Origin of the sequence: Chryseobacterium gregarium DSM 19109 (assembly GCF_000430845.1) — a bacterium.
Classification (GTDB): Bacteria; Bacteroidota; Bacteroidia; order Flavobacteriales; family Weeksellaceae; genus Chryseobacterium; species Chryseobacterium gregarium.
In genome coordinates this window covers 1-115,343 of record NZ_AUMU01000008.1, presented here as the reverse complement: position 1 = coordinate 115,343, position 115,343 = coordinate 1, and the positions used below count along the sequence as shown (strand labels likewise).

The window sequence follows — 115,343 nt, the reverse complement described above, 5'->3', positions numbered from 1 at the left end:
AAATATACTTTGTGCTTATCTGTCATTCCAGAGAGTACGGTTCCTTCTTTCGGCTTATCATAGCTTGAATAGTAGAACCCTTCATCTCCCTGCCAGGAAATCCCGCTGAATTTTACATCTGACAGCGTTTCGTCGATCTGTTTTTTAGAAACGGCATCGATGATAATGATTTTGTTCCAGTCGCTTCCGCCTTCTGAAATGGAATAGGCTGCCAGGTTTCCTTTTTTATTAAATGACAATTGGGCAAGCGAGGTGGTTCCCTTTTCTGAAAACTTATTGGGATCGAGAAAAACTTCCGTAGCTTTTGTTTTATTGTTTGTTCTATATAAAACGGATTGTGCCTGCAGTCCGTCGTTTTTATAATAATAAGTATAATCTCCTTCCTTGAAAGGTGCCGATATTTTTTCATAATTCCAGATGTCTCTCAGCTGATTTTTAATCTGATCCCTGAAAGGAATTTTTGAAAGATAATTCTGGCTGTATGTCACTTCTTCATCTACCCATTTTTTAGTAGGTTCGGAATCATTTTCCAAATCTCTGTACGGATCTGCCACGGCAGTTCCGAAATAGGTATCGCTTTGGTTTCCTTTTACGGCTTTAGGATAATTCATTTTCTGAGAATAAAAAGTTGCTGAAAACAAGACTCCAGCGGTTAATAGGACAGGTTTGAAATTCATTGTGATGGATTTTCTCAAAAATACGTAAAGTTGAGGGAATAAAAAAAGTGTTTCAGAACCAAGTACGATTAGCTGAGAGAAAATGATCTTTAATCCTTTAAAGTTTCCGATACATTTTTATCCATTTCATTTCTAAAAATTACCAGGACTGAAAAACGAAAAAAGCTCCTGATTTCTCAGAAGCTTCAAATCTTTTAAAAAGAAAAATTAATAATTTTCCTCTTCCCCTTTCATTTTCTCGGCATTTTCAGCCATGATTACAGCATCGATCATTTCGGAAATGTCACCATTCATATACGCATCCAGATTGTACATCGATTTGTTGATTCTGTGATCAGTAACCCTTCCTTGCGGATAATTGTAGGTTTTAATCTTTGCGGAACGATCGCCGGTAGAAACCATTGATTTACGCTGTGCCGCAATATCCCCTACGGATTTCTGAACTTCAATATCATATAGTTTGGTACGAAGCATTTCCATGGCCAATTCACGGTTGGCCAGCTGAGAACGGGCCTGCTGACAGATAACTACCATTCCGGAAGGTTTGTGCGTCAGCTGTACCTTGGTTTCAACCTTGTTTACATTTTGTCCACCCGCACCGCCTGAACGTGAAGTCTGCATTTCGATATCGGCAGGGTTTAATTCAAAATCAATTTCTTCCGCTTCCGGTAAAACGGCAACGGTAATCGCCGAAGTGTGGACCCTGCCCTGGGATTCGGTTTCCGGGACACGCTGCACCCGGTGAACTCCGGATTCGAATTTCATAATTCCGTATACGCCTTCTCCTTCCACTTTTAAGATCAGTTCTTTGTAGCCTTTAGCCGCTTCGTTGGAATCAGTAATTTCGTGCTTCCATCCTTTGGTTTTAAAAAACATAGAATATGCTCTGTATACATCTTCCACAAAAATAGCGGCTTCATCACCACCGGTTCCGGCGCGGAGTTCCACAATCACGTTTTTATCATCGGCAGGGTCTTTAGGGATCAAAAGAACTTTCAATTCTTCTTCCAGTCCCGGAAGTTTGCCCTGAGCTTCCATTTTTTCTTCTTTGGCCATATCCACCAGGTCTCTGTCTGAACCGTCTGCAATGATTTCTTCAGATTCTGCAATATTGTCCAAAGCATTTTTATATTGATCGTAAACCCGTACAATTTTTCCTAAATCGCTGTATTCTTTATTTAATGAAGAATATTTTTTCTGATCAGAAATAATATCAGGCTGAATAATAAGGTCTGCCACCTCATTATATCTCTGTTTTATCGCTTCTAATTTTGGAATTAATGATTTAGACATAGTAAAAATTTAGTTGGCAAAGATACGGATTGATCAGTAACAAAAAAAGCCCATTTTCATGAGCTTTTGGAAATTTAATCTGATCTTCAGCTTAATGCTGAATTATTTTAAAATAAAGTTAAGTATTACTTTTAAATACATTACTGAACAATCATTTTCTGGATCGCTGTTCCGGTATCGGATTTTAAATGAACCAGATAAGTCCCTGCCGGATAATTTACCTTAAAATCATAGGTTCCATCTTCATTGTTTAATTTAAATGAATCCAGCTTTTTACCGCTCAGTTCATAGATAAGAATTTCTCCGTTTTTAGCTTTGTGGTAAATGAATTTTGCCCATCCGTTTCTCACCGGGTTATCTGCAACCTGAAGTGACAGCCTGCCGGATGCATTTTCATCAACTGTTGATAACGATCCTGCATAATTTCCGAAAATTCTGAATTCCCCCGGCTGAAGCGTAACCGGATTTGTTGTTGAGGTGATATTTGAAACAGAGTTATCAATCAAGTTCTGCCACTGGCCCGTGTAAGGAAAATAAGGAACTATATTTTGTACTGACGTGGAATAATTGGCCAGGACTACAACATTTTTCACTCCGACAGTTAAGAGATTGTCATAGACATAGATTCTTGTGATTAAACCGTTCGGATTATTAGAAAGATTATTGGATTCAATCGTATAGGTTTTTGATCTGAAAACGGGATAGGTATTCCTGATATTAATGATTTTTGCCCAGGTATCATATACCGATTTCCTGTTAACATCACTATCATATCCCAAATTAAAGGCAACCGGCTTTTCATCTGTCCTGCATGCATTATTAATTGATCCGTCTGCGCAGCGGTTGATGCTGAATTCATATCCCAGTTCGCCAAACTGCCAGATCATTTTCGGGCCGGGAATGGTAAAAAAGGTTGCTCCGAAAGCTTTCATTCTTTCTAAAGCTGTATTTAAATTCTTAACATCATAACTTCCGTTTACCACACCGTAAGCAAGATTTTTAAACATAAGCCTTTCTTCATCATGGCTTTCACCATATCCTACGGCATGCATATTTGTAAAACCGTGAAGCGTATGGTTCATCCTGTCAAAATTGCTATTTTCCTTATATCCCATGGTATTCTGGTTATATGATCCGTTCTGGTTGTTCCAAAGCATTACTCCTTTTCCCTCTGCAATCCTGTAATTGGCCCACTGCTGTTCTTCCTGATCGGTTCCCAAATGTTCAAAAATCATATAAGAATCAGGATCAATTGCCCATTGTTTATCTGCATAATTTTTTAAGATATCTACCCGGTCCTGCTGGTAGGCATTGGTACAGGTTTCATCGGTTTCAGAACAGTTTTGGGTAAACCCTTTTGTCAAATCCCAGCGGAAGCCGTCAATTTTATATTCTGTCAGCCATTGCTGAAGGCACCTTTCCACATAATATTGTGTGGAAGGACTTGTATGGTTGAAATCATTAAATACATTATACGAATGCTTGGGAACAGTATTAAAATAAGGATTGTTTGCCGCTACATTTCCGTACCCGTCGCCATCGGGGTCCACATTCCAAAGCCTTGCCAATGGTGAGCGTCCTGTGGCATGGTTAAAAGCGACATCCAAAATCACGGCAATTCCGTTCTGGTGGCACAGATCAACGAATTCCTTAAACTTTTCCGGGGTACCGTAAGCTTTGTCCAGTGCATAATGGAAAGAGGTATTGTAGCCCCACGAAAGGTTTCCTTCAAATTCCATGATCGGCATCAGTTCGATCGCATTGATATTCAACCCTTTTAAATACCCGATTTTATTGATTAACGACTGCCAGTTTTTTCCCTGTGTAAAATCCCTCAGCAATAATTCATACACTACCAGGTTTTCTTTTGTGGGACGCTGGAAGTTATTTACCTGCCAGATGTAAGGAGCCTGCCCTGTCTTAAACATAGAAACCTCAAAACCCTGTCCTGAAGGAAACGCTGGCAGATTCGGATATGTTGCTGATGAGATATACTGATCATCATAAGATGATAAGATCTGCGGAGAATAAGGGTCTGCCACTTTTTTAAGATCATTGGTCCTGTATTGGAAAGTATAGATCTGTTGCGGTGTTAATCCGCTCAGTTCAATCCAGTATAAATCCGGGTTTGCAGTATCTCTTTTCATCAGGTAAGCATCATTTACACTCCAGTTGTTAAAACTTCCGATGACATGAACAAAGTTTTTAGCCGGCGCATACAAGGCCAAGCCTACTTTTGTATTGTCTGACGGATGATAATTAATCCCCTGTCTGATCCAGCCTGGTACTGCTTCAGAAACTACAGTTCTCGGCACTTGCAAAGTAAATGCTGAGGTTTTTGAAGTTGAGCCCTGGGTAGCAACCAGTTCCATATCAGCATCCCCTGTAACGGTATAAGTGTAGGCATATGAAGTTGCAGGAACTGTTGTGGAATGTACAATCGTTCCGTTAGCTTTTAACTGAAATATTGCATTTACATTGGTTGAAGCTGTAATATTAATGGAATTTCCTGCCGGTACTGATGTGAGACTCCCAGCCGCCGGACTGGTCAGATCAAGATTGAGAACGCCGACGTTCACAAAAATATCGGGTGAAGTCTGATGGCTTCCTGTTTTATCCTTCAGCAGGAAACCGAATCTTCCGATCCCGGTCCTGGCATAGAAAACAGTGGGTGTAAAGGTTAAAGAATAGGTATCTGTTGCGGAATTATAATTTAATCTATTGGCTTCATTTGAACTGTTCCAGCTTCCATTGGTCGGACAATCCTGACTGTTCTGGTAGTTGACATCAAATGACCATGACCAGATATACACTGCATTGGTTGAAATGCCCCACGCCGCTTCATCAATCAGGCTTCCCGGTACCGTCAGTGTAATAGCATCTGTTTCATTAAAAGGGTTAGGGGTTATGGTATAAGTTATCTGGCCGAAGATCAATGTGATGACAAATAGAAATATACCGGAATAGAATTTTTTCATAAAGCGGATTTAGTTAAACTAAAATACTCCATTTCTGACAATTTTTCTCCCTTTTCATAAAAAGATCAGCCTTAGGCTATGAGATTTTTTATACCTCTTAATTTCATATCTGTAAGAAGCATATGGCGCGGGACTTTGTCCCGCGCCATATGTTAATAAACCGGCTTCAATAATGGCTGATTTCTTACATCATTTATGATGAATCAGAATTAATTTTTAATCACCTTTTCAGATAAAGTCCTGCCGTTCGTGAACTTTAATTCCACAATATACATCCCATTGGCAAGACCCTGCATTTGAATCTGATGATCAGAAAACGGAACCGATATTTTCTGTCCTGCAACATTGCTTACAGTTACGCTTTCAACGGATGCATCTGTTCTGATATGCAACATTCCATTGGTAGGATTCGGATATATTCTGACAGGTTTAATGGTAAGGGTATTTTCAGAAGTGGACAATCCGGTGATATCCCTGATGCACCTTACTGATTCGCCCTGCCCTCTCGGAGCCCCTGAACCTGCATTGGCAATAGAAGAACCTATATATAAATATTTCCCTCCGGAATTTGCGGTATCGGAACTCCAGTAATACCCTCTTGCACCGACATAGGTAAATACGCCATTGGTATTGCTTCTGTATCCTGCGGCAGAGAGCTTTAGTGTACTGGCATAAGCTGAAGCAGGGTTGCCGATTCCTTCAGCCGTTATCAGGCCTGCCCAGTCTGCTTGTGAAGGCAACCTCCAGCCCTGCCCGATGGATCTGCACGGATCTGCTCCGATTGCCGAAGTAATGTTTAATGCAGATACGGCATTCCAGGCATCGCTGGTCGCATTGGTGGCCCACCATGATCCTGAACCTGACCCTAATATAAATGCATCGGTTCCTGCTAATCCGTCAGGGGAATTTACGGATGGGGCTGCGCCAGTAGCTGAATTTCTCAGTTGATGGCCATCATCCCATCTTCCCCACTGGAAAAGATCTCCATAAGAATTGCTGTCATCAAAAGAGGCAGCCACCTGGGTACTTCCCAGATTCTGCTGAAGCCATATTTTCCCGTCTGCTCCCCGTACGGTTTTATAAGCTACAGGCTGGCCTCTGTAGCTGAACTTTACACAGCCCAGATCGCCGGTATTATTTCCCGGATCAGTATTGTTACATTCCGGAGTAAGAGGCATCCTTTTTACTTTTGTGCCATCCTGCGAATAGGCCAATACCAGATAATTATTGGTATGGTCTACCGCAAGGTCATTAAACTTTGCTTCTCCGTCTGAGATAAAGCTTCCTCCAAAAGTACCCCAAGTATTCGTAACGGCATCCAACCGATAGACTGTATTCCTTGAAAAATCATCATTTTCCCAACGGCTTGCCACCACATAAGGGATTCCTTCAGAAGTAACTGCAATTGCTACATGCTGTACTTTACCTGTAGAGAAATTGGCATTGCCGAGTTGTATCCAGTTTGTTCCATTAAATTTTTTCACGTTGAGCTTTTGCCCGTTCGCCGAATTGGAAACATAGGCTACATAGAGATTATTACTGGCATCAATAGCAATGTCAGAATTAAACTGTTCGCTGGAAGATGCGACGTCTACGATACTTCCCCCTACCAATGACCAGTTGTCCGAAGAGGTTGCCGTTGTGGCATTTTCATAAACCCTTACTCCGCCTGATACATTGCAGGTATATATTTTATTGTTGGTCCCGATGACCATTTCTGCGAAAACAGACCCGCCGGAAAATCCGGTATTGCCCACCTGTTCCCAGGCTCCGTTACCATACCGCTGAACGGTTCCTGTATTCTGGCTGGAAAAAGCGAACAGAGTATTGGCCGGAGATACTGCAGAAGCATGATAATTAATGGAGGTATGGAAAGCATCCGGCAGCTGGTTCCATGAAGTTCCGTCGAACTTACGCACTCCCATCCCGGCACCAGGCCAACCGATCTGATTGGTATAATAAATATTCCCGGCACCATCGACTGACAATGAATTATAAGTTGCCATATCTGTGGTGATGCCGGCACTGCCTCCCACATAACCCCATGAATTTCCATCAAACATCTGCACAGAACCCTTTCCAACAGAAACATCATAATAGGAAATATAATATTTCCCGTTATTCACGACCAGATTATTGTATCCGGTTCCTGCTGCAGAGACCGTCTGCAGGCCCCCGACGCTTTCCCATTGCTGGGCCTGTATAAAACCTCCTGCTAAAATAAGCAGGCCTATACCTGTGCCAATTTTCTTACCTGTAAAACATAATTTTTTAAACATACCTGAGACTATTTTTTAATAAGTTTTTTAATTTTTTCTCCAATTTTTATGTTCCCGAATTTTGGCGAAACTGGATTTTCGATCTTTACTTTTTATAATTAAATGATACATCCTTATTTACAGAGACACTTTTCAGATCTGACAGAATGTATATTGGGATATTATATCATGTGAAGAGCTGGAGCCTGCTACGCTTGGCCGGCAGAAAATGGAAAGAGTGATTCAACATTATATTATTTTTATTTATTCTAAATTATAATTAACTTTGCGCAAAAGTAACAGCCTTATTTAATTTGAAGTTATCATTTCCAAATTTTCTGTTATCCCAGACTGAGTTTTATTTAAATAATAATATTGTGTACCCTTATTATGAAGAGCCAATCCGGTAAAGGATTATTGTTCAGGTCCGAAGACATTGAAATTGTAATGCAGGAAGAGCTGTATCCTGAGAAACTCTCAAAGGCCAATATGATTGAAAGCGAATCAAGCTTCAACCTGCTTTTTATACTGAGTCCGAAGGTGAGTCTTACAGCCAGAGACTGCGGAAGAACATTTTTATTTGAAAAAAACCAATATATTCTCCATTATAGCACGCAGGAAAGCAATGCTGAACTATGGACGGAACATCCGGAATCTTTAAGATATTTTCATATTCAGATCAATTACAGCTATATTCTCCATCTTATCGATCCTAAATTCAGTAAAGAGAATGCAGACCTTTTTGAAAGTATGGTCCGGAACCGTTATATTTTCCTTCATAAGGAAAGCCCGCCCTATATGACGGTGGAAATGCACATGATTCTGAAGGAAGTTATAACCTATTCTAAGAAAGGTGCGATGCAGAAATTGTTTGTTGAAGCCAAAATCATTAAACTCCTGATCCTTATTTTCGAACAGTTCAATGAAAAAAACACCGTAAAAAAAATGCCTGAGATCCCTTCAACAATCAAAAGATTTGTGGATGAAAATTACCACATGAGCATCAGGGTTGAGGAAATAGGAAAAAAAATAGGCATTAACCAGAATACCATCAGAAAAGAATTTAAAGCTCAGTACAACATGACCGTGAGCGATTATATTGCAGAATTAAGGATGCTTAAAGCCAAAAAGCTGATCATTAACAAAGAACTGATGATCAAAGAAATTGCCATAGAGTGCGGCTATGAATATGTACAGAATTTCACCAGAGCCTTCAAAAAGAAATTCGGTGTTTCGCCTGAAAAATTAAGAAATGAATGAATAACAAAAAACCACTTAAACAATAAGTGGTTTATATATGTTGTTTTGCTTTGATATTGCTTTCTCAGAATTCAGGTGAGAAAACAATGACAAAATCAATTAATGATGATGTCCGTGACTGTCGTGGCTGTGATCGTGAATAAACGGACCATGGCCTTTAGGCTCATTGAAAATTACTTCTGCGCCTTCCTGCTCGTATACCATTTTACTTCTGACATCTTCAGGATCGAAAGGTTTTACTTTCCCGAAATATTCTTTTAAGCCTTCAGTTAACCATAAAGGGATGACGAAACCGAAGAACATAAAAATACACCAGAATCCTACAAGGAACATTACAATAAAGAATACGGTCCAAAGGAACTGGTAAAACGGCCAAAATGCTGATAAAATCATTATCATTTCTTAAAGATTTTAGGCAAAAATAGGACTTTTTATTATTTTACACAAAAGATATACATCCTATTTTATTATTTATTTTGATTTTAAACTAATTAAGGTAGCTATTTTATTTTTTCGCTTCCTTTAAAAAAGTTTTTGCCATATCTTTTACAATCTGTGTCGGGGAATGGCAGTCACAATTGCTGAACCCGATAACATAAATATCCTCATCCGGTATATAAACACCCATGGATTTAAACCCGAAAATACTTCCGCCATGCTCCCTGGTCGGGAACTCCGTTGGTATCTTTCAGATGCCAGCCATACCCATAGGTAAATTCTGTTCCGCTGTTAAGTTTGTATCGGGTAAAAGCTTTTTCAGTGTGTTCTGCATCAAGAATAAGATTTTTATTGATGGCATTCTGCCATTTCACCATATCTTCTACGGTAGACATCAGAGATCCAGAAGCAAACGGAATACTGAAACTGATGATCGTTTTATTGACATAACCGTCACTCTTCTGATGGTAGCCGTATGCTCTGCTGTTCTTAATAACTTTCCTGTCGCTGGCATAATAAGAATGGTCCATCCCGGCTTTACGGAAAATATTTTCACGGATAAAATCTTCATATTTAGCGCCTGAAACCAGTTCGATGATGTATCCCAGCAGCACATATCCCGAATTATTATAGTCGAATTTCTCTCCCGGCTTAAAATCTACAGTTTCATTTTTAAAGAAATCTACCATTGCTTTGGGTGACATCTCTTTCTGGGCGATTTCCGAAAGTGATTTCATCTTCGTAAAATCCTTTATTCCGGAAGTATGCGTAAGCAGCTGGTGAATGGTAATGGAGTGGCCGGAAGGATAATCCGGAATGTATTTGGAAACAGGATCGCTGACCTTCAGCCTGCCCTGTGATTCCAGGATCAGAACGGCTATTGCCGTGAACTGTTTGGTCATGGAACCGATCTGAAAAATATTATCCGAAGTCATATTGACATCCAGTTCCAGATTGGCTTTTCCGAACGCCTTTTCATAAACGGTTTTGCCCTTTTTCGAAATAAGGAAAACTCCGCCCGGACCGTTTTGATCATTGAACTCAGTCTGTATAAGACTGTCTATTTTTTGATTGAGCTGCGCATAGGATGGGCTAAAAACACAAACACTCAGGAATAAGGCTAATAGAAAATCTTTCATAATTACTAATTTGTACTGCAAAAGTACACCTTAAAAAAGTACCATGCAATACAAAGTAGTAAATATTTTATAATGTTTTTAGTGTGCTAGATCTGCAAAGAAATCATTTCCTTTATCATCGGTAATAATAAATGCCGGAAAGTCTTTTACCTCTATTTTTCTTACCGCTTCCATCCCCAGTTCAGGAAAATCCACGACCTCAACCGAAACGATATTGTCTTTAGCCAAAATTGCTGCCGGTCCGCCGATTGATCCTAAATAGAATCCTCCGTATGTATTGCAGGCATTGGTAACGTCTGCTGTCCTGTTCCCTTTTGCCAGCATTACCATGCTTCCTCCGTGACTCTGGAATTCATTAACATAAACATCCATCCTTCCGGCCGTTGTAGGTCCGAAACTCCCCGAAGCCATTCCATCCGGTGTTTTTGCCGGTCCGGCATAATAAATCGGATGGTTTTTGAAATACTCCGGCATCGGTTGTCCGCTGTCTAAAAGTTCTTTGATTTTTGCGTGGGCAATATCTCTTGCCACAATCAGTGTTCCATTCAGCTTTAGCCTTGTTTTGATCGGATATTTTGAAAGCTCTGCCAAAATTTCAGACATCGGCTGGTTCAGATTAATTTCGACAGCCTCTTCCAGGTGCGGCGGCGTACTGGGTAAAAACCTTTTCGGGTTCTGTTCCAGCTGTTCAAGGAAGATTCCTTCTCTGGTAATTTTTGCTTTGATATTCCGGTCTGCTGAACAAGAGACTCCCATTCCTACCGGGCAGGAAGCGGCATGCCGCGGAAGCCTGATCACCCGTACATCATGCGTAAGGTATTTACCGCCAAACTGTGCACCTATTGAACTTTCTTCGCAGATTTTCTGGATTCTCGCTTCCCATTCCAGGTCCCTGAATGCCTGTCCGGCCTCATTTCCTTCTGTCGGAAGATGATCATAATATTTTGCCGATGCTTTTTTTACGGCAGCCAGGTTGGCTTCTGCAGAAGTCCCGCCGATCACCAAAGCCAGATGATAAGGCGGACAGGCCGCTGTTCCCAGGTCTGAGATCCTTTCTTTTACGAAAGCTTCAAGAGACTTTTCGTTCAGTAAAGATTTCGTTTTTTGGTACAGGAATGTTTTATTGGCAGAACCTCCGCCTTTTGTCAGGAATAAAAACTCATAGTAATCTCCTTTTTTAGCATAAATATCAATCTGCGCCGGAAGGTTTGACCCTGAATTCTTTTCATCAAACATGGTTAAAGGCACCACCTGGGAATACCTTAAATTCCTTTTCTGATAAGTATTGTAAATCCCTCTGCTTAAATATTCGCCGTCATCAACTCCAGTATATACATTTTCACCTTTCTTTCCCATCACAATTGCGGTCCCGGTATCCTGGCAGGACGGCAAGGCTCCTTCCGCCGCTACCGCCGCATTCTGTAACAGGTTGTAAGCAACAAACCGGTCATTATCCGTAGCCTCAGGATCATCAATAATCCTTTTCAGGCTGGCCAAGTGGGTAGAACGGAGCATGAAAGAAACATCGGCCATGGCTTCTTCCGCCAGCAGTTCAAGGCCTTTCGGGTCAATGGTTAAAATTTCTCTTTCTCCTAACTGCTCAACCTTCACATAGTCTGAAGTTAATTTCCGGTACACCGTATCATCTTTCTGAATCGGGTACGGATCCTGGTATCTAAATTCCATTTGATTTTCTTTGGGTGCAAAAATAAAACTTCGTGAAAAATGCATGAGCAAAATCAGTCATTTGATAGATATTTATAATGATTATAAATTGTGAGGTTGTAAGTTTATGAGTATTTTTATAAAACTATTTTTAGCAGCAAAGAAATAAAAATCTTAAGTCAAAATTTGTTAAGTGTATTTGATTCGGCAAATCATAATAATCTTAATCAGAATTCAGACTGGCTTTAGTCGCTTTTCCGGCTGACAATTAATAAGAGATTTAAAATTTAAATTATAATGAATTACAGAATAGAGAAAGATACCATGGGGGAAGTGCAGGTTCCTGCAGATAAATTTTGGGGCGCACAGACAGAACGTTCGAGAAACAATTTCAAAATCGGGCCGGAAGGTTCCATGCCACAGGAAATCATTGAAGCTTTTGCCTATTTAAAGAAAGCGGCAGCCTTTACCAACACTGATCTGGGAGTTCTTCCGGCTGAAAAAAGGGATATGATTGCTACAGTCTGTGACGAAATCCTAGAAGGAAAATTAAATGACCAGTTTCCTCTGGTGATCTGGCAAACTGGTTCCGGAACGCAATCCAATATGAATGTGAATGAAGTGGTTTCAAACAGAGCCCACGTCAACAACGGCGGTACTTTAGGCGATAAATCTGAGATTCATCCCAATGATGATGTGAACAAATCCCAGTCTTCCAATGACACCTATCCGACAGCGATGCATATTGCGGCCTATAAAAAAGTGGTTGAGGTTACTATCCCGGCCGTTGAAAAACTGAGGGATACTCTGGCAGAAAAAACGGAAGCCTTTAAAAATATCGTTAAAATCGGAAGAACCCATTTAATGGATGCTACTCCGCTGACTTTAGGCCAGGAGTTTTCAGGGTATGTTGCCCAGTTAAATTACGGGATCAAAGCTTTAAAAAATACATTGCCTCACCTTTCCGAGCTTGCCTTAGGGGGAACGGCAGTTGGAACCGGATTGAATACGCCGCAGGGTTATGATGTGAAAGTAGCTGAATATATCGCCAAGTTCACAGATCTTCCTTTTTTAACGGCAGAAAATAAATTTGAAGCGCTGGCTGCTCACGACGCGATCGTAGAGTCTCACGGTGCCCTGAAGCAAATCGCTGTTTCTTTATATAAAATTGCTCAGGACATCAGGTTGCTGGCTTCAGGGCCACGTTCGGGAATCGGCGAAATTAATATCCCAGAAAATGAGCCGGGCTCCTCCATCATGCCCGGAAAAGTAAACCCTACACAAAACGAAGCCATGACCATGGTGTGCGCCCAGGTGTTAGGAAATGACACAACGATCTCATTTGCAGGAACCCAGGGAAATTATGAACTGAATGTTTTCAAACCCGTAATGGCTTACAATTTCCTGCAGTCTGCCCAGCTGATTGCGGATGCCTGTATTTCATTTAACGATCACTGTGCAGTAGGCATTGAGCCCAACCATGAAAGAATCAAAGAACTGGTTGACAAATCTTTAATGCTGGTAACGGCTTTAAACACGCATATCGGTTACGAAAATGCCGCAAAAATTGCAAAAACAGCTCACAAAAACGGAACAACCCTGAAAGAAGAAGCCATCAATCTTGGATTTGTAACGGCTGAACAATTCGATGAATGGGTAAAACCTGAAGATATGGTGGGAAGTTTAAAATAAGAAAATTAGATTTTAACTGTTAAATATTGAATGAAAAACGCCGGGAATTTCTCGGCGTTTTTTGTATAAATATGAATACTAAGCATTTTTATCAGAGCCTCTTTAAATTTTTCATTGAAGCTTTATAAAACTTTAAAGCTTAATTTTCAATTCTATTCCTACTGATCTTTTAAATTTTTTAAATTTAAATGCAGATAAAAATCATCATGATAATAATCTGAGAAGAAATTATGAATAAATTAAAAAAAGACTTTTAATATTAGCTAAACGCCATTCTACCACCAAAGGGCCACACCAAAAACCAGGGCTTTATCATTTTCAAAATGATAATCTTTAAAGAAATTGTTCAAATCTTTTTTCACGAATATACTGAAATCATTATACGAAACGGTAAACTGACCTCCGTAAATAAAAGGATTCACCTGATAGTTTTCTCTTCCCCTATCACTGATTCCTTCTCCTTTTATGATATTATTGGTCGCCATTTTTACACCTCCGTAAACATTTGCGCCAACTTTGAACCCTTTGCTGTAATCCCTGTACTGAATATCCATTCCGGCATTTTTGATCTTAGAAAAATTGTATTGCAAACCTAGAGGGACCACAATATAACCGGTTCTCAATTTACTCTTACTTAAATTCTTCTCAAAATCTGCCAGATAAACATCAGCGTTTGCATCTTTTGCAAAATACATATTATTGTCCAGGTTCAAAGTTCTCCAGGAAAAACCGATTCCTGAAATTAACCCCCACGGACTTGTTCGTCCAAACTGATAATTAAATTTCAAACCAAATTCAAAATTCCCTGCATATCCTAAATTTTTATCAAGCTTGTTATCGGCTTTGCTGTTTGGAAGATTCATAATTCCATAGGAAATATATCCTTCAAGGTTCTTCGTCGGCCTGAACTTTTTAAGCAGTTTTTCTTTCAGTTCTTCATTAGAGGTGACATCAGAATTAAGAAGTGAATATCTTACCTGCTTTTGAATCACTGCGTCGAGATCAAATCCCAACTCTTCGATTCTCCGGTCTATTTTTTCTGAAAACCGGTCTGCAACAATTGACTTCTGCTTATCAAATTCGCTTTTATCAAGGTTTTTTGCCTGAAGAATAAGCAATTCTGCTTCCATCAGCTTTCTTTCTTCCTGGATAATGGCATCAATTTTTTTGGCGTATTCATCCACTTTTTCTTTTACTATCGGGCTCACTTGCGTGTCTTCTTTTGGCTGAAGATTCACTTTATTAAAATTCTTTTGCGAGTAAACAGTGCCGGATAACAGGCATACCAATCCCATCAGGATAAATTTCTTGATCATATTATAAGTTTTAATTGTTAAAAAATGTATTATTTCCCGTTCAGATCAATGGCAGCAACATTGCTTTGTTTTGTTTTTTCGATAACGTCTTTATGTTCCACTGAAAAAAGCAGTGTGGAAGGATCCACATATCTTTTCCTTTTTACCGAGCCTTTTGCGGAATCTGCCTGGGCGATACTTTTTTCTGCCGGAACTTGTGAAATATCCGGTAATGCTTCAGAAGGATTTTCTTTAATTAAAGGCAATTCTTCTTTCTCCTGAATAATGATCCGGGGATTTCCAGCAATCTCTTTTTTTTCAGGAGAACTGCTTTCTGTTGTTACAGATTCTTTTTGATCTTGTCTGAGCAAATCCGGAGATTCTGTATCGGATCTTTTTATACTTTCCTGAATTTTTGAACCGTTAGTTTCAGCAACAATTTCCGGTTTTACAATCGTATTTTCTTTTTTATTAAAAACCAGAATAGTGCCCAAACTGAATATTAAAACCACACAGGCAGCAACTAAAAACCAGTTGATTTTTGTTTTTGGAGAATTTCCTTTTGACTGCAATTCAATTTCAGACCATAAATCTCTTGAAGGTGTTATTTCCCTTTCATTGATCTGTTTTTTGATCTGGTATTCCATATTATTTTTGGTAGTGCTCATTTTTTACGGCTTCTTGTTGTTGAAAATAAATTTTTCTCATTTTTTCTTTTGCCCTGAATAACTGGGTTTTGCTTACTGCTGTTGAAATCTGTAATGCATCAGCAATTTCCTGATGCGAGTACTCTTCCAGAACATATAAATTAAAAACCATTCTGTAATTATCCGGCAGCTGGTCCAGCAGCTGCTGTGCGTTAAAATCAAAACTTACTTCTTCCTCATGGATTTCTTCCAGATAAGACGGACTCACCTCATCGAGGTAAAAAACCGTTTTATGACTTTTAATAAAGTTCAGGCATTCATTGACTACTACCCTTCTGGTCCAGCCGTCAAAGCTGCCTTCTTCACGGAAGCTTTCTATATTTTTGAAAATTTTACAGAATGCTTTGATAAGGCAGTCTTCAGCCTGATACAGGTCACTGATATAACTTCTGCTTATACTCAGGAATTTCTTTACATTCTGATCATAAAAGATTTTCTGTGCAGCCGGATCCTGCTTTTTCAGGCGGCTCAACAAATCATCCTTTTTATTTCCGAACAAAAGCTTCATAATTATTGTTTCTATTACTAAGACAAAGAAATAGAGAAAAAGTTACAGCTGTACAGCATTTTTTTGAAATTTTATATATGCATTAAAAAAGCTCCTGAAATTCAGAAGCTTTAGGTTTTATTGTTTTATAATTTTTTTCCTGACCGTTAACGTATCGCTATTAATCATGAGCATATAAGTTCCTTTTGGAAGATCTGACAGGTCATAGGCATCTGATTTTTGCCTGAAAGTTTTTACTGCTTTCCCCGACATATCAACTACTGAAATGACCGATCCGGGTTTCAAATCCGGTTTGATGTAAAAATTGTCTTTTACAGGATTGGGATAGATTTCAACTGCATCCTGAAACGAAACATCTGATGTTGATAAAAGGTCTGAAGAAATCAGAACATCATCCACCACCACACCATAAGAATAATCTCCGGCATCATCATAAACGAACCTGAGCCGGAAATCAGCATTTATATAAGGGGTTAAGTCAATATTTGTTGCCTCTGCATAAGCATCAACATAAAATACAAAAGTATCAGGATCCAGTCCCCAGTCTCCCGCCTCACCGGAAAAAGTAAATAACTGTATCCAGGAAGCTCCGTTAAAGACCTCAACCTTTAGGATAGAATCGTCATTATAAATCATGTTGGCATATTTAAATGACAGCCTGGGATTTACAGCTCCTGTAAGGTTAATGATAGGCGAAGTCAAGGTTGCATTGGAATTAATACCATCTTCACCTGCATTATCATCGTCAAAATACGCTGCACCGTCCGGAAACGTTGCAAAACTATTTTCCGTTCCCACTCCCCAGTTTTCTGAGGTGTCCGCATTATCGGCTGTCCATCCGGAAGGCATTGTTCCGGTGTTAAAATTTTCAGAAAATACCTGTGCCTGACTTAATCCGGCAGCGAATACTAGTAAAAATAAATGTTTTTTCATAGGTTTTTGATTTATTGGTACCCTAAATTTAATATTTATTCCGGAAAAACGCAATACCTCAATACTGGAAACCAATGCTTTATATAAAAATAAAAAAGGCTCCAATCGGAGCCTCTATGCTAAATGAAAATCATTGATATTTTAACTCAGCATCCGCTGTGCTTTTTTCACGCCTTCTACCAGCAAATCAATCTCATTAAATGTATTATACACCGCGAAGCTTGCCCTTACGGTACCGGCAATATTAAAGAAATCCATAATCGGCTGTGTACAGTGGTGTCCGGTTCTTACAGCAATTCCTAACTTATCGAGAATCATCCCGACATCAGAAGCAATCCCAATCCCCTCAAGATTAAAGGAAACCACGCCGGTCCTGTTAGCCTTTTCCCCATAAATTCTGATTCCTTCAAGTTCCAAAAGCTGTTTCTGGGCATATTCCAGCAACGCATTTTCATGGCTCCGGATGTTTTCCTGTCCGATATTCCGGATAAAGTCCACCGCTGCTCCCAGAGCAATATTTCCACCGACATTCGGTGTCCCTGCCTCATATTTAAAAGGCAATGCGGCATAAGTGGTTTCGGTAAATGAACAGCTGGCAATCATTTCCCCTCCTCCGTGAAACGGCGGCAGTTCTTCCAGAAGCTTTTGTTTTCCGTATAAAATCCCCGTTCCCATCGGTGCATACATCTTGTGCCCTGAGAAAACAAAGAAATCACAATCCATTTTTTGTACATCAACGGTAAAGTGCGGAACTGACTGGGCGCCGTCGATTACAATATAGGCATCTGTATTTTTCCTGGTTCTTGAGATAATTTCTTCAATAGGATTAATCACGCCCAATGCATTGGAAACCTGATTTAAAGAAACTACTTTTGTTTTTTCGCTTAAAAGTTCGTCAAACTGATCGAGGTTAAGAATTCCGTTTTGATCCATAGGAATAACTTTTAATCGCGCACCCGTTCTTTCACAAAGTAACTGCCAAGGGACGATATTGGAATGGTGTTCCAGGTAAGATATAATAATCTCATCATCCTTTTTAAGCTTCTGTGTTAAAATATAGGAGATTAGATTCAATCCTTCCGTTGTGCCCTTGGTAAAAATGATTTCAAAATCGTGCTCAGCATTGATAAATTTCTGGATTTTCCTTCTGGAAAGCTCCATTTCTTCTGTTGCCAGCTGGCTCAGGGTGTGAATTCCCCTGTGTACGTTGGCATTAATTTCCGTATAATATTGATTCCAGACTTCTAAAACGGAATCCGGTTTCTGGGATGTTGCTGCATTATCCAGATAAACCAAAGGTTTCCCGTTTACCTGCCTGTCTAATATAGAAAACTGACTTCTTATTTCCTGAATGTCAAACATTTATTAAAATTTTAAATTGATACGTTCTTATTTAGAACCCTTCAAATTTACGGCTTTTTTTCTGAAAGGAAGGTGGCTAAATATGATTATAGATGTAATCTAAAAACAAAAACCTGCCAGAACTGACAGGTTTTATATCGTTTAAATAAGTGATTCTTATTCTGCTGAAGTAGTTTCTTCTGCTGCCGGAGCAGCTCCTTCTTCTGTTGTTCCTTCTTCTTCATCATCATCCTCAACTACAGCACCGCCTTTCATTGCATTTCTAGACATCTTAACAGCAACTACTACTGCATTGTCCGGGTGCACGAAAGAATATCCTTCAGTTTTAATACCACCGATGTATAATTTGTTACCGATTCTTAATTGGGTAACATCTACAACGATTTCGTCAGGTAAGTTAGCAGGAATAGCTTTTACCTTTAATTTTCTGAAAGATTGACGTAAAGCACCACCAGCTACAACACCTTTGGAACGACCTGTCATTCTTACAGGAACTTCCATAACAACCGGCTTATCAGCAGATAATTGATAGAAGTCTGCGTGAAGAATTTTATCAGTGATCGGGTGGAACTGAATATCCTGAAGAACGGCCGGAATTGTCTGACCATCAACCTCAATAGATACCGTGTGTGCTTCAGGAGTATATACCAAACCTTTGAATGCTCTCTCTTCTGCAGAGAAGTTCAATGGCTCGCCACCTCCGTAAACAACACAAGGAACTAATTCAGCATCACGTAAAGCTTTTGTCGACTTTTTGCCCACGCTTTCTCTTTTTGTACCTTGAATTGTAATAGATTTCATTTATAAAAATTTAAAAATTTGTTTCAATTTGAACCTGCAAAACAATGAATATCAATTAGATAATGAATTTACTGCTAATTGACTGATGCTCATGAACCATCTTCATAACGTCTGCAAATAATGGGGCGCAAGATAGCACTTTTATTTTAGTTGTCAAATTATTTTTCAAAGGAATCGAGTCAGTTACAATTACTTCCAATAATTTTGAGTTCTCAATATTTTCGTAAGCCTTCCCTGAAAGAACTCCATGAGTGGCCATTGCCCTTACGGATTTAGCTCCTTTTTCCATTAAGATATCGGCGGCCTTGCAAAGGGTGCCTGCGGTATCGATCATATCATCAATAAGGATTACATTTTTACCCTCTACATCTCCGATAAGGAACATTTCTTCTACCACATTGGCCTTTTTTCTTTCCTTATAAGCAATTACCACGTCTGCTCCTAAGTGTCCTGCATAGTTTTTCGCTCTTTTTGCCCCTCCCATATCCGGAGAAGCAATGGTAAGGTCTTCCAGTTTTAGATCTCTGATATAATCCACGAAAATCGTGGAAGCATATAAGTGATCTACCGGAATTTCAAAGAATCCCTGGATCTGATCTGCGTGCAGATCCATCGTCATTACCCTTGTTGCCCCTGCAGCAGTCAAAAGATTTGCAACCAGTTTTGCTCCGATAGGTGCTCTTGGCTGGTCTTTTCTGTCCTGTCTTGCAAGCCCGAAATAAGGAAGTACGACGGTAATGCTTTTTGCAGAAGCTCTTTTTGCAGCATCAATCATCAGAAGAAGTTCTAAAAGATTGTCTGCCGGGGGAAATGTAGATCCAATCAGGAACACTCTTCCTCCTCTTACAGATTCATCCAGAACAGGTTCAAATTCCCCGTCACTGAACTCCTGAAAGTTGATCTTCCCTAATTGCTGCCCGTAATGCTGGGCAATTTTCTCTGCCAAGTCCTTACTCGTCCTTGTACTAAATAGATAACTTAACTGATCGGCCATTTTTACTTTTTAAAAGATTTTGCAAATTTAAAAAAAAACCACAAGAATTACTCTTGTGGTTTCTAAGTTTTTATTTTATCAATAATTACGGGAAGGTAACTCCGGAATATGTATTAGGATTTACCTGGGGTAACGTGGATTTGTATTTATCATTAATTGTTTTGATAAACTCATTGGCTATGATGGCATACCCTCTGCCTGTAAGGTGAATACCGTCCAGTGAAAATGCACCGCCGCTAACAAAAGTCGCAGTATATTTCACTCCGTCCCAAACGATTCCCGATTTGGAATTGAGCTCTTCCATCTTTGCATTCATATCTACAAATGCAAGATTTTTGGCAGCCGCTACATTTTTTATGGTTGTATTATAGGCAACCGTAGCAGTTGTTACTTTTGCCGCTTCAGATTCCGTCAGCACAAGCTTATCTTCCAAAGGAACAGATGTACCTCCCCCGGCTGTCGGATTAAGAACCTGGCTTGCCGGTAATAAAATGAAATCTTTTGCAGTGGTCTGCCGGTATTTCGGAAGCCCCGGAACAGTTGACAGGTCTTTATCAGCAATTACCGCTCCGTTTGCTACAGCTCCTGCTGTAAACTTTATCAGTCTTTTCTGGTATTCTGCATCATTGATTGCCCCTAAGCTTTTAGCTTGTGCTAGCCCTGCATTATATGCAGCATACCCTCCGTTTAGCTGTGTAACCTGTGCAGCAGTAAGATTGGTAAGCGGCATAGCCGGAACTCTTGTAAAATAAGGCACACTTGTTACGTTAGGTATATTGGCTATGATTCCTTTTCTTGTTGTTCCTGCAGGAAATAACAACCCTACTAATGCGGTATATGAATTGGTAAAACCAACACCGACAGCTCCGTCAACCGGGGTAATCGGGTTAGAACCGTCTCCGCCTGAAGTTGCATATCCCAATACATCATTATTCCCGATCCATAAAGAGATAAAGGTAGGATTCTGTGCCAATGCATCACTAACAACAGATGCAGTAGCAGACGAAGCAAATCTTGCAAAATAAGGATTCGCAAGGCCTAAAGGAATATTCGCAGCATTGCCGTAACCCGGAGCTAACAAGTGAAATACTTTCGCACCCGGAACTCCCATATTCTGGTAAGTCCCTCCTGAAGTCACATTATCCAATACAGCCGCCGGACTGTTAGGTACAGGACTTAATGCCCCATTCACCATCTTAAGCTCCAGTTTACCCGGAAAACCTGGCAACCCTATAAATCCGCCAACATTATTCGGCATCAGTGGCTGTTTAAATGCTCCTCCTCCGGCAAGTTTCATCTGAGCGGCAATCATTGAGGGATAAGATTCATTCTGCCCGGAACTGTAAAGAGCTCCGTCCCGGTATCCGGATGTCAAAGAATTACCCAGTGCAACATATTTAGAGAAATCGGCTTCACCCTTAGTGACCACCACATCATTTACATCGGTATCAAAATCATTTTCGCAGCTTGTTGTAAAAAGCATTGCAGAAATCGCGAATGTAGAAATTATAATTTTTTTCATAGTCTTCAATTAAAAAGGGTTGTAAGATAAACCTAAACCTAAATAGAACGCCTTAGCTTTAGCCTGTCCATAAAATCCAAGTGTTGAATTGTTTACATCTCTCGCCTGAGGCATTGCATATCCTCCTGCCACGTCAACTCCGAACTGCTTCAGCTTAAAGCCAACCCCGCCCGTTACAACATAGGTATTGAACGATGGAGTTTCAGGAATAAAATGGTCATCAGAATAAGGAGACTCATCATAATAAGCTCCCAGACGTCCGTAGATCATATCAGTGAATGCATATTGGGTTCCTAATCTGAATGTTTTGGAATTCCTGAAGTTTTTAGGAGAAACAGAAACTGTAGGATCTGCCTGGTTTCCAACCGGTGCCGTAGCGAAATCCAGTGTCAGTTTGCTGTACCGTTCCCAACCATGATAATTGAAATCAGCAGAAACCAACCATTTCGGAGTGATCTTATAGGTTAAACCAACCGTATATTCTTCCACCAAAGGCAATGTTGCCGTAAAGCCGTCTTTGCCGCTTGCATCCAAACCTAATAAAGTATAAGCAGAAGCCGACGGAAACTTAAAGGTAGCCGTTCCGTTTTTGGCCTTCATATCAACCGGCGAACGGTAGGCAATACTCACGTCAAGTTTAGGGTCCGGTCTGAAATAAAACCCGAAGCCGTAACCATGGCCGCTTGCTTTTTCATCATTGATATTAACCTGGCCTCCGAACTGCGTCACGGCCTTATCCCAGTCCACTTTTCCTTTTGCATAGATATAGCTTGCTCCAAAAGCCAGCCAGTCATTGAACTTATAAGAAACCATAGGCTGGAAATAATAACTTTTCAGCTCAAGTCTCTGAACCATTTCTTTTCCTTCCCACTGATCCGGCCACTCAATCGTACTTCCGAAAGGAGTGGAAAAACTGAACCCGATTGACAATTTATCGATCGGTCTATAAGCAATAGCTGCGTAAATAGGCGTTCCCGTCGGATTATTGGTTTCTGTGCTCTGCAGGGTATTCAGATTCTGAAAAGTAACCTTATTGCTTGCTCCGAATCCTCCGGCAACGATACTTAGCTTCGAAGGAATGAATGACATTCCTGCAGGATTGAAGAATGCCACACTCGCATCTTCAGCATGCGCACTGGTATGCGCCATTGCCAATTGCTTTACCCCCTGCAAAGAAACCCTGAAGCCTCCCGCATAAGATAGAACCCCCGCCAGTAATGCAGTTGATACTAATATTTTTTTCATAGACTATTATTATATAAGTCAAATATAAAATTATTTTGGCTATGCCTGTTAATAAATCATAAAATTTTAAACGATATGGAAAAAGAAAATTATGTTTAAAATAGCATTATAATAAATCACGAGTTAATTCATCTAATTATCAAGACTCTAACAAACCTACTTCCGTAAATTTTTATTTTTGTTTAATCCCAAACACCGATGTTTCTGAATATTTGATTATTTTAGACCTTATAAAGATAAAAATCATAAATTTGCAAGATTAAATATATAATATATGAGTTGTGGATGTAAAACATCCGGCGATTCTGCACATTCTTGCGGACCCAAGAAAACCGCGAATGGCTGTGAAAACGTAAATACCTGTGGTAATAGTTATAAATTAAGTGTTTTTGACTGGCTTTCCAACATCAACAATCCTGCACCGAACAGATGCGATTTTGTAGAGGTTAGATTTAAAAATGACAGAAAATCCTTTTATAAAAATATAAATAATATCCCGTTACACATAGGTAGTGTCGTTACAGTAGAATCAAGTCCCGGACATGATGTAGGTGTGGTAAGTCTCACCGGAGAATTGGTGAAAATTCAGATGAAGAAGAAAAGAGCTTCTGAAGAACTAGCCCTTAAAATATACAGACAGGCCAACCAGAAAGATCTTGAGGTATGGCAGGAAGCGCGAAAAAAAGAAGAGAATATAAAAATAGAAGCGCGAAAAATCGCCCATAGAATCGGTCTTGAAATGAAGATTACCGATGTAGAGTACCAGGGAGACGCTTCAAAAGTTACATTTTATTATACCGCAGAAAACCGTGTGGATTTCAGGCAGCTGATTAAAGAATACGCAGGTGCTTTCAGAACGAAAATCGACATGAAGCAGATCGGTTTCAGGCAGGAAGCAGCAAAAGTAGGCGGAATCGGATCGTGTGGAAGAGAGCTTTGCTGTTCAACCTGGCTGACAGATTTCAGATCTGTCAATACCAATGTGGCAAGATACCAGCAGTTGAGTATCAATCCTCAAAAGTTGGCCGGACAATGCGGTAAGCTTAAGTGCTGCCTTAATTACGAACTGGACAGCTATCTTGATGCGCTAAGCCACTTTCCATCTTCTTCAACCACTTTGGATACTGAAAAAGGAAGAGCATTCTGTATTAAAATCGACGTTTTCAAAAAGAAAATGTGGTTTGCTTATGTAGATAGTTCTATGGCATGGTACGACTTTGATATTGATGTGATTAAAAAATTAATCGCCAAAAACAAGCGTGGCGAAAAGACACCTCCTCTTGAAGAACTGAAACAGCCGGATGCGCCATTGGTAAGCATTGACCTGATTCAGGAAAACAGTGTTGACCGGTTTGAAAAGAAAAACAGAGGGAATAATAACAAGAACAGAAGCCAGAACAGGCCAAACAACAATCAGAATAATCCGAATCAGGGACAAAAAAGGAATCAGGCCAGACCTGAGAGACAAGACCGTCCTGAGCGTTCTGACAGAAATGAAAAATCTGAAAGGCCTCAAAGACAGGAGAGACAGCCTAATCCAAATGCCAATGCGGCCGGACAGCCAAGGGCACAGAAGCAACAGCAACAGCAGCCCAAGCCTCAGATAGAGAAAACTGAAGCAGTAACCGGTGGTGATGCTGAGAAGAAGCCTAATCCGAACAAGAAAAAATTTAAAAAGAAGTTTCCTCCAAAAAAAGATAACAATGCGTAAAATTTTAGGATTATTCTCATTTATCCTTTTCTTGAGCTGCCAGTCTTCTTCAGAAGGAGAAGTTATCATGAATCCCGTTGATAACAAATGGAATAAGAAAAGCGAACAAAAATTTAATCTTGAAATTTCAGATCCTGAACATCCTAAAAATATTATATTTGTTGTAAGGAACAACAATGAGTATCCTTACAGCAATATCAGGTTAATTGTTAATTTCACCAATCTTCAGAACAAGAAAAAGGAAACGGACACGTTAAACTATATACTGGCTAAACCAAACGGAGACTGGCTGGGAACAGGATTCGGTGATACAAAAGAAACATTGTTTCAGTATAAACTGAACTACAGATTTCCGGCAAAAGGAACATATGAAATAGGCCTGATCCAGGCTATGAGAAATGATATTTTACCGGGAATTGAAGACATTGGAGTAAAAATAGAAACGGATAAACCGTAATCATCAATGGAAGAAAACAGATCTAATACAGGAAGAAAAGGGAAAACCTTCCCTCTTCCTCCCAAAAAGAAAAATACCGCCTGGAAAAAGTGGGTCAGCATTATCTGGGTAGGGTTAATTGCTATCGTTTTAGGAATTTCAGGACTTTTCTTTGCCGTTTCCCAGGGCTTTCTTGGAGAAATGCCCGATGTAAAAGAGCTTGAAAACCCGGATATCTATGTTGCCTCTGAAATCATCTCTTCAGATGGGGTCTTATTAGGCAAATTTGAAAAGGAAAAAACACAGCCTATTATTTATAAAGACCTTCCTCCTTTTCTGATCTATGCTCTTCAAGCCAAAGAGGATGAACGTTTCAAGGAACATTCGGGGATTGATTTACAGTCGGTGGCTAGGGCCGTTGCTTATGGCGGCGGAAGAGGTGGCGGCTCCACCATTACCCAACAGTTAGCAAAACTTCTTTTCACCAATGGTGCCTCTCGGAATAAAATCGGAAGGGCTTTCCAGAAATTAAAAGAATGGGTTGTTGCAGTAAGTCTTGAAAAAAGATATACCAAAGAAGAGATCGTAACTTTATATTTCAATAAGTTTGACTTCTTATACAATGCCAACGGAATTGAAATGGCTTCCCGGATTTATTTCAATAAAAAAACATCCCAGCTTACCTTACCGGAAGCCGCTATGTTTGTTGCCATGCTGGAAAACCCGGTAAAAAACAATCCGATGAGAAACCCTGAACGGGCAAAAGCCAGAAGGGATGTCGTACTGGACCAGATGCTGAAAACAGGTTATGTTGACCAGGCAACCTTTGAAAAAGCAGTTGCTACCCCTATCACTTTGGACTATCATCCGATTAAAAATATCAACGACGATTATTCAGCTTATTACAAGTTCTATCTTAAAAAGGAAATCGACAATTATCTTAAAGATTACGAAAAAGAAAACGGCAAAAAGCTAAATCTCTATAAAGACGGTCTTAAAATTTTCGTAACGCTCGATTCCAAAATGCAGAAATATGCTGAAGATGCTATTAAAGAGCATTTAATGGATATCCAGAAAAGATTTGATGCTGAACAGAGAGGTAGAAAAAACTGGCCTTTTTATTACCTGAATGACAAGCAGATCAACAGTTTGATGGTGCAGGCCATGAAAAGAACCGGCCGTTATAAACAATTGCAGGCAGCAGGCGTTTCTGAAGATTCCATTATGATGGAATTCAAAAAACCGGTGAAGACCTCCCGTTTCACATGGGCGGGTGAAGAAGAAGTGGAGATGTCACCATGGGATTCGATCAGATGGCACAAAAAAGTGGCTCAGGCCGGATTGATGTCAATGACTCCGGGAACAGGTGAAATTAAAGCCTGGGTTGGCGGTATCGACTGGGAACATTTTCAATACGATCATATTAAACAGGGAAAAAGACAGGTAGGCTCCACATTTAAGCCTTTTGTATATGCAACGGCAATTATGAAACTGGGCATGACCCCTTGCTCCGTAGTTTCCAATGCAAGCTTCAACAAAGGAACATACCATGTTCCGGGAAGAGGCGGCATGCTTACGCTGAAAGATGCTTTGGCACACTCTCAGAACCCTGTTGCCCTGCGTCTCGCTGAGATGACGGGAACACAGAGCGTTATTCAGACCGCAAGGGATCTTGGAGTAACGGAGGACATTTCTACCAGTTTACCGATGGCTTTGGGTTCATCCGACATTACCATTTATGAAATGGTAGGTGCTTACAGTACCTTTGCGAATTACGGAAACTACAACAAACCGGAAATGATCTGGAGAATTGAAGATGCCAACGGAAGGGTAATCAAAGAAGTGAATGTAGAGCCGAAAGAAGTAATGAACCCACTGTATGCATACACCATGATCGAACTGATGAAAGGGGTTGCACAATACGGTACCGCTTCAGGAGAATTGGGAAGAAAAGGAATCTCAAAAGATATAGAAATTGCCGGTAAAACAGGAACCACGCAGAACAATTCTGACGGTTGGTTTATGGGTATCGTTCCCAAACTGGCTACCGGCGCATGGGTCGGATGGGAAGACAGGGCAACCCACTTCTTAGGAACCGGTGAAGGTCAGGGTGCTAAAATGGCATTGCCGATCTGGGCTATTTTCATGAAGAAAGTATGGGCAGACAAAACTTTAGGAGTCTCTCCTGATGATAAGTTTGTCAAACCTTCGGAATGGAAAGACGGATGCTCCAACCTAAAAGGCTTGAGCGGAGGCTATGGAGATGACGGCGGTTTACAGACAATTGATGAGATTAAAAATCCCAGACCTGCAGAACCTTCGGGACCTAAAAATTCAGGTAAAAAAGAAGAGAATGTCAATGAAAACCTGAATACAGGGGAAGATATAGATTTTAATAATAAATAAATTCTCTTTTAGATATACACAAGACCTTTCAGTGATTTGAAAGGTCTTTTCTTTTATAATTAATATCTTTGAAATATGAATATTGAAAACATACAACAACCCTTTATAAAAATATTTCCCGGCGATTTCTCAGGCAATCAGATGCAGAGGAACACGCCGAAAGTCTTATTCTCTGCCACACCACCGGCGGGCTTTGATCATCCGAAGCTTATTGCTTTCAACGAAAAACTTTCAGAAGAAATCGGTTTGGGAAAATTTGAAGAAAAAGACCTTGATTTTCTGGTCGGAAATAATCTTCCCGAAAATATTAAAACCTATTCTACCGCCTATGCAGGACATCAGTTCGGCAACTGGGCAGGACAGCTGGGCGACGGTCGCGCTATCCTTGCAGGAGAAATAACCAGTAATGCCGGACAGAAAAATGAGATCCAGTGGAAAGGTGCCGGAGCAACCCCGTATTCCAGGCATGCTGACGGAAGAGCTGTGTTGAGGTCATCGGTCCGCGAATACCTGATGAGTGAAGCAATGTTCCACCTGGGTATTCCGACAACACGGGCCTTGAGCCTTACTTTTACGGGAGAAGACGTTGTAAGGGATATGATGTACAACGGAAATCCGCAATATGAAAAGGGCGCAGTGGTTATCCGGACAGCGGAAAGCTTTCTCCGTTTCGGACATTTTGAACTGATGTCTGCCCAAAAAGAATACAAAACTTTACAGGACTTGGCAGACTATACCATTAAAAATTATTTTAAAGAAATTACTTCGGAAGGAGAACAGAAATATAAAGATTTTTTTGAAAATGTAGGCAGAAAAACGGCAGATCTTATGGTGGAATGGTACCGGGTCGGGTTCGTTCATGGGGTAATGAATACCGATAACATGTCAATTCTGGGCTTAACGATTGATTATGGACCTTATTCAATGATGGATGAGTACAGTTTAAATTTCACGCCTAATACAACGGACCTTCCCGGCAGAAGATATGCTTTCGGAAAACAGGGCCAGATTGCGCAGTGGAACCTGTGGCAGCTCGCCAATGCCCTTCATCCGTTAATTAAAGACGAAAAGTTTCTGGAAGACATCCTGAATGATTTCGGAAGCTATTTCTGGGAAACCCATGACCGGATGCTCTGCCGGAAATTCGGATTTGATCAGCTGCTGACCCATGATGAAAAGTTTTTCACCGGCTGGCAGGAACTGATGCAGGAACTTCAGCTTGACTACACCCTGTTTTTTAATCAGCTGGAGAAATTTGACATTCAAAAAGATATGAAAAATCAGTTCGAAAATGTTTCCTATACTTTTCTGGATGATGAGAAAATCTTAAAACTCGAAAATTTCATGGCATCCTATCAATCAAGATTAGAAAGAAATATTATTTCCAAGGAACAGTCTTCAGATATAATGAAAAAAACAAACCCCAAGTTTATTCTGAGAAATTATCTTTTATACCAGTGTATCGAAGAAATCAACGAAGGAAAAACGGGCATGCTTTACAGATTAACCAAAGCCCTGGAAAATCCTTATGAAGAAATTTATCCTGAATTTTCAGTAAAAAGACCTTCAAAATATGATGATACCTCAGGATGTTCAACACTTTCCTGCAGTTCTTAACTTAAATGAATTAAAATCAATTGTCAAACTCATCAAAACTGGTGAGTTTTTATTTTATTTTTGCAAAAACTTATCTAAAGTGTCAAAGCTCAGAATAAAATTTACAGATTTTTTTAAACTCTTGTTTCCTTCAACGGGCATTGAACTGGTCGTATTCCTTTTTTTTCTGGTTGTCTACGGATACCTGGGTTCTTACATCGCCATCCATCACAAGATTATTTTTGACAGCCGCATTCCCTGGGATGCCTATTTCAGTTTTGACAATAAATCCATCGTGATGAGCGGCGGAAGCTTTGAGAGACATCCGCTCTCCTATTACTTTTTCAACTGGATCCGTGAACTGGCCCTGCTGTTTTCAGATGGAAAAATGGATGGGAATTTCAGGTTTGCCCTGGCGTGGTTCAGTAATATTGCAGTAAGCCTCAGCATCCTTCAGGTTTTCAAATATCTGAAAAATATCATTCAGCTGCCTCTTATAATCAGTATTTTACTGATCCTGTTTTTCGGATCGTTTTCAACCTTGATCCTGCTTTCATTCACTCCGGAAAATTTTACCTATACCCTGTTTTTACTGACTTTATTTAATCATTATTCAGCCGTAAAATTGAAAAAAGAAGAAAAAATTCCCGCTTTGGCACTGGTCTTTTCAGGGATCACCATCGGAGGATTAACGGTAACGAATATTATCAAAGTTTTTATTCCGGTCCTGTTTGAAAAAGGATTGTTTAAAAACAGGAAAAAATTCGGAAATGCCGTTTTCAGGGTAATATTTACCTGTATTTGCTTTGTACTGCTGTATTTAAACCGTATTGATTTCAAATATCAGAATATCTTCAGCAAAACAAGCGAACAGTATGAAAAATTTTCAAATGTTAAATCCACTCCGCTATGGGATATGATTTCTTCTTATTTTTTCGGCGGAAATATCCTGTTCTCGAACTTTGTCATCCGTGATAAGCACAATATGAAAGGTTTTGAATACAAAGGGATTATTATGGATGTCTATTCATCATGGATTCCTTATATTTTTATTGCCGTTCTGCTTGGACTTATTTTGTGGAGCTATTATAAAAACTTCAACAACAGACTGGTTCAGGTAATCATGATTTCATTTCTGCTGGATGTGGTCATTCACTGTATTATGAAATTCGGGATCCATACTTCTTACATTTACGGCGGGCACTTCGTTTTTATATATCCGATCCTGTTGGGATGGTTATTTTATGCTTACAGAAAATCCCCGAAAATACTGTCTTTCCTGACTGCGGTGCTCTGCATTTTATTTACCTATTTAGCAATAAACAACTATGTAAGGATGACAGAATTTTTCTGGTTTTTAAATAATTATTACTAAAGTCCTTTTAAAAAAGACTTTATAAAACTTATTCCAAAATTCCGTTGCTTATTTTTTTATATTTTAAAGATTTGAATACATATAAAATATTGGTGATCAAGCTACTCTGCGATAAAGTATCTTCTAAAATAATTTAATTCAGATTCTAATACAATCTGAATTAAATGACCCTTTCGGAATTGGTTTTAAGATAAATGACAGCAAGCCATCATACAGAAATGATTTTTTGTAAAATGGCATTAAACCAATACCTGATTTTAAAATAAAAAGCTGAGAATTCATCCTCAGCTTTATGTTTTTATGGCAATAAATTTTATTTGGCTTCCGCACAGAAAATTCTGTATTGTACGGGAATGGCAGATTTAAAATATTCTCTTACTCTTGAAAGGTCAGAAGAGGCGCTCTGTTTGGTAAAATAACTTCCCGCTAAAATTTTATAATTGGGTCTCAACGAGGCATCCGTTTCTACTTTCAGGTTAGGAAACCTCTTTCTGAAATAGGATTTCACTTCATTGGCTTCTTCGTTACTTTTTACCGTAGTAATCTGTATTTTGTACCCCAGAATCCTCGGATTTTTTCTGCAGATTTCTGCATTGCTCATCTCTCTGCTTGGAACATAAATCTTTACAGGCTTGGGAGATACATAGTCATCGTCATCATTCCTTGAAGGTATGGCTACGGCGACTCTCGTACACTTATCTTCAATACTTTCCAGTGTAGCATTTACCTTAGAATCCATAGTCATCGTAAGTTCAGTGCCTGCCAAAGTATCTCTCTTTACAATCTGCTGTGCATCAACAGTATAAAATGCCAATAGAGAGAATATCGAAAATATTTTAATAAAATTTTTCATTTAAACTTGTTTCCGCAAATTTAGGCAAATTAAAAAATTATACCAAACAGAGTTATTTAGAATCAATACAAATTAAACGTAAATGACATTTTCCCCTTTGCATATGCCGTTAAATTGGTGTTAAAAATATTATTTTTGCGGGATTGATTGAATGTTCAATATTTACTAACATAAGATAATTTAAATGATTAGTTGGAGAAAGCATTATAGAAAAACGTTGATTGCAATAGGCTTATTGTTGTCAACCAGTGCTTCAATTTACGGGCAAGAAGGCGATCCGAGCAATGGTGAGAAACTTTTCAAAGCAAATTGTACAGCATGCCACGCACTAGACAAACAAGTTGTAGGACCACCGTTGAAGGGGGTTGTGGAACGCGTAAAGACAGAGGGTGGGGTGGATACAGACTGGCTTCACAAGTGGATCAAGGATAACAAGTCTTTGAGAGCTTCCGGAGATAAGTACGCCAATGAAATTTTCGAAAAATTTAACAAGACTGAGATGCAGGTCTTTCCAAATCTTACCGATAAGGATATTGATGACATCTTAGCCTACACAACTAATCCTCCGGCTGCACCTGCCGCTGATGAAAAGAAAACAACAGCAGATCCTGCCAATGCAACAGCAGCACCGGCAAACAGCTCTACGACAACAAACGTAGTGATTATTTCACTTTTGGCCATTGCCGCTTTATTGGTTTGGATCTTAATAAAACTAAGACAGCTCGTTAAATTAGGACAGTCTGAAGACTTAGCCGGACTTAACGAATCAAGGGTTAAATCTTTCAGTGAGATCTATGAAAAATACCATTATATCGGTAAGGGAATCATTGCTATCCTTGCGCTTCTGGCCGCTTACGGGGTTTGGAACTGGATCATGTGGATCGGGGTTTACAAAGGATACAAGCCGGAACAGCCTATCTATTTCTCTCATAAAATCCACGCCGGGGAACAGAAGATTGACTGTCAACTTTGTCACTCCAGTGCCAAGTATGGAAAAGTATCTGAAATCCCTTCTATGAACGTTTGTATGAACTGCCACAGAACAATTTCTGAGTACAACGCAGAGCATTACATGGAACCAGGAAAAGATAAGGCATTCTACGACGGGGAAATCCAGAAAATTTATGCTGCCACAGGATGGAATTCTGAAAAACAGCAGTATACAGGAAAAACCCAGCCGGTTGAATGGACGAGAATTCACAATATGCCGGACTTCGTTTACTTTAATCACTCACAGCACGTGGTAGCCGGTGAACAAGCAATTATCAATTCTTTCAACAAAAAGAACCCTGACAATAAAATCGACGTTGTTTGTAAAGCGTGTCACGGAAAAATAGATACAATGAATGTTGTTCAGATGGCTAATGACTTCACAATGGGATGGTGTATCGAGTGCCACAGAACGACTGAAGTTGATATGAACAACGGTTATAATAAAGAATACTTCAAGAATCTACATGACAAATTGAAAAAACAATACCCTAAAGATGGTGGTAAGATTACTGTAGATGCTATTGGAGGTCTTGAATGTGGTAAATGTCATTATTAATAACTAAAAATTAGAAGTATAAATGGCTTCAAACAAAATACAATTTAGAAGTATTCACGAACTTAAAGATCCGGCTTTAAACAATAAGCTGGCTCAGAAAGAGTTCCAGGAAGAAATTCCGGTAGAAGATTTCCTTGGAGATGCTGAACAGAACGGTTCTGCTACTTCAAGAAGGGATTTCTTAAAATTATTAGGATTCTCTACAGCTGCGGTAACCCTGGCTGCATGTGAAGCTCCGGTAATTAAAACAATCCCTTATGTGGTAAAACCGCATGATATTATCCCGGGGATCCCGAATTATTACGCTTCAACATATTTCGACGGCTTTGACTTTGCGAGTATTCTGGTAAAGACACGTGAAGGAAGACCGATTAAAATCGAACCGAATCCGGCTGCCGGAGATTTGGGAAAAACAAGCGCAAGAGCTCAGGCAAGTGTACTTTCTCTTTATGATAATGATAAAGTAAAGCAGCCGAAATTTGAAGGTAAAGATGAAACTTTTGATAAAGTTGACAGCTTTGTGATCAAAGGACTGGAAGAAGCTAATGCAGCAGGTAAAAGAATCGTATTATTATCACATTCTTTTGCGTCCCCTACTTTCAAAAAATTATTTGCTGAATTTAAAGCTAAATATCCTACAGCAGAATTAGTAACTTATGATGCTTTCCCTTATGCTGCAGCTCTGGATGCTGCGCAGGAAGTTTTTGGAACAAGAGCATTACCGGTATATGACCTTAGAGGGACAGAACTGGTAGTGGCATTCCAGGCTGATTTCTTGGGAGATTACAATGCAGCAAGCCTTGAATCTTCTTATGCAGCAGCAAGAAAACCGGGAGCCAATATGTTAAGACATATCCAGGTAGAATCCAATATGTCTCTGACGGGTGCTAACGCTGACTCAAGAGTAAGATTAAAGCCAAGCCAGGTTAATAAAACCCTGGTGGAAGTATATAACGCCATTGTCGGTGGAGGAACTTCTGATAAAACAGCTTCTGAAATCGCGAAAGAACTTCAGGCAAAAGGAAGCAAGGCAGTAGTTTTTGCTGACAGCTCCAAAGGTGCTCAGGTACTCGCTCATTTAATTAACCAGAAATTAGGATCTGTTGCTTTCACCGGTAAAGCTAACTTCTTAAAAGATTTTGATAAAGCAAGATTCCAGGAATTCCTCGGATGGGTAAATGCAGGTCAGGTTGGGGTATTAATTACCAACAATGTAGACCCTATTTACTCTTATCATAAAGGAGAAGATTTCAAAAAATCTCTATCCAAAGTTCCTTATGTGATCGCTGTGGCTGAGAAGAAAAATGAAATGTACAAAGCTGCGAAAGCGGTAATCCCTGTAGCCAACTGGCTGGAATCCTGGGGAGATATCGAACCTCAGACAGGTGTATATTCATTAATGCAGCCTACCATTCAGAAAATTTACAAATCAAGACAGATCGAAGAATCTTTATTGGTTTGGAAGAACGGTAAAAACAACGCAGCCAATAACTATTACGATTATTTAAAAGCAAGTGCTTCTTCTCTTTTAGGGGCTACTTCTTTCAATAAAGCTTTATATAACGGTATCAACGTTTCCCCGAATGCTACGACCTTGTCTTACGCCGGAGGAAATGCAGCTCAGGCCTTGGCTGAATTAGGAAACTTTAAAACTTCCGACCTGGAATTGGTATTGTATACCAAGACTGCAATGGGAGATGGTACCCAGGCCAATAACCCTTGGCTACAGGAATTACCGGATCCGTTGACAAGAATGTCTTGGGATAATTACCTGACCATTTCTCCTAAAGATGCAGAAAGATTAGGACTTGAAAATGATCTTAATGCAAGGATGCAGCTTGACGGTTCTATTGTGAACCTTACGGTAAACGGAGTAACCGTAAAAGATGTCCCTGTATTTATCCAGCCCGGTCAGGCAGAAGGATCAGTAGGTCTTGCGCTTGGATACGGTAAGAAAAACTCAGGAGCTACCGCTGATACAGGGGTAAATGCTTATCCTTTATTTGACGGTTCCAACCTTGCGGTTTCTAATGTTAAGTTAGAAAAGACAGGAGAAGACCACGAATTTGCAGGAATCCAGCTTCAGAATACTTTAATGGGCCGTTATGAGATCGCTAAAGAAGTTCCTTTGGCTGAATTCTTAAACGTTGCCTTCGATGACGAACATAAAGGATGGAACAGGCCTTTGGAATATCATACCATCAGCGGAGCACTTCCGGCAAGAAAAATTGACCTTTGGGATGCTTTCGATGATACGGACGGACCTCACTTCAACATGTCTGTCGATCTTAACTCCTGTACTGGATGCGGATCTTGTATCATTGCCTGTCAGGCAGAAAACAACGTTCCTGTTGTAGGTAAAGAAGAGATCAGAATGTCCAGAGATATGTATTGGTTAAGAATTGACCGTTACTATTCTTCAAGACAGAAAGTAGAAGTATACGAAGGATTAAAAGAAGGAATGGCCGTACCTGAATTGTACGGTACTGCATTCGGAGACGGAGGGGCCTTGAACCACCCGGCAGACAATCCTGATGTCATCTTCCAGCCCGTAATGTGTCAGCACTGTAACCATGCACCTTGTGAAACAGTATGTCCGGTAGCGGCTACTTCTCACAGTAAGCAGGGACAGAACCATATGGCTTACAACAGATGTATCGGTACGAGATACTGTGCGAACAACTGTCCGTATAAAGTAAGACGTTTCAACTGGTTTACCTATAACTTAAATGACAAGTTTGATTTCAATCAGAATAACGATTTAGGAAGAATGGTACTGAATCCGGATGTCGTGGTAAGAACGAGAGGGGTAATGGAGAAATGTTCATTATGTATCCAGATGACTCAGACTACTATTCTTGAAGCGAAGAAAGAAAACAGAGTGGTACAAGACGGGGAATTCCAGACGGCATGTTCAAAAGCCTGTACTACGGGATCCATCCAGTTCGGAGACATGAATGACAAAGCATCTGAAGTCAGAAAATTATATGCTGATAACAGGAGATATTATTTACTTGAAGAGATCGGGACCAAACCAAATGTGTTCTATCATACCAAAGTAAGAAACAGAGTAGAAAAATAAAGTTTAAATAATAAATAGGTAAAAAATGTCAGGACATTACGAAGCTCCGATAAGGGAACCTCTAATTATTGGTCACAAAACTTATCACGATATCACAGAAGATATTGCACGACCTATCGAAGAAAGAGCAGGTAAATTATGGTGGATTTCACTATATGCAGCCTTGGTTCTATTCATCTATGGATTCGGGTGTATCGCTTATACGATCGGGACAGGTATTGGAGCATGGGGGCTTAACAGAACTATTAACTGGGGTTGGGATATTACCAACTTCGTATGGTGGGTAGGGATCGGTCACGCCGGAACCCTAATCTCAGCAGTATTATTATTATTTAGACAGCGTTGGAGAATGTCTGTAAACCGTTCTGCAGAGGCGATGACGATCTTTGCCGTAGTGCAGGCCGCAATCTTCCCGGTAATCCACATGGGTAGAGTCTGGGTAGGATATTGGGTATTCCCTTTACCGAACCAGTTCGGTTCTCTTTGGGGGAACTTCAACTCTCCCCTGCTTTGGGACGTATTTGCGATCTCTACGTATTTCTCGGTATCAACGGTATTCTGGTTTATGGGATTAATCCCTGACTTTGCAATGATCAGAGACCGCGCAAAAACACCTTGGACAAAGAAAATCTATACATTCCTTGCCTTCGGCTGGGGTGGTAAGGCAAAACACTGGCAGAGATTCGAAGAACTTTCTTTGGTTCTTGCAGGTTTGGCAACACCGCTTGTATTCTCGGTACACACTACCGTATCTTTTGACTTCGCCACTTCGGTTATTAAAGGATGGCACTCTACGATCTATCCTCCATACTTCGTTGCCGGAGCGATCTTCTCTGGATTTGCAATGGTGCAGACACTATTGCTGATCGCCAGAAAAGTATGTCACCTTGAAGACTATATTACGATGTACCATATCGAAATCATGAACATTGTAATCATCTTAACAGGAGGTATGGTAACGGTAGCATATGCCACTGAGTATTTTATCGGATGGTATTCCGGATCAAGATATGAAGACTTTACCTATCTTTCACCAGGTGCCGCTGTCGGACCTTACTGGTGGGCTTTCTGGGCATTGATCACATGTAACCTGATTATCCCTGCCCTATTCTGGTTTAAGAGAATCAGAACCAATATTATCGCAACATTCATTATTGCATTGATCATCAACATCGGGATGTGGTTCGAGCGTTTTGACATTATCGTAATTAACCTTTCCAGAGACTACCTGCCTGGATCTTGGACAATGTTTAAGCCAACAATTATTGATGTAGGTGTATATTTAGGAACAATCGGGTTCTTCTCTGTATTATTCCTGTTATACGCAAGAACATTCCCTGTAATCGCACAGGCTGAATTAAAATCGATTTTGAAAATCTCAGGTGAAACTTATAAAGCAAAAGAAGGAGATGAGCACCACTAAAATTGTATACGGACTTTATGCTGACGACGACGATTTGATGAACGGCGTAAAAGCATTCAACGATAAAGGAATCGCAATAAACGAAGTTTATACTCCGTTTCCGGTTCACGGGCTAGACAAAGCGCTGGGGTTAAAGAAAACCAGAATTTCTGATGCCGCATTCCTTTACGCGCTTTATGGTGTTACAATCGGTTCTACGGTAACCTGGTATGTGATGAACCATGATTGGCCTCAGAATATCGGTGGTAAACCCGCTTTCGACTGGGCGCACAACATGCCGGCATTCGTAGTGCCTATGTTTGAGCTTATGGTATTTTGTGCCGCTCACATGATGTCATTGACTTTCTTGGTAAGAAATAAAATGTATCCAGGAGCTCCCGCACAGAATCCTGACCCGAGAACAACGGATGATAAATTCATGATGGAATTCGTAACTGAAGATGTAGAATCTGTAAAACAGCTGCTTATTGAAACCGGAGTTGAAGAAATAACTGTTAAAGATGCTTAAAATGAAAAAGAATGTACTAAAAATTACAGCAGTTTTAGGTTTAACAATGGTTTTACTTAACTCTTGCGGGCCGAAAGAGAATACACCATTAGTATATTTCCCTGATATGTATTTTCCGGTAGCTTACGATCCGTTGATGAAAGCTCAGGATGCCTATTCAGATCATGAAAATGAAATCCCGGCTTTCGTTAAAAATAACGGAGCGACAGGTCTTTCTCCTGTAGAAGGATCCGTAGCACAAAATAAAGATGGCGTTTTTGAAGAAGGTTTGCTTCCTAAAAATGTTGATGAATATAATGCAGGCTACGATGCATCTAAAAAAATGACAGTTTCTCCTTTGAACGCTGCCAATGCGGCAAAGGATATCGAAAGAGGAAAACAGTTGTTTGATAAAACATGTTCAGCCTGTCATGGGGTCGGAGGTGACGGACAGGGCCCGATTGTACAGACAGGAGCCTTTACAGGTGTTCCTAACTATGCCGACAGGGAACTTACGGTAGCATCCGTTCATTATGTAATAACAAACGGTAGAAATGCAATGGGATCTTATGCGGGACAACTGAACGCAGGAGACCGGTGGAGAGTAGCAATGTATGTGATGAATGCCTTTAAGAAAGGAGCTGCAGCACCTGCTACAGCAACACCGGCAGCATCAGCTACAGCGACGACAGCATCAGCAAAACCTGAAACTACTACCGCAACTAAAAAATAAGAAAAGAAATGTATAGTTTTTCACCAAAATTAAAATCAACTTCTATAATCCTTCTTGTTGTAGGTTTAGTTCTATTTGCTGTCGGTTTCTTTATGAATAAAGGGCTTACTACAGAGAAAATAGAACATATGATGGAAGCGGTTCATGCTTCTGGTCATACGGCTCCTACACATTCCAGTGAAATGATGGGTCCTCAGGATCATGCTGCTCACCTTGAGCACACTGAGCTTCAGGTACACAATCAACCTTTGGCGGCAATACATTTTGTAGCTGTATTTTTCTTTGGAGTAAGCTGCTGCGTATTATTCTTCTATTGTATTCAGCATGCTGCCCACGCAGGATGGCCGATCATTATTACCAGGGTCATGGAAGCCATTGCTTCTTATATCCCTTACGGAGGCGCGATCCTTGTCATTTTAATGATCCTGAATGTCACTCATATCGGGCACCTGTTCCACTGGATGGACCCGGAATTGACAGATCCTGAATCTGCTCATTTTGACGTGATTTTATTTGAAAAAAGAATATTCTTAAATATTCCTTTCTATGCCGTAAGAACATTGATCTATGTATTGGGAGCTTCATTCTTCGCATGGAAATTAAAGGCACAGTCTAAAAAAGTTGACGAAACCAAATCAAGAGCTGAATATCAGATGCTTTACAGATGGGCAGTAGGATATATCGCATTCTTCGGGTTTGCATCTGCAGCATGGGCTTGGGACTGGTTAATGTCTATCGACCCTCACTGGTATTCCACGATGTATATCTGGTATTCAATGGTGAGCTGTCTTTCAAGTGGTATTGCAGTAATCATTCTTTTAAGTGTTTACTTAAAGAAAAACGGATTCCTTCCTCAGTTCAATGACAACCATTTGCATGACCTTGGAGTTTTCCTTTTTGCAACAAGTATGCTTTGGACCTATACTTGGTTTGCTCAGTTCATGTTATATTGGTACGCCAACATTCCGGAAGAGGTAAATTACTTCTTCGGAAGGTTCCAGCACTATTCACCAACATTCTTACCGATGCTGATCGTTAACTTCTTATTGCCTTTATTGGTATTGGTGAGCAGCAGCATTAAGAGGAATTATAAAGTAGTAACGGTAATGGCAATCGTGGTAATCTGCGGACACCTTTTAGATTACTTTAATATGGTAATGCCGGGAACGGTAGGGCCATACTGGAAAACCCCAGAAGTATTCCTGTTAATTTTAGGAGCGGTTCTGTTTGTAGTCGGGTTATTCATGTTTACCGTGCTTTCAGCATTGGCTAAACTTAAATTGATTCCTACAGGAAACCCTTACCTACATGAATCTGAAATTTATGAGTATCCTTTCTAAGGAACTTGAAACAAAATAAAACTTTAAAAGACTGATTATTATAAATAATCAGTCTTTTTTTTTGCAATCAAGGCAACCTTTTAAAAAATCTGTTGTCTTTATAATAAATTAGATTTTAACTTAAAAATTATAAACAATGAAAAAAACGCAATTATTCTTTCTTCTCTTTGTGCTATGGCTAAACTTTTTTAACGCACAAACTACTGCTTTCCTTTCGGAGAAAACAAATCAGCCACTACCCAAAGTTTCTGTTTTCGGGAAAGATGGAAGCATTGTTGCCTATTCTGACATTGATGGGAAAATAGAACGAAAATCATTAAATCCTTCTCAGGAAAAGTTCCAGTTGGTGTATGACAATGTATCGATAGGAACATTTTCTTACGCTGAACTGGATAAAGAGGTCGTAAAATTAAATGACAGAGTAAAAGATATCGAAGCTGTTGTCATTAAGAATAACAAACCAGCAAAATATGCTTTGGTCAAAGGAAATTTCAATGCTTACGTCACTTTAAATAATAAACTGAATTGTTATGTGGATGGTATTGTCACATACGTTTTCGATAACAAAACTAAAAAGGTAAAAAGTACCAATATCGGACAGTACCGTATTTTCAGGTTAGAAAAGGCTTCAAACGAACGAAAGGAAACAGGCGCCTGGGATTACACGGCATTTCTTGATCTTCCAGCCTTAAAAAATGCAGGCAATATCGAAGAATTCAAAAGTAAAAAAGCAACGATAAAAGAACTTAAAGGAAACGGAAAAGACGAAATAGAAATTAGCGGCAGCGCACTTCAGGAAAAAGAACTGGCGCTTTTCGGCTATAGATTATACGATATCAAAACCATCATTAACCATTCCTATGATAAGGATTCAAAAAAGACTTTAAGGGATTTTCTGGAATCAAATGAAGTTGCTTTCATAAAGCTTAAGCACAAAACAGAACCGGATTACAATCAGGTGATTGTTTATAGAAATTTCTATCCTACAGAATTGGATTTCACCGATGATAACGAAGTTGCAGACAAAGTGAAACTCAATAAGAATATCAGTCAATACAATACTGAATATTGGCAGGATGCTTCTTTCCCGAATATGCAGGCTGTTTTCAGTTCTTTCTTTAAAGATGATCTGAAAGAGCAACAAAACAAAAAATAAAATCTGCTATTAATAAAGGTTTTACTAAATTTGTGGCAAACCGAATAAAAATGAAAAAGTTTTCTTTTCTGCTAATTTTCAGCCTGTTGCTTTTCACAGCATGCAAGAAAGACCATGTAGATGCTACCAGTACCCAAACTTTGCAGTCGAGTATCAATGATATGACAGCCAGCCTTCCGACCATTAAACAGATTAAGTTTAATGAAGCACTTTACATCCTGAAAACTTTTGGTGTAGAGGCTGACGGGGATGTTGCGGAGCTAAAAGCACTGGGACAGCTGATCAACGGGAAAAAAGTTCCTGAAATTATGTCAATGGCAGATCAGGTAGCGCAGAAAAACGGTATTGAATGGGCAAGCAATGCGCCGCCATCATTAGGAGAAATGAATATTTTCGGTGACGATAAAGCAAAAGAAAGTGATCCGAATGATATAAAAGCCAGCTCATTAAGTATTCTCATCAATCCTACCGGAGACGATGGAGCCGGAGCACCGACAGCACTTCAGATTGTGCCGAGACTGATTGACAATTCAGGAAAGCCCGTCGCATTTACGGGAGCAGGCCTTGAAGCCACTCTTGAAGTATTCAGCAACGGGGTAAAGCTTTCTACTGCAAAAAACCTGATGCAGGATAATAATTTCAAAGGATTTAATTTAAAATTCTCTTCCATTCCGGCAGCCAAAGTGGTGGATAATAAAATTGACATCACCGTATCCGTAAAAACTACGGCAAAGACCTTCAAAATGACCAAGATCGGTCTGGATGTAAATCCTTCATTACTGAAGGTTCCGGCTCCACAGGTGGTGGATTCAACAGCCATCAACCAGGATCCTGCCGTAATCGATCCGAACAATCCTGAAGCAACCGTACCGTCAACAGTTACAGATCCTGCAGCAACCACACCGGCAACGCCTAAACAACCAGCGGCAGACCCTAAAAATGTAGTATCCGGATTTTTAAATAATGTGAGTTCCCAAAACCTGAAAGCCGCTTATGGCGCTGCGAGCAATCCAAATTGGGGAAGTTATGAGTCATTCTCAAATCCCAGCTCCGGTTTCGGCTCTGTAAAAAATGTAAGTGTAAAGAATATCAGTTCAAATTTGGCCAATGCCAATGCAGCAAGTGTCAATGCAACCTATGATGTCACGGATAAAAGCGGAAGAACCACCTCTTTAAGAGCGACTTTCGGACTTAAAAATGTAAACGGGGAATGGAAAATTTCCAGCTATAAAATCAATCAATAAAGATAATGGCTTCACAGGAACTCATCAACAGGCTCGAAGAAAAAATTGAAAATGTATCTGATTTTCCGGTTCCCGGGATTCAGTTCAAAGATATTTCCCCGATCTTCCTTGACCCGAAGCTATATGAAGACGTAATTACAGACCTGGTTGCATTCAGTAAAGGAAAAATAGATGCAGTATGCGGAATTGAAAGTCGCGGTTATCTCTTCGGGATTGCTATCGCCGTAGCTCTGGAAGTTCCTTTTATTTTAATCAGAAAAGCAGGTAAACTCCCGCCACCGATGATTGCAGAAAAATACGACCTTGAATATGGAAGTGCCGTGATCGAAACCCGTGAAGGACAGATAAAACCGGGTCAGAGAATTCTTGTTCATGATGACCTTCTGGCAACCGGAGGGACTACGGAAGCCGCGGCAAAATTAGTGGAAAAGCAAGGTGCCACCGTTGCACAATTCAGTTTCCTGATTGGCTTAAAAGAATTGAACGGAGCAGAAAAACTGAAAAGATTCAATGCTGAAGTGTATCATATACTAGAATATTAAATCTTTAAAAACATATTTAAAAAGCCTTATGAATTTTTTGATAAGGCCTTTTTTATACCTGATAATTAATAAGGCACGGTACAGCCGGAATATTTGTTTAATTTTTATCAATAATCCTTACAAAGTATTTTGTAAATCACTCAGAAACAATTAAATTTGCATTTCAATTTTTAATAATTTATGGCAAAACTTACAAAGAATGCTCAGGATGAGCAAGAAGGTAAAGAAACAGTGGAGTTTTTTAAAGATCTTGACAGAGAGGCTTTAAACACAGAAAGATTCCTTGAAAGATATTCAAAACCGCTGGGTATTGTTTTCGGAGCACTGATTTTAGGTGTACTGGGATTTTTTGGTTACAAACAATTTGTTGTAGCTCCTAAAAATGTTGAAGCTGTTAAAAGTTTCCTGGCTGCTCAGAAAAATCTTGCTGAAGGCAAAGAAAAAGAAGCACTGGGGGGAAAATCTGCTGCTAATCCGGGCTTCCTGGGAACTTATAATGAATATTCTGCGACAAATGTCGGTAAACTTTCCGCTTATAATGCAGGGATTTTAAAGTTTAAAGAAGGGAAATTCCAGGAAGCATATGATCTTCTGGATAAATTTTCTTCAGATAACAAAACAATGATGGCTATGAAGTTTGGCGCCATGGCAGATTCTCAGTCGGGCCTTAACAAGAATGATGATGCTTTGCAATTATTGGAAAAAGCAGCTTCAGCTTCTGATGATCCTTATACTACCTATTATTTCACAAGAAAGGCAGGGATTTTAGCATTAGGCCTAAATAAAAAAGCAGATGCAAAAAAATATTTTTCTGCTATTGACGAAAAATACCAGGACTACGATAACGGAATGTCCGATTCTTATATTGAAATGACTAAATATTACTAAATAATGGCAACAGTTAATCTTTCTGATTACAAGCCACTTCATATAAACAATGCCGATGAGTTTTCTATCGGCATTGTTTTTTCCGAGTGGAATGATTTTGTAACCTACAATCTTCGTGATGCAGCATTGGAAATCCTTCAAAAAGAAGGCGTGAAATCTGAAAATATTAAACTTTTTCCGGTTCCCGGAGCTTTTGAGCTGAATTACGCCAGTATGCAGCTTTGCAAAGAACGGAAATATGATGCGGTTATTTCAATTGGATGTATCATCCGCGGCGAGACCCCTCATTTTGATTATGTATGCTCAGCCGTTGCCCAGGGAATAAAAGACTGTAATATATTAACCGATACGCCTACCATTTTCTGCGTACTTACCGATGATACAAAAGAACAGTCTATCGCAAGAAGCGGCGGCGACCTCGGAAATAAAGGCGTTGAAGCAGCAGTAACAGCCTTAAGAATGATCAACTTCAAAAAAAGCCTTTCGGATAAAAAAGGAAATATAGGTTTCGGCCATTCTTAACAGAGATATCTTATTAAAAGAAAATCAGGAACTACAATTTGTAGTTCTTTTTTTATTAAAAATAGTTAAAAAGAAGACCAGACTGTCTTATTATAATTTTAATGAAATTTTAAAAATTTATAAATTTTCTAAATAATAGGGTTATTTTAAGATTTTATATTGAATGATTCTGCTTAAAAAGTATATTTGCAAAAATTAATATACAGTTAACCTTATGTTTATTCAGAAAATAAAACCCTTCTTATACCTGGGTATTTTTTACCTTATCATCTCTTTGATCTTAAGAACTGTATTTTTATTTCATCCCATCACGACAGCCAGTTTCGGAATTTTTCAAATACTGAAAATTCTGGCCGTCGGATTTATTAATGATTGCTTTGTTTTCATTTTAACCTGTCCTTTTCTGGCACTTTATTTTCTGTTTTTATCCAATTCAAAATACAGGAAACCATACGGGCAGATCATTTTAGGATTATTGATACTTTTCTTTCTGTATATACTTCTCCTTCCAAATAACATTTTCAAACAGTACGGCGGTTCAATTGCTGAAATCGCATTGGCATTCACCGGCTTAAAGATCATTTTTTTCGGACTGATGTTTTTTTTACCGGAAAAGCGGCTGAAGATCAGGAACATCTTGTATTTCATTACCGTTTTTATCTACGTTTTATTAATTGTCTTTAATTCGGTGAGTGAATATTTTTTTTACACTGAATTCGGCCTGAGGTACAACTTTATTGCAGTAGATTACCTGATCTATACCAATGAAGTGATCGGCAATATCATGGAAAGCTATCCTGTCATTCCGTTATTCCTGGCAATTTTTGCCGTTGCCGCATCAGTCACGATTTTTATTTATAAAAAAACAAAAACGGAACTTCTGACATTGCCGAACCTGAAACAGAAGCTCATTCTGCTTGGATCCTTTTTTGTTCTGACAGGCATCAGTTTACTGGGACTCCACTTTACAACAAAAATAACCGCATGTAATGTTTTTGAAGAAGAAATCCAGGCCAACGGGTTGCCGAAATTTTATTGGGCATTTACCCACAATGAATTGGATTACTTTCAGTTTTATCCGAAAATCGAACAGAAACTGGCAGAAAAAAATTTCTTAAGTCAGTTTTCAGAACCTGTTCTAAAAAGAAACATCACTTCCGAACAGCCTGAATTAAAGAAAAATGTTGTTTTAATTTCCATAGAAAGCCTGTCTGCCGATTTTATGGAACATTATGGAAATAAGGAAAAGCTTACTCCTTTTTTAGACCGCCTGGCAGACCGATCACTGATGTTCACCAATCTTTATGCTACCGGAAACCGGACAGTCCGGGGCCTGGAAGCACTGACCCTTTGCATTCCTCCTACTGCCGGGGAAAGCATTATTAAAAGAGAAAATAATAAAAATAAATTTACCACAGGAAGCGTCTTCCGTTCAAAAGGATATGATGTGAAATTTTTGTACGGAGGTTACAGTTATTTCGATAACATGCAGGATTTCTTTGAAGGAAACGGCTACGGAATTGTTGACCGCAACAATTTTAAACCTGAAGAAATCACATTCGCCAATGTCTGGGGGGTTGCCGATGAAGATATGGCTAAAAAAGCAATCCAGACCATGAATCAGGAAAGCCGGTCGGGAAAACCCTTTTTCAATCACTGGATGACGGTTTCCAACCATCGTCCCTTTACTTATCCGAATGGCAGGATTAATGTTCCCGGCAATGCGAAATCACGTGAAGGCGGCGTAAAATATACGGATTATGCCTTGCGGAAGTTTTTTGAAATGGCTGAAAAGCAGCAATGGTATAAAAATACGGTATTCATTATTATTGCCGATCATTGTGCCTCGAGCGCAGGAAAGATGGAGCTTCCGATGGATAAATACAGGATTCCCGCCATAATTTTTTCTGAAGGCTTTATTCAGCCACAGAAATTCACAAAAACAATGTCACAGATTGATGTGATGCCTACCCTTTTCGGATTACTGAATTTTAACTATCAGTCTGAATTTTTAGGGCAGGATGTATTCACAAAAGAATTCCGGCCGAAAGCCTATATTGCCACCTATGAAGACCTGGGATTAATACAGGATAATTACTTAACCGTACTTTCTCCGGTCAGAAAAGTAAAACAGTATGCTTTATTTCAGCAAAAGAATAACCTCAGTCCCGAATTCAATATGTATTTCGATGAGAAATCTCTAAAAAAAGACAGACGGAATGAGAAGCTTATCGAAGAAACGATTTCTGCATATCAGTCAACCTCGTTCTGGCTTAAAAAAAACAGGCTTAATCGCTAATTAATACTAAAAAAAGTCATCCATCGATGAAACATATGTTTTAAATAATTAAATTTACATATAAATAATAAACTATGAGATGGACAGACGACAGAAGTGGTAATGTGGAAGACCGGCGCGGATTAGGCGGCGGAGCCTTAGTAGGAGGAGGACTGGGAACCCTGATTATTGCAGCCATTGTATTTTTCCTGGGAGGAGACCCTTCTGCTATCCTATCTTCAGGATCAGGATCAGGCTCGCCCAGAACCGAACAGAGGCAGCTCAGTGAAAAAGAGCTGAAAGTAAGGGAATTTGTACAAATGGTTACGGCTGAAAATGAAGAAACATGGACTAAAATTTTTGCTGAAAACGGAATGCAGTATCAGCCGGCAAAGGTAATCCTGTTCGAAGATACTACGGAGTCCGGTTGCGGTACCGCACAGGCTGCAATGGGCCCATTTTACTGTCCGGCAGACCAATCGGTATATATGGATATGAGTTTTTTTAAAGAGCTCCAGTCAAAATTCGGGGCACAGGTTACTGAATTCACCATTGCCTATGTAATGGCGCATGAAATCGGTCATCACGTCCAGACCCTCTTAGGAACCACTCAGAAAGTTGATGAATTGAGAAGAAGCGGCAGTTATTCTGAAGAGCAAATGAACAGAGTTTCTGTAGCCACAGAGCTTCAGGCAGATTTCTATGCCGGAGTCTGGTCAAAACAAACGGATGCCAGGGAAAAAATTCTGGAGCCGGGAGATATTGATGCAGCCATCAGCGCGGCAGAAGCGGTAGGTGATGACAACATTCAGAAAAGATCCCAGGGATATGTGAACCAGGAAAGTTTTACACACGGGTCATCCGCGCAGCGTAAAGAATGGTTTATGAAAGGCTACAATACCGGAGATATCAAGCAGGGTGACACTTTCAATCAGCTTTTGAAATAATTTCAATTTATTTATAAAAAATAACCCTGAAGAAAATGATCTTCAGGGTTTATTATTTTTACTGCAGTTCGATAGGGTTGCTGTTCTTTTTAGCTTCTTCTTTTATCCGTTCTTCCATCCGTTTCCTCATATCGGCGGGGTTCTGGTTTCCGCCACCTCCCATTCTGATCTGTGGGCCACCTCCCTGGCTCATGAAAGCCATAGGATCTTCCTGAAACTTCTTCTGCTGTTTTATATAATCGGCTCGTTTTACTTTAATTGTGTTTCCGAATTGGTTTAGTGCCGGAAGGTCTGTGATTTTATAATTTTTCATCAGATCAAAAGAATAATCTCCCTTATCATCCTCCACTTTTACAATAAGTCCTGGAAGTCCGTTAAATTTATACGGCCCGTCAGGGTAAGGAAGATCGGTGGTAAACCAGGCAGTCCATTTTCTGCCTCCGAAATCTGTTTCTGCCTTTTGTACTTTATACTCCCCTATTTTTCTTGTTTCAGAAGAAATTTTCCAGTTGATCGGCCTTTCTTCTTCATAGATGTACATATCCCGCCCGATCCTGTCTTTAAAAAAAGTTTTCTGATCGGCCTTATCTTTTTCAATAGTATAATTAATATTGGATCTTAAACCCTCCATCTGTTCTCTGTTAAACCCTCTGGCTCCGCCGCTCTTAAAATTGGCCTGCATAACGGAATCTCTTTTAATCCGGTTCTCAGAATAGAAAACCGATTTTTCCGGCGAGATATCCAGATAAGCATTTTCAGTTTTACTTTCATTTTTGTTGGAAGCATCAGGTTTTGTCGTCACCTGGTATACAAACCTGTTGGTTTGTGCAAAAACAGTATGTATGAACAAAACGAAAGCTATAAGTATTGGCTTTTTCATTATAAGGCTAATTTATTGTTTTGATCTTAAAATATTATCGAAGTTAAAGGCATCAATAATAAAAATCGATAAAATAAAATCGCTAATTTTTATATACTGATTATTGTTCGTATTTTTGTAACATTAAATCATTCTAAATAAATACAATGATAAAAGTATCAGACCAAGCAAAGGCCAAAGCCATTCAGCTGATGACAGAGGAAGGCTTCAACCCGGTTGAAGATTATATAAGAGTGGGGGTAAAAAGCGGAGGATGTTCTGGTTTAGAATATGTTTTGAGATTTGACAACCAAAAAACAGACACTGATCAGATGTTTGAAGACAATAATGTTAAAATCATTATTGATAAAAAATCAATTCTTTATCTGGCCGGGACCGTTCTTGAATATTCAGGAGGCTTAAACGGAAAAGGATTTGTATTTAACAATCCGAACGCATCCCGGACCTGCGGATGCGGAGAAAGTTTTTCTTTATAATTAGAAATCAGGGTCAGAAGCATATTGCAGAAACTGACCTCTGATGTCTATAATCTACTAAAATGAGTAAATATACTGAAGACGATCTGAGGGTCGATCTAGAAAATAAAAAATATGAATTCGGCTGGGAAACGAAAATCGATTACGAAGATTTTCCGATCGGCCTGAATGAAGATATTGTCCGTGCTATTTCCGCTAAAAAAGAAGAGCCGGAATGGATGACAGACTGGCGTCTGGAATCTTTCAGAATCTGGAAAAAAATGATTGAGCCGGAATGGGCTAATATCAAATATACAAAACCCGATTTTCAGGCTATAAAATATTATGCTGCTCCGAAATCAAAACCGGAGCTGGACAGCCTTGATGAAGTAGATCCTGAGTTGCTGGCAACTTTCGCTAAATTAGGGATCAATATCGAAGAACAGAAAAGGCTTTCCGGCGTTGCTGTAGATATCGTGATGGATTCAGTTTCCGTGAAAACCACTTTCCAGCATACCCTGGCGGAGAAAGGAATTATTTTCTGTTCAATTTCAGAAGCTATTAAAAATCATCCGGATTTGATAAGAAAATATCTCGGAAAAGTAGTTCCTAGAGGTGATAATTTCTATGCCGCCCTGAATTCTGCCGTTTTTTCTGACGGAAGTTTCTGCTATATTCCGAAAGGCGTGAGATGCCCTATGGAGTTATCCACCTATTTCCGTATCAATCAGGCAGGAACGGGACAGTTTGAAAGAACGCTCGTGATTGCAGATGAAGGAAGCTATGTGTCTTATCTTGAAGGATGTACAGCACCTTCAAGAGATGAGAATCAGCTTCACGCAGCGGTGGTTGAACTGATTGCACTGGATAATGCAGAAATCAAATATTCAACCGTTCAGAACTGGTATCCTGGAAATGAAGAAGGAAAAGGGGGTGTGTTCAATTTTGTAACGAAAAGAGGGCTTTGCGAAACAAAAGCAAAAATCTCCTGGACCCAGGTGGAAACAGGCTCTGCGGTAACTTGGAAATATCCGTCATGCATCCTGAAGGGTGACGGTTCCATCGGTGAGTTCTACTCTATCGCGGTAACCAACAATCACCAGTATGCCGATACAGGAACCAAAATGATCCACATCGGTAAAAATACAAAGTCAACCATTATTTCGAAAGGGATCTCTGCAGGAAAATCCCAGAACTCATACAGGGGCCTGGTAAAAGTAATGCCGTCAGCCAAAGGAGCAAGAAACTTCTCACAATGTGATTCTTTACTGATGGGCAATGAATGCGGAGCGCATACGTTCCCGTATATCGAAATCAAAGACCCTACAGCACAGCTGGAACATGAAGCCACCACTTCAAAAATCGGGGAAGACCAGATTTTCTACTGCAACCAGAGAGGGATTGATACGGAAAGAGCCATTGCTTTGATCGTAAACGGATTCAGTAAGGAAGTTTTAAATAAACTGCCTATGGAATTTGCTATCGAAGCCCAGAAACTGCTGGAGATTTCATTAGAAGGTTCTGTAGGATAAATTATTATTTAGTCTGACATTACTTTGTCATTCCGAATAAAACAAAACGTCGTGAAGGCTTAAATGATTACATCAGATCTTTTTTCTTCACGGAAATAAAAAATAAAGAATATAAAGCGGTAATATAATTTAGATTATCCATTACCAAATGATCATATCAAAACTATGTTAAACATAAAAAACTTACACGCCAGAATCGAAGACGGCGCACAAATTTTAAAAGGGATCAATCTTGAAATAAAGCCGGGCGAAGTTCATGCGATCATGGGACCGAACGGAGCCGGAAAATCTACGCTTTCATCCATCATTGCAGGGAAAGAAGATTACGAAGTAACGGAAGGTGAAATTATCTTTGACGGAGAAAACATTATTGAAGATGCTCCGGAAGAAAGAGCCCATAAAGGGATTTTCCTTTCTTTCCAGTATCCGGTGGAAATTCCGGGTGTTTCCGTAACCAATTTTATCAAAGCGGCCGTAAACGAGAACAGAAAAGCAAACGGATTGGAAGATATGTCAGCCAAAGATATGCTTGGCATGATCCGTGAAAAATCTGAAAAACTGGGCATTAAAAAAGACTTCCTTTCAAGATCACTCAACGAAGGCTTCTCCGGAGGTGAAAAGAAAAGAAATGAGATCTTCCAGATGATGATGCTTAATCCAAAACTGGCTATTCTTGACGAAACAGATTCAGGACTGGATATTGATGCCTTAAGAATCGTTGCAGACGGCGTAAATACTTTTAAAAGCGAAGGAAATGCCGTTCTTCTGATTACCCATTATCAAAGACTGCTTAACTATATTCAGCCTGATTTTGTTCATGTTCTGGCCAACGGTAGAATCATCAAGACCGGTGATAAATCTCTTGCCCTTGAACTGGAAGAAAAAGGATACGACTGGCTTCTAAATTAATTGAAGGATTCAAAAATTGAAAAACAGAAATGTTTTATTAATTGATGTTTAAAACTATTCATTCCACGGAATGACAGATTTCAGCCTAATAAAAAGAAAAAATGGTGCAAACCACATATATACCAGTAATGGCATTAAAAGAACAGATTATAGAAAACCATCATGCGTTTTTGGAGAGCCTTCGTCACAGATTTCTGGATGAGGATAGAAAAACAGCTCTTCAAAGATTTGAAAACATGGGTTTTCCGACTAAAAAAGACGAAGAATTCAAGTATACCAACCTTAAGGAAATTACTGAAAAAGAATATAATTTTTTCCCGAAAGAAAATCATAACATCACCAAAGAGCAGCTGGACCAGCTTCATCTGGGTGAAGAAAATTTTGACTGGATTACTTTTGTAAACGGTAAGCTTCGCAAAGAACTGTCTAAAGTTTCCATAGAAAACGTTGAGTTTCTTTCATTTAATTATGCATTGAATGATGAGAAACATAAAGATGTTTTTGAGCAGTATTTTAATACCATTGCAGCCAAAGATTCTGCTTTTGCCAACCTGAATCAAGCCTACTGCAAATATGGGTTCTTTCTTAAAGTTCCTAAAAATGTAGTGATTGAAAAACCGATTCACATTTTTTATATTTCCCAGAATCAGGAAGAAAATACCTTCTACAATACCCGGAATTTATTAATTGCAGAAGAAGGATCCAAAGTGGAAATCATTGAAAGCCACCACAATTTTGACAGCATCTATGTATTGACAAATTCGGTGACAGAAATTTTCACCCATCCCAATGCAAAAGCAGACTGGCATAAAGTACAGAATGACAATGATACGTCCTATCTTATCGACAGTACTTTTGCCAGGCAGGAAAAAGACAGCTTAACCACGGTGAATACCTTCTCTTTCGGAGGTAAGCTGGTCAGGAACAACCTTGATTTCATCCATAACGGATCGAATATCAATTCATTCATGAACGGAATCACCATCATCGGAAAAGATCAGCTGGTAGACCACCATACGGCGGTTCACCATAAATTTCCGAATTGTGAAAGCTATCAGAATTACAAGGGTATTTTCAACGGAAAATCTCACGGGGTATTTAACGGGAAAGTCTTTGTAGATAAATTGGCCCAGAAAACCAATGCCTACCAGCAAAATAACAATGTTTTATTAAGTGAAGGTGCTGTTATTAATACCAAGCCTCAGCTGGAAATTTTTGCAGATGATGTGAAATGTTCCCACGGCTGTACGGTAGGCCAGCTGAATGAGGATGCCTTATTTTATCTGAGGGCAAGAGGTATTTCTAAAAAGGCAGCCCAGGCACTCCTTTTATATGCTTTTGCCAATGACGCGATGCAGAATATTGACATCGAACCGTTAAAAGAAAAAATTTCAAAGCTTTTGGCTGAGAAACTGGAAGTTGATATAGAATTTTAATTACTATATAGTTGATAAATACATAACGGCTGTTTCAGGAATGAAGCAGCTGTTTTAATTATATTAATGATAAAATACGCCGTCAGATAAAAAATCGATAAGCCATTCACATTGAATGCTTTGTAATTTATTTTCAAATTCATAATTTATTTAGTCAGCTGATTTTTTTAAGAATTATTTAAATTTTATGTAAATACTTTACGGCCAGATCAATAAATAAACGAATATTTTTTTATTGTTTTGGAAATCAGGTGAATTTCAGTAAGAAAAGCAATTATTTATAATTTTTTATTTTTACTGTAAACACCTATCAATGCTGATTAAAATTTACGGAAGTGCCATTCACGGAGTTGCGGCACAGACCATTACCATCGAAGTTAACGTAGATACCGGAGGAATAGGCTACCATTTAGTAGGCCTTCCCGATAATGCCATCAAGGAAAGCAGTTACAGAATTTCTGCCGCTTTAAAGAATGTCGGTTACAAAATCCCCGGAAAAAAAATCACGATCAATATGGCGCCGGCAGATCTCCGTAAAGAAGGAGCTGCCTATGACCTGAGCATCGCCATAGGCATACTTGCAGCCTCTGATCAGATTCTGGCAGAAAATATACAGGATTATATCATTATGGGTGAGCTTTCTCTCGACGGAAACCTGCAGCCGGTCCGTGGCGTTCTACCGATTGCCATTCAGGCCCGTGAAGAAGGCTTTAAAGGAATCATCCTTCCGAGACAGAATACCCGTGAAGCTGCCATTGTAAATAACATCGATGTTTTTGCCGCCGAAAACATCAAAGAAGTGATCGATTTTTTTAATGAAGGGAAACCGCTTCAGAAAGTTGAGATCGACACCCGAAAAGAGTTTCAGGAGAAAGTGAATGATTTTCCTTTTGATTTTTCCGAAGTTAAGGGACAGGAAACGGCAAAGCGGGCCATGGAAGTGGCTGCAGCCGGAGGCCACAATATCATCCTGATCGGCCCTCCGGGAAGCGGGAAAACCATGCTTGCCAAAAGGGTTCCGAGTATCCTGCCACCACTATCATTAAAGGAAGCATTGGAAACCACAAAGATCCATTCTGTTGCCGGGAAAATGGGAACGGAAACTTCTTTGATGACCGTGCGCCCTTTCCGTTCACCGCACCATACGATATCAGATGTGGCCTTGGTAGGCGGCGGCAGTTATCCGCAACCCGGGGAAATATCATTAGCGCATAACGGCGTTTTATTTCTTGATGAAATGCCGGAATTCAAAAGAACGGTTTTGGAAGTCATGCGCCAGCCGCTGGAAGACCGGGAAGTTACCATATCAAGAGCACGGTTTACCGTCAACTATCCTGCAAGCTTTATGCTGGTGGCTTCCATGAATCCAAGCCCTAGCGGATTTTTTCCGGATGATCCTAATAATACCTCTACCTCTTATGAAATGCAGCGGTATATGAGTAAGCTCTCCGGGCCTCTTTTAGACAGGATTGACATTCATATTGAAGTGCAGAAAGTGGAATTCGAACAGCTGACTGAACGGAGGAAAGGTGAAAAAAGCGAAGACATCAGAAAACGTGTACTGACAGCCCGTGAAATCCAGCGGGAACGGTATAAGGAGCTAAAGATAAGTTACAACGCCCAGATTGGACCAAAAGAAATTGAAGAATACTGCAACCTGGATGAATCTTCTTTCAACCTCATCAAAATGGCCATGGAAAAGCTTAACCTTTCTGCAAGAGCTTATGACAGAATTTTAAAAGTAGCTCGAACCATTGCCGATCTTGAAGAATCTAAGCATATCCTTTCCCAGCATGTCTCTGAAGCAATACAGTACCGAAGCTTAGACCGGGAATTCTGGAATGCATGATAACATTATATAATCTGCAATTAATTTAAAGATAAAATTACTTGATTATAAATTTTACGACGACTTTTGTCGCATTGGCTTATGATCTTTGCATTATAAAAACATAAGTAATTAATTTTTAAAGCAAGTATTATGATTTACACAAACGATTTTTTTGCCGTTAACAGCTCTTATCCTAACGATAACCTAGTACATTTAGTAGATAGCTATACCAAAGAAAATGTAAACTTTATTAAAACATCCATCTGGTTAAATGGTTCTACTATGAATGATAATTTGTTAGATGGAATTATCTATAGAAAAAAAGGGAGTGATTATTATGTAAATACCCATATTCTGTCAGGTACAGCATTGAATGCAAAAATATTTGGAGTACAAGCGGATGGCAATACTGACGATTCAGATGCATTACAAAGAGCCTTTGATTTTTGTGGTAAAAACGGATGGAAGTTATTATTGCCAATTGGACAGATTATCATTTCTCGGTCTATTGAATGTAATATGGTTTCTCCCAATATATCCAGAAGATTTCAGCTGATCGGCGCAGGGGTTGATTTAACAATTATCAGCTCAATAGGCTCTACAGGAGGGCTTAGATTTATTTCGGATAATAATTCACCTTATTATTTAACATTATCAGGATTTTCCATCAGACGTCCGGATGTTACACAGTCCTCAGGAGGAGCTGGGATCTACATCAGTAAGCTTATGGAAATCAGCATGAAGGATATTGAAGTTTTTAAATTTAATATAGGAGTACAAGTGATGGAAACTTGTTCATCTTTGTTTGAAAATGTTAAAGCCCACTGGGGAGATACTGGATTCTACAGCGCAGCCTATAATAGCAGCAATAATATCTTACTTACTAACCCTAACTTACTCTCTTTCATCAATTGTCATTTTAATTCAAATTCAGTGAAAGGTGTCGAGTTGTATCATGTTCATAATGTTAAGTTTGATGGATGTGGTTTTGAAGGAAATAAAGGAAATGCATTAGAAGCTATATTTAATGCGGCTAATGGAAAAGTTGGTTTAAACCTTTTAAATAATTATTTTGAAGGAACGTCAAATGGAGTTGATGTATATTATACCTTAAATGCTGGAGGAACGGCTAATTTTATAGGAAATAGTTTTAACAGATTAAATAATTCTATTTACACCTCCCTTTACATAATTTCTAATACCTCAGAAAAAAAATATCTGAATTTCATTGGAAACGGATTTTTAAATGGTAATGAATTTACTCCTGCAGGTGATAAGCCGGCTGTATTAATCGGAGGTAATACTAATAACATTCACTACACTGATAGTAATTATTATGAAACTTCTTCGGATGCACTAGTTGTTCTTTAAAAATTGGAAAAGATAATAATATATTAGTTTTTTAATTTTACAGTATAGCCGAATATGGATTTGTAAATTTGATCCATAAAAAACCTGATATAAATAAAGAGAATATTATCTGAAATCTGCTTTCGTTTTGGGAAGCAGATTTTTTTATTCAATAGATTATAAAGATGAATGGCTGTACTCTCTTATACTTATGGTGCATTTGACATTGCTTTTTGAAATGCTGGAAATTTATTAATGAATTCCTTGTGGAAATTCGAACAACTGACTGAACGGAGGAAAGGTGAAAAAAGCGAGGACATTAGAAAGCGTGCATTGACGTGAAATCCAGCGGGAATGGTATAAGGAGTTAAAGATAAGTTACAACGCCCAGATTGGACCAAAAGAAATTGAAGAATACTGCCACCTGGATGAACCTTCTTTCAACCTCATCAAAATGGCTATGGAAAAGCTTAACCTTTCTGCAAGAGCTTATGACAGAATTTTAAAAGTAGCCCGAACCATTGCCGATCTTGAAGAATCTGAAGATATCCTTTCCCAGCATGTCTCTGAAGCAATACAGTACCGAAGCTTAGACCGGGAATTCTGGAATGCATGATATCAATATCGCCCTTAATATTAATTATTTATGCTAATATAAAAGCCGATAAGAATCAATTATCTGGATTATTTTTTGATTAAAATATTTTACGACACGTTTTGTCGTTTCACATCGCTATGTTTGCAATCAGAACATTAAATCAAATCAGAATACATCTGAAAGTATGGAAATCAATCAAGAACAGCAGGAGCTCACTTCAATCAGTTTATTATCTGATAATTATTTTGCGGCCCATGAAAGCTTAGTGGTCAGCATCAGCGTCAGACCTTCAAAGTTTAAAAAATTAATATTGAAAAACACCGGAGGGCAATCTGCGGAATTTATATGGCAGAAAAATACGGTTTCAGAAGATGAAGACAAAGGCTATTTCAAGGAAACCCTGAATGATCTCGGAGTAAAAATCAATCATATCGGAGATTCTGTCGTCATCATCAACGGAGGAGCAGAACAGCATCTCCAGGCAGAGTTAAAAGTTTAATAACCACAGAAATTCACAGTCGTTCTCTTCTTTTTTTTATTTGGTTTCTGACTTTTAATCATAAAAAACCCGCGAAAGAAAACTTTCGCGGGTTATAAAACAGATCAATAAAGATTATTTTTTCTTGCCTTTAGCAGGTGTTGCCTTAGGCATTTTTGTTTTGGTATCGGCAGGCGTATTTTCGTCTTTTACCAATTGTAATTCGTCAATCAGCCTTCTGGCACCGGCATATTTGTCGATTGTCCAAAGAACAAAACGAACGTCTACGTTAATGGTTTTCTGCCATTCCGGTTCGAAAACGATATCTCCGCTCAATGCTTCACTGTTTCCGTCGAATGCAATACCGATAAGGTTTCCGTCTGCATCAATCACTGGAGAACCTGAGTTACCTCCCGTAATATCATTGTCTGAAAGGAAATTGACAGGCATATATCCTTTCGCATCCGCATACTGTCCGAAATCTTTAAGGTTATACAGGTCGATCACCCTTTGAGGAAGATCAAACTCTTCATCCCCTTTCTTATATTTCCCTACAAGACCGGTCATATCGGTATAGTAGTTATCCGTAACCCCGAAATAGTTTCTGTCTGTTCTTACCGGCAATGTGGTTACAGTACCATAGGTAAGTCTCATGGTAGAGTTGGCATCCGGATAGAATTTCTTCTCAGGCATCGCTTTCATTAAACCGGCTAAAAATAATCTGCTGTTTTTAGCAAAATTATCATCAATTTTCACGAATCTTTCTGCTGAAAGTCTCTGATCAGCTATAATTCCGTTGGCGATTTTCCAAAGCGGGTCTGCATCTAATTTTAAACGGTCCGGATTCAATACAAAATTGGTTGCGGAAGCCTTGTTTGCAAATATTGAAGAATACGCTATATTGGAAAGCGTATTTGCATCCAGTCCCATAATGGTTTCAGAAGCCACGTCTTTATTTACTTTTTGCTGATAAAGGTTAACCATAGAATTCATCATTTCACCTTCAAGTTTGGTATTGATGTTTTCGTAAGCGGACTTCAGCGCTGCCTCCACTTTAGGTTTCATGGCCAGTCTGCCATTCATATCCTGTTCTGCATAGGCTTTAAGAACACCTCCTACCTGTAATGCCAGCATAAAATACTTGGAATTTCTGGAGAGCTGGGACATATAGTTTCTTTCAACATTTCTGTCGGAAGTCTGCTTGTAATAGATGGCTAGATCATCCAGTACGGTTTCATATTCAACCACATTTGCCGGCTGTACCGCCCATGTTTTGAATGTTCCTTCCAGTTTTTGCTTATCTGCAATCGTTCCGTTTTTAATAACGGCATCGATAGTTCCCTGTCTGTTCTTCCAGTAGTTGGCTACAGAGGCATACTGAGAGGCATAATTAAGCTGCGTTGCCTTGTCTTTGTCCATATACTTCTTCATAACGTCCATCGCTAATTTAGAAGCTTCCACCCAGGCCGGATAGTCTTTGTTAACCATTTGCTGGATTCCGTAAGAAGTTAAGTAACGGTTGGTTCTTCCCGGATATCCTAAAATCATAGAGAAATCACCCGGCTTTACGCCTTTAAGAGAAACAGGCAAAAAATGTTTAGGCTTTAATGGAACATTGGTCGGAGCAAATTCTGCAGGGTTTCCTGCGGCATCAGCATACACTCTGAAAACCGTAAAGTCTGCAGTATGTCTCGGCCATTCCCAGTTATCCGTGTCTCCTCCGAATTTCCCTAATGATGAAGGCGGTGCGCCTACCAATCTGATATCTTTATAATCCTGGTATACAAAATAATAAAATTCGTTTCCGTTAAAGAAATCTTTCACTACGACAGTGTATTTTCCGTTTTCGGAGTTTTCAGACTGGATTGCTTTTGTTTCAGCATCAATCACCGCTTTTCTATCTGCAGCAGACATTTTATTGTTAAGTTTAGAATTGATCCTTTGCGTAGCATCATCCATTCTTACCAAAAATCTTACGTACAGATCTTTTGCATTAAATTCATCCTTTTGCTTCATGGCCCAGAAACCATTCTTCAGATAATCTTTTTCAGGTGTTGAAGCCGCAGCAACAGCACCGTATCCGCAATGGTGGTTGGTAAAAATAAGACCCTGTCCGGAAACAATTTCTCCGGTACAAAAACCGCCGAAGCTCACGATCGCGTCTTTTAAGCTTGAGTTATTAACCGAATAAATTTCCTCTGGTGTAAGATGCAAACCTTCTTTTTGCATATCTACACCATTAAGTCTTTTCACGAGCATTAACAGCCACATTCCCTCGTCAGCCCTCATCTGGACAAAACTTAAAAGGAAAGTGAATAGTAGAAGTATTCTTTTCATTTTATAAAATAATTTTTGTGTCGCTAATTTACTAATTTTTTTACGGTTTCATGTCTGTGATGGTATGAAAATGGATCTGAGCATGTTATGAATAAGATAATGCTTACCGTTTTGATTGTTTTATGTACCGGGTTTATGATCAGCTGTTCTTCCCTTATCATTAAAAATCCACAGCTTCAGAGGGAATGGATGCTGGTTTCTTTTAAAGATTACGCCAAACAGGATTTAATGAAACATAAAGCAGGCATCAATCTGACAGCACCTGTTGAACACGGGAAAATCAAAGGAAGTGCTTTTACAGGATGCAACAGGATGTTTTTTTCTGCTGAATTCAAAGATAAGGGTAAGCTGAAAATTTCAGGACTGGGTTCAACAATGATGGCCTGCCCCGACATGAAACTGGAAGATGACTTTTCAAAAAGCTTTAAAAATATGACTGCCTACTCTGTTGAAGGCCATTTTTTAATATTAAAGGATGATCAGGGAAATACCATGAGATTCGTGGCGACAGACTGGGATTAGTTTTATTGGATTAAATTAATATTCTTACTATTTATCATCAAACTCATATTGTTCCTATGACAATAAAAATTCATTTTGGTTTTTTTCATTAAAAATGCTATCTTGTAAATCTTACAATTATAGATAGAACCTAATGCTAGAAAAGAAAGAACATAATTACGAGAAAGCTATTTTGGTGGGTGTTATTACACAGAATCAGGATGAGGAAAAGCTAATTGAATATATGGATGAGCTGGAGTTCCTTGCTTTTACAGCCGGAGCTACAGTAGACAGACGTTTTACCCAGAAATTAACACAGCCTGACTCCAAAACCTTTATAGGAAGCGGAAAAGCTCAGGAAATAAAAGAATACGTAAAGGAAAACGAAATAGGAACCATCATTTTTGATGATGAATTGTCACCTTCCCAACTTAAAAATTTAGAAAAAGAAATAGAGGTAAAAATCCTTGACAGGACTAATCTTATCCTTGATATTTTTGCCCAGAGAGCCCAGACTTCTTATGCCAGAACACAGGTTGAGCTGGCACAGTACCAGTACCTTTTACCGCGACTGACCAGAATGTGGACCCACCTTGAACGCCAGAAAGGGGGAATCGGGATGAGAGGGCCGGGGGAAACGGAAATCGAAACTGACAGGCGTATTATCCGTGACAGGATCTCTTTGCTTAAGGACAAGCTGAAAACCATTGATAAACAAATGGCTACGCAGCGGAACAACAGAGGCAAAGTAGTGCGTGCCGCTTTGGTAGGATATACGAATGTTGGAAAATCCACGTTGATGAATGCCCTTTCAAAATCCGAAGTCTTTGCGGAAAATAAACTGTTTGCTACACTGGACACGACTGTAAGAAAAGTTGTCATCGGGAATCTGCCATTTTTGCTAACGGATACGGTAGGATTCATACGGAAACTGCCGACCCAGCTGGTAGAATCGTTCAAATCAACGTTGGATGAAGTACGTGAAGCAGACCTCCTGATCCATGTCGTGGATATTTCCCATGAAAGTTTTGAAGACCATATTGATTCCGTAAATCAGATTTTAATGGAAATCAATGCGCATCAGAAACCGATGATCATGGTTTTCAATAAAATAGACGATTTCAGCTATGATAAAAAGGATGAAGACGACCTGACCCCGACTACCAGAAAAAATATTTCTCTGGAAGAATGGACGAATACCTGGATGGCAAAATCTAAATATCCTACCGTTTTCATTTCAGCTTTAACGAAAGAAAACTTCCCGGATATGAAAAAAATGATCTATGATGAGGTAATGAAAATCCATATTTCAAGATTCCCATACAATGATTTCCTTTTCGAATACTTCGATAACGACGACGAAGAACACAAAAAAGATTAATGAAACATTACTTTTTTCTTCTGCTGTTTCTGATTTCCGCTCTCAGTTTCGGCCAGCATGCCAATACCAGTTTTAAAGCTATCGAAAAAAACCTTAAAAGTGAAAAATCTCCGTACCATTACGAGAAATTGATTTTTAAGTACAAAGCCTATCCTAAATCTCTGGATACGGTAGAAGCGCAGCATCTTTATTACGGAAGAAATTTCAGAAAAGATCTGGTATCAACCACTGATGATGACTTTAAAACCCTGGCAGAAGCATTTAAAAACGGGAACTTCGATGAGTGCATCAGACAGGGGGAAATTTTATATAACAGGGATCCGACAAATCTTGACATTCTCCTGATCTTAATGCAAGCGTATGACTCAAAAAAAGACGGGAAGAATTTTATCCATCACCTTGACCAGTTCAGGCTACTGACAGATGCTGTAAAAGGTTCCGGTGACGGAAAATCTGAAAAAACCCCTTTCCTGGTAAATTCCGTAGGTGATGAATATATCTTATTAAATATCCTGAATATCGGAAAAGAATATACCAGAGGGTCAAAATCCTTGAAAGACGGAATCCTTGACATCTGGGAAAAAGACATTACCAAAGTGTACATAAAAGTACTGTATATAGATTATTAATTTAAATAAATTTTAAAAACAGCTTAGTGGAATTATATTATTCATTTTCAGCTTTAATCGTTTTAGCATCCATATTCGCATATCTTAATTACAGATTTCTGAAACTTCCCAGTACCATCGGGATTATGGTTATTGCCATAGTGGTTTCTATTATTTTAGTTTCCTTCGGGGAAACATTTTTACCCAGGACATTCAGGCACCTTCACAGCCTGATGAGCAGCATTGATTTTACGGAAGTCCTGATGGGAGCCATGCTTAATTTTCTTCTCTTTGCAGGAGGTATCCATATTAATTTAGACGATCTCAAGGAACAGTTCCGGCCTGTGCTGATTTTTTCCACCCTGGGAGTGGTTATTTCCACTTTTGTGGTAGGATTCGGAATGTTTTATCTTTTGCCATTTCTGGGAATTCATTTACCTTTTATCTACTGTCTCCTTTTCGGAGCCTTAATTTCACCGACTGATCCTGTTGCTGTCCTAAGTATTTTAAAGCAGGCAAATGTTTCAAAATCATTGGAGACAAAAGTAGCGGGAGAATCTCTTTTTAATGACGGTATGGCCGTTGTTATATTTTCGGTCGTATTGCAGCTGGCCATTGGAAAAGAAGTGGATCTGGGGCTTGAAAGCATAGGCTTGCTGCTACTGAAAGAAGCGGGCGGAGGCTTGCTTCTGGGGGTTGTTCTGGGCTGGATCACTTCCAGGCTGATGCGTGAGGTAGATGACTATATTATTTCTGTCCTGGTAACACTGTCTGTAGTCATGGGAGGTTATCTTATTGCAAGACAGATGCATATTTCTGGGCCTCTTACCATGGTTGCGGCAGGATTGTTTATGGGGAATTTCAATGTTAAGTTCAAAATGAAATCCATTACTCAGGATTATCTGATCAAATTCTGGGAGTTGATTGATGAGATCCTGAATGCGGTTCTGTTCCTGTTTATTGGTTTTGAATTATTGATGATCAAGGATTTAAAACATTTTGTTGTTCCGGGCTTAGTTGCTATTGTTATTGTTTTACTGGCCAGGGTAATTTCTATCTGGGGACCCACCAAGTTTATGAAGAGAACCTTCAGTCCGCAGACCGTAAAAGTTTTGGTCTGGGGAGGGATCCGGGGCGGTGTTTCTATTGCTCTGGCGATGTCTATTCCGAAAAATGAATACAGCGAAATTATTTTGAGCATCACATATTGTGTGGTGGTATTTTCGATTATCGTTCAGGGGCTTACCATTGCAAAAGTAGCGAATCCGAATAAAATTGCGAAAGAAGAAGAAGAATTGGAGACTGTTGCTTTAAAAGAAGAGCAATAATTATTTATACATTACATAAAAGTATTTACCTTGAAAAAAATATTTGTTTTACTGCTGGTAATTCATTCGCTGCTGTTTTTTTCTCAGATTAATGTGGAGGAAATAAAGAAGAACGTTATCGAAAACCCCCAGAAATATTTTTACGAATATCTCGAAATCTTTAAAAAAGATCCTTCAAAGCTTACTCAGTAAGAAATGAACCAACTTTATTATGGAAGCCGGTTTGTCAATACAGAATATAGCTTATCTGATTACAATAAAGATTATGATGAAATTTGGAAGATTGCCTCAAGAAAGGGAATATCAAAAGGCAAGGCTCAAAAAATATTAGCAACAACAGAAGCTGCATATAATAAAGGCGCATTAAATAAGGATATATTAGTTTCAATGGTAAATATATATATAATGCGATTGGAGAAAAAACTAAAGCGGAAATATGTGTATTCCAGAATAATAAAATCATTAAAACGATCGATGAAAGCGGAACGGGGAAAACGGAAACCTCACCAATTTGTGTAATTACAGCCGATGATATGATGAGCTTTGCAAAACCTTTCATGATGATGGGGAATGCTTTTAAACAAAAAGATATTAAAACAGATGACAACTGTATTATGACAGAATATTCTAACGGTGGAATAAGCTTATTTGTTAAATGTATTGGTTGTTTTAATTTTTAGTTATGGGAATCTGCAATCAAATTTTTGAAGCACTAAATGATCTGTCAATCCCCGAAAAAGCAGAATTTTTCCCTAAATTTTTTAAAACCGGAAAAGGCGAATATGGTGAAGGAGACCTGTTTCTGGGAGTCACGGTTCCGGACCAGAGGGCGGTAGCGAAAAATTATTATGTTAAAATTTCTTTGGATGAATTGAGTGAACTTCTTTCCTCAAAATATCATGAACACCGGCTGACAGCTTTATTGATGCTGATTTCAAAATTTGAGAAAACAAAGGATAAGGCTATAAAAGATAAAATTGTTGAATTTTATCTGGATCATTTACCGTATATCAATAACTGGGATCTGGTTGACACCAGCTGTTACAAGATATTAGGCCGGTACGCTTTTGAACACGGTAATGAAGATCTTTTGAGAAAACTGTCAGGTTCTGACGAGATGTGGCACAAAAGAATCGCTGTAGTCGGAACACTGTATTACATCAGAAAAGGTTCATTCGAACTCACTAAGGAATTGGTCACGCAGAATTTGGATCATCCGCATGACCTGATGCACAAAGCCAATGGCTGGATGCTTCGGGAAATGGGAAATAAAAATGAAAACGAACTCATCTGTTACCTCAATCGGTATTACAAAGAAATGCCAAGGACCTGTTTGCGGTATTCCATTGAAAAACTGGATGAACAAGTACGAAAGGAGTACTTAAAAGGGAGAATTTAGGAAATAAGATGTATTTTTGTGTCTTAAAGCCAAACTATGAAATTTTTCTTTAAACAGGTTCTTCTGTTTATCCCTCTTATGTTACTGACAAGCTGTTTTGACATTATAGATAAAGCCAGTGTAAAAGCAGATGGCAGCGGTGAGTATACCATTATTCTCAACGCCAGCAAAAGCAGAACCCGGTTGGCCTCTATCTCCAAAATGGAAACCGTTAACGGTAAAAAAGTTCCTAAAAAGGCTGAAATTGAAGCTAAGATCAATGAAGCGGCAAGAATCTTCAAAACAACTCCAGGGATTTCCAATGTAAAAACGTCAATGGATTTTGATAACTACATCATCAAACTGAGCTGTAATTTCAAAAGAATTGAAAACATCAATGCCGGTTTGGAACAGTTAAAGGCCAAAAACATCTTAGGCAGAATGATCCCAACCCAGATTTACAGCCAGAATTCAGCAAAGAAAACCTTTACCAGAAATAAAACCAATACATTCAAAAGCGAATACGACAAGATGAGTAAAGCAGATAAGGAAATCTTTAATGAGGCCAAATATACTTCTGTCTTACAATTTGAAAACACGATAAAGTCTCAGAGCAACAGTTCTTACCTTCTTTCTCCGAACAGAAAAGCGGTAAAATTAGAAGCTAATGTCCTGGATTTTATCCTTCAGAAAAAACAAATCCAAAATAATATTCTATTCCAATAATTTCCTGAAATCATGAAATCTATTTTACAGAAAATACAACTAACCTTCTTATTTTTTGCTTCATTACATATTCTTGCACAGCAGAAAATGAAGCTTCCCAATGATGCCGTTTTCTATATGGAAATCAACGGGAAGCAGCTTAATAAGAAGATTAACTGGCAAAAGCTGAATCCCTTTCTATTAGATGTAGCTAAAGAAAATAAAGAAAAACCGTCATGGAATGATTATTCCAAAACAGGAATAAAATATGATGCTACGCAGGTTCATTATGCAAGTTTCAATGATTCTATAAAGGCCTATACTGCTCATTTTATTTTAGATAATAAAGAAAAATTTCAGGAGTTTATTAATTCAACCAAGAAAAAAGGCTTGGAAATTACCAAGAAAAATAATTATTCTTACGTCAGTCTGGATGATGATATTTTTGTTGCATGGAACGGAAACCATGCTGTCCTGAAAATGTTGAGCTACAGCAAGCCCTATAAATATGATACGGAAGAGGATGTTGTAACAGACAGTGCTGTAGCCGTTAACGATAGTACCGCCACAGTTGCCGTAGATAGTGTTTACGCCGAAGAACAGGAACAGCCTTTCAATTACAAAGACGAAATCAAGATATTGAAAGAAGATATCAAATATCTGAAAGATGACATAAAGGAGCATAATGCGGAAATCGTAAGAATGCAGAAAGACATCAAATATCTTGAAAAGCATCACGAATACCCGAAAGAAAAGAAAGGATCTACAGATAAAAACTATTCTGAAGAGCAGGTTGAAGCTTTACCGCCGCCGGCTCAGGATGAAGGGATGGAAGAAGAAGAAAATATCGGAGACCTGACTTATGAAAAAGAATTTGATTCTTTAAAAATTGAAAGGTTCAAAATGGTTAAAAGGCTGGCCGAAGCTGACTTCGACAGATATTTCAGTTCAAATTTTGAAATTGAAGTTTCTGAAGATGCCCTTTCGGCACGCGATGGTAATTCTGACGTTTTCGTATATACCGATTACGGCAGAATCGTGAATGAAGGAATTTACGGCAGGATGTCAAAGAAATATGAATTCGGGCAGTTTTTCAGTAATTTTTACAATTCAAATTCTTCATACAACCTCTATTTCGATAATGATAAAGTGAGACTGGTCAACAGTTTTCAGCATAAAGACCCGGAAATCCAGAAACAGTTTTCAGCGGTTTACAAAGGTCGGAAAAATAAAAAACTAATGGCTCTGATCAATGATAAAAGCATGGGATATTATGCCATGAATGTTGATGGAAGCAGATATTTTGACCTCATGTACAGTTTACTGAAAAACTCAGGCGAAGGTGAATACCAAAAAGAAATGGACCTGATGATGGAAACCATGAAAATTGTCTTGGATGAAGAAGCCATTGCTAAAATTGCACCCGGAAACGGTATTTTTGTTTTGAATGAATTAAAATCTAAGACCGTAGAATATACAGATTATGATTACGATAATGATTACAATGAAAAAGAAGTAAAGAAAACAAAGGAAGTCATGATGCCGGATTTTACCTTTGCCTTTGCCACAGAAAATGAAGGATACTGGAACCGTGTTTTCAATGTTCTGATTACCAATAAAAATACGGCAAAAAGATTTTCTAAAAAAGGGGAATTTTATCAATTTAAAGAAGAAAAAGCAGCCGGATACCTGGATCATTTGTTCTTCACAGTAAAAGACGGAATCGTTTACATGACCACCTCTACTGATAATATTCTCCCTAAAAATCAGTCTGAGGTCTCTAAAAAATGGGCAAAAGACGCTTCTAAATATGCAATGTCCGGAAGAATGAACATTCAAAAGCTTTTAATTGGCCTGGAGAAAGAATTCAAGAGTACTTCTGAACGGAAAATCATGGATGTCTTCAGGAAAAATATTGGAGAAGTGTATTTTAAAACCGAAGCCAAAGGAAACAGAATAGAGACGGAAGTTAATTATGACACTAACAATTCCTCCGAAAACAGTTTAATGTATTTCTTTGATCTGGGGAACGAAATTTATAAGATCAAAGAATCCGAGAAAAAAACACCGGTTTTATAAATGAAAAAAAAGCTTATTGTTTTATTGATTTTTCTGCTCGCAACCACGATTTATTTTGTGTTTTACCATAAAAAGAATCCTTTCACAATTGTTTCTGCCAATGCAGATGTAATCATCTTAGTCGATGCAAAAAAATTAACGAGACAATATGTTTACAGTCTGTCTACCCATCCTTCGCAATGGTTTGGCAGGAAAAATGAAGATAAAAATTCAATTTCTATACTGAAATCGGGAGTGGAAATTCCCGATTTTTTTCAGGTTTTCCATTTGAAAAATTCTAAATTTTCCGATTGGTACAGCGTCTTTAAATTAAGAGACAGACAAAAATTTATCACATTTTTAAAACAGCAAAAATTTACAGATCGAGGAAACAATATTTTCAGAAAAGATCAGGTTTATATCAAATTGCTAGATAAAAACTGCATTATTGGAACTTCTGATCAGGGGTTTGAAAGGATAGACTATCAACGGCTTCCGTCTTCTGAAATTAACACTCTTAATGCTGAAGAACTTATAACCAATGGTTTGGGAAGTATTTTATTCACATCTGATAAAGCCAGCCAAAATTTTTCTATTGAATTAAATTCTGATGAAATTATAATTGAAAACAATTCAAATTCATACGATCCAGCTCCGGTTATTTCCAAACTACAACAAACAATATCTTTTATTGAAACAGAATTAGATGCTGAAAACATCAAAAATTTCAGTTCTATTTTTGATAAAACTTTTGCCAATTCTTCTCAGATAAATTATTTAAAAGCGGCTGCAGAACTCAAACAGGTAAACGATACGATCATCACTTACGGGTATGACGATAATTTCAATGAGATTGAAAAAAAGACTTTCCAGAAAATCATTCAGCCGAATTATGTGATTGATCTTCAAAGTTCAGATTCAGAAAAAACGAAGCAATATTTTCAAAACAAAAAATGGATCAATGCCCACAGTCAATTTACGGCAATTCCTTTCCAACCGAATTTAGTTAATGCAAAGGGAGACGGTTTTGAAATAAGATCAACCCGAAAACCCGTTTCCTTATCTCCGGTGTCACATGAAAATTATATTTTTGTAAGAAATACCGGTTTATTATCATCTTCTTTCAAATCTTTAACCGCAACCGAAAAGAAAATAATTTCAGGATTAGACTATATTTTTTATGGAAATAAGGATCAGGACTATTATTTGAAATTAAAATTTAAGGAGGAAGAACTGCCTCTGATTTTAAGATGGTAAATACAACATCATGCTTATTTATCAAATGGAATTTTTAGAAGCCGGACTATTAAAAGCAGGAATGCATTATTTTTTACATTTTGTTTTCCCTATTTTCATTGCACTGGTTTTTTATCCTGAAAACTGGAAAAAGGTGTATTTAATTTTACTAGCCACCATGTTGGTGGACCTGGATCATTTATTTGCCGATCCTATTTTTGATCCCGACAGGGCAAGCGTAGGATTTCATTTTTTACATTCTTATTACGCCATTGCGGTGTATTTTTTGATGTTATTCTTCAAAGGAAATATCAGAATCATCGGCATTGGACTATTATTTCATATGCTGACGGATTTACAGGATTTTTATTTCTGGAATCACTAAATTGCATTAATACTTTCTTCTGATATTTTAAATCCCATAGATTTTTTGTATTTTGTAGACACTATGAGAATAAAAGACTTTTTACATTATACGTACGTTTTTCCTGTTCTGGCAGTAGGATATTATTTTTCCGGACTGATGGGAATGGGAATCGTTTCAGATATTGTTGCCGGAATTTTACTGACCGGAAGTGTTTTGTCGGCAGTGCACCATGCGGAAGTAGTCGCTCATAAAGTTGGTGAACCTTTCGGAACTATTATTTTAGCACTTTGTATTACGATTATTGAAGTTGCTTTAATTATTTCCCTGATGGTTGCCGGCGGAGACCAGGCCATTACCCTGGCACGGGACACTGTTTTTGCCGCTGTAATGATTATTCTCAATGGAATTTTAGGAATCTGTATTTTAGTGGGAGGTGTAAAATACCACGAGCAGTTTTTCGCAAGAACTTCCGCTACTACCTATTTGGTGAGTATTGTTTCTATTCTAATTTTAACACTGGTTCTTCCAAATTTTACATCCAGTGTGAATGGCCCTTTTTATAATACGGCCCAGCTTATATTTGTTTCTATTGCCTGCCTTGTGATTTACGGGATATTTTTAATGGTTCAGACCGTAAGGCACCGGAGCTATTTTGTCGTTAAGGGTGAGGATTCTGAAGAACACTATATTCCCTCCACGAACAAGACCTTAATAAGCTTTGCTTTCCTGGTCATTTGCCTTTCGATTGTGGTTATGATGGCAAAAGGCCTTTCCGGGACTATTGAGGACATGGTTCAGAGTTTTGGAGCCCCGAAATCTTTGGTTGGAGTTATTATTGCTGCGGTAGTGCTTCTTCCGGAAGGGGTAGCGGCAATCAGAGCGGCAAGAACCAATCAGATCCAGTCGAGTCTTAATTTGGCTCTCGGTTCTGCGCTGGCGAGTATAGGGCTTTCGATTCCGGCAGTTTCCGTGGTGTGTATCATTTATGATATTCCTTTGGTTTTGGGCTTGGATAAAAAAGATATTATCCTGCTTTCGCTGTCCGTATTTATTGTCATGCTTTCATTAAGCCGGGGCAAGACCAATATTCTTTACGGAACGGTATTGCTGGTTAACCTGGCAGCCTATATTTTTACGGTTATTGTTCCTTAAAAAACCTGCTGCCTGACATCTTACAGCTTTCTTGCCAAATCCATTTTGAAAGCCATTAATTTAGCAATGTTCTCTGCTTTATAAATGGCGGTGTCTGCATTTTCTCCAGTAAATTTTTCTTCAATCGTGGCCGTCCAGAGGTGTAACCAACGATCGAAGTGCTTCTGCTCCATGGCCTGCATTTCATTGATGGGGAAATGCGCACCTATCGGATTTCCTTTATAAGTCATCTGCCCGAAAAGAACAGACTCCCAGAAGGCATACATCTTGGGCAAGTGCTTATCCCAATCAACTTTGGCAACATCATTAAAGAAAAAACCAATCACTTCATCCTTAACGACTTTAGCATAAAATGAATTGATAAGATGCTCAATATCTTCTCGTGATTCCAACTTTTTCATAGATCAAATTTACTGTAAATTAATTGGGAAATTCAATCATGGAATTGATAAATTTCATGAAAACAATATTTTATCTTTGCACCGGGATGAAAAGAGAATATAGAAATAAAACGTTTGAGTATCCTACAAAATTTTTATATTCTAAAATTAAATTGCCTTTGACAAACCAGCAAAAAGCAGTAAAAGATCAATACATAACACATGGCAAGAGGATTCAGGCAAAAGATTGACCAGAAAAATACTGAGAACAGCGGCTTCGGCGACAATGCTTCAGGAAGGTTTATCAATAAAGACGGGCTTCCGAATGTTAACCGTAAAGGCGTTAATATGTTCAACCGCTTCAGCTGGTACCATACCATGCTTGACCTGTCGACTTTTCAGTTTCTGTCATACCTGGTTATCGCCTACATTTTGGTTAATATTTTCTTTGCTCTGATCTATTACCTTATCGGCGTAGAGCATTTAACCGGTATTGATAAAAGCGATCCGATGAATGAATTTATTGATGTGTTTTTTTTCAGTTCACAGACTTTTACTACGGTCGGCTACGGCAGGATTGCCCCGGTAGGTTTTACGGCAAGCCTGGTGGCTACTTTTGAAGCGTTCCTGGGACTGCTTACTTTTGCCATTGCAACGGGACTTTTTTACGGAAGATTTTCCAGGCCAAGAGCCTATCTGAGATTTTCTGAAATTGCCGTGATTGCTCCTTTTAAGGAAAGAACAGCTCTAATGTTCAGACTGGCACCTTATAAAAACAACGCTTTAACAGATGCCGAGGTAATTGTCTCTGCCGCTATCGGCGTAATGGAAAAGAATGTACCGAAAAGCCGTTTTTACACCTTAAAAACCCAACTTAGCAAGATTAATACCCTCGCGCTTAACTGGACGATTGTCCATGTTATCGATGAAGATTCACCGTTTTATGGTTTTGCTGAGGAAGATTTCAGAAATACGGATATTGAAGTTATCATTCATGTTCGCGCTTTTGATGAAGTATTTTCAAACACAGTCGTTCAAAGGTCTTCCTATATTTCCAAAGAGATTATTTACGGAGCCAGGTTTGTCCCGATGTATTATCCCGACAGACAGAATCTTTCTACGGTTCTTGATCTGGATAAAATCAACCACTACCAGAAAGCAGATCTTCCCGCACTGACGCAAGAATAATGATCATGAATTTAGAATTTTACAAAAAACAGGCTTTACAAAAGCAGAAAGAGCATAAAAAATTTTTGGACGGCCTGAAGAAGAAACCACCGAAAAACCTGGATTATTTGGTCCAGGAAACACATGATGAAGTTTTTGAAAGTATTGACTGCCTTCAATGCGCCAACTGCTGTAAAACCACAGGACCTTTGTATACGGAAAAAGATATTGAAAGGATTGCCAGGCACCTTAGGCTGAAGCCTGCTGATTTTGAAGCCAAGTTTTTAAGGGTTGATGAAGACCAGGATAAGGTTCTGCAAAACCTGCCGTGTCATTTTTTAAATGAAGACAATACATGTTCAATTTACGATGTACGTCCGAAAGCCTGCAGGGAATACCCTCATACCGACCGCAAAAAAATTTATCAGATCAATGACCTGATGATTAAAAACACGGTTATATGCCCTGCAGCCTATGAGTTTGTTGAAAAAATTATGAAAAATTTAGAAAAATAGCCTGAAATCAAAATTGCTCTTAAAGAATAATAAACTACGTTAAATAAGAAGTTGCTGTATACGATTCGGTAAAGTATTGCCGTTTCATAGAAACAACCATTAAAAAAAAAGATATTATGAAAAAGTTAGTTTTAACGGCAGCGTTTACAGTATTAAGTTTAGGTGCAGTATCAGCACAGTCTACAACACAACAAAATCCATCACAAGGTACAACCACTCAGAATTCACAATCCGGTTCTGATTTGGGAACCACTACCGCGACAGAAGCCCAGAAAGCAGAAGTTACTACTATGGATACAGCTAAAGTGACTACTGCTGTAGACAACACCACAGCATCGGCGCAATCAGATGGAAATTCTGATGCTACCAAGCCTAAAGATGAAGCGACCAAAAGTAAATCTAAAAAGAAATCGAAGTAGTTATAAATATTCAAAGTAGAAATGATCCTGAAGCATTAGTGTTTCAGGATTTTTTTTAAAATAATAAATTTGCTTTAATAGGTATGTAAAATACAACTCGAGATCAACGTGATTTATTTCTGAATGTCCTATGGATTATGTAGCCTGGACCTTGCAGTCAAATAGACAGAGTAAACTAATCTATTAACGATATCATAAATTCAAGTTGAAAACATCACATCAGGAAGTTCCGTTGGAATTACAACATAATTTTTCTTAAAAAATTATAAATCAAGTTAAAAGATTTTTAGAGGTACCACTTTGTACGATAATTGTATTTAACATAATACAACCATATAACACCAAAATATCAATATTATGAAAAACCTAATTTTAGCAGCAGCATTCGTTGTAGGAGGAATGATCACTGTATCTGCTCAAACAACGCCACAGACAAAAACGGATACTTCAACCTCAACAACCAACAGTACATTAAATAATGGGTCCCTTAACAATGGAACCACTACCAATGGTACTACGGGAACGATGAATAACAGTACTTTGAACAATGGCACTACAAACGGTACAACAGGCACTATGAACAGCACTAACGGTACGACGATGAATCAGAGTAGTGATCTAAGCACACCGAAAACAGATACGGTACGTCCTGATGAGAGAGATGCTACAAAAACCGACCGGAAAATGAAGAAGAAAAACAAATAGAATGTAAATGATAAATCCTGAAAATAATTTCAGGATTCTTTTTATTTATACTTATAAAAAAAGCGTTGAATTTCAACGCTTTCTTCTTTCACTTTTTACTTTTTCCCCATTTATAATCCCGGGAACAGGGTATATTAAGAAAGGCCGGGATTTTTCCCGACCTTTACTTTATTTTATACGACTCCCTGAGCCAGCATAGCTTCTGCAACTTTCACGAATCCGGCGATATTGGCGCCCTTCACATAGTTTACATAACCATCTTCCTCTTTTCCATAGTCTCTGCACGCTTTATGAATTCCGATCATGATCTCTTTCAGCCTTGCATCCACTTCTTCAGAAGTCCAGTTAAGACGGATCGAGTTCTGCGTCATTTCAAGGCCTGAAGTGGCAACACCTCCTGCATTGGAAGCTTTTCCGGGAGAGAATAATACTTTGTTATCCAGGAAATAATTGATCGCATCTAATGTTGAAGGCATATTGGCAGCTTCAGTCACACAAAGACATCCGTTTTCTACCAGCAGTTTAGCATCTTCAAGATCCAGTTCATTCTGGGTAGCAGAAGGGATGGCAACATCACATTTCACTTCCCAAGGGCGTTTCCCTGCATAGAACTCCGCAGAAGGATATTTTTTAGCATAGTCCTCCGCTCTGTTATTTCCTGAAGATCTCAGTTCCAGTAAATAATCAATTTTTTCTCCGTCGATCCCGTCTTTATCATAGATATAGCCGTCCGGTCCGGAAATCGTTACTACCTTTCCTCCAAGTTCAGATATTTTCTTGATCACTCCCCAGGCTACGTTTCCAAAACCTGATACCGTTACCGTTTTATCTTTAAAAGTCTGCCCGATGGTTTTAAGCATCTGCTCAGCGAAATACACAACACCGTAACCTGTAGCTTCAGGACGGATCAGTGAACCTCCGTAAGCAAGGCCTTTACCGGTAAGCACCCCTGTAAATTCATTTCTGATTTTCTTGTACTGGCCGAACAGATATCCGATTTCTCTTGCTCCTACCCCGATGTCTCCTGCAGGAACATCTGTTTCAGGACCGATATGCTTACACAGTTCTGTCATGAAAGCCTGGCAGAAACGCATTACTTCCATATCAGATTTCCCTTGCGGATCAAAATCCGAGCCTCCTTTTCCGCCTCCCATCGGAAGGGTGGTCAAGGAATTTTTAAATACCTGCTCAAAAGCTAAGAATTTCAGCACCGAAAGGTTTACGGTAGGGTGGAAACGGATTCCTCCTTTATAAGGTCCGATGGCAGAGTTCATCTGAATTCTGAAACCTCTGTTTACCTGGATCTCACCTTTATCATCAACCCATGGAACTCTGAAAATGATAATTCTTTCAGCTTCCGCCATTCTTTCAAGAAGTTTCATTCCCGTATATTCCTTCTTGGTCATAATAAACGGAATTACGGTAACAGCAACTTCTTTTACGGCTTGTAAAAACTCGGGCTCATTAGGGTTTTTCGCCTCAATTTTTGCTATAAACTCTTGTATTTTCTGGTCAATATTATATTGTTCCATATATTAGGATTGAATATTATTATCAACAAATTTAATTTTTTTTTCAAGATTCACAACACCTTAATTGATGATTGCTTAAAGTTTAATAAAATATAAACTTAATATTATTAAATCGATAATTTACCCACTAATCTTATTAAATATTAAATGTTATTTGTAAAATAATGCAATATTAAGAAATCATTAATTGTCAGATGGCGATAAATTGCCTCCCCGAAAGTGATTTTACTTTCCCTAAAAGTTCCAATTCTAAAATTACCGGTAAAATTTTATGGGAAGAGAGGTTAATTTTCTCAATCATATCATCCAGAGAAATCTTTGGATGATCGGAAATCACCGATAGTATTGATTTCTGGTTTTCTGTTAATTGGGGCATTACTTCACTCCTCGGAAATAAATCTTCAATTCCTGCCTCAGCTTTATTAAGTCCCAGGTTATCCACGAGATCTTTAACGGTAGAAATTACCGCTGCCTTGTTCTGATAAATCAGATGATTGCAGCCCTGGCTCTGTATGTCCGTAATCTTTCCCGGTAATGCAAAAACTTCCCGGTTATATTGATTGGCAAATGTTGCGGTACTTATTGATCCACCTCCGAATGCAGTCTCCACCACAATGGTAGAAGGTGAAATCCCAGCAATAATCCTGTTTCTCTGAATAAAATTTTCACGGTCCGGTTTCCTTGATGAATTAAACTCTGTCAGTAAAGCTCCGCCTTCCTGCAGGATTTTTTCAGACAGCTTCCTGTTTTTTGCCGGATACAGCAGATGAAAACCGTGTGCCAGCACGGCAACAGTAGGAATGTGATGATGAATAGACTGCTCATGGACTTCTTTATCAACCCCTAAAGCGAGACCGCTTACCGAACTGTAATGGCAGGATTGTGTTTCTTCAAAAAAGTCTTGAATGAACCGGGTCCCGTAAGAAGTCATATTCCGGGTCCCGACAATGCTCACTTTTTCCTTCCGGTCTTCAAAATTCCCTTTTTGGTAAAGGATCGCCGGGGCGTCATCACATTCGTTTAACAGCCGGGGAAGCTCATTAAGGTGCCTGAGGCAAACCTTTATATGATTCTGTTCGCAAAACTTCAGTTCTTGCTCAGCAAATTTCAGGTGTTCCGGATTCCCGATATCAGAAATCAGTTTCCTCCCGAAGCCATCGAGCTTTTTATATTCCTTTCTCGTTTTTTCCCAGGCTTCTCTGGCACCGCCGAAAGTGCGGATAAGTTTGTAAAAATTAATATCACCGATAAGAGCGCATTCGCGCAGGGCGATAGCATAAAGATGTTCTTCAGAGTACATTTGTGTTGTTTTCACAAATGTAGGAAATTCTGTTTTATTTTCCTCTCAATTCATCCAGACGGTCCCAGATGTCATCTTTTTTCTTATAGGGCAGTTCCATGAAATCTTCAGCGTGGTTCTCTTTATATTCCTGCCAGAGCTTGTCATCTTTTTCGCTGTAATAATTCGGAAATTCCCAGATGTATCTTTTCTTTTTGTCCCCCACTTTCTTAAATATGAATGCCAGCGTGACCCCTACTACTGCTCCGGCAAGATGAGCCTGCCAGGAAATCTTACTGGGTTCTTCGAGATTGTTGAACAATTCCTCCGGCAGCATGCCCCAAACCAAACTTCCGTAGTATAAGACCACCAGCAGGGAAATGGTAAGCAAAGTCATATTCCATTTAAAAATACCGCTGAAAAACAGGAAAAAAGCCAGCACATAGACTACACCGCTCGCACCGATGGTACAGGTATAAAGGTAATTTCCTGTCATAATATCAATCGGGGGAAGAAGCCATACCAGTAAGCCTGTAGCCAGCCAGCCTATTACAAAAACTTTATTTGCCACTAAAGGGTAAAACTGATACAGCAAAAACATCAACACTGCAATCGGAATGGAATTTCCTATAATGTGATCTATATTTCCATGCAGGAGCGGAGAGGTGACAATGCCCAGCAGCCCTTCCGGCAATAAGGGGATGATGGCTCCGAAGCAACTTCCAAAAAAGCCGTGCAGCTGCAGGAAATAGCCTGACCACATGGCCGCTAGCATCAGCAAAGGATTGACAATTGCTTTTTTGGAAATCACATTGTTTTTTAACATACCGTTTCTACGTCAAATGAAAAGCCAATGATAAATTTCGGAAAAATTGTCGATGAATTGTTTTACTTACAGTCTCTTTCAGCCAAAAAGTAATGATTTTCGTTAATTTCTTGTTTTCCAGTAAGTTTTTGTCATTGAAATATGAAAGAACAGTTTATCCAATGGTATATAGAGCACATGCCGGACAGTTTCATCGTGGCTGATCAAATTTATATTTAATACTTTTGTAAAAGAGTTTTGTAAAATGAAATCTGAATAATGAAGAAGTTTTTATTACTGCTTACTTTTTCTGCGGGGATTTTTGCCAGCGCACAGAAAGAAATAAAAAAAGATTCTATCGTCACCGACACGGTAAAAAGCTGGTCGGTTTTAGGGAAACAGTCTTTAATGATCAATCAGGCAGCCTTTTCAAACTGGGTCGGCGGCGGAGCAAATAATGTAGGCTGGCTTCTCGGAATTGATTACAACATCACCTATGAAAAAGATAAGGACCTGTGGGAAAACCTTATTCTTTTAAATTATGGTCAGAACGATACCAAAGGACTTGGGATAAGAAAAACCCAGGACGTTATCAACATCTCTACCAATTACGGCAGAAAAGTTTCGGAAAGCTGGTATCTTTCCGTAGGAGCAGGCGTGCAGTCTCAGTTTACAGTGGGATATGAAGACGGCAACAATCCCGAAGCTAAAAAAATCTCCAATTTTATGGCGCCTGGCTATCTGAATCTTGGGATGGGGATCACCTACAGGCCCAGTGACAACGTGAATGTGACCCTTCGTCCCAGCAATGCGAGATGGACTTTGGTTTTAGACAGTGACCTGCAGACTGCAGGAACGTATGGCTTAAAAGCTGACGGGGATCAATCCTTGCTGCAGTTCGGTTTCCTGGGAACAGCTTTGTATAAGTTCAAACTGATGGAGAATATCCATGTTACCAATACCGCTTCCGTTTTTTCGAACTATCTCGATCATCCTGAAAGACTGGTTCTGTCATATGGAATGATTTTAAATTTAAAAGTGAATAAATTTATCTCTTCCAATATTACGGTTGATCTTATGTATGACCACAATCAGATTCAAAAAACACAGCTGAAACAGACTTTAGGTGTCGGCTTTTCCTACATATTGAATAACGGTGTAAAAAGATCTGATAGAAAAGACAGCCAATGGTGGATTAAAAAATAGCAAGACAAAAGTCATGATACCATTTCCGGCGCTGCCTTTTAGGATGTATTTACATTATTTCTACAAAATAATTTTTCGCAGATTGTGGTGATCGTACAGAGTTTTATATAAATCTAAAAAATCAGGAAGAGTAGAATTAAAAATTAGACTTTAAAAGTCTCTCATAGGGTATCAAATATTAAATATAAACCCGCTCTTATATTAAATATATGATAGTATAGTTGATCGGTTCAGGAATCTTAAGAGAGCCTTTAGAATCATGTTTGTCGCTTACGGCCCGTAATTTCCGGTTTGAAAATTATGGTAGATTTCATTATTTTAATACATTTGTTAATGACAGGATCAGGTCCTGTAACATTCAGTATTAAAAAAGAAAACCAAAATATATAATTAATCATTCCAATCATGATCATAAAACCTGAAATCTCATGGGCAGATTTTGAAAAAATAGACATCAGGTGCGGGACCATTATCTCGGTAAACGATTTTGAAAAGGCCAGAAATCCTTCTTATCAGCTGGAAATAGATTTCGGGGATCTGGGCATTAAAAAATCTTCTGCACAAATCACTTCCCTGTATGGAAAAGATGATTTAGTGGGAAAACAGATCCTGGCCGTCGTCAATTTCCCTAAGAAACAGATTGCCAACTTTTTCAGTGAATGTTTGGTATTAGGCGTTTATGGTGAAGACAAAACAGAAGTCACTCTGCTTACCCCTTCCCTTCCCTCAAAAAACGGAATGCCGGTCGGCTAATTCCAACTTAATATTCAAAGCTTTATCATTTAGCAACGTACCGTTAAGCCCAAATCATCAAAAAAATTAAAAACCAATGATACAGAATATTCCTTTAGAAAGAATCTTATTCCTTGATATAGAAACCGTTCCGGGCTTCGGATCCTGGGAACATTTATCAGAAGCAGAACAGATGCTCTGGGATAAAAAAACAAGGTTCCAGAGAAAAGATGAAAGCACGGCAGAGGAATTTTATACGGAAAAGGCCGGTATTATGGCTGAGTTCGGAAAGATCATCTGTATCACCATAGGCATGATTGAAAAAAATGACACTTTAAAAATAAAAAGTTTTGCCGGTGATGATGAGAAGAAACTGCTGCTCGAATTCGGAGAGATTTTCAACAGTCCGAGGCTTCGGGACGTGATCCTATGTGCCCACAACGGAAAAGAATTTGATTTCCCGTGGATTGCCCGAAGATTTTTAATCAACGGAGTGATGCCTCCCGTTCCGTTTCAGATGTTTGGAAAAAAGCCCTGGGAAATTCCTCACCTGGATACCATGGAGCTCTGGAAATTCGGGGATTATAAAAGCTTTGTATCCCTGGAGTTGCTGGCCCACCTCTTCGGGATTCCTACCCCTAAAGACGACATTGACGGATCAATGGTTTCATCAATCTACTACATAGAGAAAGACTTGCAGAGAATAGTTGACTATTGTGAAAAAGATGTATTAACTTTGGCAAATATTTTCCGGCGCATGCGTCAGGAAGATTTGTTGAAAAGGTATATCAATTTAGATTAAAAAATGAAATTTACAGACGATCAGATTGCTGACATTGGTGAAGAAATCATCAAGGTCCTGAAAACCGTGTATGACCCTGAAATTCCGGTGGATATTTATGAGCTGGGGCTGGTTTATGATGTTCAGATCTCCGACGATGCGGATGTTAAAATCATAATGACACTAACTACTCCGAACTGCCCTGTTGCTGAGACGCTTCCTCAGGAGGTTAAAGATAAGGTGGCGGAAGTAGAAGAGGTTAAAAGCGTAGATTTGGAACTTACGTTCGAGCCGAGCTGGCATAAAGATATGATGAGCGAAGAAGCAAAGTTTGAATTAGGCATGCTTTAAATTCAGACATAAAAATAAAAACCGCAGAAATCTCTGCGGTTTTTTTATTGATAAATGAAAACCATGGTCTGTACCAAATCAGGATGAAGGCTTTCTGCAACCGGGCAGTGATGCGCCGTTTCTTCTATAAAAGCTTTCTCCTGATCTGAATATTGATTCGAAAAAACAAAATTGCACACAATTTCTGTAATCCTTCTCGGGTTTGAAGCCATAATTTTCTGCAAATTGCAGTAAGCCCCTTCAATATTGATATTTTTATCTTTACCTAAAATAGCAATGGTGGTCAGTGCACATTCGGCCAAAGAAACTGCGCACAGATCGGTAGGAGAAAACTTCTCGCCTTTCCCGTGATTGTCTGTCGGCGCATCGGTTTCAATGATGGTTCCCGACTGTAAATGTTCCGCAGAGCAGCGTAAACCGCCGATATATGTAATTTTTGAAGTCATTTTATTAAAAATTTAAAGTTAAGTTGTTTTCTTTTTACCAAGAAATTTTTCTTAAATTTAGTAAATATAAGCATCTTATGGTAAAATTCTTCATTTTATTACTGTGTTGGTCGGGCACTGCTTTGGGTACCGGTTCCACAGACAAAGAAGTAAAAAATTCTTTTAAAAAGTTTGATCAATGGTACCAGGCCCATAAAGACTACAGGAAAATCCCGCGCGCCATGTTGAGTAAACACCTGCTCTTTTATATTGATTTAGCTGAAAAAAAAGAAAAAGAATCTTCAGAAAATAGTAAAAGAAGCAGTTCTCCCACAGATAAACCCGAAATGATCGAAAGAGATATATTCAGCAGTTTATATGAAGGCTTTAATGAATATAAGATTTTAGGCTGTACCATTAAAAACAATACGGCCCGATTAAAACTGGAATTAAAAAATACGCATGTTAAACCTATTGCCGTTTGGAATGACGACTGTATCCTCATCAAAGAAAACGGAACATGGAAAATTGATAATTTCATTTTCGGTAAAAAAGGCAACGGCTTCAAAAATACTCACGATATTTTTAAATCTTTCCTGCATTTTGAACAGCCTCCGGTAAAATAATTTCCTCCGCCGCTTTTTAAAAATGAAAAATATCTTTCGCCCTGTTATAAGAACTTTCGAAATTCAACAGGTTCAGTGTATGTTCAGCTTTTTCCACACTCATAAAGTTGATGACCTGCTCGGTCGGCATATTTCCTACCAGATCGTCTTTGGCCATAGGACATCCCCCGATTCCTTTGATGGCAGAATCATATCTCCGGCAGCCTTTATCATATGCCGCTTTCAGTTTTGAATAAGAATCTTCATACCGGTTGTGAAAATGTGCACCGAAATCTATTTCAGGGTACTTTGACGGAATTTTATCAAATAAAACAGAGATGGTCTCAGACGTGGCAACTCCCGTAGTATCAGAAAGTAAAATATTTTTAATTCCTATTTCAGAAAAACGGTTTGCCCAATAATCCACCTCTTCCCATTTCCACATTTCACCGTAGGGATTTCCGAATGCCATTGAAAAATAAATATTCAGTTCTTTTTTCTCGCTTTTTGTAAGCTCCAGCATTTTCATAATATCATCAAAAGCTTCCTCCTGATTTTTATTGGTATTCCTATGCTGAAACGTTTCGGAAATAGAAAACGGGAACCCGATGATATCCACCGATTGATGTTTTAAAGCTTTTTCCGCACCTCTGTAGTTGGCTACAATGGCAGAAACTTTTGTATTGGAACGGGATTTATCTATATTTTCAGCTACTTCGGCAGAATCAGCCATCTGGGGAATTGCTTTGGGAGATACGAAGCTAAGACAATCCAGCACATCAAACCCTACATCCATCAGGGAATTGATGTAATCTATTTTTTGACTGGTCGGGATAAATTCTCCCCAACCCTGCATGGCATCTCGCGGACATTCAGTAAGAAACATTTTTACTTTTTGATTTTTTCAAATATAATAAAACTAAACAATTTAGTCTATGTACCAAACAAAGGTAACATTATTTTGATTCTCAACATTTTATATGTGATTTAAAAATTCAATGCCGGATATAGGATACCGGATCCCCTATTCCGGGCACGAAAAGATAAGCCTGAATGAAAATAATCTCACCAATAAAAACCTAACCTTCATGGATATTACACCATAAGAAATCAGAGGGAAATGAAAATACGTCCCGGCAATATAACCTGTTGTGAGCGAATTACGTTGTATATTTGTATAAAATTTATACGAATAATGAGCGCAATAGAGTTTAACCAGATGTGGAAAGAAAAGTTACTGAACCGTTTTCTTACGTATGTAAAAATATATTCAACCAGCGATGCAGAAAGCGAAACAACCCCTTCTACCGAAAGACAGTGGGATATCGCCAGACATATTGTTGAAGAATTAAAAACCATCGGCCTTGAAGACGTTTCGATTGATGACCACGGTTATATCATGGGCTATGTCCCTTCCAACCTTGAAAATAACACCAAGCCTGTAATCGGATTCATTTCACACTATGATACTTCTCCGGATTTCAGCGGAGAAAATGTAAAGCCGCAGGTTTGGGAAAATTATGACGGAAATGACCTGGTTTTGAATCAGACCACAGGATTTACATTGTCGCCTTCAAAATTTGAAAGCTTAAAACAATATACCGGTCAGACTTTAATTACAACGGATGGAAACACGCTTCTTGGGGCAGACGACAAAGCGGGCTGTGCAGAAATTGTGACAGCCACAGAATATCTGATTGCGCACCCTGAAATCAAACACGGAAGAATTGCCGTTGGATTTACCCCTGATGAAGAAATCGGAAGAGGGGCACATAAATTCGATGTCGCCAAATTCGGGGCCGAATTTGCCTATACCATGGACGGAAGCGAAGTGGGAGAACTGGAATATGAAAATTTCAACGCGGCAGGTGCTGTCGTAAAAATCCACGGTTTGAGCGTGCACCCGGGTTATGCTTTCGGAAAAATGGTGAATGCCGCTTTATTGGCTGCTGAATTTGCTCAAATGCTTCCGGCTGATGAAACTCCGGCTACTACGAAAGGTTTTGACGGTTTTTACCATTTAATGGATTTGAATGCAGATATTTCTGAAGCTAAACTTCAGTATATTATCCGTGACCATGATGCTGATAAATTTGAAGCAAGAAAGAAATTCATGGAGGAAAAAGTGGCTGAATTTAACCAGAAACACGGCGCAGGAACAGCTGAAGTTGAAATTAAGGAGCAATACCGAAACATGAAGCAGCAGTTTGAAGGCAAGATGCACATCATTGATATTGCTGCAGAAGCGATGAAAGAAGCCGGGATTGAGCCTAAAATCAAAGCCATCAGAGGCGGAACAGACGGTGCCCAGTTATCCTACATGGGACTTCCCTGTCCGAATATTTTTGCCGGCGGAATGAACTTCCACGGGCCTTATGAATATGTAGCTTTGGAAAGTATGGAGAAAGCTGTTGAAGTGATTGTAAATATCGTGAAAGCATAAATCCTCTGATCAGTCATAAAACTGATTCTACTTATCATACAACAGAAAAGTCCGGCATCCACCGGACTTTTCTCATAAACACCATTCAATAAGTAAATTATTTGTTACAATACATTCTTTTTATTAATAATTTTATTAAATTCAACACTGTAAATCACAAAATTTTAAAAATATGAAAAATACCAAAAAGCTTTTGAGAAAAGATCTATCTGCCATTCTCGGCGGAATAAATGGCTGCCACAGCAACGGAGATTCTGCTTATTGCTGGACAGACTGTGAATGTACTTTTGGAAAAGCATGTGAAATGAATGATGACGGAAACCCCGGCTCCTGTGTTGCTGTAGGAAGTGGCCCGGGCGGTGGCGGCAACTGTCCTCCCGGAGATCCCAGATGTACCGATCAGCCACAGCCTTATTAAAATACAAACCCCTTGTCAGATCGCTGCCAAGGGATTATTTCTTTATGGTAAGCAATATCTATAGCTGCTGATTTCCCAGAAAAGCATCCCAGCCCTGTGCTGTTAAAGCCATCAACTGATTGGAGCCTCTTGCTACCATGAAATTTCCTTCTTCTTTTTCAACCGCATGACCGATAATCGTAAAGTCTGGATGATTTTTAATCTTATCAAAATCATTTGGTGAAATCGTAAATAACAATTCATAATCTTCACCTCCGCTTAGTGCCGTCATCACCGGATTTAAATTAAATTCATCCGCTGTCGTAATCGTCAGATTATCCATCGGAACTTTCTCTTCGTACAGCCTGAATCCAACTTGTGACTGGTCAGAAAGATGAAGGATTTCCGAAGCTAGGCCGTCTGAAATATCAATCATAGAAGTTGGTTTAATATCCAGCTGTTCCAAAATTCCTTTTACATCCGTTCTCGTTTCCGGTTTCAGCTGCCTTTCCAGAATATAATCGTACCCTTCCATCTCAGGCTGCATATTCGGATCCGCTAAGAACACAGCGTGTTCCCTTTCTAAGATCTGAAGCCCCATATATGCTCCGCCTAAATCACCGGTTACCACAAGAAGGTCATTGGGTTTTGCCGTACTTCTTTTGACAATATTTTCGTCATTTTCAAGCCCGATAGCCGTAATGCTCATGACCAGCCCTGCATTGGAACTCGTGGTGTCTCCGCCAATCAAATCCACCTTATATCTTGTGCAGGCTGCCTGGATCCCGGCATAAATCTCTTCCAGCGCTTCCACCGGAAAACGGTTGGAAACCGCCAGGGAAACCAGGATCTGTGTCGGCGTAGCATTCATCGCTGCAATATCACTAAGATTTACTACAACGGCTTTATAGCCCAAATGCTTCAGCGGAACATAGCCTAAATTGAAATGCACCCCTTCTGCCAGAACATCGGTGGTAAGGACCACTTTTTTATTTTCAGGATTGATAACGGCTGCATCATCCCCCACGCCGAGTTCAGAAGATCCGTTGACTAACGGAAAATGTTCTGTCAAATGTTTTATTAAGCCGAATTCTCCTAATTTTGATATCGGTGTCAGTTCCGGTTCTTTATCTTCAAACATATCTTTTAATTATAAGTGATAACTGATAGATGATAAATGATTTTGAGGATGCTTATTCTGTCAATGATCATTTATGTCTTATCATTTATTGGTTAAATTTTGCCGGGTCAATATTTTCCGGGCGGAAAGGAAGTTTTTTAAAATCTTCTCTTGTCAAAACTACGGTTTCCGGAGATTTGTATTTATTCATGGCTTCTACCACATCCTCGGGCGGGGTGGTCATTTTTCTCAGCATGGTATCAATCCATACTCCCGTGGCTTCAGAAGTGGCGCAGTGCTCTCCTTCCGGCGTATAAAACTTATGCACAAAGCGATAAATGGAACAATCTTCCGCACAGGCATCAATTTCCAGACTTACAACAACGGTCTGATCTGCAAATATTTCCTTGAAAAAAGAAAATCTTTCATGCATGATGACAGGACCGATTCCCCATCGGCTCATTTGCGTAACGCCCATTTTTTCCTGCTTCATAAAAGCCATTCTCGTTTGTGCACAGTATTGCACGTAGGATGAATTTGCTAAATGTTTGTTGGCATCAAGATCACTCCAGCGCACTTCGAATGTATGGTAAAAAATCATTTGAAAATCGGTTTTATTATATTCTTCAAAATTACTCAAATAAGATGGTTTATAAAAATTGTAGTTTTGCAAAAATAATCTTGAGCATAAGATTAAAGACTATGAAACAAATGATCATTATCGGAGGCGGGGCGGCCGGGTTTTTCTGTGCGGCCAATCTCGATGCCGCAAAATACAATGTTACTATTCTGGAACAGAATTCCGATGTCCTGCAAAAAGTAAAAATTTCCGGTGGCGGAAGGTGTAATGTCACGCATGCCTGTTTTGATCCCAGGGAGCTCGTTCAGTTCTATCCCCGGGGAAACAAAGAACTGTTAAGCGTGTTCACCAGGTTTCAGCCTGGAGACATGATGGACTGGTGCGAGCAGCGGCATGTTCCATTAAAGATAGAACAGGACAACCGGGTTTTCCCGGAAAGCAATTCTTCGCAGACCATTATCAATACTCTGCTGAATGAAATACAGCAAAAAAACATTGAAGTTAAAACCCAGTGTTCCGTAAAGGAAATCCAGCGGAATGATGAAAAATATGTTATTAAGACCAGTTTAGGAGATTTTGAAGCGGATGCCGTGATTTATACGACGGGAAGCTCCCCGAAATCCCTGAAGATTATTGAAAACCTCGGTCATAAAATCATTGGCCTTGTGCCTTCCCTTTTTACGTTCAATATCAAGGATGATCTGCTAAAAGACTTGGCCGGCACCAGCTTTGAAATGGCTGAAACGTCTATTCCCAGCCTGAAAACGGAAGAGAGCGGCCCCTTATTGATTACCCACTGGGGACTTTCAGGGCCTGCCATCCTGAAACTGTCTGCATGGGAAGCAATCAATCTGGCGAAAGTAAAATACCAGTTTGAAATTGAAGTCAATTTTATTTCAAAAAGCATTGATGAGGCTGAAGAAATGTTTCAAAAGTTTAAATTATCCAATCCTAAGAAAACCATTGGCCAGTCGAAGATCTTTGAAGTAACCAACAGGTTCTGGCAGAAAGTTTTGGATGTCTCGAAAACGGATCTTAATAAGCAGGCCGCAAACATTTCCGGTAAAGAGATGCAAAATATCATTGAAAATTTATGCCGAAAAAAATTCCAGGTAACCGGAAAGTCAACGTTCAAGGATGAATTTGTAACTGCAGGAGGAGTTGATTTAAAAGAGATTAACTTTAAAAATATGTCTTCGAAAATTTTGCCTAACTTTTACATTGCCGGAGAAGTACTGAATATTGATGCCATAACGGGAGGCTTTAATTTCCAGGCATGCTGGAGCGAGGCATGGCTGATTGCACAGGATCTGAATAATTTATAAAAACTACAACATGAAAAAATTACTCGTATTTATTTTATTGGTAAGTTCTATTAGAATTTTTTCACAAGAAATTGCTTCCAAAGAAGTAAATATTGATGTGAACAACATTTATGAAAAGGTTGATAAAATGCCTGAATATCCCGGAGGAATCAATGCTTTCCAAAAAAAGTTTTCCCAAGCTTTTGATAAGAGTAATATATCAGAAACGGGTAATATGAGTACAGAAGCACAATTTGTAGTTTCTAAAGAAGGTTTTATTACTGAAATTGTAGCCTTGGGAAATAGCACGTCTCTCAATCAAGAAGTTGAAAGAGCAATATATACTGTAAAAGAAAAATGGACTCCCGCACAGATCAATGGGAAAACCGTCAATTTTAGATTCAGATTACCTGTTAAAATGAATATACCTTAATTCAAAAATGCTTTCAGCTAAAAAGAATATTTTCAATTTTCTAAAAATCCTTTTCATCATCGGGTTCGGCTATTTCTTTTGGCTGATGCTGAACATTACGCTGGAATATGTTCCTTTAAAAACGGAGGTGAGTTTTTTAATGATCAAGCAGACGGAGGTTACAGACAGGCCGGAATATCTTTACTTTTTCTATACCCATGTGTATACCAGTATTTTTGTTTTGATGACTGGGTTTTTAGCCATTCTCAGAAAAGATTTTGCATTAAAAAATTTCCATAAAAACACGGGGAAAATGTATATTTCCCTCATTCTAATTTTTGCCGCGCCTTCCGGAATATACATGGGGGTTTTTGCCAATGGTGGAATTTTTGCTAAGATTTCTTTCGTTATGCTGGGATGCTTTTGGTGGCTTTCGACGTTTAAAGCTTATCTGCTGGCCCGACAGAAAAGATTTAAAGAGCATCAACAGTGGATGTGGCGGAGTTTTGCATTGACTTTATCTGCCATAACTCTGCGCATGTGGAAAGTAATTATCGTATATTTATTCCATCCGCACCCGATGGATGTCTATCAGATCATTGCATGGCTGGGATGGGTTCCCAACCTATTATTAATTGAATATTTAATCACAAAAAAACAGATATGAAAATTTTAAAATTAATGGCAATCGGTTTATTTACCATCAGCTTAACAGGCTGTAAAAAAGACTCAACAGAAAATAAACCGTCAAAAGAAAGCCTTACGGCAAAAAAAGATTCTGTAGTAGCCCCGGAAATCCATAAGGAATACTATGGAATTTACATGGGCGACTTTGCAGGGAAAGACATGATCACTTCCGAAGACGGCGATCAATATGAAGGGGATATTTATAAGAAAATTTCTTTAAAAATCAACAGGATTACCCAAGACAGCGTTTACGGACAAAGTATTTTAGACGGGAATCAAAGGCCTTTCCGCGGTGTTTTTAATGAAGCGACAAAATCTTTTGTACTGGATGAACCCGGTAATGATAAAACCGACGGAAGGTTTGAAATCAAACTTAACAATGACAGCCTTACGGGAAGCTGGAATGCATTTAATAAAGCCGCTGTTAAAGCGCCTCTGAAAACGGTAAAACTGGTCAGAAAGGAGTTCAGTTACAATCCTAATTTTATGCTAAGCCCTGATAATGATCTGATTGACTGGGAAAATCCCAAAAATTTTGTAGAAAAATATACGGATGAAGAAACCGGGAAAACAGAAAGCTATACCGCTTCCAAGAACAGGATTGCTTCTGATGCCGTATTTAAAATCAATGCCTCTAAGCAGAAGCTGACCGAAAAAGACCTTAAAAATCTTCGTAAGCTGGATATGGAAATTATTAAAAATTCCATTTTTGCAAGACATGGCTATTCGTTCAAAAAGGCAACCTACAGGAATTTCTTTGAGCAGACTGATTGGTACATCCCCGTTTCAAATAACGTCGATAATGATCTTTCCCCGATGGAAAAGGAAAATGTAGCCCTGCTGAACCGCTTTATCAAATATGCGGAAGATAAATATGACAGCTTCGGGAGGTAATTAATGTATCTTTTTACTTTTTACTTTTTACTTTTAATAATAAAAACATCAGTACACATCCTGCTAAATAACACAAAATATCAACCCAGGAAAAGGAATTCCCGATGACAATATACATCAGGCTGCCACGTTGAAAGCCCAACCGTTCTGCAATATTAAAGTATTGGGCAAACTCGATAAGGCAGGAAAAAATAAAGATCCCTGCAATTAGCCTATTATTATTGTGAATAATAAAGACACTTTTGATGAATGTATAGAGCAATATAACAACAATAACATCTCCGAGATAAGCCCTTACAAAGAAAATATCCTTTAACTTTGTAGCGATGAACACCTCAGCGATAAAAAGCCAAAGGGTAAGCAGAAAATAGGTTATATTGAATTTTATTTTGATCATCTGAATATATATCGTAGCCTGAATGCTGTTAAATGAATCACTATTGTTATGGCAGATTTATATTTTTAATTTTTATCCCCCCGGTTCTGTTGTGCATGTATTATACAGGCTTTATCGTGCTTGCAAAATTAAAGATAAAGCAGCCTGATAAAAAGATAAAAACGCACATATTAAGAATTTTTTCCGGGCTTACGGTATTTTCCATACTGACAATGTTTGTTTTACTGGTAAAATGGATTGTCACTTCATCCGGGGTTCAGGCTTTATAACATCAACAGGCCGGGGCCAATGATATAGATACAGGTGGCTCCGGTTCTTTTTACTTTCTTGAAAACCTACTTTATTTTTACAGATATGAAAAAGACAGTAATTTTTTTAACTTTGTATTTCAGCATTTCGATTGCAGCACAGGATTACAGTTCCGTATCACAGCTCCCGGATTATGCGGTTTTGAAAACAAAAATGAAACTCAGTGATGTGGTTACCAAAGCAGATACGCCTGCAGAATTCCCCGGCGGCATGGAAAATTTCAAAAAGCAGTTTGCGGAAAAGATGGATGTTATTGATGTAAAATCAAAACAGATCAATACCCGTGTCTATTTCATCGTGGAGAAAACCGGATATGTAAGGTATGTAACGGCAGTCAGTGATAACAAACAGCACGGACAGGCTGCAGAAGTAGCGGTAAGGAGACTGTTTGTAAGATGGAAGCCTGCCACCGTTAATGGTGAACCTGTACGTTACCTATATACTTTTCCCCTGACTTTGAAAAAATATTAAAGTTTATTTTTTGTAGAAACTTTTATAATAAACCTTTTTAAACTTAATTATAAAAATTGTCACCAGAAGAGATTATCATGATCTCACACCTTATTTCATTAACTATTATTATATCAGTAACTTTAGCACAATTTTATTACTCACTATTTGTTGAATTGACATAAATTATGTACTTTAGCTTAAACCAAATTCAATTATTATGAAAAAGTCAAACATTCAACAAAGAAAGCTCACAAAAAATGAATTAAAAGAAATTAACGGTGGAAAAAGACCAGTATGTCCAAGAGTCGTAAGCTGTATTGATCAGGCAACCGGAGAAGAATTATATGGTGTGTTCGGAGTTCAGGATGGGTATTGCTGTTAAAAGTTTAACTCCATCTTTAAACAGAAAATCATCAAGAAAGAGATAGAAGAAATCAGTGGTGTAGCGGACAAAACTTGTATTACCGCTTGTTTCAGTAATAATGATGGAAAGTTATACATAGGAGCATGCAATACAAACGGAGTTTGTTGCTAATCAAAAAAAATGATTGGATTATTTTCCAATCATTTTTTTTATCGAATTAAGCTTCATTAAAGCTTCAATCGGAGTCAGCGTATTGATATCGATTTTTGTCAGTTCTTCACGGATATTTTCCAGAACTGGATCATCCAGCTGAAAGAAAGAAAGCTGCATATTTTCTTCGGTTACCCTTTTGATGCTTTCAGAAGAGGCGCCCTGCGTACGGCTGGCTTCCAGTGTCTTCAGGATTTCATTGGCCCTGTTGACAACTTTTGAAGGCATTCCCGCCAGTTTGGCGACATGAATCCCGAAACTGTGTTCACTTCCTCCGGGAATCAGTTTCCTTAAGAAAATAATATTGCCTTTATTCTCCTGAATAGAAACATGAAAATTTTTCACCCTTTCAAAGTTTACGGTCATTTCATTCAACTCATGATAATGCGTTGCAAATAAGGTTTTTGCCTGTGTCGGATGCTGATGAAGGTATTCTGCTATGGCCCAGGCTATGGAAACCCCGTCATAGGTAGACGTTCCGCGCCCGATTTCATCCAGCAGAATCAGGCTGCGTTCAGAAATATTATTTAAAATATTTGCAGCTTCATTCATTTCCACCATAAAAGTGGATTCACCGGCAGAGATATTGTCCGAGGCTCCTACCCTGGTAAAGATTTTATCCAGGATACCGATTTCAGCATGTTTTGCCGGGACAAAACTTCCGATCTGCGCCATCAGGCATACAATAGCCGTCTGTCGGAGGATGGCCGATTTACCCGCCATGTTGGGCCCTGTCACCATGATGATCTGCTGGGAATCTTTATCCAGGAAAATATCATTCGGTATATATTTTTCACCCAGCGGAAGTGCATTTTCAATGATCGGGTGCCGGGCTTCTTTAAGATCAATTGAAAAAGTTTCCGTTAAAACCGGTTTGGTATAACTCTCGGAAACGGCCAGTTCTGACAGACCAACCGCAACATCAAGCTGTGCGATGATATTTGAATTTTCCTGAATCCGGTCAATATAGATCATGGTTTCGTTACAGATATTTCTGTACAGCTCATTTTCCAGAACCCCTATTTTTTCTTCCGCGCCGAGAATCTGGCTTTCATATTCCTTCAGTTCCTCCGTAATGTAACGTTCGGCGTTCACCAGGGTCTGTTTCCTGATCCAGTCTGCAGGAACTTTATCTTTATGAGTATTCCTGACCTCAATATAGTACCCGAAAACATTATTAAAATCAATCTTAAGGCTTGAAATTCCCGTCCTCTGAACTTCCCTGTGGCACATCTCGTCCAGAAATCCACGCCCTTTGCTTTGAAGCCCTCTTAACCGGTCCAGTTCCTCTGAAATCCCTTCTTTGATCACATTGCCTTTGGCCAGATTCACCGGAAGCTCCTCATTCAGGTGGTTCTGAAGGCATTTAATAAGTTCATCCTGATCATACAACGGGTCCAGCCACGCCAGAACATCGGCATGCGGATGAAGCAAAGCCTTAATTTTATGAATATTGATCAGGCTCTGACGGAGATATCCCAATTCTTTAGGTGAAATTTTCTCGGCGGCCAGTTTTCCCATCAACCGGTCTAAGTCTGAAATAGACTTTAATAACTGGGAAATTTCATATTTAAGATGGTCGTTTTCATTTAAAAAATCAATTAAAGAAAGCCTTCTTCCGATTTCACTTACAGACTTTAAGGGTAAAATAATTCTTCTTCTCAACAAACGTCCTCCCATCGGAGTCGAGGTTTTATCAATAATGTCCAGCAATGATTTACCCTGCGGACTGCTTGGGCAGACGATTTCCAGGTTTCTTAAAGTAAAATGATCCATCATCAGAAAATCTTCCTGCGGAATAATCTGAATTCTGGTGATGTGGGCCAGCAAATTATGATGGGTATCTTCTACGAGATAAGCAAAAATAGCTCCCGCTGCCGTAATCGCCAACGGCTGGTTTTCAACTCCGAAGCCTTTTAATGAATTGGTTTTGAAATGATTTGTCAGTTTTTCGTAGGCGAAATTATATTGAAAGGCCCAGTCTTCAAGCTTAAAGGCATTTTTATTTTTAAACTGTTCCGGGATCTGGACGCTTCTCTGATAAATAATTTCACTCGGATCAAAGGTATTGACAATATGAAGCAGCTTTTCAAGGCTTCCTTCACTTACCAGGAACTCACCTGTGGAAATATCCACCAGCGCAATTCCGAACTTTTCTTTTTCTTTATGAAGGGAAAGCAGGAAATTATTCTTTTTTGAATTTAAAACCTGGTCATTGAATGTGACACCGGGGGTCACCAGTTCCGTTACGCCCCTTTTCACAATTCCTTTCACCGTTTTTGGATCTTCAAGCTGGTCGCAGATGGCCACCCTCATTCCTGCCCTTACCAGTTTCGGCAAATAGGAATCTACGGAATGGTGCGGAAATCCCGCCAGTTCAATATGGCCGTCTCCATTGGCCCTTTTGGTAAGGACAATTCCTAAAATCTGAGACGTCTTAACCGCATCCTGCCCGAAAGTTTCATAAAAATCCCCTACCCGAAATAGCAAAAGCGCATCAGGGTATTTGGCCTTGATGGTATTATACTGTGTCATTAAAGGAGTTTCTTTCTTCGTCGCCTTTGCCATTAAAATTGATCTTAAAATTAGGATGGTAAAAGTATGAAATAAAAAAGAAGGATTAAAGTTTTTGAAAAGTATAGCTGCAAACGTACAGATTTTGAACACCTGAACAATCTGTCAGATCTATAAAATAAAATTTAATCTTTATTGCTTAAGATGATCTTCCAAAGCCTTCGCGCTCTTATTATACGCCCATTTCTGTTTATAATCCACCCACTTGACTTTAAATAATTTACGCATTAATTTATCGGTGTATCGCATAATAAAAACATGATACAGCATATTCGCAAAAACACCGGGTTTGCCAGGAAGCGCCCGGAGCGACATGGAAAATCCGGGCTCAAGATACCTGTTGAAGTGCCAGAACGCACCGGGAATGAAAAGCGCATCCCCATGTTCCATAAAAACCTCAAAGCCTCTGGCATGTTTCAGTGCCGGAAACTTTTCGTAATCAGGGTTTTCATAATCCACTTCATAAATAGTGTGCACCGATAGGGGAACTTTGTATAAGAAGGCAGACTGTTTCTGGTCAAATAATAGAATCCTCTTTTTCCCTTCAAAATGGATATGCAGAAAGTCCCCCAGATCCACATCATAATGCATCAGCACATGGGCTTCGCTTCCCCCGAAAAATAAGGTCGGCAGCCTTTTGAAAAACCGTATTCCCAAATCCGGATAGGTAAAGTTTTTCAGCAATTCCGGTAGCCGGTCTGTGATGATGTAAAAGAAAATGCGCAGATCCGAAGGCCTGCTTTTAATTGTATCGATATACTCCTTCATCTTCATATGAGTCACAGGCGCATCTGAGCTTCCGGAAGCATCAGCCGGTTTATTATCATACAAGGGAACTTCCTGATCTCCCGCTTTTTCACGGATAAAATCAAAGTTCCACTGATCAAAAGCTTCCCAACGGCTTGCAAAATTTTTAATCAGAAGCGGCTTCTTCTTTGTGAAATAATTTTTCTGAAAATCTTCTTTGTTGATATCCGTTACGACATCTACGTTTTCGAGAATCATTTTGTGTGGTATTTAAATGCGGAATAAAAATAGTGTTTTTTTGAAATTCAAGAAAATTTTAACATAAATATTAGTCATCATCCGCCATCATAACACCGCATTTAATCTCAAAAGGTACCGTAAGATTGAAATGAGGTCATCAAAATGAAAAATTTTATCTTTGCATCATCAATCCCGCGTATGAGAGTTTACAATACCAAACATTTTCTGAAAATCCTTTTCAGCCTGCATAAAAGCGATACGATGAAGATCCTGTTCCCGACGATGATCCTGGTCGGATTATATTCCTGGGGTATTGAATACCTTGAAGTGGAATACCTTCACTTATCTTCAAAATCGCCCGTCAGCAATGTGAGCATGATTCATTCTTTACTCGGTTTCGTACTGTCTTTATTACTGGTTTTCAGGACCAATACTGCCTATGACCGGTGGTGGGAAGGCAGGAAGCTCTGGGGCAAGCTGGTCAATGACTCCCGGAACTTTGCCGTTAAAATCAAATCTGTTCTTGAAAATGACAGACAGGACCTGGAACAGATCGCAAGATACCTTAAATATTTTCCGCATTTTCTGGCCAAACACCTTTCCAAAGAATCTACAAGACTGGCATTAGACGAGGACTATTCTGAAATCGAAGACCATATCAAGCATCACGGCCCTACAGAAATCGTTATTCTTTTAACCCACAAATTACATCAGCTTAAAAAACAGGGAAAAATTTCAGACTTTGAAATGCTGTATTTAGACACCCAGCTTTCAGGTTTTCTGGACGTTTGCGGAGGCTGCGAGAGAATTAAAAACACACCGATTCCGTATTCCTATTCTTCCTTTGTAAAGAAATTCATCATTCTTTATGTCCTGGCCTTACCGGTGGCGTACGTTATATCTATCGGACTTTTTATGATTCCTCTGACCGTTTTTGTATATTATGTCCTGATGAGCCTTGAAATGATTGCCGAAGAAATTGAAGACCCTTTCAGCAATGATGAAAATGATATTCCCATGGAAGCCATTGCCCAGAACATTGAAAAAAGCGTTCATCAGATCATGGGTTTGCCTAAATAAAAATCTTTATTCCGTTAAAGATCGTACATATATATTGATAACTACATTAAATACAACCAATTGGTACATAAACTAAAACTGGAAGAGCTTAACAGAATCGATGTTGAAACTTTTAAAACCGTGGAAAAGATTCCTCTGGTCGTCGTACTGGATAATATCAGAAGCATGCACAACGTGGGCGCGACGTTCAGGACAGCAGATGCCTTTCTGGTCCAGAAAATCATTCTCTGCGGAATTACGCCTCAGCCGCCACACCGCGAAATCCACAAAGCCGCTTTAGGAGCTACGGAAAGCGTGGACTGGAGCTATGAGGCAGATATTAATGCGGCTATTCATCATCTCAGGTCACAGGATTTTGAAATTGTAGGGATCGAGCAGACCACCAACAGCCAGATGATTACAGACTTTAAAATTGATCCTTCAAAGAAATATGCAGTTATTTTAGGGAATGAAGTGGAAGGAATCAGTGATGAAGCACTGGATAATATCGGTTCTTTTATTGAAATTCCGCAATTGGGAACCAAACATTCTTTAAATGTAAGTGTCTGCGGAGGAATTGTGATGTGGGAATTTGCCAGGATCCTGAAATAAAAAAACTGCAAGTGCCTAATAGACAGTGCAGTTTGAAATAAATCTAATAAAAAGTAAAAATGAAAGGCGACAAAGATACCTATTTTTTCGTCACGGGCAAATTTTAAAATCATTTTTTTGATTTCGAATGAAAAAAAGTTGGTGTTTCGGAAAAAGTTTCATTTAATTTTTTATAAATTAGCACAATGTTTATCAAAGACTATATCTCAAAAGATTTTCCGTGTTTTAATCTGACTGACTCGATAGAATCAGCAAGAGACATGATAGATGCATTTGGATATTCTCATATTTTCATTAAAAAATCCAATCATTTCTACGGTGCGATTGCTGAAGATTTTCTTTATGAAGAAGAAGGAACGCTGAAGGATCTTGAACATCAAATCGAACGCTTTGCAATTCTTGAAGACAACAATATCATGGACAGCATCCGATTGTTTCATACCTTCAATGCCAACGTGATCCCTGTAATCAACAAGAATGAAAAATACCTCGGCTACATAAGCTGTGAAGATATCTTCCAGGACCTGTCAAAGTATCCGCTGTTTTCGGAATCAGGAGCTATTCTTACGGTAGAAACCCCTGCCAGGAAATATTCGATGACGGAGATCGCCAATATCGTTGAAAGCAATAATTCTAAATTTTACGGAGCTTTTATCAGTTTTATGTCAGATGAAGCCATTCATGTGACGATCAAGATCAGCAATGAAAACCTGAGCTCTATTGATGAAACATTTGACCGTTACGATTACAGAATTGTACAGAAATATTATTCTGATGACAAATCCGATCTGTTTCAGGACAGGTTCGGGTTTTTCCAGAAATTCATAGAAATATAACATGATGAAGGCAGCCATATATTCTCAGAAAAAAGATCTTGATACCTTTTTATATTTAAGCAAATTTATTTCCGAGCTGGAAAACAGAGGGATAAAATCCGTTTTATATGATGAGATGGCTGAAGCGCTTCAGTTTTCAAAAATTTTCGAAACCTTCAACTGCAAGCAGGATCTTGTAGACAAGGAAGTTGATCTTTTTTTTACATTCGGAGGCGACGGTACCATCGTTAACTCCTTAACATTCATCGAGGATCTGGAAATACCGATCGTAGGTGTAAACACCGGCAGATTAGGTTTTCTTGCCAGCTTTACCAAAGAAGAAGCCTTTAACGAACTGGATTCTATTTTAAAAGGTGACGTCAAGACAAGCCGACGTTCCGTGATCCAGGTGGTTTCGCCCGAACTGGAAGATTTTTTCCCGTATGCCCTGAATGATGTTACGCTGTCCAGAAAAGAAACAACTTCGATGGTGACGGTGGATTCTTACATCAATAATGAGTTCCTGAACATCTTCTGGGGAGATGGCGTGATCGTTTCCACACCGACAGGTTCTACCGCTTATTCATTAAGCTGCGGCGGGCCAATCATTTCCCCGAACAACGAAAATTTTGTCATTACGCCTATTGCCCCCCATAATCTTAATGTAAGGCCGCTGGTGGTAAATGACAGGGTTGAAATTAAGTTTAAAGTGGAAAGCAGGGTTCCCCAGTATTCACTTTCACTGGACTCCAGACTGATCCATATAGAAACTGACAAGGAAATTATCATCAGGAAAGCCAACTTTCAGATCCTCCTGGTGCAGCCCAACAACCTGAGTTTCTATGAAACCATCCGGCAAAAGCTGCTTTGGGGACGGGACAAAAGAAATTAGCAATTAAGCAAAAATGATTACCTTTACAGGAATTTTACAAATCCGAATAATTTATATTAAAAAGTAAAACATGAGCAGAATTTTCCCGGCAGGAGTTGCCACAGGTCAATTAGTTACTGATATTTTTCAGCATGCTAAAGAAAACAAATTTGCATTACCTGCAGTTAACGTAATTGGTTCCAGCAACGTGAATGCGGTGATGGAAACTGCAGCAAAACTGAACTCGCCTGTTATCATTCAGTTCTCTAACGGAGGTGCTGCTTATAATGCAGGAAAAGGATTAAGCAATGACGGACAGAAAGCAGCTATTTTAGGAGCTGTGGCCGGAGCAAAACATATTCATACGCTGGCAGAAGCTTACGGAGCGACTGTGATTCTTCATACCGACCACTGTGCCAAGAAACTATTGCCCTGGATCGACGGATTGATGGATGCCAACGAAGAATTCTTCAGACAGACCGGGAAATCACTGTACTCTTCTCATATGCTAGACCTTTCTGAGGAATCTTTGGAAGAAAACCTCGAAACATCTGCCCGTTATTTTGAAAGAATGGCTAAAATGCAGATGACTCTGGAAGTGGAAATCGGTGTTACCGGCGGAGAAGAAGACGGTGTTGACAATTCAGATGTTGACAATTCAAAACTGTATACGCAGCCCGAAGATGTAGCCTATACGTATGAAAAACTGAAAGCCATTTCTGAAAACTTTACCATTGCAGCCGCTTTCGGTAATGTACACGGCGTATATAAGCCAGGAAACGTAGTGCTTACCCCGAAAATTCTTGACAATTCTCAGAAATATGTTCAGGAAAAATTCGGAACTGCTGAAAAGCCTGTGAATTTTGTATTCCACGGAGGGTCAGGATCTACATTGGACGAAATCAGGGAAGCGATTGACTACGGAGTGATTAAAATGAATATTGACACTGATCTTCAGTTTGCGTATACAGAAGGAATCAGAGATTATATGGTTGATAATATCGATTATTTAAAGACCCAGATCGGAAATCCGGACGGAGAAGAAAAACCTAACAAAAAATTCTATGACCCGAGAACATGGGTAAGAAAAGGTGAGGAAACATTCTCCAAGAGACTGGTTAAGGCATTTGAAGATTTAAATAACGTAAATACTTTAAAATAATTTTGTAAAAACATAATGTACAAAGTAAGATGTAGTTAATTACATGATACTTTGTACATTATAAATTGTACATTAATACAGACACTATGGCATTCGAGTGGTTTAAAAGAAAAGCACAAAATATTACGACATCGACTGATGAAAAAAAAGACGTTCCCAAAGGTCTTTGGCATCAGACTCCTTCCGGGAAAATTGTTGAGCATGACGAATTAAAGAGAAATAATTATGTTTCTCCTGAAGACGGCTTTCATGTAAGAATAGGAAGTGCAGAATTTTTCGATATCCTTTTTGACGAAGGTAAATTTACTGAGCTGGATGCTAATGTTGAAAGTATTGACATCCTGAACTTTAAAGACACCAAGCCTTATGCAGACCGCCTGAAAGAGGTAAGAGCCAAAACCAAGCTGACGGATTCCATCAGAAATGCCGTAGGAACCGTAAAAGGAACTGAAATGGTTGTTTCGTGTATGGATTTTGCATTTATCGGAGGTTCTTTAGGTTCTGTCATGGGAGAAAAAATAAGGAGAGCTATTGATTACTGTATGGAAAAGAAACTTCCTTACATGATTATCTGCCAGTCCGGTGGCGCGAGGATGCAGGAAGCAACCTATTCCCTAATGCAGCTGGCAAAGGTTCAGGCTAAGCTTGCACAGCTTTCAGAAGCAGGACTTTTATACATTGCCTATCTTTGTGACCCTACGTTTGGGGGAATTACCGCTTCTTTTGCCATGACCGCCGATATCATTATGGCTGAACCTAAGGCACTGATCGGTTTCGCAGGACCAAGGGTAATCCGTGAAACCATTGGAAGAGACCTTCCGGAAGGGTTCCAGACTTCAGAATTCCTTCAGGAAAAAGGATTTGTAGATTTTATTGTAAAAAGGACAGAAATAAAAGACACCGTTGCTAAGACGATCAATTTATTAACGGTAAAAGCTTAAAATTTATAAAAAAAAGATCATCTCTCTCCTATTAGGGAGAGATTTTTATTGATGAGAACTTTCAGAATATTTTTCAATACCATCCGGAGCATGAGCCTTAAAAAGATCATGCGCCTTTTATCGCTTGTTCTTCCCCATCCTGTTTTCTCTGTATTAAGTTTTTATGCTACGCTTAAAGCCTATACCATCGCCCAGAGAAAATTCCCGGAAACAGCCTCTACCAACGGTATCGGAAATTCATTCAGGCATGCGCTGTGGTGCTGTTTTATCCTGATGTACTGCTGTAAGGTTTCTTCTCCTGAAAAAGCCCTGAATTTCTGTAAAAGAATTACCGATCTGCACGAGGAACTCTTCCCCAATAAGCCGCTGGAAACCAAAATGGATCTTCACAACAATAAAATCGGAATGGACTATTTCATGGAAATGCTTGAAGGTGTGCACCGTCAGTTTTTTGAAAAGAACTTCTTCATAGACGGGCTGGAGAAAAAGATGAAAGATGCCAAAGTACTGAAGAGTACGGATGATGATTTTAAAGGCTTTCTCGTCTATCTGGATGAGAAATAGGATTAAGAGAATATCAGCCGGCTTTATGATGATGGTTAAGAGAAGATCTGTTTTGTAATCTGGAGTTTTTTCGATAAGTTTAAACAATTATAATTCAATCGGATGGTCCTCAGCAGAATTTGGTCGGCATTTATCATTATTGCCATTGCCATTGCCAGTATAAAATGCATTTCATCAAGCCATTACCAAACCATTTTCAATGATATGGTCGTAGGAAAAGGCGGTGACACCGTACAGATCGCAACCCAGAACATAAACACCTTACCTCCTGTGGTACGGGACAGCCTGATGAAAAAACCGGATTTTGCAGACAGCCGGATCCATTATAAAGCCGATTCCCTGAGACAGGACGTCAAAGTGTACCGGGTACAGGAAGCAGACGGCGTTATCGGAACTTCTGAAACGGCAGTAAAGATCTGTATCGGCCTCATTGGCATTATGACCCTGTTCATGGGGTTTATGAGCATTGCTGAAAAAGCAGGCGGCATCAATCTTTTAAGCAGGCTGATCCAGCCTTTTTTCTCCAGGTTATTTCCTGATATCCCTAAAAACCATCCTGCTTTCGGGCATATGCTGATGAATTTCAGTGCCAACCTCCTGGGACTGGATAATGCAGCTACTCCGTTTGGACTGAAGGCTATGGAAAGCCTGCAGTCTTTGAACCCGAATAAGGATACCGCGAGCAATTCACAGATCATGTTCCTCTGCCTTCATGCCGGAGGAATGACTTTGATTCCCGTTTCGATTATTGCGATCCGTGCCTCCATGGGTTCAAAAACACCGACCGATATTTTTCTTCCCTGCATGATCGCAACATTTGCCGCGACTTTAGCAGCCATGATCATCGTATCATTATATCAGAAAATCAATCTGTTAAAACCTATTGTTATTGCTTATGTAGGCGGAATCTCTGCAATGATCGCGCTTCTGGTTTTGTATCTGGTACAATTAAATAAAGATGAGCTGGATAATTTCAGCAAAGTATTGAGCAACGGATTGATTCTCTTTATTTTCCTGGCCATTGTGCTGGGTGCGATCTATAAAAAGATCAATGTTTTTGATGCCTTTATCGAAGGGGCAAAAGAAGGGTTCTGGACTTGCGTGAAGATTATTCCTTACCTGGTCGGGATGCTGATTGCCATTTCACTGTTGAGAACTTCCGGGGTTTTTGATGTAATTATCGACGGCATGAAGTGGGTGGCGTATACGGCGAACCTGGATGCAAGATTTGTAGACGGGCTTCCGACTGCTTTAATCAAACCGTTATCAGGTTCCGGCGCACGGGGAATGATGGTGGATACCATGTCAGCTTTCGGGGCAGACAGCTTTCAGGGGAAACTGGCTGCGGTTCTCCAGGGAAGCTCAGATACTACCTTTTACGTAATTGCTGTTTACTTCGGAGCTGTAGCTGTGAAGAATACAAGATATGCGGTGGTTGCCATGCTTCTGGCAGATCTGGTAGGCGTTATTACGGCCATTGCTTTGGCCTATTTATTTTTTGCATAATCAGATACTCTTATGAAAGCCTATATCCAAAGTGATAAAAACGGAGAATTCTATAATGTCAATGCATTTGTAGCGTATGAAGGATTCAGGAATTTTGGTTTTGAAACTGAAAAATTCACGGATGCAGATGAGATTCCAGACTGTAATCCTGAACATATTGTTGTCGGCGGAATCGGAAATGTGAGAAAAAGGCTTAAAAATCTGAATATAATCCACCCTGATAAGGAAATAGATTATCCCGAAGAACTAAAGCTGTTTTTAAGAAGAAAGATCTGGGAATCCATAATCAATACAATATTTAAGGATAAAAAGAGCCGGAACATCTTCATCAAACCCAAAACAGAGACTAAATTATTTGCAGGAAAGATTATCAGCCATGAAATAGATTTCCTGGGATTAATTGATCAGGAAAAAGATACAGAAATCTGGTGCTCCGAACGAATTGACTTTAAAACGGAATGGCGCTGTTTTATCCGGTATAAAGAAATTCTGGATATCAGAAGATACAAAGGCGATTGGGACACAAAATTAGATGTAAAACTGTAGAAAATGCGATTGAGCAGTTTACATCTCAACCTAATTCGTATGCACTTGATTTCGGTATTAATGAAAATAATGAAACTGTTTTGGTAGAAGTGAATGATGGGCATTCATTAGGAACGTACGGGATTTCACCGGTCCATTATGCGAAATTCCTTTCTGCACGATGGAGCGAATTAACCCGTACAGAAGATTACTTAAACTTTTAATTTAATATATATGATCACCGATAAAGAATTCACATTAAGATTAATACGACAGTTATCTCAGGCATTGGAAAAACTGATTTTAGACAAACCTGAAGAAAGCCTGATGCAGAAAGAACTGGATTTCGAATCCTTAATGAAAGATATTTTCAAAATGGACTTCACGGAAATTTCTTCAAAACCGAAAGAAGAAATCATAGGAATCGTCAATGAAAGACAGGAAAGGGATCACAAAGATTATTACGAAATGTTGGGGAATCTCTTTTATTTTAAAGGCAGAGGGGAACATAACAATGACTTTTTAGATAAGGCAAAAACATTCTACGAACGGTACCTGCAGACCAGCGGGATTTTCGCGCTTCCGGTAATCAACAGAATCAATGAAATAAAAAAAGCACTTGAATAAAGTAAAGTGCTTTTATTTTTTAGAAAGTAATTTTATACGTCCCGGTAGAAGATACCGCGGACTTTTCCGCTTTCACGTATTTTTTCACCCATGAGACAGCGTTTGATGTGATACAGGGATCGGCGGTTCCGCCTGATCTTCTTGCAGAAACTACATTGCCTGCTTTATCTACCGTGTAAGCCACCGTAATGGTTCCGCTTGCAGTACAGCTGTTAGCTGGCTGAGAGCCGCCTCTGCCCATAGTCCCGGGAATAAATCTGACCAGTTTACGGTCGATGCCTACTTTACTGTCGCCATTTCCGTCGCCGCCTAGAGGGTCTCCGGCATTTCCGATTCCTTCCCCGTCACCCTGACTTCCGGATTTCGTACCTCTTCCTCTGATCAGATTGCCGATAGCTGCCGTTCCTTTTCCGTCACCGTTCCCGGTCTTTGAATTGGCGGTTGCCGCTCCTGATTTTTTAGTGGTCTTCGCAGCACTTGTACCGGCTGTCGATTTTTTATTATCTTTTGATTCCTCTTTTTTCGGAATCGTCACTTTAGTATTATTTCCGGTAATGATTTTTTCTTTCGCTTCTGATTTTTTAGTTTCCGGCTGAGGCTGGGGTTCAATAACCGTTTTGGTTTCAGGAACAGCAGTTTCTAAAGGGTCGGAAGTAATTTCTTCCGCCGGTGCTGCTAAACTTCCCGGCTGGTCGGCAGGTTCTTCCATTCCGTTTCCGTTCCTGTTGTCACCGAAGTTCACCAGCATGGTGGTCACCACTTCCGGTTCCGGTTCCTGAGGCTTTGGTTTCAATTTATATAAAAAAACAAACAACAGGATGCCAGACCAGATCAGGACAGAAAGCAGTGCGCTTTTTATCCGGTCTCTGTTTTCTTCGTTTTTATTTATAATATTGCTTCTCATCATTACATGATCTTCTTATTTATCTTTAACAGTTGCAATAGCAATGTTAAATTTATGCTTTTCAGCAATTTCCATCGCAAAAACCACGTCTTTATGCATGGTATTTTCGTCCGCTCTTATGGTAAAGGATTTATTGGTCTGGCTGGCAAGTTTATTCACAATCATTTGTTCCAGATCTCCCCTGTTCACAGGATTATCATCCACAAAATAGGATCCGTCAGGCTTAATGCTTACTGTCAGCGGATTTGGTATATTATCATCAACAGCTCCTGTTTTCGGCAGCTTTACGTCAATCGCACTCTGATTGGCGGCAGAGGAAGTGATCATAAAGAAGATCAGCATCAGCAGGATGACGTCTGTCATCGCGGCTAAACTGAATTCCGGACGGGCTTTATTTTTTCTCTGAATTTTCATTGAAATATTATAAAGGTTTGTTGATTAAATCTAAAAATTCACCGGACATATTCTGCGCTTTCAGTACAAACTTATCAATTCTCGTCAAAAGAATATTGTAGAAAAAATTGGCAGGAATAGCTACGGCAAGACCGACTGCCGTCTGCCCCAACGCGGTATAGATCCCTTCTGAAAGTGTTTTCGGGGAAAACGCCCCTTCCATATTGGATAAATCAAAGAATGCAATAATCATCCCGATTACTGTTCCCAAAAGCCCGAGCATCGGAGCAATACTGGGTACTACGGCCAGAAGGTTCAGATTTTTCTCTATATTGGCCACTTCAACCTGTGCCTGGGATTCCATTGCGCTGACGATATCAGAAACCGGACGTCCCAATCTTGAAATTCCTTTCTCCAGAATTCTTCCTTCCGGCGAATTCTGTCTTTTGCAGTAATCTGCCGCGGGTTCAATCTTTCCTTCTTTAATGAAATCTTCAATGTTGTTCATGAAATCGGCATCCGTTTTTGAGGTCAGCCTTTTGATGAAGAAAAACCGCTCAAAGAAAAGATATACGGAGAATATCCCCAGTGACAATACAGTCACCATTACTATTTTTGCGAATATTCCTCCGTGAAACATGATTTCCCAGAATGAAAATACTTTCTTGGGTGCCTCTGCCATTGCAGATGTTGTTACCTGGGCAAATAAAATCTGAGTAAGTTCCGTTAACAGCATTAATATGTATTTTTATAAAAGTTGTAACGACAAATGTAATGGAATATTATGAAATGTTATCTTAAAAATTGCTTAAAAAGCGACTTAAAATCCATCATTTTCCAAAATAACAAATTTCTTTTCAAATCATTTTTGAAAAGAAATTCCTTAATATAAATTATCGGAGATAGATTTCTAGTCTTCGTCTACCACAATCTCATCCTGCTTAAATTCACATTTCATCCTGAAAGGAATCGGGACGTCAGAGCCTGTATAGAAATCATCAATCTTTCCTTTCCAGATTACCTGAAGCACATCTTCTTCGTTTCTTTCGAACTGAAGCTCGTTATCATAGATGAAAGCATCTTCATCGTCGAATAAGTCCACTTCCGTAAAAGTATCTTCCTCAGAATCATTGATCCTGATTGTTTTCCCTTCTATTTCTTCCGACTCAAGAGGAAAATCAAAAACTTCAAGTGAAAGTTGCGGAAAGTTGTACTGCAGAGAATCATCATCTACATGATCCAGGCTGTCATCCGTAAGTATTTCAACCTCTAATAAATGCTGCTGGTTGCTGTAAACCGCTTTACAATAAGTGTGTCTGATATTGTACTTTAGCGTTTCGTCCGGATGGTAAATTTTTAAAATCCCTTTCATTATTTCTTAAAAAAGAGCTGTAATACTATGATTGTTAAACGTTTTCAACAAAGATAAACAATAGATTGAATGTGAAGAATTTTTTGAAAATTATTTTTAAAAAATCCTTTATAATTTATAAGATCACGGATATCTTCCTCTTGCCCTGTTGAATGAATAGCCTGTAAAATGATTATCTGTGCCAACTCTTGCCACTTATATTCTTTTAATATTTACATTTGCTTTAAAAAGAATTCTGAAAAAATGAAAAACATTGTATTGAAAGGTATTTTAGGATTAAGCTTACTGACAGGTCTTACTTCCTGCAAAAAGTCGGATTCCCCTTTAACGAAAGTAACCCCTTCCAATCTGGATTCCATAGCATCCAATTATTATGAGCAGTATTTAAAACTCTACCCTTTGGAGGCTACTTCACAAGGTGATCTGAGATACAATGACCAGCTTCCGATTACCATTGACAAAGATTTTATTTCAGGAGAAGTGGCTTTTTATCATTCGGTGCAGAAACAGCTTGAAAATGTTGATTATAAAAGCCTTTCTGATGAAAATAAAGTGGTTTATGATGTATTGGACTATACGTTAAAAGATAAAATTGAAGCTTATGCCTATCATCCGGAATACATTCCGTTTACACAGTTTGGAGGGCTCCCTCTGAATTTCCCTTTGTACGGGAGCGGACAGGGAAGCCAGCCTTTCAAAACAGAAAAAGATTACAGCGACTGGCTGAAGAGAATGGAGAAATTCCCGGACTGGATGAATACCGCCACAGACAACTTCCGTGAAGGAATAAACAATAAAGTCGTGCTCCCTAAGAAACTGGTTGTTAAAATGATTCCGCAGATGAGGGCGGAAGAGATCATATCAGCCGATCCGGATAAAAATATTTTCTACGGACCCCTTAAAAGCTTCCCGAAAGATTTCACCAAAGAGCAGAAGGAAAGGCTTTCAGCATCTTATAAAGAGGTGATTACCAAAAAAATTATTCCGGCCTACACCCAAATGGGTGATTTCCTGGAAAAAGAATATCTGCCTAAAGCCCGGGATACAGACGGTTATAACAATCTGCCGAACGGAAAGGAAATTTACCAGTACTACGTAAAAAGCTGGACCACCACCAATCAGTCTCCCGAAGCCATCAATAAAACCGGGCTGCAGCAGGTTGCAATGCTCCGAGCAGAAATGGAAAAAGTAAAACAGCAGGTAGGTTTTACCGGTACACTGGAAGAATTTATCAGCTTCGTAAAAACAGATCCGAAAGCAATGCCCTATACCACATCAAAAGAAGTGATAGGTGCATTCAATGGGATTCTGGCTAAAATTACCCCAAAGCTGAAAACCATGTTTTCCGTAGCCCCGAAAACGAAATTTGAGATCCGCCAAACCGAAAAATTCAGAGAAGCAAGTGCCAGCGCAGAATATATTCAGGGAACCCCTGACGGAAAAAGGCCGGGGATCTTTTATGTTCCTCTTCCCGATCCAACGAAATTCAATGTCACTTCAGGAATGGAATCGCTTTTCTTACATGAAGCCATTCCAGGGCATCATTACCAGGTTTCTCTTCAGCAGGAAAATACCAAACTTCCGAAATTCATGAGATTCGGCTGGCTCGGTGCTTATGGTGAAGGCTGGGCGCATTATTGCGAAACGTTAGGCCCTGAATTTGGTTTATACACTGATCCTTATCAGAAAATGGGCTATCTGAGCGACCAGATGCTGAGGGCCGTGAGACTGGTTGTGGATACCGGCCTGCATACCGGAACCATGAAGCGAGAGGAAGCTATTAAATATTTCCTGAGCAATATCTCTTATGACGAAGCCGGCGCAACCGCAGAAGTGGAACGGTATATGGCGATGCCAGGACAGGCTTTGGGCTACAAAATCGGATCTTTAAGAATCCGTGAACTGAGAGAGAAATACCAGAAGGAATTGGGGGGAAAGTTCAGCTTGGCCAGGTTTCATGATGAAGTGCTGAGTCAAGGATGCCTTCCTTTGGATGTGCTGAACAGGAAGATGGAGCTTTGGGCAAAGAAGCAGAAATAATTTCATGAAAGCTATTTTAATTCTTACTCTATTTCTCTTTTTTAACTGTGAAACAGAGAAAAGGGATTTAAATAAGTTTAAAAAAATAACTATTGATAAGAGTTTGGTTGATAATGATACAATCAAACTTTTATCAAAATACCCTGAGTTGAAATTATTTAACAGTGAGAAAGTTGAGAGTACAGCAAGAACCGCTTATATTGTCGAGGAAGCAAGCAATTATGATGCATTTTCTTACAACAGAAGGTCATTTTATTTTGAAAATTATAAATGTAAAGCAGCATACAGCGACGATACCATTAATATTTGGCTGAATAATGACAATGGTTACTTTGGAAATGGCATTTTAGTAAAGGTTTTTAATGATCAATTTTAAGTTAATGATATTGATCCCAAGACCTTAAAAGGTGAAATCAAATTCATTAATTCAAAGCCCGTTTATCAAAAACTAGTTCTTAATAAACGTCAATTAAAAAACATGACAGCATTTATGGTTTTATTGATTATAAGACAGATGTGGATTCATTGGTTAAAAAAAATTTCAGAGGATATTTTAAAACAGTAATAAAATGATCATAGAAAGTTTAAAGTCGCTCTATATAAGAGATTTAAATAAATTAAAAGCAGAAATCGAAGCGTATCAAAATGAGGAAATCCTCTGGAAAACAGATAAAAACATTTCAAATTCTGCGGGAAACCTGTGCCTTCATCTGGTGGGGAACCTCAACACTTATATCGGAGCCCAGCTTGGAAATTCAGGATATGTAAGACAGCGGGATTTAGAATTTTCATTAAAAGATATCCCCCGGCCTGAACTTATTCAACAGATAGAAAAAACGATTGATGTTATCCTTTTTTCACTTGACAAAATCATGGAAGAAGATCTTAAAAAAGACTATCCTACCGAGCCGTTAGGGTATATAATGACCACTGAATACTTCCTTATCCATCTGTTCGGGCATCTGAGTTATCATGTGGGACAAATTAATTATCACAGGAGATTATTGGATGTGGGGTAATTTTTAAATCATTATTCCGACATCCTGTCAAACCTTCTTTGAATTTTAGCCAACTCCATGAAGAAAAATTTTTGCGGCTGTCAATTGAATTTTTATTTTTCAAACAGCATTTTTGTAATAAAGTCTTTTTCGCCTTTTCCCCTTGCCGGAGAATACTCCCTTCCATAGTAAATAATCTGCAGGTGGAGCTTGTTCCAGACACTTTCAGGCCAGATGGATTTTGCATCTTTTTCTGTTTCTATCACATTTTTACCGGATGTCAGCTTCCACTGGGTCATCAGCCTGTGAATATGGGTATCAACGGGAAAAGCGGGAAAGCCAAAGCCCTGGCTCATCACCACAGAGGCGGTTTTATGCCCGACTCCCGGTAAAGCTTCCAGTTCTTCGTAGGTTTGAGGAACTACTCCGTTATGCCTTTCCAGTAAAAGTTCGGCCATTCTTTTCAGGTTCCTGGCTTTGGTATTGGATAATCCGATTTCTTTAATCAGCTCCCTGATTTCCTCTACTTCCAATACAGCCATCTTTTCAGGAGTTCCGGCCACTTTAAAAAGATTGGGTGTTACTTGGTTCACTTTTTTGTCCGTGGTCTGGGCAGAAAGTGCCACCGCTACCATTAAAGCGAAAGGATTGGTATGATCCAGCGGAATAGGAACTTCCGGGTATAATTTCTCCAATTCCTGCTGAACGAGTGCAGCTCTTTGCTTTTTTGTCATATATCCGTTAAATTTGAACAAAATTAAATTATTATGCTGAAAGTCGGAGACAAATTACCAACATTTAAAGGAATAAATCAGGATGGAGAAACCATACAGTCAGAAAACCTGATCGGGAAAAAATCAGTGATTTTCTTTTATCCTCAGGCTAATACGCCTACCTGTACGGTGGAAGCATGTAATTTAAGCGACAATTATGCTCAGCTTGAAAGAGCAGGGTTTCAGCTGTTGGGCATAAGCGGGGATTCTGTTAAAAAGCAGAAAAACTTCCACAGCAAGTTTGCTTTTCGTTATGATTTAATCGCTGATGAAAACCATGATATTATTGAGAAGTTCGGGGTGTGGCAGGAGAAAAAGACCTTCGGAAAAACGTATATGGGAATTGTAAGGACCACTTTTATTTTCGATGAAACAGGAATTTGTACGAGAGTGATTGAAAAAGTGACTTCAAAAACGGCTGCTGAACAGATTTTAGAAGGATAACTTTTATCTCTTATCATTCTGGGAAGCAATTAAAACAAAATCTTAATTTTTAGCGTTTTATCAGATACCGTCTGTCATCCTGAAAGGATCCAAACAAAGTCATTTACACCTTGTGCAGATTATTTGGGATGACAAACCTAATTGTCTTATTTTATTGCGTTTGAGAATTATTCCGTTTCGTAATACATCAACTCTTCCAGGTCATCAGGAATATGAACAAACTTCTGAAATTTCAACCCTAACTTTTCGATCAGTTTCTGAGAAGAAAAATTATCTTTTGTGGTAATGGCAGAAATCTTCTGTAATCCGAAATCATTCATGCCGATGGATTTTATTTTCAATGCCGCCTCGTAAGCATATCCTTTTCCTTCAAATTCATCGAGAAGCGAAAAACCGATGTCAACAATATCCAGACCTTCCCTTTCAAAGATCCCCACTCCACCGATTTTATGATGCCCTTCTTTAGTGATAATCACGTAATTTCCGAAACCCAGCTTCTCAAACTGCGGAAGAAACCTGCTCTTGATATAGTTTTCCGCATCGGAAACCGTTTTTAAATTCCGGTCTCCTATATATTTGATAAATTTAGGCCGGTTGTAAAGGTCAAGGATAAATTCTCCGTCTTCCAATGACATCGGGCGCATGATCAGTCTTTCCGTTTCATAAAATTTATCTGCGCTTTGGGGATCTGGCTGGTTTTTTAGGCTCATCTTTGGGTTCTTCTTTCTTTTCAATTTTTAAGAGCCTTGGATTATTTGTACACTTTTTATTATAAAGCTCGATATAAGGCCCATTGTCTTTTACCCCGGAAATATTTCCGGTTGATTTACTGACGGTTAAAGTAAAATATTTTTTCTGATAAGGACATTCTTTCGAGGTAAGCTTACCCAGATCCAGATAATAATTAGATGGATCTTCATAATAATTTCCTGCGACATCTCTGAAATTTTCATCAATAATATACCCTTGTGTTGCAGCAAAAACGGCAGCATCGTGAATATTGTTTACTTTTCCTACAAATTTCTTCAGTCCCTCCAGATCATTAATATATTCAGTTTTCCCGCCCAGAAAATATACAATATAATAAAACTCGTTTTCTTCTACTATCCCGACATTGAATCCTGATGATTGAGAAGTATAATTCTTATCGGCTGATGATGATTTTATCACGGTGTCTTTTCCGGAATTCTGATGAATCAGACTCCAGGAATCCGTTTTAATCTCAGGGATGATATTCTGCAGGACGCTTGCCACATCATAAAACGGCTTCTTTTCCTGTGAATATAAAAACACACCCAGGAAAATGAAGCTCAACACCCTGACTTTGTATATAAATCTTACCATATTTCAACAACGCAGAAAGCATCCGATTATTTTACATGAATTTGTCTCCTTTCTTCAGGTTTTTCAGATCCAGAACGTAATCCTTGATCAGCTGGTCATGATCTCGGGGACAAATCAGCAATGCTTTATCCGTATCAACGATGATGTAATTTTCCAGTCCGTCAATGATCACTGCCTTATTGGTATTTTTCAGCCGTATTACATTTCCTTTGGCATTGTAGGTAAGGATAGGCTGCTTGGATTTTACCGAATTCTGATTATCATCTTTATCCGCATTTTCATATACTGAAGTCCAGGTTCCCAGATCGCTCCATCCCAGATCAGCAGGAATCACATAGACATTTTTCGCTTTCTCTAAAATACCGTTATCGATGGAAATTTTCTGAACCTTAGGATAAATAATTTCAATACAGCCTTTTTCACTGTCGGTATTGTATTCGCAGGCCATAAAATGCTGGGTCATTTCCGGAAGGTGTTCCTCAAATGCCTGATGAATGCTTTTCACATTCCAGATAAAAATTCCTGCATTCCATAAAAAATCACCACTTTCAAGAAAGCTTTTTGCTATCTCCAGAATAGGTTTTTCAGTAAATGTTTTTACTTTATAATAATCAGAATCATGCTTGTCTACAAATTGGATATACCCATATCCTGTATCAGGCCTTGTAGGGGTGATCCCCAAGGTAACGAGATATTCATTTTCAGCAGCAAGATCAAAGGCAAGCTTTGCTTTTTCCAAAAAAATTTCTTCTTTCAGAATCAGATGATCCGCAGGCAGAACTATCATGGTGGCATCCTGATCAATTTCTGCAATTTTATTGACCATGTAAAGATTGCAGGGTGCCGTATTTTTAAGTAAAGGTTCCCCTACTATATTTTCCTGAGAGATTTCAGGTAATTGCTGATAAGTAAGCTCTACATATTCTTTATTGGTAATGACGAATATGTTTTCATCAGGAATGATTTTGCTGATGCGGTCATAGGTCTGCTGAATCATGGTACGGCCTACTCCTAAAATATCCTGAAACTGTTTCGGAAATTTCTGTGTACTCATAGGCCAGAATCTGCTGCCGATTCCTCCTGCCATAATGACGCAATATCTATTTGATTTTGACATTCTTAAGTGTATTTTTCCACCCTTGCCAAAGGCTTGAAAGAGTACTTCCTTCCTGTAGCCAGGTTCTTACAAAGATAGTTTTTTTTAATAAGACCTTCTAACAAATACTTTTCATTCCGGTATATGAAGAAATCTCCCTTTTCCAGTTTTTCAATAAATATAAGATTATCATCCTGATTTTCAATATGAAAATATTTTACCAGATCGGGACTTGCCATGAAATTGGCTTTCGGAGATTTTGAAAATTTCACCATAATCGGTCTCAGGTTTTCTTCATAAACATTAATGCTTTGCAACAGCATCTGCCTGAAAGTTTCTTTCCATTCATTTCCGTGGGGAGAAATTGTTCTTCCATATTTTTCAAAAGCAATAAGATGGGCCAGCTCATGGGTCAGCACAAAGAAAAAAAGCTGCGGGACCAATGTAGAATTGATGGTGATCTCATGAGAATGATCCGGAAGCTTACGGTAATCTCCCAGTTTGGAATTCCTGTTTCGTGTGACTTTTATATGGATATAATAATCTGCAAACCAATCTTTTAAATACTGAAGCGTATTTTGTGGTAAATATTTTTCTAAAGACTGGACAGACATGCTATAAACTTAAAGGAATTCCTGCGTAGAAGTTCAGCAGTTTAAGGCTGAAAAGATAATTAAATTTAGACTGGGCCACAGAACCCTGCGCATTGGCATAGTTGTTTCTCGCTATATTAACATCATAAATTGTAGACCTCCCTGCCGCATAACTTTTATCAGCAAAATCCAGCGCCAGCTTTGTGCTTTTTTCAGCCTGAACGGCAGATAAATAAATCTCGTAATTGGCATCAACATCAAACTGGGCTTTCTGAACATTCTCCCTCACAATCTGTTTCTGCTGCTGCATCGTTACTTTGGCAATATTTTCATTCAGTTTCGACTGTTCAACCTGAAGCTTTGTAATCCCCTTGTTAAAAATCGGGATATTTAAACTTACACCGCCCTGTTGCCCAAAATTATCTTTGTATTGTGGGAAAAACCCGACATTGCTGTTCGTGTTCAATAAATTATTATAGAAGGTTCCAAAACCGACACTTGCCGTTAACGTTGGCCAGAAAGTTGTTTTCGTCACTTCCGTCTGAGCTTCTGCCGATCTTATCCTGCTTTCCGCCGCTTTAATCTGAGGCTGGTTATCATAAGCCGTCGTCAATACTTCATCAACAGATTTCAGCTGAGGTTCCAGCTGATCCGGAACATCGACATCTTCAACATCAAAATCTTTATATTCCTGAAGCTGCAGCAGCTGGACCAAAGCAAATAAACTTCTTCCTACGTTAATTTCTGCAGTCTTTAGATTTTGTTTTTCCCTTGCCAGTCCTGATTCCGCTTCTGCAAGAATGGTTTGAGCGGTTGTTCCTACACTGGTGGTTATTTTTGCTCTGTCATACTGCTTCTTTGCATTCTCTACGGCAGACTGGGAAATTTTCACAATTTCCTTATTTAAAAGTGTCGTTAAATATTGCTGGGCAATCTGAAGGGAAATATCATTTTTAATGGTTTCAATATCATACTGGCTGGCCTCTACATCAAATTCTGTTTTTCTAATGGTTTTTTCAAGCCGCCCGTTATTGTACACCAGAATATCGGCACTAAGATTGGCATTGTTGCTGAACCTGTCATTCCGGATACTTCCCGTCCCTAAGGAAGCCTGGCCGAAACTCACACTGTTTCCTAAATTTGCGGAAACGGATGGAAGATAGTTTTTCTTTGCAATTCTGAGGTTAAGATCCTGCATTTGTTTTGAATATTCATTTTGGATCACCTGCAGATTATGTGTGGTCGCATAGTCTACACATTCTCTCAAAGACCATTTTTTCTGGGCATTGACAGCCAGGCAAGATAATCCCAAAATAATAGTCAAAACTTTTTTCATGTTACGCTTTTTTATAATTAGACGAACCAAATATAAAAAAGTTACAGTTTCAGAAAATTATTGTTTCATATGTATGAAACTTTTGAGAATTTTGTGGCATGACTATCGAACAATATCAGGAAGCTGTAGACTGGCTTTTCGTACAGGCTCCGAATTACCAGCTTGAAGGACAGAAAGCGTATAAACCAGGATTGGATAATATTATAAGACTATGCGAATTTTTCGGAAACCCACAAGAAAAAATAAAATGCATTCATATCGGCGGCACTAACGGCAAAGGGTCTTCAAGCAATATGCTGGCTTCGGTGCTTCAGGAAGAAGGATATAAAGTAGGCTTATATAATTCACCACATCTTATTGACTTTACAGAAAGGATCAAAGTGAACGGCAAGAACTGTAATAAAGAATTTGTGTATCATTTTATTCAGAAACTGAAAAACCTTCCGGATGATATCCATCCTTCCTTCTTTGAGTTTACTACCATCATGGCCTTTGAATATTTCTGCCAGCAGCAGGTGGATTTCGCTATCATTGAAGTCGGTTTGGGCGGAAGACTGGATTCGACCAACATTATTCACCCGTTGGTTACGGCAATTACTAATGTTCAGTTGGATCATCAGAATATTTTAGGAGATACGCTTGAAGAAATTGCCGGAGAAAAAGCCGGAATTATAAAGAATAACATCCCTGTAGTTTCCGGGGACGAAAACGAAATAATAAAAGCTGTTCTTAAAAAGAAAGCAGAAACGGAGAACTCTCCTTTTATTGACGCCACCCTGTTAAAAACGGATTTAAAATCTGATTTGGAAGGAAATTATCAGAAGAAAAACATTAAAGTGGTTTTGGCTTTAATTCATGAGCTGAAAAAAATGAATTATACCGTTTCCGATCAAAATATTGAAAACGGGCTTTTAAACGTCCATAAAAATACCGGATTTATAGGCCGGTGGTTTGAGTTTTCAAAGAGTCCGCTCACGATCTGCGATACAGGGCATAATCAGGCGGGCCTGAAGTATGTTTTTGATCAGCTGAATTCCATAAACAGGCATAAACATATTATTCTGGGGTTTGTTAATGATAAAAAGATTGATGATGTAATGAAAATTTTGCCTGAAAATTCTGACTTCTATTTTGCAAAACCCTCTATTTTTAGAGGAAGACACCCTGAAGATTATGAAGATCTGTTGCAGCAGGCAAAAATTTCCTATAAAATTTTCAATTCCGTACAGGAAGCATATCTGTCTGCAAAAGAACAATGTAGAAACGGGGAAATGATTTTTATTGGCGGAAGTAATTTTGTTGTCGGAGAATTTTTAGAAAAAAATTTGGAGATTTCTGAATAAGTCGTATATTTGCACCACTCTAATCGAGGAAACAAGATAGTGGGGCTCTTAGCTCAGTTGGTTCAGAGCATCTGGTTTACACCCAGAGGGTCGGGGGTTCGAATCCCTCAGGGCCCACTAAAAAGGATACTGAAGCC

113 protein-coding genes, 1 tRNA gene and 2 pseudogenes (1 of these 116 running past the window's edge) are annotated in these 115,343 nt (G+C 39.0%); 74 read left to right on the top strand and 42 right to left on the bottom strand.

The features are described 5' to 3' along the window. The 4 genes from H561_RS0110280 to H561_RS0110265 all read right to left on the bottom strand — a co-directional run. Positions 1-677, bottom strand: the start of a protein-coding gene (locus H561_RS0110280; protein WP_027386916.1) for a prolyl oligopeptidase family serine peptidase. The gene continues 1,435 nt to the left of window position 1, outside the view; 677 of the gene's 2,112 nt are visible here — the first part of the coding sequence; it begins with the start codon at positions 675-677; the stop codon falls past the left edge of the window. Positions 678-884: 207 nt separating this feature from the next. Next, positions 885-1,970 (bottom strand): peptide chain release factor 1, encoded by a 1,086-nt coding sequence (gene prfA, locus H561_RS0110275; RefSeq protein WP_027386915.1) that lies wholly within the window; start codon positions 1,968-1,970, stop codon positions 885-887. 140 nt (positions 1,971-2,110) lie between these two features. Next, positions 2,111-4,948 (bottom strand): alpha-amylase family glycosyl hydrolase, encoded by a 2,838-nt coding sequence (locus H561_RS0110270; protein WP_027386914.1) that lies wholly within the window; start codon positions 4,946-4,948, stop codon positions 2,111-2,113. Between the two features lie 209 nt (positions 4,949-5,157). Continuing rightward, complete coding sequence (locus H561_RS0110265) at positions 5,158-7,227, bottom strand: T9SS type A sorting domain-containing protein (protein ID WP_027386913.1); 2,070 nt, start codon at positions 7,225-7,227, stop codon at positions 5,158-5,160. A gap of 369 nt (positions 7,228-7,596) precedes the next feature. Between H561_RS0110265 and H561_RS0110260 the strand changes: the two genes are divergently transcribed. Continuing rightward, complete coding sequence (locus tag H561_RS0110260; protein ID WP_027386912.1) at positions 7,597-8,466, top strand: helix-turn-helix domain-containing protein; 870 nt, start codon at positions 7,597-7,599, stop codon at positions 8,464-8,466. Positions 8,467-8,565: 99 nt separating this feature from the next. Here H561_RS0110260 and H561_RS0110255 read toward each other — a convergent pair whose 3' ends face one another. The 4 genes from H561_RS0110255 to H561_RS0110245 form a co-directional block, all read right to left on the bottom strand. Beyond that, on the bottom strand, positions 8,566-8,859 hold the full coding sequence (locus H561_RS0110255; protein WP_027386911.1) for a hypothetical protein: 294 nt from the start codon (positions 8,857-8,859) through the stop codon (positions 8,566-8,568). 112 nt (positions 8,860-8,971) lie between these two features. Then, positions 8,972-9,094 (bottom strand): hypothetical protein, encoded by a 123-nt coding sequence (locus tag H561_RS24380; RefSeq protein ID WP_262486240.1) that lies wholly within the window; start codon positions 9,092-9,094, stop codon positions 8,972-8,974. 4 nt (positions 9,095-9,098) lie between these two features. Further along, complete coding sequence (locus H561_RS22355) at positions 9,099-10,043, bottom strand: serine hydrolase domain-containing protein (RefSeq protein WP_228372253.1); 945 nt, start codon at positions 10,041-10,043, stop codon at positions 9,099-9,101. Between the two features lie 78 nt (positions 10,044-10,121). Then, the gene (locus H561_RS0110245; RefSeq protein ID WP_027386910.1) at positions 10,122-11,729 is read right to left on the bottom strand and encodes a fumarate hydratase; all 1,608 of its coding nucleotides are present in this window, start codon (positions 11,727-11,729) and stop codon (positions 10,122-10,124) included. A 276-nt stretch (positions 11,730-12,005) separates the two neighbouring features. On the opposite strand from H561_RS0110245, the gene fumC reads away from it, so the two are divergent. Then, positions 12,006-13,400, top strand: coding sequence for a class II fumarate hydratase (gene fumC / locus H561_RS0110240; protein WP_027386909.1), 1,395 nt, complete (start codon positions 12,006-12,008; stop codon positions 13,398-13,400). A 275-nt stretch (positions 13,401-13,675) separates the two neighbouring features. Here fumC and H561_RS0110235 read toward each other — a convergent pair whose 3' ends face one another. The 9 genes from H561_RS0110235 to H561_RS0110195 form a co-directional block, all read right to left on the bottom strand. Continuing rightward, complete coding sequence (locus H561_RS0110235; protein ID WP_027386908.1) at positions 13,676-14,716, bottom strand: outer membrane beta-barrel protein; 1,041 nt, start codon at positions 14,714-14,716, stop codon at positions 13,676-13,678. 29 nt (positions 14,717-14,745) lie between these two features. After that, positions 14,746-15,363, bottom strand: coding sequence for a hypothetical protein (locus tag H561_RS0110230; RefSeq protein WP_027386907.1), 618 nt, complete (start codon positions 15,361-15,363; stop codon positions 14,746-14,748). Then, positions 15,344-15,910, bottom strand: a complete 567-nt coding sequence (locus H561_RS0110225) for an RNA polymerase sigma factor (RefSeq protein ID WP_027386906.1) — start codon at positions 15,908-15,910, stop codon at positions 15,344-15,346. The genes H561_RS0110230 and H561_RS0110225 overlap by 20 nt, the downstream gene beginning before the upstream one ends. A gap of 117 nt (positions 15,911-16,027) precedes the next feature. After that, positions 16,028-16,843, bottom strand: a complete 816-nt coding sequence (locus tag H561_RS0110220; protein WP_155845779.1) for a T9SS-dependent choice-of-anchor J family protein — start codon at positions 16,841-16,843, stop codon at positions 16,028-16,030. Between the two features lie 141 nt (positions 16,844-16,984). Further along, on the bottom strand, positions 16,985-18,205 hold the full coding sequence (locus H561_RS0110215; RefSeq protein WP_027386904.1) for an aminotransferase class V-fold PLP-dependent enzyme: 1,221 nt from the start codon (positions 18,203-18,205) through the stop codon (positions 16,985-16,987). Between the two features lie 156 nt (positions 18,206-18,361). Then, positions 18,362-19,006: a 50S ribosomal protein L25/general stress protein Ctc gene (locus H561_RS0110210; RefSeq protein WP_027386903.1), complete on the bottom strand. Its 645-nt coding sequence runs from the start codon at positions 19,004-19,006 to the stop codon at positions 18,362-18,364. 55 nt (positions 19,007-19,061) lie between these two features. Further along, positions 19,062-20,000: a ribose-phosphate pyrophosphokinase gene (locus H561_RS0110205; protein ID WP_027386902.1), complete on the bottom strand. Its 939-nt coding sequence runs from the start codon at positions 19,998-20,000 to the stop codon at positions 19,062-19,064. A gap of 85 nt (positions 20,001-20,085) precedes the next feature. Then, on the bottom strand, positions 20,086-21,522 hold the full coding sequence (locus tag H561_RS0110200; protein WP_027386901.1) for an SGNH/GDSL hydrolase family protein: 1,437 nt from the start codon (positions 21,520-21,522) through the stop codon (positions 20,086-20,088). A 9-nt stretch (positions 21,523-21,531) separates the two neighbouring features. After that, positions 21,532-22,767: an OmpP1/FadL family transporter gene (locus H561_RS0110195; RefSeq protein WP_027386900.1), complete on the bottom strand. Its 1,236-nt coding sequence runs from the start codon at positions 22,765-22,767 to the stop codon at positions 21,532-21,534. 274 nt (positions 22,768-23,041) lie between these two features. On the opposite strand from H561_RS0110195, the gene H561_RS0110190 reads away from it, so the two are divergent. From H561_RS0110190 to H561_RS0110170, 5 genes are all read left to right on the top strand, one after another. Continuing rightward, positions 23,042-24,478, top strand: a complete 1,437-nt coding sequence (locus H561_RS0110190) for a PSP1 domain-containing protein (protein ID WP_027386899.1) — start codon at positions 23,042-23,044, stop codon at positions 24,476-24,478. Then, on the top strand, positions 24,471-24,935 hold the full coding sequence (locus tag H561_RS0110185; RefSeq protein ID WP_027386898.1) for a gliding motility lipoprotein GldH: 465 nt from the start codon (positions 24,471-24,473) through the stop codon (positions 24,933-24,935). The genes H561_RS0110190 and H561_RS0110185 overlap by 8 nt, the downstream gene beginning before the upstream one ends. 6 nt (positions 24,936-24,941) lie before the next feature. Beyond that, a complete protein-coding gene (locus tag H561_RS0110180) occupies positions 24,942-27,320 on the top strand; it encodes a transglycosylase domain-containing protein (RefSeq protein WP_027386897.1) in 2,379 nt (792 codons plus the stop codon). Between the two features lie 75 nt (positions 27,321-27,395). Further along, the gene (locus tag H561_RS0110175; protein ID WP_027386896.1) at positions 27,396-28,937 is read left to right on the top strand and encodes a protein adenylyltransferase SelO; all 1,542 of its coding nucleotides are present in this window, start codon (positions 27,396-27,398) and stop codon (positions 28,935-28,937) included. Positions 28,938-29,016: 79 nt separating this feature from the next. Continuing rightward, complete coding sequence (locus tag H561_RS0110170) at positions 29,017-30,291, top strand: DUF6080 domain-containing protein (RefSeq protein ID WP_185095976.1); 1,275 nt, start codon at positions 29,017-29,019, stop codon at positions 30,289-30,291. Positions 30,292-30,604: 313 nt separating this feature from the next. Here H561_RS0110170 and H561_RS0110165 read toward each other — a convergent pair whose 3' ends face one another. After that, positions 30,605-31,144, bottom strand: a complete 540-nt coding sequence (locus H561_RS0110165) for a hypothetical protein (protein WP_027386894.1) — start codon at positions 31,142-31,144, stop codon at positions 30,605-30,607. A gap of 184 nt (positions 31,145-31,328) precedes the next feature. Between H561_RS0110165 and H561_RS0110160 the strand changes: the two genes are divergently transcribed. The 11 genes from H561_RS0110160 to ribH all read left to right on the top strand — a co-directional run bounded on the left by H561_RS0110160 (position 31,329) and on the right by ribH (position 44,110). After that, on the top strand, positions 31,329-32,693 hold the full coding sequence (locus tag H561_RS0110160; protein ID WP_027386893.1) for a c-type cytochrome: 1,365 nt from the start codon (positions 31,329-31,331) through the stop codon (positions 32,691-32,693). A 22-nt stretch (positions 32,694-32,715) separates the two neighbouring features. Next, a complete protein-coding gene (locus H561_RS0110155; RefSeq protein ID WP_027386892.1) occupies positions 32,716-35,775 on the top strand; it encodes a TAT-variant-translocated molybdopterin oxidoreductase in 3,060 nt (1,019 codons plus the stop codon). A gap of 25 nt (positions 35,776-35,800) precedes the next feature. Then, positions 35,801-37,198 carry an NrfD/PsrC family molybdoenzyme membrane anchor subunit gene (gene nrfD / locus H561_RS0110150; RefSeq protein WP_027386891.1) on the top strand — a complete coding sequence of 466 codons (1,398 nt, stop codon included), beginning with the start codon at positions 35,801-35,803 and terminating at the stop codon, positions 37,196-37,198. Continuing rightward, positions 37,185-37,706 carry a DUF3341 domain-containing protein gene (locus H561_RS0110145; protein ID WP_027386890.1) on the top strand — a complete coding sequence of 174 codons (522 nt, stop codon included), beginning with the start codon at positions 37,185-37,187 and terminating at the stop codon, positions 37,704-37,706. The genes nrfD and H561_RS0110145 overlap by 14 nt, the downstream gene beginning before the upstream one ends. Then, positions 37,699-38,418, top strand: a complete 720-nt coding sequence (locus tag H561_RS0110140) for a c-type cytochrome (RefSeq protein WP_034761943.1) — start codon at positions 37,699-37,701, stop codon at positions 38,416-38,418. Before H561_RS0110145 ends, H561_RS0110140 begins: the two co-directional genes overlap by 8 nt. 8 nt (positions 38,419-38,426) lie before the next feature. Continuing rightward, complete coding sequence (locus H561_RS0110135) at positions 38,427-39,758, top strand: hypothetical protein (protein ID WP_027386888.1); 1,332 nt, start codon at positions 38,427-38,429, stop codon at positions 39,756-39,758. Positions 39,759-39,894: 136 nt separating this feature from the next. Further along, a complete protein-coding gene (locus H561_RS0110130) occupies positions 39,895-40,914 on the top strand; it encodes a hypothetical protein (protein ID WP_027386887.1) in 1,020 nt (339 codons plus the stop codon). Positions 40,915-40,964: 50 nt separating this feature from the next. Continuing rightward, positions 40,965-42,158 carry a hypothetical protein gene (locus H561_RS0110125; RefSeq protein WP_027386886.1) on the top strand — a complete coding sequence of 398 codons (1,194 nt, stop codon included), beginning with the start codon at positions 40,965-40,967 and terminating at the stop codon, positions 42,156-42,158. Positions 42,159-42,163: 5 nt separating this feature from the next. Then, positions 42,164-42,700 carry an adenine phosphoribosyltransferase gene (locus H561_RS0110120; RefSeq protein WP_027386885.1) on the top strand — a complete coding sequence of 179 codons (537 nt, stop codon included), beginning with the start codon at positions 42,164-42,166 and terminating at the stop codon, positions 42,698-42,700. Positions 42,701-42,880: 180 nt separating this feature from the next. Next, on the top strand, positions 42,881-43,588 hold the full coding sequence (locus H561_RS0110110) for a YfgM family protein (protein ID WP_027386884.1): 708 nt from the start codon (positions 42,881-42,883) through the stop codon (positions 43,586-43,588). Between the two features lie 3 nt (positions 43,589-43,591). Next, positions 43,592-44,110: a 6,7-dimethyl-8-ribityllumazine synthase gene (ribH, locus tag H561_RS0110105; RefSeq protein WP_027386883.1), complete on the top strand. Its 519-nt coding sequence runs from the start codon at positions 43,592-43,594 to the stop codon at positions 44,108-44,110. Positions 44,111-44,521: 411 nt separating this feature from the next. Here the strand turns inward: ribH and H561_RS24285 are convergent, their stop codons facing one another. Beyond that, entirely contained in the window at positions 44,522-44,758 is a 237-nt protein-coding gene (locus tag H561_RS24285; protein WP_228372252.1) for a hypothetical protein, read from the bottom strand. A gap of 40 nt (positions 44,759-44,798) precedes the next feature. On the opposite strand from H561_RS24285, the gene H561_RS0110100 reads away from it, so the two are divergent. Next, positions 44,799-46,409 carry an LTA synthase family protein gene (locus H561_RS0110100; RefSeq protein ID WP_228372251.1) on the top strand — a complete coding sequence of 537 codons (1,611 nt, stop codon included), beginning with the start codon at positions 44,799-44,801 and terminating at the stop codon, positions 46,407-46,409. A 74-nt stretch (positions 46,410-46,483) separates the two neighbouring features. Continuing rightward, complete coding sequence (gene ypfJ / locus H561_RS0110095; RefSeq protein ID WP_027386881.1) at positions 46,484-47,335, top strand: KPN_02809 family neutral zinc metallopeptidase; 852 nt, start codon at positions 46,484-46,486, stop codon at positions 47,333-47,335. A gap of 58 nt (positions 47,336-47,393) precedes the next feature. Here the strand turns inward: ypfJ and H561_RS0110090 are convergent, their stop codons facing one another. After that, on the bottom strand, positions 47,394-48,215 hold the full coding sequence (locus H561_RS0110090; RefSeq protein ID WP_027386880.1) for a GLPGLI family protein: 822 nt from the start codon (positions 48,213-48,215) through the stop codon (positions 47,394-47,396). 146 nt (positions 48,216-48,361) lie between these two features. Between H561_RS0110090 and H561_RS0110085 the strand changes: the two genes are divergently transcribed. The 8 genes and pseudogenes from H561_RS0110085 (at position 48,362) to H561_RS0110050 (ending at position 56,825) form a co-directional block, all read left to right on the top strand. Further along, the gene (locus H561_RS0110085) at positions 48,362-48,691 is read left to right on the top strand and encodes a HesB/IscA family protein (RefSeq protein WP_027386879.1); all 330 of its coding nucleotides are present in this window, start codon (positions 48,362-48,364) and stop codon (positions 48,689-48,691) included. Positions 48,692-48,753: 62 nt separating this feature from the next. After that, the gene (gene sufB, locus H561_RS0110080; protein ID WP_027386878.1) at positions 48,754-50,202 is read left to right on the top strand and encodes a Fe-S cluster assembly protein SufB; all 1,449 of its coding nucleotides are present in this window, start codon (positions 48,754-48,756) and stop codon (positions 50,200-50,202) included. Between the two features lie 165 nt (positions 50,203-50,367). Continuing rightward, entirely contained in the window at positions 50,368-51,111 is a 744-nt protein-coding gene (gene sufC, locus H561_RS0110075; RefSeq protein WP_027386877.1) for a Fe-S cluster assembly ATPase SufC, read from the top strand. Between the two features lie 128 nt (positions 51,112-51,239). Further along, complete coding sequence (sufD, locus tag H561_RS0110070) at positions 51,240-52,547, top strand: Fe-S cluster assembly protein SufD (RefSeq protein WP_027386876.1); 1,308 nt, start codon at positions 51,240-51,242, stop codon at positions 52,545-52,547. 313 nt (positions 52,548-52,860) lie between these two features. Next, positions 52,861-54,396, top strand: coding sequence for a YifB family Mg chelatase-like AAA ATPase (locus tag H561_RS0110065; protein ID WP_027386875.1), 1,536 nt, complete (start codon positions 52,861-52,863; stop codon positions 54,394-54,396). Between the two features lie 132 nt (positions 54,397-54,528). Further along, positions 54,529-55,749: a right-handed parallel beta-helix repeat-containing protein gene (locus H561_RS0110060; RefSeq protein WP_027386874.1), complete on the top strand. Its 1,221-nt coding sequence runs from the start codon at positions 54,529-54,531 to the stop codon at positions 55,747-55,749. 249 nt (positions 55,750-55,998) lie between these two features. Further along, a pseudogene (locus tag H561_RS23625) lies at positions 55,999-56,344 on the top strand (magnesium chelatase subunit ChlI family protein); the annotation flags it as partial. A 166-nt stretch (positions 56,345-56,510) separates the two neighbouring features. Beyond that, the gene (locus tag H561_RS0110050; protein ID WP_027386873.1) at positions 56,511-56,825 is read left to right on the top strand and encodes a hypothetical protein; all 315 of its coding nucleotides are present in this window, start codon (positions 56,511-56,513) and stop codon (positions 56,823-56,825) included. A 114-nt stretch (positions 56,826-56,939) separates the two neighbouring features. Here the strand turns inward: H561_RS0110050 and H561_RS0110045 are convergent, their stop codons facing one another. After that, positions 56,940-59,141 carry a S46 family peptidase gene (locus H561_RS0110045; protein ID WP_027386872.1) on the bottom strand — a complete coding sequence of 734 codons (2,202 nt, stop codon included), beginning with the start codon at positions 59,139-59,141 and terminating at the stop codon, positions 56,940-56,942. Between the two features lie 87 nt (positions 59,142-59,228). Here H561_RS0110045 and H561_RS0110040 point away from each other — a divergent pair, with 87 nt between their 5' ends. The 13 genes from H561_RS0110040 (at position 59,229) to H561_RS0109980 (ending at position 69,855) form a co-directional block, all read left to right on the top strand. Beyond that, positions 59,229-59,663: an META domain-containing protein gene (locus tag H561_RS0110040; RefSeq protein WP_027386871.1), complete on the top strand. Its 435-nt coding sequence runs from the start codon at positions 59,229-59,231 to the stop codon at positions 59,661-59,663. A 133-nt stretch (positions 59,664-59,796) separates the two neighbouring features. Beyond that, a complete protein-coding gene (hflX, locus tag H561_RS0110035) occupies positions 59,797-61,023 on the top strand; it encodes a GTPase HflX (protein ID WP_027386870.1) in 1,227 nt (408 codons plus the stop codon). After that, positions 61,023-61,652, top strand: coding sequence for a DUF4919 domain-containing protein (locus tag H561_RS0110030; protein WP_027386869.1), 630 nt, complete (start codon positions 61,023-61,025; stop codon positions 61,650-61,652). The genes hflX and H561_RS0110030 overlap by 1 nt, the downstream gene beginning before the upstream one ends. A gap of 26 nt (positions 61,653-61,678) precedes the next feature. Next, positions 61,679-62,959, top strand: coding sequence for a cation:proton antiporter (locus tag H561_RS0110025; protein ID WP_027386868.1), 1,281 nt, complete (start codon positions 61,679-61,681; stop codon positions 62,957-62,959). Between the two features lie 30 nt (positions 62,960-62,989). Continuing rightward, on the top strand, positions 62,990-63,151 hold the full coding sequence (locus H561_RS23945; protein WP_155845778.1) for a hypothetical protein: 162 nt from the start codon (positions 62,990-62,992) through the stop codon (positions 63,149-63,151). A 3-nt stretch (positions 63,152-63,154) separates the two neighbouring features. After that, positions 63,155-63,478, top strand: a complete 324-nt coding sequence (locus H561_RS24280; protein ID WP_027386867.1) for a hypothetical protein — start codon at positions 63,155-63,157, stop codon at positions 63,476-63,478. After that, positions 63,370-63,639: a hypothetical protein gene (locus H561_RS24500; RefSeq protein ID WP_394330850.1), complete on the top strand. Its 270-nt coding sequence runs from the start codon at positions 63,370-63,372 to the stop codon at positions 63,637-63,639. Before H561_RS24280 ends, H561_RS24500 begins: the two co-directional genes overlap by 109 nt. Positions 63,640-63,641: 2 nt before the next feature. Beyond that, on the top strand, positions 63,642-64,358 hold the full coding sequence (locus H561_RS0110005) for a DNA alkylation repair protein (RefSeq protein ID WP_027386866.1): 717 nt from the start codon (positions 63,642-63,644) through the stop codon (positions 64,356-64,358). Positions 64,359-64,394: 36 nt separating this feature from the next. Beyond that, positions 64,395-65,063 carry a hypothetical protein gene (locus tag H561_RS0110000; protein ID WP_027386865.1) on the top strand — a complete coding sequence of 223 codons (669 nt, stop codon included), beginning with the start codon at positions 64,395-64,397 and terminating at the stop codon, positions 65,061-65,063. Positions 65,064-65,075: 12 nt separating this feature from the next. Continuing rightward, complete coding sequence (locus H561_RS0109995; protein WP_027386864.1) at positions 65,076-67,121, top strand: hypothetical protein; 2,046 nt, start codon at positions 65,076-65,078, stop codon at positions 67,119-67,121. After that, positions 67,122-68,357 carry a hypothetical protein gene (locus H561_RS0109990; RefSeq protein WP_027386863.1) on the top strand — a complete coding sequence of 412 codons (1,236 nt, stop codon included), beginning with the start codon at positions 67,122-67,124 and terminating at the stop codon, positions 68,355-68,357. Between the two features lie 10 nt (positions 68,358-68,367). Then, on the top strand, positions 68,368-68,721 hold the full coding sequence (locus H561_RS0109985; RefSeq protein ID WP_228372250.1) for a DUF6122 family protein: 354 nt from the start codon (positions 68,368-68,370) through the stop codon (positions 68,719-68,721). A 63-nt stretch (positions 68,722-68,784) separates the two neighbouring features. Beyond that, on the top strand, positions 68,785-69,855 hold the full coding sequence (locus H561_RS0109980) for a calcium:proton antiporter (protein WP_027386861.1): 1,071 nt from the start codon (positions 68,785-68,787) through the stop codon (positions 69,853-69,855). A gap of 20 nt (positions 69,856-69,875) precedes the next feature. On the opposite strand, the gene H561_RS0109975 is transcribed toward H561_RS0109980, so the two are convergent. Then, positions 69,876-70,256, bottom strand: coding sequence for a group III truncated hemoglobin (locus H561_RS0109975; RefSeq protein ID WP_027386860.1), 381 nt, complete (start codon positions 70,254-70,256; stop codon positions 69,876-69,878). A 201-nt stretch (positions 70,257-70,457) separates the two neighbouring features. Here H561_RS0109975 and H561_RS0109965 point away from each other — a divergent pair, with 201 nt between their 5' ends. The 4 genes from H561_RS0109965 to H561_RS0109950 all read left to right on the top strand — a co-directional run bounded on the left by H561_RS0109965 (position 70,458) and on the right by H561_RS0109950 (position 73,041). Beyond that, positions 70,458-71,423, top strand: a complete 966-nt coding sequence (locus H561_RS0109965; RefSeq protein WP_027386858.1) for an ion channel — start codon at positions 70,458-70,460, stop codon at positions 71,421-71,423. A 5-nt stretch (positions 71,424-71,428) separates the two neighbouring features. After that, on the top strand, positions 71,429-71,917 hold the full coding sequence (locus H561_RS0109960; protein WP_027386857.1) for a YkgJ family cysteine cluster protein: 489 nt from the start codon (positions 71,429-71,431) through the stop codon (positions 71,915-71,917). 116 nt (positions 71,918-72,033) lie between these two features. Further along, positions 72,034-72,336 carry a hypothetical protein gene (locus H561_RS0109955; protein ID WP_027386856.1) on the top strand — a complete coding sequence of 101 codons (303 nt, stop codon included), beginning with the start codon at positions 72,034-72,036 and terminating at the stop codon, positions 72,334-72,336. A 357-nt stretch (positions 72,337-72,693) separates the two neighbouring features. Next, complete coding sequence (locus tag H561_RS0109950; protein WP_027386855.1) at positions 72,694-73,041, top strand: hypothetical protein; 348 nt, start codon at positions 72,694-72,696, stop codon at positions 73,039-73,041. Between the two features lie 173 nt (positions 73,042-73,214). Here the strand turns inward: H561_RS0109950 and gdhA are convergent, their stop codons facing one another. The 3 genes from gdhA to H561_RS0109935 all read right to left on the bottom strand — a co-directional run bounded on the left by gdhA (position 73,215) and on the right by H561_RS0109935 (position 76,678). After that, positions 73,215-74,573: an NADP-specific glutamate dehydrogenase gene (gene gdhA / locus H561_RS0109945; RefSeq protein WP_027386854.1), complete on the bottom strand. Its 1,359-nt coding sequence runs from the start codon at positions 74,571-74,573 to the stop codon at positions 73,215-73,217. 190 nt (positions 74,574-74,763) lie between these two features. Further along, the gene (gene dprA, locus H561_RS0109940; protein ID WP_027386853.1) at positions 74,764-75,873 is read right to left on the bottom strand and encodes a DNA-processing protein DprA; all 1,110 of its coding nucleotides are present in this window, start codon (positions 75,871-75,873) and stop codon (positions 74,764-74,766) included. A 34-nt stretch (positions 75,874-75,907) separates the two neighbouring features. Further along, complete coding sequence (locus tag H561_RS0109935) at positions 75,908-76,678, bottom strand: rhomboid family intramembrane serine protease (protein WP_027386852.1); 771 nt, start codon at positions 76,676-76,678, stop codon at positions 75,908-75,910. Positions 76,679-76,936: 258 nt separating this feature from the next. On the opposite strand from H561_RS0109935, the gene H561_RS0109930 reads away from it, so the two are divergent. From H561_RS0109930 to H561_RS0109910, 4 genes are all read left to right on the top strand, one after another. Then, positions 76,937-77,863 (top strand): DUF3078 domain-containing protein, encoded by a 927-nt coding sequence (locus tag H561_RS0109930; protein WP_027386851.1) that lies wholly within the window; start codon positions 76,937-76,939, stop codon positions 77,861-77,863. Positions 77,864-78,268: 405 nt separating this feature from the next. Continuing rightward, on the top strand, positions 78,269-78,616 hold the full coding sequence (locus tag H561_RS0109920; protein ID WP_027386850.1) for a tRNA-binding protein: 348 nt from the start codon (positions 78,269-78,271) through the stop codon (positions 78,614-78,616). 76 nt (positions 78,617-78,692) lie between these two features. Further along, the gene (locus H561_RS0109915) at positions 78,693-79,397 is read left to right on the top strand and encodes a 3'-5' exonuclease (RefSeq protein ID WP_027386849.1); all 705 of its coding nucleotides are present in this window, start codon (positions 78,693-78,695) and stop codon (positions 79,395-79,397) included. Positions 79,398-79,400: 3 nt separating this feature from the next. Next, entirely contained in the window at positions 79,401-79,727 is a 327-nt protein-coding gene (locus H561_RS0109910; protein WP_027386848.1) for an SUF system Fe-S cluster assembly protein, read from the top strand. Positions 79,728-79,771: 44 nt separating this feature from the next. Here H561_RS0109910 and H561_RS0109905 read toward each other — a convergent pair whose 3' ends face one another. Beyond that, the gene (locus H561_RS0109905) at positions 79,772-80,173 is read right to left on the bottom strand and encodes an OsmC family protein (protein ID WP_027386847.1); all 402 of its coding nucleotides are present in this window, start codon (positions 80,171-80,173) and stop codon (positions 79,772-79,774) included. Between the two features lie 77 nt (positions 80,174-80,250). On the opposite strand from H561_RS0109905, the gene H561_RS0109900 reads away from it, so the two are divergent. Beyond that, positions 80,251-80,778 (top strand): hypothetical protein, encoded by a 528-nt coding sequence (locus H561_RS0109900; RefSeq protein ID WP_027386846.1) that lies wholly within the window; start codon positions 80,251-80,253, stop codon positions 80,776-80,778. 16 nt (positions 80,779-80,794) lie between these two features. Here the strand turns inward: H561_RS0109900 and H561_RS0109895 are convergent, their stop codons facing one another. Continuing rightward, positions 80,795-81,643: a hydroxymethylglutaryl-CoA lyase gene (locus tag H561_RS0109895; protein ID WP_027386845.1), complete on the bottom strand. Its 849-nt coding sequence runs from the start codon at positions 81,641-81,643 to the stop codon at positions 80,795-80,797. Between the two features lie 309 nt (positions 81,644-81,952). Between H561_RS0109895 and pepT the strand changes: the two genes are divergently transcribed. Together pepT and H561_RS0109880 are read left to right on the top strand one after the other, a co-directional pair. Next, positions 81,953-83,200, top strand: a complete 1,248-nt coding sequence (gene pepT / locus H561_RS0109885) for a peptidase T (protein ID WP_027386844.1) — start codon at positions 81,953-81,955, stop codon at positions 83,198-83,200. A gap of 172 nt (positions 83,201-83,372) precedes the next feature. Then, positions 83,373-83,618: a hypothetical protein gene (locus H561_RS0109880; RefSeq protein ID WP_027386843.1), complete on the top strand. Its 246-nt coding sequence runs from the start codon at positions 83,373-83,375 to the stop codon at positions 83,616-83,618. A gap of 58 nt (positions 83,619-83,676) precedes the next feature. On the opposite strand, the gene thiL is transcribed toward H561_RS0109880, so the two are convergent. Together thiL and H561_RS0109870 are read right to left on the bottom strand one after the other, a co-directional pair. Then, entirely contained in the window at positions 83,677-84,738 is a 1,062-nt protein-coding gene (thiL, locus tag H561_RS0109875; RefSeq protein WP_027386842.1) for a thiamine-phosphate kinase, read from the bottom strand. 85 nt (positions 84,739-84,823) lie between these two features. Further along, entirely contained in the window at positions 84,824-85,318 is a 495-nt protein-coding gene (locus H561_RS0109870) for an acyl-CoA thioesterase (protein ID WP_027386841.1), read from the bottom strand. 101 nt (positions 85,319-85,419) lie between these two features. On the opposite strand from H561_RS0109870, the gene H561_RS0109865 reads away from it, so the two are divergent. Genes H561_RS0109865 through H561_RS0109850 form a run of 4 tightly spaced genes read left to right on the top strand, consistent with a single transcriptional unit; the run spans position 85,420 to position 88,594 of the window. Next, positions 85,420-86,622, top strand: a complete 1,203-nt coding sequence (locus H561_RS0109865; protein ID WP_034761924.1) for a BaiN/RdsA family NAD(P)/FAD-dependent oxidoreductase — start codon at positions 85,420-85,422, stop codon at positions 86,620-86,622. A gap of 10 nt (positions 86,623-86,632) precedes the next feature. Beyond that, positions 86,633-87,034 (top strand): energy transducer TonB, encoded by a 402-nt coding sequence (locus tag H561_RS22350; protein ID WP_027386839.1) that lies wholly within the window; start codon positions 86,633-86,635, stop codon positions 87,032-87,034. A gap of 7 nt (positions 87,035-87,041) precedes the next feature. Continuing rightward, positions 87,042-87,680, top strand: coding sequence for a DUF2306 domain-containing protein (locus H561_RS0109855; protein WP_027386838.1), 639 nt, complete (start codon positions 87,042-87,044; stop codon positions 87,678-87,680). Then, positions 87,677-88,594, top strand: a complete 918-nt coding sequence (locus tag H561_RS0109850) for a YARHG domain-containing protein (RefSeq protein ID WP_027386837.1) — start codon at positions 87,677-87,679, stop codon at positions 88,592-88,594. The genes H561_RS0109855 and H561_RS0109850 overlap by 4 nt, the downstream gene beginning before the upstream one ends. Positions 88,595-88,607: 13 nt before the next feature. Here the strand turns inward: H561_RS0109850 and H561_RS0109845 are convergent, their stop codons facing one another. After that, positions 88,608-88,991, bottom strand: a complete 384-nt coding sequence (locus tag H561_RS0109845; RefSeq protein ID WP_034761921.1) for a ribosomal maturation YjgA family protein — start codon at positions 88,989-88,991, stop codon at positions 88,608-88,610. A gap of 354 nt (positions 88,992-89,345) precedes the next feature. Here H561_RS0109845 and H561_RS0109835 point away from each other — a divergent pair, with 354 nt between their 5' ends. Further along, complete coding sequence (locus H561_RS0109835) at positions 89,346-89,771, top strand: energy transducer TonB (RefSeq protein ID WP_027386835.1); 426 nt, start codon at positions 89,346-89,348, stop codon at positions 89,769-89,771. Positions 89,772-89,970: 199 nt separating this feature from the next. Continuing rightward, complete coding sequence (locus H561_RS23940) at positions 89,971-90,135, top strand: bacteriocin (protein WP_155845777.1); 165 nt, start codon at positions 89,971-89,973, stop codon at positions 90,133-90,135. A 171-nt stretch (positions 90,136-90,306) separates the two neighbouring features. Here the strand turns inward: H561_RS23940 and mutS are convergent, their stop codons facing one another. Both mutS and H561_RS0109825 read right to left on the bottom strand, forming a co-directional pair. After that, positions 90,307-92,895: a DNA mismatch repair protein MutS gene (mutS, locus tag H561_RS0109830; protein ID WP_027386834.1), complete on the bottom strand. Its 2,589-nt coding sequence runs from the start codon at positions 92,893-92,895 to the stop codon at positions 90,307-90,309. A gap of 138 nt (positions 92,896-93,033) precedes the next feature. Beyond that, the gene (locus H561_RS0109825) at positions 93,034-93,906 is read right to left on the bottom strand and encodes a cupin-like domain-containing protein (protein WP_027386833.1); all 873 of its coding nucleotides are present in this window, start codon (positions 93,904-93,906) and stop codon (positions 93,034-93,036) included. Positions 93,907-94,050: 144 nt separating this feature from the next. Between H561_RS0109825 and H561_RS0109820 the strand changes: the two genes are divergently transcribed. From H561_RS0109820 to H561_RS0109775, 10 genes and pseudogenes are all read left to right on the top strand, one after another. Continuing rightward, positions 94,051-94,968 (top strand): bestrophin family protein, encoded by a 918-nt coding sequence (locus H561_RS0109820; RefSeq protein ID WP_228372249.1) that lies wholly within the window; start codon positions 94,051-94,053, stop codon positions 94,966-94,968. A 60-nt stretch (positions 94,969-95,028) separates the two neighbouring features. Then, complete coding sequence (locus H561_RS0109815) at positions 95,029-95,559, top strand: RNA methyltransferase (RefSeq protein WP_027386831.1); 531 nt, start codon at positions 95,029-95,031, stop codon at positions 95,557-95,559. 185 nt (positions 95,560-95,744) lie between these two features. Further along, entirely contained in the window at positions 95,745-96,395 is a 651-nt protein-coding gene (locus H561_RS0109810) for a CBS domain-containing protein (protein ID WP_027386830.1), read from the top strand. A gap of 4 nt (positions 96,396-96,399) precedes the next feature. Beyond that, positions 96,400-97,266 carry an NAD kinase gene (locus H561_RS0109805; RefSeq protein ID WP_027386829.1) on the top strand — a complete coding sequence of 289 codons (867 nt, stop codon included), beginning with the start codon at positions 96,400-96,402 and terminating at the stop codon, positions 97,264-97,266. A gap of 70 nt (positions 97,267-97,336) precedes the next feature. Beyond that, complete coding sequence (gene fbaA / locus H561_RS0109800) at positions 97,337-98,407, top strand: class II fructose-bisphosphate aldolase (protein WP_027386828.1); 1,071 nt, start codon at positions 97,337-97,339, stop codon at positions 98,405-98,407. An 86-nt stretch (positions 98,408-98,493) separates the two neighbouring features. Then, positions 98,494-99,348 carry an acetyl-CoA carboxylase, carboxyltransferase subunit beta gene (gene accD, locus H561_RS0109795; RefSeq protein ID WP_027386827.1) on the top strand — a complete coding sequence of 285 codons (855 nt, stop codon included), beginning with the start codon at positions 98,494-98,496 and terminating at the stop codon, positions 99,346-99,348. Between the two features lie 51 nt (positions 99,349-99,399). Beyond that, positions 99,400-99,912 (top strand): DUF6973 domain-containing protein, encoded by a 513-nt coding sequence (locus H561_RS0109790; protein ID WP_027386826.1) that lies wholly within the window; start codon positions 99,400-99,402, stop codon positions 99,910-99,912. 102 nt (positions 99,913-100,014) lie between these two features. Further along, a complete protein-coding gene (locus H561_RS0109785) occupies positions 100,015-101,418 on the top strand; it encodes a nucleoside recognition domain-containing protein (protein ID WP_027386825.1) in 1,404 nt (467 codons plus the stop codon). A gap of 12 nt (positions 101,419-101,430) precedes the next feature. After that, positions 101,431-102,167 (top strand): annotated as a pseudogene (locus H561_RS22345) (ATP-grasp domain-containing protein). Between the two features lie 10 nt (positions 102,168-102,177). Then, positions 102,178-102,570, top strand: coding sequence for a hypothetical protein (locus tag H561_RS0109775; protein ID WP_027386824.1), 393 nt, complete (start codon positions 102,178-102,180; stop codon positions 102,568-102,570). 19 nt (positions 102,571-102,589) lie between these two features. Here the strand turns inward: H561_RS0109775 and H561_RS0109770 are convergent, their stop codons facing one another. The 4 genes from H561_RS0109770 to H561_RS0109755 all read right to left on the bottom strand — a co-directional run bounded on the left by H561_RS0109770 (position 102,590) and on the right by H561_RS0109755 (position 105,239). Continuing rightward, complete coding sequence (locus H561_RS0109770) at positions 102,590-103,474, bottom strand: energy transducer TonB (protein ID WP_027386823.1); 885 nt, start codon at positions 103,472-103,474, stop codon at positions 102,590-102,592. A gap of 15 nt (positions 103,475-103,489) precedes the next feature. Continuing rightward, a complete protein-coding gene (locus H561_RS0109765) occupies positions 103,490-103,888 on the bottom strand; it encodes an ExbD/TolR family protein (protein WP_027386822.1) in 399 nt (132 codons plus the stop codon). 7 nt (positions 103,889-103,895) lie between these two features. After that, on the bottom strand, positions 103,896-104,603 hold the full coding sequence (locus H561_RS0109760; protein ID WP_027386821.1) for a MotA/TolQ/ExbB proton channel family protein: 708 nt from the start codon (positions 104,601-104,603) through the stop codon (positions 103,896-103,898). A gap of 174 nt (positions 104,604-104,777) precedes the next feature. Continuing rightward, positions 104,778-105,239 (bottom strand): hypothetical protein, encoded by a 462-nt coding sequence (locus tag H561_RS0109755; RefSeq protein ID WP_027386820.1) that lies wholly within the window; start codon positions 105,237-105,239, stop codon positions 104,778-104,780. A gap of 243 nt (positions 105,240-105,482) precedes the next feature. Here H561_RS0109755 and H561_RS0109750 point away from each other — a divergent pair, with 243 nt between their 5' ends. The 3 genes from H561_RS0109750 to H561_RS0109740 all read left to right on the top strand — a co-directional run bounded on the left by H561_RS0109750 (position 105,483) and on the right by H561_RS0109740 (position 108,298). After that, the gene (locus H561_RS0109750) at positions 105,483-107,279 is read left to right on the top strand and encodes a DUF885 domain-containing protein (protein ID WP_027386819.1); all 1,797 of its coding nucleotides are present in this window, start codon (positions 105,483-105,485) and stop codon (positions 107,277-107,279) included. A gap of 4 nt (positions 107,280-107,283) precedes the next feature. Further along, a complete protein-coding gene (locus H561_RS0109745; RefSeq protein ID WP_027386818.1) occupies positions 107,284-107,655 on the top strand; it encodes a hypothetical protein in 372 nt (123 codons plus the stop codon). Positions 107,656-107,848: 193 nt separating this feature from the next. Then, on the top strand, positions 107,849-108,298 hold the full coding sequence (locus tag H561_RS0109740; RefSeq protein WP_027386817.1) for a DinB family protein: 450 nt from the start codon (positions 107,849-107,851) through the stop codon (positions 108,296-108,298). A 92-nt stretch (positions 108,299-108,390) separates the two neighbouring features. On the opposite strand, the gene H561_RS0109735 is transcribed toward H561_RS0109740, so the two are convergent. Continuing rightward, positions 108,391-109,011: an endonuclease III domain-containing protein gene (locus tag H561_RS0109735; protein WP_027386816.1), complete on the bottom strand. Its 621-nt coding sequence runs from the start codon at positions 109,009-109,011 to the stop codon at positions 108,391-108,393. 33 nt (positions 109,012-109,044) lie between these two features. On the opposite strand from H561_RS0109735, the gene bcp reads away from it, so the two are divergent. Beyond that, the gene (gene bcp / locus H561_RS0109730) at positions 109,045-109,494 is read left to right on the top strand and encodes a thioredoxin-dependent thiol peroxidase (RefSeq protein ID WP_027386815.1); all 450 of its coding nucleotides are present in this window, start codon (positions 109,045-109,047) and stop codon (positions 109,492-109,494) included. A gap of 167 nt (positions 109,495-109,661) precedes the next feature. On the opposite strand, the gene H561_RS0109725 is transcribed toward bcp, so the two are convergent. Genes H561_RS0109725 through H561_RS0109705 form a run of 5 tightly spaced genes read right to left on the bottom strand, consistent with a single transcriptional unit; the run spans position 109,662 to position 113,863 of the window. Beyond that, complete coding sequence (locus H561_RS0109725; RefSeq protein WP_051349355.1) at positions 109,662-110,204, bottom strand: GNAT family N-acetyltransferase; 543 nt, start codon at positions 110,202-110,204, stop codon at positions 109,662-109,664. After that, on the bottom strand, positions 110,164-110,838 hold the full coding sequence (locus H561_RS0109720) for a hypothetical protein (protein WP_027386813.1): 675 nt from the start codon (positions 110,836-110,838) through the stop codon (positions 110,164-110,166). The genes H561_RS0109725 and H561_RS0109720 overlap by 41 nt, the downstream gene beginning before the upstream one ends. Before the next feature lie 31 nt (positions 110,839-110,869). Then, the gene (locus H561_RS0109715; RefSeq protein WP_027386812.1) at positions 110,870-111,955 is read right to left on the bottom strand and encodes a mannose-1-phosphate guanylyltransferase; all 1,086 of its coding nucleotides are present in this window, start codon (positions 111,953-111,955) and stop codon (positions 110,870-110,872) included. 2 nt (positions 111,956-111,957) lie between these two features. Beyond that, a complete protein-coding gene (locus H561_RS0109710) occupies positions 111,958-112,548 on the bottom strand; it encodes a SprT-like domain-containing protein (RefSeq protein ID WP_027386811.1) in 591 nt (196 codons plus the stop codon). 1 nt (position 112,549) lies between these two features. Continuing rightward, a complete protein-coding gene (locus H561_RS0109705) occupies positions 112,550-113,863 on the bottom strand; it encodes a TolC family protein (RefSeq protein WP_027386810.1) in 1,314 nt (437 codons plus the stop codon). 98 nt (positions 113,864-113,961) lie between these two features. Between H561_RS0109705 and H561_RS0109700 the strand changes: the two genes are divergently transcribed. Then, a complete protein-coding gene (locus H561_RS0109700) occupies positions 113,962-115,206 on the top strand; it encodes a bifunctional folylpolyglutamate synthase/dihydrofolate synthase (RefSeq protein ID WP_027386809.1) in 1,245 nt (414 codons plus the stop codon). Positions 115,207-115,248: 42 nt separating this feature from the next. Further along, positions 115,249-115,323 (top strand) — tRNA-Val (locus H561_RS0109695). The last annotated feature ends 20 nt before the right edge of the window (positions 115,324-115,343 follow it).

Bases quoted from the DNA above. Each gene is read 5' to 3' on its own strand.
- prfA (WP_027386915.1), bottom strand. From the start codon at position 1,970: ATGTCTAAATCATTAATTCCAAAATTAGAAGCGATAAAACAGAGATAT.
- H561_RS0110270 (WP_027386914.1), bottom strand. From the start codon at position 4,948: ATGAAAAAATTCTATTCCGGTATATTTCTATTTGTCATCACATTGATC.
- H561_RS0110265 (WP_027386913.1), bottom strand. From the start codon at position 7,227: ATGTTTAAAAAATTATGTTTTACAGGTAAGAAAATTGGCACAGGTATA.
- H561_RS0110260 (WP_027386912.1), top strand. From the start codon at position 7,597: ATGAAGAGCCAATCCGGTAAAGGATTATTGTTCAGGTCCGAAGACATT.
- H561_RS0110255 (WP_027386911.1), bottom strand. From the start codon at position 8,859: ATGATTTTATCAGCATTTTGGCCGTTTTACCAGTTCCTTTGGACCGTA.
- H561_RS24380 (WP_262486240.1), bottom strand. From the start codon at position 9,094: ATGGGTGTTTATATACCGGATGAGGATATTTATGTTATCGGGTTCAGC.
- H561_RS22355 (WP_228372253.1), bottom strand. From the start codon at position 10,043: ATGAAAGATTTTCTATTAGCCTTATTCCTGAGTGTTTGTGTTTTTAGC.
- H561_RS0110245 (WP_027386910.1), bottom strand. From the start codon at position 11,729: ATGGAATTTAGATACCAGGATCCGTACCCGATTCAGAAAGATGATACG.
- fumC (WP_027386909.1), top strand. From the start codon at position 12,006: ATGAATTACAGAATAGAGAAAGATACCATGGGGGAAGTGCAGGTTCCT.
- H561_RS0110235 (WP_027386908.1), bottom strand. From the start codon at position 14,716: ATGATCAAGAAATTTATCCTGATGGGATTGGTATGCCTGTTATCCGGC.
- H561_RS0110230 (WP_027386907.1), bottom strand. From the start codon at position 15,363: ATGAGCACTACCAAAAATAATATGGAATACCAGATCAAAAAACAGATC.
- H561_RS0110225 (WP_027386906.1), bottom strand. From the start codon at position 15,910: ATGAAGCTTTTGTTCGGAAATAAAAAGGATGATTTGTTGAGCCGCCTG.
- H561_RS0110220 (WP_155845779.1), bottom strand. From the start codon at position 16,843: ATGAAAAAACATTTATTTTTACTAGTATTCGCTGCCGGATTAAGTCAG.
- H561_RS0110215 (WP_027386904.1), bottom strand. From the start codon at position 18,205: ATGTTTGACATTCAGGAAATAAGAAGTCAGTTTTCTATATTAGACAGG.
- H561_RS0110210 (WP_027386903.1), bottom strand. From the start codon at position 19,006: ATGAAATCTATTACAATTCAAGGTACAAAAAGAGAAAGCGTGGGCAAA.
- H561_RS0110205 (WP_027386902.1), bottom strand. From the start codon at position 20,000: ATGGCCGATCAGTTAAGTTATCTATTTAGTACAAGGACGAGTAAGGAC.
- H561_RS0110200 (WP_027386901.1), bottom strand. From the start codon at position 21,522: ATGAAAAAAATTATAATTTCTACATTCGCGATTTCTGCAATGCTTTTT.
- H561_RS0110195 (WP_027386900.1), bottom strand. From the start codon at position 22,767: ATGAAAAAAATATTAGTATCAACTGCATTACTGGCGGGGGTTCTATCT.
- H561_RS0110190 (WP_027386899.1), top strand. From the start codon at position 23,042: ATGAGTTGTGGATGTAAAACATCCGGCGATTCTGCACATTCTTGCGGA.
- H561_RS0110185 (WP_027386898.1), top strand. From the start codon at position 24,471: ATGCGTAAAATTTTAGGATTATTCTCATTTATCCTTTTCTTGAGCTGC.
- H561_RS0110180 (WP_027386897.1), top strand. From the start codon at position 24,942: ATGGAAGAAAACAGATCTAATACAGGAAGAAAAGGGAAAACCTTCCCT.
- H561_RS0110175 (WP_027386896.1), top strand. From the start codon at position 27,396: ATGAATATTGAAAACATACAACAACCCTTTATAAAAATATTTCCCGGC.
- H561_RS0110165 (WP_027386894.1), bottom strand. From the start codon at position 31,144: ATGAAAAATTTTATTAAAATATTTTCGATATTCTCTCTATTGGCATTT.
- H561_RS0110160 (WP_027386893.1), top strand. From the start codon at position 31,329: ATGATTAGTTGGAGAAAGCATTATAGAAAAACGTTGATTGCAATAGGC.
- H561_RS0110155 (WP_027386892.1), top strand. From the start codon at position 32,716: ATGGCTTCAAACAAAATACAATTTAGAAGTATTCACGAACTTAAAGAT.
- nrfD (WP_027386891.1), top strand. From the start codon at position 35,801: ATGTCAGGACATTACGAAGCTCCGATAAGGGAACCTCTAATTATTGGT.
- H561_RS0110145 (WP_027386890.1), top strand. From the start codon at position 37,185: ATGAGCACCACTAAAATTGTATACGGACTTTATGCTGACGACGACGAT.
- H561_RS0110140 (WP_034761943.1), top strand. From the start codon at position 37,699: ATGCTTAAAATGAAAAAGAATGTACTAAAAATTACAGCAGTTTTAGGT.
- H561_RS0110135 (WP_027386888.1), top strand. From the start codon at position 38,427: ATGTATAGTTTTTCACCAAAATTAAAATCAACTTCTATAATCCTTCTT.
- H561_RS0110130 (WP_027386887.1), top strand. From the start codon at position 39,895: ATGAAAAAAACGCAATTATTCTTTCTTCTCTTTGTGCTATGGCTAAAC.
- H561_RS0110125 (WP_027386886.1), top strand. From the start codon at position 40,965: ATGAAAAAGTTTTCTTTTCTGCTAATTTTCAGCCTGTTGCTTTTCACA.
- H561_RS0110120 (WP_027386885.1), top strand. From the start codon at position 42,164: ATGGCTTCACAGGAACTCATCAACAGGCTCGAAGAAAAAATTGAAAAT.
- H561_RS0110110 (WP_027386884.1), top strand. From the start codon at position 42,881: ATGGCAAAACTTACAAAGAATGCTCAGGATGAGCAAGAAGGTAAAGAA.
- ribH (WP_027386883.1), top strand. From the start codon at position 43,592: ATGGCAACAGTTAATCTTTCTGATTACAAGCCACTTCATATAAACAAT.
- H561_RS24285 (WP_228372252.1), bottom strand. From the start codon at position 44,758: ATGAAATACAAGATGTTCCTGATCTTCAGCCGCTTTTCCGGTAAAAAA.
- ypfJ (WP_027386881.1), top strand. From the start codon at position 46,484: ATGAGATGGACAGACGACAGAAGTGGTAATGTGGAAGACCGGCGCGGA.
- H561_RS0110090 (WP_027386880.1), bottom strand. From the start codon at position 48,215: ATGAAAAAGCCAATACTTATAGCTTTCGTTTTGTTCATACATACTGTT.
- H561_RS0110085 (WP_027386879.1), top strand. From the start codon at position 48,362: ATGATAAAAGTATCAGACCAAGCAAAGGCCAAAGCCATTCAGCTGATG.
- sufB (WP_027386878.1), top strand. From the start codon at position 48,754: ATGAGTAAATATACTGAAGACGATCTGAGGGTCGATCTAGAAAATAAA.
- sufC (WP_027386877.1), top strand. From the start codon at position 50,368: ATGTTAAACATAAAAAACTTACACGCCAGAATCGAAGACGGCGCACAA.
- sufD (WP_027386876.1), top strand. From the start codon at position 51,240: ATGGCATTAAAAGAACAGATTATAGAAAACCATCATGCGTTTTTGGAG.
- H561_RS0110065 (WP_027386875.1), top strand. From the start codon at position 52,861: ATGCTGATTAAAATTTACGGAAGTGCCATTCACGGAGTTGCGGCACAG.
- H561_RS0110060 (WP_027386874.1), top strand. From the start codon at position 54,529: ATGATTTACACAAACGATTTTTTTGCCGTTAACAGCTCTTATCCTAAC.
- H561_RS0110050 (WP_027386873.1), top strand. From the start codon at position 56,511: ATGGAAATCAATCAAGAACAGCAGGAGCTCACTTCAATCAGTTTATTA.
- H561_RS0110045 (WP_027386872.1), bottom strand. From the start codon at position 59,141: ATGAAAAGAATACTTCTACTATTCACTTTCCTTTTAAGTTTTGTCCAG.
- H561_RS0110040 (WP_027386871.1), top strand. From the start codon at position 59,229: ATGAATAAGATAATGCTTACCGTTTTGATTGTTTTATGTACCGGGTTT.
- hflX (WP_027386870.1), top strand. From the start codon at position 59,797: ATGCTAGAAAAGAAAGAACATAATTACGAGAAAGCTATTTTGGTGGGT.
- H561_RS0110030 (WP_027386869.1), top strand. From the start codon at position 61,023: ATGAAACATTACTTTTTTCTTCTGCTGTTTCTGATTTCCGCTCTCAGT.
- H561_RS24280 (WP_027386867.1), top strand. From the start codon at position 63,155: ATGAACCAACTTTATTATGGAAGCCGGTTTGTCAATACAGAATATAGC.
- H561_RS0110005 (WP_027386866.1), top strand. From the start codon at position 63,642: ATGGGAATCTGCAATCAAATTTTTGAAGCACTAAATGATCTGTCAATC.
- H561_RS0110000 (WP_027386865.1), top strand. From the start codon at position 64,395: ATGAAATTTTTCTTTAAACAGGTTCTTCTGTTTATCCCTCTTATGTTA.
- H561_RS0109995 (WP_027386864.1), top strand. From the start codon at position 65,076: ATGAAATCTATTTTACAGAAAATACAACTAACCTTCTTATTTTTTGCT.
- H561_RS0109990 (WP_027386863.1), top strand. From the start codon at position 67,122: ATGAAAAAAAAGCTTATTGTTTTATTGATTTTTCTGCTCGCAACCACG.
- H561_RS0109985 (WP_228372250.1), top strand. From the start codon at position 68,368: ATGCTTATTTATCAAATGGAATTTTTAGAAGCCGGACTATTAAAAGCA.
- H561_RS0109980 (WP_027386861.1), top strand. From the start codon at position 68,785: ATGAGAATAAAAGACTTTTTACATTATACGTACGTTTTTCCTGTTCTG.
- H561_RS0109975 (WP_027386860.1), bottom strand. From the start codon at position 70,256: ATGAAAAAGTTGGAATCACGAGAAGATATTGAGCATCTTATCAATTCA.
- H561_RS0109965 (WP_027386858.1), top strand. From the start codon at position 70,458: ATGGCAAGAGGATTCAGGCAAAAGATTGACCAGAAAAATACTGAGAAC.
- H561_RS0109960 (WP_027386857.1), top strand. From the start codon at position 71,429: ATGAATTTAGAATTTTACAAAAAACAGGCTTTACAAAAGCAGAAAGAG.
- H561_RS0109955 (WP_027386856.1), top strand. From the start codon at position 72,034: ATGAAAAAGTTAGTTTTAACGGCAGCGTTTACAGTATTAAGTTTAGGT.
- H561_RS0109950 (WP_027386855.1), top strand. From the start codon at position 72,694: ATGAAAAACCTAATTTTAGCAGCAGCATTCGTTGTAGGAGGAATGATC.
- gdhA (WP_027386854.1), bottom strand. From the start codon at position 74,573: ATGGAACAATATAATATTGACCAGAAAATACAAGAGTTTATAGCAAAA.
- dprA (WP_027386853.1), bottom strand. From the start codon at position 75,873: ATGTACTCTGAAGAACATCTTTATGCTATCGCCCTGCGCGAATGCGCT.
- H561_RS0109935 (WP_027386852.1), bottom strand. From the start codon at position 76,678: ATGTTAAAAAACAATGTGATTTCCAAAAAAGCAATTGTCAATCCTTTG.
- H561_RS0109930 (WP_027386851.1), top strand. From the start codon at position 76,937: ATGAAGAAGTTTTTATTACTGCTTACTTTTTCTGCGGGGATTTTTGCC.
- H561_RS0109920 (WP_027386850.1), top strand. From the start codon at position 78,269: ATGATCATAAAACCTGAAATCTCATGGGCAGATTTTGAAAAAATAGAC.
- H561_RS0109915 (WP_027386849.1), top strand. From the start codon at position 78,693: ATGATACAGAATATTCCTTTAGAAAGAATCTTATTCCTTGATATAGAA.
- H561_RS0109910 (WP_027386848.1), top strand. From the start codon at position 79,401: ATGAAATTTACAGACGATCAGATTGCTGACATTGGTGAAGAAATCATC.
- H561_RS0109905 (WP_027386847.1), bottom strand. From the start codon at position 80,173: ATGACTTCAAAAATTACATATATCGGCGGTTTACGCTGCTCTGCGGAA.
- H561_RS0109900 (WP_027386846.1), top strand. From the start codon at position 80,251: ATGGTAAAATTCTTCATTTTATTACTGTGTTGGTCGGGCACTGCTTTG.
- H561_RS0109895 (WP_027386845.1), bottom strand. From the start codon at position 81,643: ATGTTTCTTACTGAATGTCCGCGAGATGCCATGCAGGGTTGGGGAGAA.
- pepT (WP_027386844.1), top strand. From the start codon at position 81,953: ATGAGCGCAATAGAGTTTAACCAGATGTGGAAAGAAAAGTTACTGAAC.
- H561_RS0109880 (WP_027386843.1), top strand. From the start codon at position 83,373: ATGAAAAATACCAAAAAGCTTTTGAGAAAAGATCTATCTGCCATTCTC.
- thiL (WP_027386842.1), bottom strand. From the start codon at position 84,738: ATGTTTGAAGATAAAGAACCGGAACTGACACCGATATCAAAATTAGGA.
- H561_RS0109870 (WP_027386841.1), bottom strand. From the start codon at position 85,318: ATGATTTTTTACCATACATTCGAAGTGCGCTGGAGTGATCTTGATGCC.
- H561_RS0109865 (WP_034761924.1), top strand. From the start codon at position 85,420: ATGAAACAAATGATCATTATCGGAGGCGGGGCGGCCGGGTTTTTCTGT.
- H561_RS22350 (WP_027386839.1), top strand. From the start codon at position 86,633: ATGAAAAAATTACTCGTATTTATTTTATTGGTAAGTTCTATTAGAATT.
- H561_RS0109855 (WP_027386838.1), top strand. From the start codon at position 87,042: ATGCTTTCAGCTAAAAAGAATATTTTCAATTTTCTAAAAATCCTTTTC.
- H561_RS0109850 (WP_027386837.1), top strand. From the start codon at position 87,677: ATGAAAATTTTAAAATTAATGGCAATCGGTTTATTTACCATCAGCTTA.
- H561_RS0109845 (WP_034761921.1), bottom strand. From the start codon at position 88,991: ATGATCAAAATAAAATTCAATATAACCTATTTTCTGCTTACCCTTTGG.
- H561_RS0109835 (WP_027386835.1), top strand. From the start codon at position 89,346: ATGAAAAAGACAGTAATTTTTTTAACTTTGTATTTCAGCATTTCGATT.
- H561_RS23940 (WP_155845777.1), top strand. From the start codon at position 89,971: ATGAAAAAGTCAAACATTCAACAAAGAAAGCTCACAAAAAATGAATTA.
- mutS (WP_027386834.1), bottom strand. From the start codon at position 92,895: ATGGCAAAGGCGACGAAGAAAGAAACTCCTTTAATGACACAGTATAAT.
- H561_RS0109825 (WP_027386833.1), bottom strand. From the start codon at position 93,906: ATGATTCTCGAAAACGTAGATGTCGTAACGGATATCAACAAAGAAGAT.
- H561_RS0109820 (WP_228372249.1), top strand. From the start codon at position 94,051: ATGAAAAATTTTATCTTTGCATCATCAATCCCGCGTATGAGAGTTTAC.
- H561_RS0109810 (WP_027386830.1), top strand. From the start codon at position 95,745: ATGTTTATCAAAGACTATATCTCAAAAGATTTTCCGTGTTTTAATCTG.
- H561_RS0109805 (WP_027386829.1), top strand. From the start codon at position 96,400: ATGAAGGCAGCCATATATTCTCAGAAAAAAGATCTTGATACCTTTTTA.
- fbaA (WP_027386828.1), top strand. From the start codon at position 97,337: ATGAGCAGAATTTTCCCGGCAGGAGTTGCCACAGGTCAATTAGTTACT.
- accD (WP_027386827.1), top strand. From the start codon at position 98,494: ATGGCATTCGAGTGGTTTAAAAGAAAAGCACAAAATATTACGACATCG.
- H561_RS0109790 (WP_027386826.1), top strand. From the start codon at position 99,400: ATGAGAACTTTCAGAATATTTTTCAATACCATCCGGAGCATGAGCCTT.
- H561_RS0109785 (WP_027386825.1), top strand. From the start codon at position 100,015: ATGGTCCTCAGCAGAATTTGGTCGGCATTTATCATTATTGCCATTGCC.
- H561_RS0109775 (WP_027386824.1), top strand. From the start codon at position 102,178: ATGATCACCGATAAAGAATTCACATTAAGATTAATACGACAGTTATCT.
- H561_RS0109770 (WP_027386823.1), bottom strand. From the start codon at position 103,474: ATGAGAAGCAATATTATAAATAAAAACGAAGAAAACAGAGACCGGATA.
- H561_RS0109765 (WP_027386822.1), bottom strand. From the start codon at position 103,888: ATGAAAATTCAGAGAAAAAATAAAGCCCGTCCGGAATTCAGTTTAGCC.
- H561_RS0109760 (WP_027386821.1), bottom strand. From the start codon at position 104,603: ATGCTGTTAACGGAACTTACTCAGATTTTATTTGCCCAGGTAACAACA.
- H561_RS0109755 (WP_027386820.1), bottom strand. From the start codon at position 105,239: ATGAAAGGGATTTTAAAAATTTACCATCCGGACGAAACGCTAAAGTAC.
- H561_RS0109750 (WP_027386819.1), top strand. From the start codon at position 105,483: ATGAAAAACATTGTATTGAAAGGTATTTTAGGATTAAGCTTACTGACA.
- H561_RS0109745 (WP_027386818.1), top strand. From the start codon at position 107,284: ATGAAAGCTATTTTAATTCTTACTCTATTTCTCTTTTTTAACTGTGAA.
- H561_RS0109740 (WP_027386817.1), top strand. From the start codon at position 107,849: ATGATCATAGAAAGTTTAAAGTCGCTCTATATAAGAGATTTAAATAAA.
- H561_RS0109735 (WP_027386816.1), bottom strand. From the start codon at position 109,011: ATGACAAAAAAGCAAAGAGCTGCACTCGTTCAGCAGGAATTGGAGAAA.
- bcp (WP_027386815.1), top strand. From the start codon at position 109,045: ATGCTGAAAGTCGGAGACAAATTACCAACATTTAAAGGAATAAATCAG.
- H561_RS0109725 (WP_051349355.1), bottom strand. From the start codon at position 110,204: ATGAGCCTAAAAAACCAGCCAGATCCCCAAAGCGCAGATAAATTTTAT.
- H561_RS0109720 (WP_027386813.1), bottom strand. From the start codon at position 110,838: ATGGTAAGATTTATATACAAAGTCAGGGTGTTGAGCTTCATTTTCCTG.
- H561_RS0109715 (WP_027386812.1), bottom strand. From the start codon at position 111,955: ATGTCAAAATCAAATAGATATTGCGTCATTATGGCAGGAGGAATCGGC.
- H561_RS0109710 (WP_027386811.1), bottom strand. From the start codon at position 112,548: ATGTCTGTCCAGTCTTTAGAAAAATATTTACCACAAAATACGCTTCAG.
- H561_RS0109705 (WP_027386810.1), bottom strand. From the start codon at position 113,863: ATGAAAAAAGTTTTGACTATTATTTTGGGATTATCTTGCCTGGCTGTC.
- H561_RS0109700 (WP_027386809.1), top strand. From the start codon at position 113,962: ATGACTATCGAACAATATCAGGAAGCTGTAGACTGGCTTTTCGTACAG.